This window comes from Mucilaginibacter sp. P4_A11 (genome assembly GCF_056402535.1).
This window is the reverse complement of sequence record NZ_JBFUHE010000004.1, coordinates 115,344-230,686: the sequence shown is the minus strand read 5'-3', so window position 1 is coordinate 230,686 and position 115,343 is coordinate 115,344. Positions and strand designations below refer to the sequence as shown.

At 43.0% G+C, this 115,343-nt stretch carries 94 protein-coding genes and 1 tRNA gene (2 of these 95 cut by a window edge); 56 read left to right on the top strand and 39 right to left on the bottom strand.

Going from position 1 to position 115,343, the window contains the following annotated elements; genetic code table 11:
- A protein-coding gene (locus tag AC1DUD_RS10140) for an alkaline phosphatase family protein (RefSeq protein WP_477374209.1) crosses the window boundary here: on the bottom strand, positions 1 to 694 show its 5' portion. The gene continues 572 nt to the left of window position 1, outside the view; the window shows 694 of its 1,266 coding nt (coding positions 1-694); the start codon lies at positions 692 to 694; its stop codon lies beyond the left edge, outside the window.
- Between the two features lie 159 nt (positions 695 to 853).
- Here AC1DUD_RS10140 and AC1DUD_RS10135 point away from each other — a divergent pair, with 159 nt between their 5' ends.
- Entirely contained in the window at positions 854 to 1,822 is a 969-nt protein-coding gene (locus tag AC1DUD_RS10135) for a glycoside hydrolase family 5 protein (RefSeq protein WP_477374207.1), read from the top strand.
- 133 nt (positions 1,823 to 1,955) lie between these two features.
- Here AC1DUD_RS10135 and AC1DUD_RS10130 read toward each other — a convergent pair whose 3' ends face one another.
- Positions 1,956 to 3,533 (bottom strand): GDSL-type esterase/lipase family protein, encoded by a 1,578-nt coding sequence (locus tag AC1DUD_RS10130; protein ID WP_477374205.1) that lies wholly within the window; start codon positions 3,531 to 3,533, stop codon positions 1,956 to 1,958.
- 186 nt (positions 3,534 to 3,719) lie between these two features.
- On the opposite strand from AC1DUD_RS10130, the gene AC1DUD_RS10125 reads away from it, so the two are divergent.
- Entirely contained in the window at positions 3,720 to 4,187 is a 468-nt protein-coding gene (locus AC1DUD_RS10125; RefSeq protein WP_477374203.1) for a hypothetical protein, read from the top strand.
- Between the two features lie 63 nt (positions 4,188 to 4,250).
- A complete protein-coding gene (locus AC1DUD_RS10120) occupies positions 4,251 to 4,529 on the top strand; it encodes a DUF3072 domain-containing protein (protein WP_477374201.1) in 279 nt (92 codons plus the stop codon).
- Positions 4,530 to 4,533: 4 nt separating this feature from the next.
- Here the strand turns inward: AC1DUD_RS10120 and AC1DUD_RS10115 are convergent, their stop codons facing one another.
- The 4 genes from AC1DUD_RS10115 to AC1DUD_RS10100 all read right to left on the bottom strand — a co-directional run bounded on the left by AC1DUD_RS10115 (position 4,534) and on the right by AC1DUD_RS10100 (position 6,583).
- The gene (locus AC1DUD_RS10115) at positions 4,534 to 4,956 is read right to left on the bottom strand and encodes a BLUF domain-containing protein (RefSeq protein WP_330861024.1); all 423 of its coding nucleotides are present in this window, start codon (positions 4,954 to 4,956) and stop codon (positions 4,534 to 4,536) included.
- 83 nt (positions 4,957 to 5,039) lie between these two features.
- Positions 5,040 to 5,480 (bottom strand): BLUF domain-containing protein, encoded by a 441-nt coding sequence (locus tag AC1DUD_RS10110; RefSeq protein ID WP_477374198.1) that lies wholly within the window; start codon positions 5,478 to 5,480, stop codon positions 5,040 to 5,042.
- A 72-nt stretch (positions 5,481 to 5,552) separates the two neighbouring features.
- Positions 5,553 to 6,314, bottom strand: a complete 762-nt coding sequence (locus AC1DUD_RS10105; RefSeq protein ID WP_477374196.1) for an MBL fold metallo-hydrolase — start codon at positions 6,312 to 6,314, stop codon at positions 5,553 to 5,555.
- The gene (locus AC1DUD_RS10100) at positions 6,311 to 6,583 is read right to left on the bottom strand and encodes a hypothetical protein (RefSeq protein ID WP_477374194.1); all 273 of its coding nucleotides are present in this window, start codon (positions 6,581 to 6,583) and stop codon (positions 6,311 to 6,313) included. Before AC1DUD_RS10100 ends, AC1DUD_RS10105 begins: the two co-directional genes overlap by 4 nt.
- A gap of 117 nt (positions 6,584 to 6,700) precedes the next feature.
- Between AC1DUD_RS10100 and AC1DUD_RS10095 the strand changes: the two genes are divergently transcribed.
- From AC1DUD_RS10095 to AC1DUD_RS10085, 3 genes are all read left to right on the top strand, one after another.
- Positions 6,701 to 7,762, top strand: coding sequence for a polysaccharide deacetylase family protein (locus tag AC1DUD_RS10095; RefSeq protein ID WP_477374192.1), 1,062 nt, complete (start codon positions 6,701 to 6,703; stop codon positions 7,760 to 7,762).
- A gap of 9 nt (positions 7,763 to 7,771) precedes the next feature.
- Entirely contained in the window at positions 7,772 to 8,233 is a 462-nt protein-coding gene (locus AC1DUD_RS10090; RefSeq protein ID WP_477374190.1) for a DUF4265 domain-containing protein, read from the top strand.
- Between the two features lie 159 nt (positions 8,234 to 8,392).
- Complete coding sequence (locus AC1DUD_RS10085) at positions 8,393 to 8,932, top strand: AAA family ATPase (protein WP_477374188.1); 540 nt, start codon at positions 8,393 to 8,395, stop codon at positions 8,930 to 8,932.
- A gap of 132 nt (positions 8,933 to 9,064) precedes the next feature.
- Here AC1DUD_RS10085 and lolA1 read toward each other — a convergent pair whose 3' ends face one another.
- Both lolA1 and AC1DUD_RS10075 read right to left on the bottom strand, forming a co-directional pair.
- Positions 9,065 to 9,742, bottom strand: a complete 678-nt coding sequence (lolA1, locus tag AC1DUD_RS10080) for an outer membrane lipoprotein periplasmic chaperone LolA1 (protein ID WP_121231166.1) — start codon at positions 9,740 to 9,742, stop codon at positions 9,065 to 9,067.
- Positions 9,743 to 9,811: 69 nt separating this feature from the next.
- A complete protein-coding gene (locus AC1DUD_RS10075; protein WP_477374186.1) occupies positions 9,812 to 12,421 on the bottom strand; it encodes an FtsK/SpoIIIE family DNA translocase in 2,610 nt (869 codons plus the stop codon).
- A 273-nt stretch (positions 12,422 to 12,694) separates the two neighbouring features.
- Between AC1DUD_RS10075 and AC1DUD_RS10070 the strand changes: the two genes are divergently transcribed.
- Positions 12,695 to 13,342 carry an ankyrin repeat domain-containing protein gene (locus tag AC1DUD_RS10070; protein WP_477374184.1) on the top strand — a complete coding sequence of 216 codons (648 nt, stop codon included), beginning with the start codon at positions 12,695 to 12,697 and terminating at the stop codon, positions 13,340 to 13,342.
- Positions 13,343 to 13,459: 117 nt separating this feature from the next.
- A complete protein-coding gene (locus AC1DUD_RS10065; protein WP_330858559.1) occupies positions 13,460 to 14,443 on the top strand; it encodes a GlxA family transcriptional regulator in 984 nt (327 codons plus the stop codon).
- 126 nt (positions 14,444 to 14,569) lie between these two features.
- Here the strand turns inward: AC1DUD_RS10065 and AC1DUD_RS10060 are convergent, their stop codons facing one another.
- Positions 14,570 to 15,604, bottom strand: coding sequence for a sterol desaturase family protein (locus tag AC1DUD_RS10060; RefSeq protein WP_477374181.1), 1,035 nt, complete (start codon positions 15,602 to 15,604; stop codon positions 14,570 to 14,572).
- Between the two features lie 215 nt (positions 15,605 to 15,819).
- Here AC1DUD_RS10060 and AC1DUD_RS10055 point away from each other — a divergent pair, with 215 nt between their 5' ends.
- Together AC1DUD_RS10055 and AC1DUD_RS10050 are read left to right on the top strand one after the other, a co-directional pair.
- On the top strand, positions 15,820 to 16,437 hold the full coding sequence (locus tag AC1DUD_RS10055; RefSeq protein WP_477374179.1) for a DUF998 domain-containing protein: 618 nt from the start codon (positions 15,820 to 15,822) through the stop codon (positions 16,435 to 16,437).
- 4 nt (positions 16,438 to 16,441) lie between these two features.
- Positions 16,442 to 16,801, top strand: coding sequence for a hypothetical protein (locus tag AC1DUD_RS10050; RefSeq protein ID WP_477374177.1), 360 nt, complete (start codon positions 16,442 to 16,444; stop codon positions 16,799 to 16,801).
- 292 nt (positions 16,802 to 17,093) lie between these two features.
- Here AC1DUD_RS10050 and AC1DUD_RS10045 read toward each other — a convergent pair whose 3' ends face one another.
- The gene (locus AC1DUD_RS10045; RefSeq protein WP_477374175.1) at positions 17,094 to 17,516 is read right to left on the bottom strand and encodes a hypothetical protein; all 423 of its coding nucleotides are present in this window, start codon (positions 17,514 to 17,516) and stop codon (positions 17,094 to 17,096) included.
- A 119-nt stretch (positions 17,517 to 17,635) separates the two neighbouring features.
- On the opposite strand from AC1DUD_RS10045, the gene purU reads away from it, so the two are divergent.
- Entirely contained in the window at positions 17,636 to 18,460 is an 825-nt protein-coding gene (gene purU / locus AC1DUD_RS10040; protein ID WP_477374173.1) for a formyltetrahydrofolate deformylase, read from the top strand.
- A gap of 95 nt (positions 18,461 to 18,555) precedes the next feature.
- Positions 18,556 to 19,437, top strand: coding sequence for an endonuclease/exonuclease/phosphatase family protein (locus tag AC1DUD_RS10035; protein WP_477374171.1), 882 nt, complete (start codon positions 18,556 to 18,558; stop codon positions 19,435 to 19,437).
- 51 nt (positions 19,438 to 19,488) lie between these two features.
- Here the strand turns inward: AC1DUD_RS10035 and AC1DUD_RS10030 are convergent, their stop codons facing one another.
- Both AC1DUD_RS10030 and AC1DUD_RS10025 read right to left on the bottom strand, forming a co-directional pair.
- Positions 19,489 to 20,949: a glycoside hydrolase family 30 protein gene (locus tag AC1DUD_RS10030; protein WP_477374169.1), complete on the bottom strand. Its 1,461-nt coding sequence runs from the start codon at positions 20,947 to 20,949 to the stop codon at positions 19,489 to 19,491.
- A 277-nt stretch (positions 20,950 to 21,226) separates the two neighbouring features.
- On the bottom strand, positions 21,227 to 21,529 hold the full coding sequence (locus AC1DUD_RS10025; RefSeq protein WP_477374167.1) for a chorismate mutase: 303 nt from the start codon (positions 21,527 to 21,529) through the stop codon (positions 21,227 to 21,229).
- Between the two features lie 385 nt (positions 21,530 to 21,914).
- Between AC1DUD_RS10025 and AC1DUD_RS10020 the strand changes: the two genes are divergently transcribed.
- Positions 21,915 to 22,955, top strand: a complete 1,041-nt coding sequence (locus tag AC1DUD_RS10020; protein WP_477374165.1) for a quinone-dependent dihydroorotate dehydrogenase — start codon at positions 21,915 to 21,917, stop codon at positions 22,953 to 22,955.
- 141 nt (positions 22,956 to 23,096) lie between these two features.
- Here AC1DUD_RS10020 and AC1DUD_RS10015 read toward each other — a convergent pair whose 3' ends face one another.
- The 4 genes from AC1DUD_RS10015 to AC1DUD_RS10000 form a co-directional block, all read right to left on the bottom strand.
- Positions 23,097 to 23,303: a hypothetical protein gene (locus AC1DUD_RS10015; RefSeq protein WP_477374163.1), complete on the bottom strand. Its 207-nt coding sequence runs from the start codon at positions 23,301 to 23,303 to the stop codon at positions 23,097 to 23,099.
- A 155-nt stretch (positions 23,304 to 23,458) separates the two neighbouring features.
- Positions 23,459 to 23,632, bottom strand: coding sequence for a spore protein (locus AC1DUD_RS10010; protein WP_090527770.1), 174 nt, complete (start codon positions 23,630 to 23,632; stop codon positions 23,459 to 23,461).
- Between the two features lie 31 nt (positions 23,633 to 23,663).
- Positions 23,664 to 23,734 (bottom strand) — tRNA-Cys (locus AC1DUD_RS10005).
- 46 nt (positions 23,735 to 23,780) lie between these two features.
- Positions 23,781 to 24,530: a TrmH family RNA methyltransferase gene (locus tag AC1DUD_RS10000; protein WP_477374160.1), complete on the bottom strand. Its 750-nt coding sequence runs from the start codon at positions 24,528 to 24,530 to the stop codon at positions 23,781 to 23,783.
- Here AC1DUD_RS10000 and tamL point away from each other — a divergent pair.
- The gene (gene tamL / locus AC1DUD_RS09995; RefSeq protein WP_477374158.1) at positions 24,521 to 26,881 is read left to right on the top strand and encodes a translocation and assembly module lipoprotein TamL; all 2,361 of its coding nucleotides are present in this window, start codon (positions 24,521 to 24,523) and stop codon (positions 26,879 to 26,881) included. The two genes, AC1DUD_RS10000 and tamL, sit on opposite strands and share 10 nt — an antisense overlap.
- A 130-nt stretch (positions 26,882 to 27,011) precedes the next feature.
- Here tamL and AC1DUD_RS09990 read toward each other — a convergent pair whose 3' ends face one another.
- Entirely contained in the window at positions 27,012 to 27,545 is a 534-nt protein-coding gene (locus tag AC1DUD_RS09990; RefSeq protein ID WP_477374156.1) for a hypothetical protein, read from the bottom strand.
- Between the two features lie 65 nt (positions 27,546 to 27,610).
- A complete protein-coding gene (locus AC1DUD_RS09985; RefSeq protein ID WP_477374154.1) occupies positions 27,611 to 28,108 on the bottom strand; it encodes a TspO/MBR family protein in 498 nt (165 codons plus the stop codon).
- Positions 28,109 to 28,265: 157 nt separating this feature from the next.
- Here AC1DUD_RS09985 and AC1DUD_RS09980 point away from each other — a divergent pair, with 157 nt between their 5' ends.
- The 7 genes from AC1DUD_RS09980 to AC1DUD_RS09950 all read left to right on the top strand — a co-directional run bounded on the left by AC1DUD_RS09980 (position 28,266) and on the right by AC1DUD_RS09950 (position 35,786).
- Positions 28,266 to 28,625, top strand: coding sequence for a hypothetical protein (locus AC1DUD_RS09980; RefSeq protein WP_477374152.1), 360 nt, complete (start codon positions 28,266 to 28,268; stop codon positions 28,623 to 28,625).
- A 229-nt stretch (positions 28,626 to 28,854) separates the two neighbouring features.
- A complete protein-coding gene (locus tag AC1DUD_RS09975; protein WP_477374150.1) occupies positions 28,855 to 29,628 on the top strand; it encodes an SGNH/GDSL hydrolase family protein in 774 nt (257 codons plus the stop codon).
- A 205-nt stretch (positions 29,629 to 29,833) separates the two neighbouring features.
- Complete coding sequence (gene abc-f / locus AC1DUD_RS09970) at positions 29,834 to 31,756, top strand: ribosomal protection-like ABC-F family protein (RefSeq protein ID WP_477374148.1); 1,923 nt, start codon at positions 29,834 to 29,836, stop codon at positions 31,754 to 31,756.
- 281 nt (positions 31,757 to 32,037) lie between these two features.
- A complete protein-coding gene (locus tag AC1DUD_RS09965) occupies positions 32,038 to 33,288 on the top strand; it encodes a type IX secretion system plug protein (RefSeq protein WP_477374146.1) in 1,251 nt (416 codons plus the stop codon).
- A 200-nt stretch (positions 33,289 to 33,488) separates the two neighbouring features.
- Positions 33,489 to 34,040, top strand: coding sequence for an acyl-CoA thioesterase (locus tag AC1DUD_RS09960; protein ID WP_477374144.1), 552 nt, complete (start codon positions 33,489 to 33,491; stop codon positions 34,038 to 34,040).
- A gap of 55 nt (positions 34,041 to 34,095) precedes the next feature.
- Positions 34,096 to 34,296, top strand: coding sequence for a YqaE/Pmp3 family membrane protein (locus tag AC1DUD_RS09955; protein WP_110586577.1), 201 nt, complete (start codon positions 34,096 to 34,098; stop codon positions 34,294 to 34,296).
- A 143-nt stretch (positions 34,297 to 34,439) separates the two neighbouring features.
- The gene (locus tag AC1DUD_RS09950; protein ID WP_477374141.1) at positions 34,440 to 35,786 is read left to right on the top strand and encodes a sigma-54-dependent transcriptional regulator; all 1,347 of its coding nucleotides are present in this window, start codon (positions 34,440 to 34,442) and stop codon (positions 35,784 to 35,786) included.
- Positions 35,787 to 35,816: 30 nt separating this feature from the next.
- On the opposite strand, the gene AC1DUD_RS09945 is transcribed toward AC1DUD_RS09950, so the two are convergent.
- A complete protein-coding gene (locus AC1DUD_RS09945; protein WP_477374139.1) occupies positions 35,817 to 38,828 on the bottom strand; it encodes a WG repeat-containing protein in 3,012 nt (1,003 codons plus the stop codon).
- Positions 38,829 to 39,168: 340 nt separating this feature from the next.
- Here AC1DUD_RS09945 and kdpF point away from each other — a divergent pair, with 340 nt between their 5' ends.
- From kdpF to AC1DUD_RS09915, 6 genes are all read left to right on the top strand, one after another.
- Positions 39,169 to 39,246, top strand: a complete 78-nt coding sequence (gene kdpF, locus AC1DUD_RS09940; RefSeq protein WP_083879072.1) for a K(+)-transporting ATPase subunit F — start codon at positions 39,169 to 39,171, stop codon at positions 39,244 to 39,246.
- A gap of 9 nt (positions 39,247 to 39,255) precedes the next feature.
- Entirely contained in the window at positions 39,256 to 40,971 is a 1,716-nt protein-coding gene (gene kdpA / locus AC1DUD_RS09935) for a potassium-transporting ATPase subunit KdpA (RefSeq protein ID WP_477374137.1), read from the top strand.
- Between the two features lie 2 nt (positions 40,972 to 40,973).
- On the top strand, positions 40,974 to 43,004 hold the full coding sequence (gene kdpB, locus AC1DUD_RS09930; RefSeq protein ID WP_477374135.1) for a potassium-transporting ATPase subunit KdpB: 2,031 nt from the start codon (positions 40,974 to 40,976) through the stop codon (positions 43,002 to 43,004).
- A gap of 107 nt (positions 43,005 to 43,111) precedes the next feature.
- Positions 43,112 to 43,678 (top strand): K(+)-transporting ATPase subunit C, encoded by a 567-nt coding sequence (locus tag AC1DUD_RS09925; protein ID WP_477374133.1) that lies wholly within the window; start codon positions 43,112 to 43,114, stop codon positions 43,676 to 43,678.
- Between the two features lie 117 nt (positions 43,679 to 43,795).
- On the top strand, positions 43,796 to 44,923 hold the full coding sequence (locus AC1DUD_RS09920; protein ID WP_477374131.1) for a sensor protein KdpD: 1,128 nt from the start codon (positions 43,796 to 43,798) through the stop codon (positions 44,921 to 44,923).
- A gap of 2 nt (positions 44,924 to 44,925) precedes the next feature.
- Entirely contained in the window at positions 44,926 to 46,647 is a 1,722-nt protein-coding gene (locus AC1DUD_RS09915; protein WP_477374129.1) for a HAMP domain-containing sensor histidine kinase, read from the top strand.
- A gap of 198 nt (positions 46,648 to 46,845) precedes the next feature.
- Here the strand turns inward: AC1DUD_RS09915 and AC1DUD_RS09910 are convergent, their stop codons facing one another.
- Positions 46,846 to 47,607 carry an NrtR DNA-binding winged helix domain-containing protein gene (locus AC1DUD_RS09910; RefSeq protein ID WP_121231109.1) on the bottom strand — a complete coding sequence of 254 codons (762 nt, stop codon included), beginning with the start codon at positions 47,605 to 47,607 and terminating at the stop codon, positions 46,846 to 46,848.
- Positions 47,608 to 47,796: 189 nt separating this feature from the next.
- Between AC1DUD_RS09910 and bglX the strand changes: the two genes are divergently transcribed.
- From bglX to AC1DUD_RS09870, 8 genes are all read left to right on the top strand, one after another.
- Entirely contained in the window at positions 47,797 to 50,103 is a 2,307-nt protein-coding gene (gene bglX / locus AC1DUD_RS09905; RefSeq protein WP_477374126.1) for a beta-glucosidase BglX, read from the top strand.
- 932 nt (positions 50,104 to 51,035) lie between these two features.
- The gene (locus AC1DUD_RS09900) at positions 51,036 to 54,284 is read left to right on the top strand and encodes a SusC/RagA family TonB-linked outer membrane protein (protein WP_477374124.1); all 3,249 of its coding nucleotides are present in this window, start codon (positions 51,036 to 51,038) and stop codon (positions 54,282 to 54,284) included.
- A gap of 28 nt (positions 54,285 to 54,312) precedes the next feature.
- Positions 54,313 to 56,085, top strand: coding sequence for a RagB/SusD family nutrient uptake outer membrane protein (locus AC1DUD_RS09895; RefSeq protein WP_477374121.1), 1,773 nt, complete (start codon positions 54,313 to 54,315; stop codon positions 56,083 to 56,085).
- A gap of 74 nt (positions 56,086 to 56,159) precedes the next feature.
- Positions 56,160 to 59,774 carry a VCBS repeat-containing protein gene (locus AC1DUD_RS09890; protein WP_477374119.1) on the top strand — a complete coding sequence of 1,205 codons (3,615 nt, stop codon included), beginning with the start codon at positions 56,160 to 56,162 and terminating at the stop codon, positions 59,772 to 59,774.
- A gap of 10 nt (positions 59,775 to 59,784) precedes the next feature.
- Positions 59,785 to 61,107, top strand: a complete 1,323-nt coding sequence (locus AC1DUD_RS09885; protein WP_477374117.1) for a vanadium-dependent haloperoxidase — start codon at positions 59,785 to 59,787, stop codon at positions 61,105 to 61,107.
- A gap of 16 nt (positions 61,108 to 61,123) precedes the next feature.
- Positions 61,124 to 62,689 (top strand): FG-GAP repeat domain-containing protein, encoded by a 1,566-nt coding sequence (locus AC1DUD_RS09880; RefSeq protein ID WP_477374115.1) that lies wholly within the window; start codon positions 61,124 to 61,126, stop codon positions 62,687 to 62,689.
- A gap of 372 nt (positions 62,690 to 63,061) precedes the next feature.
- On the top strand, positions 63,062 to 65,851 hold the full coding sequence (locus AC1DUD_RS09875; protein WP_477374112.1) for a glycoside hydrolase family 2 protein: 2,790 nt from the start codon (positions 63,062 to 63,064) through the stop codon (positions 65,849 to 65,851).
- A gap of 117 nt (positions 65,852 to 65,968) precedes the next feature.
- On the top strand, positions 65,969 to 67,285 hold the full coding sequence (locus AC1DUD_RS09870; protein ID WP_477374110.1) for a flavin monoamine oxidase family protein: 1,317 nt from the start codon (positions 65,969 to 65,971) through the stop codon (positions 67,283 to 67,285).
- An 8-nt stretch (positions 67,286 to 67,293) separates the two neighbouring features.
- On the opposite strand, the gene AC1DUD_RS09865 is transcribed toward AC1DUD_RS09870, so the two are convergent.
- The 4 genes from AC1DUD_RS09865 to AC1DUD_RS09850 are packed head-to-tail and all read right to left on the bottom strand — an operon-like array spanning position 67,294 to position 70,013.
- Positions 67,294 to 67,590, bottom strand: coding sequence for a type II toxin-antitoxin system RelE/ParE family toxin (locus AC1DUD_RS09865; RefSeq protein ID WP_477374635.1), 297 nt, complete (start codon positions 67,588 to 67,590; stop codon positions 67,294 to 67,296).
- Positions 67,591 to 67,595: 5 nt separating this feature from the next.
- On the bottom strand, positions 67,596 to 67,823 hold the full coding sequence (locus AC1DUD_RS09860; protein ID WP_477374108.1) for a hypothetical protein: 228 nt from the start codon (positions 67,821 to 67,823) through the stop codon (positions 67,596 to 67,598).
- Positions 67,824 to 67,858: 35 nt separating this feature from the next.
- Positions 67,859 to 69,073, bottom strand: coding sequence for a family 8 glycosyl hydrolase (locus AC1DUD_RS09855; RefSeq protein WP_477374106.1), 1,215 nt, complete (start codon positions 69,071 to 69,073; stop codon positions 67,859 to 67,861).
- The gene (locus AC1DUD_RS09850) at positions 69,063 to 70,013 is read right to left on the bottom strand and encodes a LysR family transcriptional regulator (RefSeq protein ID WP_477374104.1); all 951 of its coding nucleotides are present in this window, start codon (positions 70,011 to 70,013) and stop codon (positions 69,063 to 69,065) included. Before AC1DUD_RS09850 ends, AC1DUD_RS09855 begins: the two co-directional genes overlap by 11 nt.
- 128 nt (positions 70,014 to 70,141) lie before the next feature.
- Between AC1DUD_RS09850 and AC1DUD_RS09845 the strand changes: the two genes are divergently transcribed.
- The 3 genes from AC1DUD_RS09845 to AC1DUD_RS09835 are packed head-to-tail and all read left to right on the top strand — an operon-like array spanning position 70,142 to position 75,890.
- Positions 70,142 to 71,506 (top strand): TolC family protein, encoded by a 1,365-nt coding sequence (locus AC1DUD_RS09845; protein WP_477374102.1) that lies wholly within the window; start codon positions 70,142 to 70,144, stop codon positions 71,504 to 71,506.
- An 18-nt stretch (positions 71,507 to 71,524) separates the two neighbouring features.
- Positions 71,525 to 74,770 carry an efflux RND transporter permease subunit gene (locus AC1DUD_RS09840; RefSeq protein ID WP_477374100.1) on the top strand — a complete coding sequence of 1,082 codons (3,246 nt, stop codon included), beginning with the start codon at positions 71,525 to 71,527 and terminating at the stop codon, positions 74,768 to 74,770.
- Complete coding sequence (locus AC1DUD_RS09835) at positions 74,763 to 75,890, top strand: efflux RND transporter periplasmic adaptor subunit (protein WP_477374098.1); 1,128 nt, start codon at positions 74,763 to 74,765, stop codon at positions 75,888 to 75,890. The genes AC1DUD_RS09840 and AC1DUD_RS09835 overlap by 8 nt, the downstream gene beginning before the upstream one ends.
- Positions 75,891 to 76,122: 232 nt before the next feature.
- On the opposite strand, the gene AC1DUD_RS09830 is transcribed toward AC1DUD_RS09835, so the two are convergent.
- The 6 genes from AC1DUD_RS09830 to rpsA form a co-directional block, all read right to left on the bottom strand.
- Entirely contained in the window at positions 76,123 to 77,553 is a 1,431-nt protein-coding gene (locus AC1DUD_RS09830) for a serine hydrolase domain-containing protein (protein WP_477374096.1), read from the bottom strand.
- A 98-nt stretch (positions 77,554 to 77,651) separates the two neighbouring features.
- Positions 77,652 to 78,194 (bottom strand): 6TM ABC transporter family protein, encoded by a 543-nt coding sequence (locus AC1DUD_RS09825; protein WP_477374094.1) that lies wholly within the window; start codon positions 78,192 to 78,194, stop codon positions 77,652 to 77,654.
- A 16-nt stretch (positions 78,195 to 78,210) separates the two neighbouring features.
- Positions 78,211 to 79,143 carry an aspartate carbamoyltransferase catalytic subunit gene (locus AC1DUD_RS09820; protein ID WP_477374092.1) on the bottom strand — a complete coding sequence of 311 codons (933 nt, stop codon included), beginning with the start codon at positions 79,141 to 79,143 and terminating at the stop codon, positions 78,211 to 78,213.
- A gap of 165 nt (positions 79,144 to 79,308) precedes the next feature.
- Positions 79,309 to 79,857 (bottom strand): bifunctional pyr operon transcriptional regulator/uracil phosphoribosyltransferase PyrR, encoded by a 549-nt coding sequence (gene pyrR, locus AC1DUD_RS09815; protein WP_477374090.1) that lies wholly within the window; start codon positions 79,855 to 79,857, stop codon positions 79,309 to 79,311.
- A gap of 221 nt (positions 79,858 to 80,078) precedes the next feature.
- Positions 80,079 to 80,471 carry an ACT domain-containing protein gene (locus AC1DUD_RS09810; RefSeq protein ID WP_477374087.1) on the bottom strand — a complete coding sequence of 131 codons (393 nt, stop codon included), beginning with the start codon at positions 80,469 to 80,471 and terminating at the stop codon, positions 80,079 to 80,081.
- A 186-nt stretch (positions 80,472 to 80,657) separates the two neighbouring features.
- Complete coding sequence (gene rpsA, locus AC1DUD_RS09805) at positions 80,658 to 82,625, bottom strand: 30S ribosomal protein S1 (RefSeq protein WP_477374085.1); 1,968 nt, start codon at positions 82,623 to 82,625, stop codon at positions 80,658 to 80,660.
- Between the two features lie 228 nt (positions 82,626 to 82,853).
- Between rpsA and AC1DUD_RS09800 the strand changes: the two genes are divergently transcribed.
- Complete coding sequence (locus tag AC1DUD_RS09800; RefSeq protein ID WP_477374083.1) at positions 82,854 to 83,144, top strand: hypothetical protein; 291 nt, start codon at positions 82,854 to 82,856, stop codon at positions 83,142 to 83,144.
- Positions 83,145 to 83,148: 4 nt separating this feature from the next.
- Here the strand turns inward: AC1DUD_RS09800 and AC1DUD_RS09795 are convergent, their stop codons facing one another.
- Positions 83,149 to 83,823 (bottom strand): ACP phosphodiesterase, encoded by a 675-nt coding sequence (locus tag AC1DUD_RS09795; RefSeq protein WP_477374081.1) that lies wholly within the window; start codon positions 83,821 to 83,823, stop codon positions 83,149 to 83,151.
- 428 nt (positions 83,824 to 84,251) lie between these two features.
- Between AC1DUD_RS09795 and tyrS the strand changes: the two genes are divergently transcribed.
- On the top strand, positions 84,252 to 85,535 hold the full coding sequence (tyrS, locus tag AC1DUD_RS09790) for a tyrosine--tRNA ligase (protein WP_477374079.1): 1,284 nt from the start codon (positions 84,252 to 84,254) through the stop codon (positions 85,533 to 85,535).
- Between the two features lie 122 nt (positions 85,536 to 85,657).
- Here tyrS and AC1DUD_RS09785 read toward each other — a convergent pair whose 3' ends face one another.
- The gene (locus AC1DUD_RS09785; protein WP_477374077.1) at positions 85,658 to 86,374 is read right to left on the bottom strand and encodes a PH domain-containing protein; all 717 of its coding nucleotides are present in this window, start codon (positions 86,372 to 86,374) and stop codon (positions 85,658 to 85,660) included.
- Positions 86,375 to 86,522: 148 nt separating this feature from the next.
- Entirely contained in the window at positions 86,523 to 87,509 is a 987-nt protein-coding gene (locus AC1DUD_RS09780) for a LuxE/PaaK family acyltransferase (RefSeq protein WP_477374075.1), read from the bottom strand.
- Positions 87,510 to 87,709: 200 nt separating this feature from the next.
- Between AC1DUD_RS09780 and AC1DUD_RS09775 the strand changes: the two genes are divergently transcribed.
- Positions 87,710 to 88,189, top strand: coding sequence for a DUF1203 domain-containing protein (locus tag AC1DUD_RS09775; protein ID WP_477374073.1), 480 nt, complete (start codon positions 87,710 to 87,712; stop codon positions 88,187 to 88,189).
- Positions 88,190 to 88,286: 97 nt separating this feature from the next.
- Entirely contained in the window at positions 88,287 to 88,964 is a 678-nt protein-coding gene (locus AC1DUD_RS09770) for a lipid-binding SYLF domain-containing protein (protein ID WP_477374071.1), read from the top strand.
- Between the two features lie 52 nt (positions 88,965 to 89,016).
- Here AC1DUD_RS09770 and AC1DUD_RS09765 read toward each other — a convergent pair whose 3' ends face one another.
- From AC1DUD_RS09765 to AC1DUD_RS09750, 4 genes are all read right to left on the bottom strand, one after another.
- The gene (locus tag AC1DUD_RS09765) at positions 89,017 to 89,355 is read right to left on the bottom strand and encodes a hypothetical protein (RefSeq protein ID WP_477374069.1); all 339 of its coding nucleotides are present in this window, start codon (positions 89,353 to 89,355) and stop codon (positions 89,017 to 89,019) included.
- Between the two features lie 8 nt (positions 89,356 to 89,363).
- On the bottom strand, positions 89,364 to 91,799 hold the full coding sequence (locus AC1DUD_RS09760; RefSeq protein WP_477374067.1) for a penicillin acylase family protein: 2,436 nt from the start codon (positions 91,797 to 91,799) through the stop codon (positions 89,364 to 89,366).
- A 35-nt stretch (positions 91,800 to 91,834) separates the two neighbouring features.
- Positions 91,835 to 92,407 carry a thermonuclease family protein gene (locus AC1DUD_RS09755; RefSeq protein WP_477374065.1) on the bottom strand — a complete coding sequence of 191 codons (573 nt, stop codon included), beginning with the start codon at positions 92,405 to 92,407 and terminating at the stop codon, positions 91,835 to 91,837.
- Positions 92,408 to 92,548: 141 nt separating this feature from the next.
- Positions 92,549 to 92,776: a VOC family protein gene (locus AC1DUD_RS09750; RefSeq protein WP_477374062.1), complete on the bottom strand. Its 228-nt coding sequence runs from the start codon at positions 92,774 to 92,776 to the stop codon at positions 92,549 to 92,551.
- A gap of 284 nt (positions 92,777 to 93,060) precedes the next feature.
- On the opposite strand from AC1DUD_RS09750, the gene AC1DUD_RS09745 reads away from it, so the two are divergent.
- Together AC1DUD_RS09745 and AC1DUD_RS09740 are read left to right on the top strand one after the other, a co-directional pair.
- Positions 93,061 to 94,212 carry a DUF3095 domain-containing protein gene (locus tag AC1DUD_RS09745; RefSeq protein WP_477374060.1) on the top strand — a complete coding sequence of 384 codons (1,152 nt, stop codon included), beginning with the start codon at positions 93,061 to 93,063 and terminating at the stop codon, positions 94,210 to 94,212.
- A 67-nt stretch (positions 94,213 to 94,279) separates the two neighbouring features.
- Positions 94,280 to 94,540 (top strand): (2Fe-2S) ferredoxin domain-containing protein, encoded by a 261-nt coding sequence (locus tag AC1DUD_RS09740; RefSeq protein WP_477374058.1) that lies wholly within the window; start codon positions 94,280 to 94,282, stop codon positions 94,538 to 94,540.
- 124 nt (positions 94,541 to 94,664) lie between these two features.
- Here the strand turns inward: AC1DUD_RS09740 and AC1DUD_RS09735 are convergent, their stop codons facing one another.
- Entirely contained in the window at positions 94,665 to 95,195 is a 531-nt protein-coding gene (locus AC1DUD_RS09735) for a ferritin (RefSeq protein WP_477374056.1), read from the bottom strand.
- 133 nt (positions 95,196 to 95,328) lie between these two features.
- Complete coding sequence (locus AC1DUD_RS09730) at positions 95,329 to 95,688, bottom strand: hypothetical protein (RefSeq protein ID WP_112567494.1); 360 nt, start codon at positions 95,686 to 95,688, stop codon at positions 95,329 to 95,331.
- Positions 95,689 to 96,049: 361 nt separating this feature from the next.
- On the opposite strand from AC1DUD_RS09730, the gene AC1DUD_RS09725 reads away from it, so the two are divergent.
- The 12 genes from AC1DUD_RS09725 to AC1DUD_RS09670 form a co-directional block, all read left to right on the top strand.
- On the top strand, positions 96,050 to 97,912 hold the full coding sequence (locus tag AC1DUD_RS09725; protein WP_477374053.1) for a glycoside hydrolase family 13 protein: 1,863 nt from the start codon (positions 96,050 to 96,052) through the stop codon (positions 97,910 to 97,912).
- 44 nt (positions 97,913 to 97,956) lie between these two features.
- A complete protein-coding gene (pgmB, locus tag AC1DUD_RS09720) occupies positions 97,957 to 98,607 on the top strand; it encodes a beta-phosphoglucomutase (protein WP_477374050.1) in 651 nt (216 codons plus the stop codon).
- 129 nt (positions 98,608 to 98,736) lie between these two features.
- Complete coding sequence (locus AC1DUD_RS09715) at positions 98,737 to 101,046, top strand: glycoside hydrolase family 65 protein (protein ID WP_477374048.1); 2,310 nt, start codon at positions 98,737 to 98,739, stop codon at positions 101,044 to 101,046.
- A gap of 3 nt (positions 101,047 to 101,049) precedes the next feature.
- Positions 101,050 to 101,421: a hypothetical protein gene (locus tag AC1DUD_RS09710; RefSeq protein ID WP_477374046.1), complete on the top strand. Its 372-nt coding sequence runs from the start codon at positions 101,050 to 101,052 to the stop codon at positions 101,419 to 101,421.
- Positions 101,418 to 103,220, top strand: a complete 1,803-nt coding sequence (locus tag AC1DUD_RS09705) for an alpha-amylase family glycosyl hydrolase (protein WP_477374044.1) — start codon at positions 101,418 to 101,420, stop codon at positions 103,218 to 103,220. The genes AC1DUD_RS09710 and AC1DUD_RS09705 overlap by 4 nt, the downstream gene beginning before the upstream one ends.
- Before the next feature lie 312 nt (positions 103,221 to 103,532).
- Positions 103,533 to 104,924, top strand: coding sequence for an MFS transporter (locus AC1DUD_RS09700; RefSeq protein WP_477374042.1), 1,392 nt, complete (start codon positions 103,533 to 103,535; stop codon positions 104,922 to 104,924).
- Positions 104,925 to 105,019: 95 nt separating this feature from the next.
- Positions 105,020 to 107,494 carry a glycoside hydrolase family 31 protein gene (locus AC1DUD_RS09695; RefSeq protein ID WP_477374039.1) on the top strand — a complete coding sequence of 825 codons (2,475 nt, stop codon included), beginning with the start codon at positions 105,020 to 105,022 and terminating at the stop codon, positions 107,492 to 107,494.
- 369 nt (positions 107,495 to 107,863) lie between these two features.
- The gene (locus tag AC1DUD_RS09690; protein ID WP_477374037.1) at positions 107,864 to 108,133 is read left to right on the top strand and encodes a GIY-YIG nuclease family protein; all 270 of its coding nucleotides are present in this window, start codon (positions 107,864 to 107,866) and stop codon (positions 108,131 to 108,133) included.
- Positions 108,134 to 108,687: 554 nt separating this feature from the next.
- The gene (glgB, locus tag AC1DUD_RS09685) at positions 108,688 to 110,931 is read left to right on the top strand and encodes a 1,4-alpha-glucan branching protein GlgB (RefSeq protein ID WP_477374035.1); all 2,244 of its coding nucleotides are present in this window, start codon (positions 108,688 to 108,690) and stop codon (positions 110,929 to 110,931) included.
- A gap of 266 nt (positions 110,932 to 111,197) precedes the next feature.
- The gene (locus AC1DUD_RS09680) at positions 111,198 to 111,389 is read left to right on the top strand and encodes a hypothetical protein (protein ID WP_477374033.1); all 192 of its coding nucleotides are present in this window, start codon (positions 111,198 to 111,200) and stop codon (positions 111,387 to 111,389) included.
- Positions 111,390 to 111,925: 536 nt separating this feature from the next.
- Positions 111,926 to 114,313 (top strand): ABC transporter permease, encoded by a 2,388-nt coding sequence (locus AC1DUD_RS09675; RefSeq protein ID WP_477374031.1) that lies wholly within the window; start codon positions 111,926 to 111,928, stop codon positions 114,311 to 114,313.
- Positions 114,314 to 115,007: 694 nt separating this feature from the next.
- A protein-coding gene (locus AC1DUD_RS09670; protein WP_477374028.1) for an ABC transporter permease crosses the window boundary here: on the top strand, positions 115,008 to 115,343 show its 5' end (the start). Its footprint extends 2,082 nt past the window's final position; 336 of the gene's 2,418 nt are visible here — the first part of the coding sequence; its start codon is at positions 115,008 to 115,010; the stop codon falls past the right edge of the window.

Sequence of the window (115,343 nt, the reverse complement as noted above, 5' to 3'; positions counted from 1 at the left end):
ACTCATTAACTGCCGAATCAACAAAATGTACTTCACGTTCAGTTTCGGGGGCATCGGGGCCAAATAGGTGCCCGGCATGGTCAACCTGCGGAAAGTAAAAAGTGATAAGGTGCGGGCGTTTATCTTCGGGAAGTTTCAGCCAGTTTACCACGGCGCTGATCCGGTCATGAATCGCTATCTTATCGTTATAAACATAGTAATAAGTTGGGTTGATACCTTGTATGGCAGCTTCTGAAGCCACCCAATAAAAACTCGCCGAAAGCATTTTTTGCTGCTCGGCCAATACCCAAAACGGCGAGCCAAAGTACCAGCTGCTGTCGCTCACTTTTTGCTTGTTGCTCATGGAGTAGCTGTCGTGGCGCTCCCTGTCGTAAAATGAGTTATTTACCAGGCCCGAATGTGATGGGTATAAGCCGCTTACTAAAGCATAATGATTAGGGAAAGTTACCGAAGGATATGAGGGAATCATGGATTCAGCCTGTACGCCGCCGCTGCTCAGGGAAAGTAAATACTGCGCGTTATACTTTTTAGCATAATCATACCTGAAACCATCAGCCGAGATCAGGATAACATAGGGCTTTTTTTGCTGGGCTATGCTGTTTTTACGATTGGGGATTATTTTTTGTGTAGTGTCCTGTGCGAAGGCGGCTGTGCCCAATATAAGGCAAATTATAAAAAGACTGTACTTTTTCATGTGGAAACAATGATGCGCGAATGTAGATAAACCGCATTACCTGAATGATAACAGCGGGTAAACTTTGGCCGTTTTTACCATTATCTAATCAAATTTTTACATGTTGCTATAAAAACAGCAATGTGGCTATAAATTACTTTCCTTTTAATTTAAATGCAGATGAAAATCTTGATAGCGCTTTTATTATCAGTTTTGTTTAGCTACCCTGTATCAGCCCAAACACCTGTTGCCCAAAACGGAAAGTTAAGAGTAGAAGACGGTAAATTGGTGAACGAGCACCGTGCTGGCCCGCAGTTGAGGGGGATCAGTCTTTCATGGTCGCTTTGGCAGGGGCGTAAATATTACAATCCTGGTGTAGTAAGCTGGCTGGCAGATGATTTTAAAGCGTCGATCATTCGCGCCTCAATGGGGGTACAGCCCGATAGTGGTTACCTGCAGCAACCCGAAGAGCAAAAGGGACTAATTGTTAATGGGGTTGATCAAGCTATCAGGAGCGGGATCTACGTATTGATAGACTGGCATGATCATCATTCAAATCAGCACGTGAATGAGTCGAAAGAGTTTTTCAGGCAGATGGCTAAAAAGTATGCGGGTGTGCCCAACGTGATTTATGAGATTTGGAACGAACCCGAAAAAACCGATTGGGAAACGGTTAAGGATTATGCCTTGCAGATCATCCCCGTGATCCGCAAATTTGATAAGGATAACATCATTGTAGTTGGCAGCCCCCACTGGGACCAGGACGTTGACATTGCAGCTGCAGATCCGATCAAAGATTACAGCAACATAGCTTATTCTTTCCACTTTTATGCCAGCGATCCATATCATCAGGAGGCATTACGCGCAAAAGCTGATAAAGCCATCGCACTGAAATTACCACTCATCATTACCGAATGGGGAGTTGGCGAAGCCAGCGGTGATGGTGAATTTAACCTGCAAAAGACCCAGACATGGCTCAAATGGATGGAAGACAATAAACTAAGCTGGACTAACTGGAACATAACCGATAAACACGAAACCACCGCCCTGCTGCAACACAACGCCCCCACATACGGCGGCTGGACAGAAGCTAATTTAACTCCCGCGGGGATCTTTATCAGGAATGTGTTGAGGGAGATGAATAAATAAGAGTTATTTAAAAAGAAACGTCATTGCGAGGAACGAAGTAATCCCCTACTCATAGAGCAGCTATGCAAGTGTCCCTGTACAGTTCGCGATTGCTTCGTTCCTCGCAATGACGATGGTTTGTAGGTAGAAGGGCTTATTTCTTCAACGCCTCAGCAATTCCCTTCTCCACCAACGGCCCCATAATCCTGTATCCTTCGACAGTTGGGTGCACACCATCGGCAGCAAGGTTTTTCGGCAGACCTTTGCGCTCATCGGCCATGGCGCTGTGGTAATCTACATAAACCATTTTGTTGGCATGGGCGAAAGCTTTGATCATGGCATTAAGCTGGATCACTTTCTGGGCCGGCTCCATACCAGGACGCCATGGGAAAGCGTGAGCAGGCAATACCGAACACAGCACCACTTTAATATTGGCGGCTTTAGCCAGCAACGCCATTGATTGAATATTACCAAAGATATCTTCAATAGCTATAGGGCCATTGTTTTGAGCAATATCATTAACCCCGGCCAGGATCACTACAGCACCCGGTTTCAGATCGATCACATCTTCGCGGAAACGTACCAGCATTTGAGTGGTGGTTTGTCCGCTGATACCGCGGTCATAATATGGTTTACCGCTCCAAAACGTTGAATCCCTGTTCAGCCAGAAGTCGGTAATGGAATCGCCCATGTAAACTACGCTTTTAGGGTTTGGGGCCGATGCTTTTATTTTATCATTATCAGCCTTGAAACGACCCGTATTTGCCCAGTCTTTATGAAATGCATCTTCCCATTGCTTATGGTAAGCCTCCCATTGCTCAGTTCGTTCTTTAGCCGATTTTAATTGGGGGTTAACAGGTTTTAATAAACCTTGTAATTCCAGCCAATCATTAAAACGGTCTATCCAGGTATCGGTAGGTAAGTTTTGTTTGCGCATCCCGAAGCCATGGCCGCCTTTAACATACATGTGCAGTTCGGCGCTATGTTTTGATGCCAGCCACTTGTTGTAAAGTTCCACGCTGTGTGGTGCAAGGCCAAGCTGGTCATCTGTAGCAGCAGCTATGAACATTGGCGGTGCATCGTCAGAGATTTTTGAAAGCAGTTCGGGTGGTACGTAGGCATAAATAGGAGCATCAAAGTCAGGTTTATTAGCGGCCGTGTAATTAAAAGCAGCTGCGCTGGCCAGCGTTCCACCTGCCGAGAAGCCTATGATCCCTATCCGCTGCGGCGAAACATGATATTCAGCTGCATGTTCGCGCACATAAGTGAGCGCCGCACGTGCATCAGCAATCCCCAGAGGGACTATCGGGGCTACTTGCTTTGGGAAATCTTTTTGGGCCATTTTGGCTATCAGTTCCTTTACCGGGTCGTTGGTTAAACTATGGGCCAGCCGGTATTTCAATACAAAGCAGGTTACGCCCTGTTTGTTGAGCCATTTAGCTACATCGTAACCCTCGCTGTTGATCGAGAGGGTATGGAAGCCGCCACCCGGGCAAATAACCACGGCGGTACCTGTATTAATTGCCGAATCCGGAAGGAAGACACTCAATGATGGATGCGTAACGTTGTAAACCACTTTGGTGTTAAAAGCATTGTTGTCACTTTCGCCTTCGTTCCAGGTCCAGTTTTCGGAGCCAGGGGCTGCGCCGGGGTAAAGCGGGATAACTTTTTGCTGAGCTTGTACGCCAAATGCTGATAATAGGAGTAAGGTACCTATCAGTTTTAATTTCATGGGAGGTTAATTCAGGTTAAATGTTGATATACAAAAATAATAGCATTAAGCTAAGAAACAAGCTGCCTAAACGTTTTAGCAAAGATAAATTACGTAATAGCCACAACATCTGTAACCTCGCTGTAAAATATCTGTTATAAGGTTTAGTGACAGATATTTTCCCTATCTTAAACGTTCCTGATTTATATGATTGCGGCTATTATCCATATTAAAAACCTGCTCCGGATTTTGCCGTTGTTGGTTTTGCTTGGGGCATGCGCCAAACAAAAAAAGATCTTCCAAAGCGATTGCAATGTCTCCAAAGACTATAAAAAGGTTTCATTTACCGAACTCATTAATCATATTGAAAAATACGATAAGCAGTATGTGGAGGTGAGCGGAAAGTACAAGGAAGGGAACGAGCAATCGGCACTTTTTAATGACAGCCTTTTCTCAAGCCATGCATTGCATGATGCTATGTGGGTTGATTTCAGCCAGGATTGCCCGCTTTACCTGCCGGGAACCCATATCGGTTTGTTTACTTATAACGATGGTCAGTTTATCCGAATGAATAAGCGTAAAGTAACCATCAGGGGCGTGGTTGATACAAGCGATAAAGGGCATTTGAAACAATATAGGGGAACTATTGACAGGGTGAGCTTTATTGAATTATGACCTCAATGCCCTCCCCATAAAAACAATGCGATAGCCCGGCGGTTGTAGTTATAAACAACAGTTATGGCTATTAACCCAAATGAGACACCCGATAATGGATTTTTTGATGAATCGGATGATGAGGAAATTATCAAACAAAATCAAATAAAAGGCTCAAACACAGTAAAAGACCCAGACGAATGGACAACCGGCGATGAACCCATGACCGGCGCACAGCATTCCTATCTTAAAACACTATCGGACGAAGCCGGCGAGGAATTTGACGGATCATTAACCAAGGCCGAAGCATCTAAACGGATAGATGAGCTTCAGCATAAAACCGGTCGCGGCTTAAACAATTAAACCTTTAAAACGATACGGAAAGCCTGTTGGTTGCAGCAAAGGTTTTAAGCATGGTAACCGTAGCGTGGTTATTGTCGCCAATGAAATTTTTGGCCGAGGGGCTTAAATAGCCTTCTATTAATTCCAGCACGTCTGCATTTACCGATGCAAAAGCCATAGACCATTTAGGGAAGATCCTTTCTTCAACACTTCCTGTTATCATCAGGATAATGTTGCGATGGCGAAAATCGAGTTCGATAGCTTTGTAGATGGTGTAAAGATCTTCTTTTTCGCCCTCAAGCGCTTGTATAAAGGTGCCTTCACTGTAAAGGAGCATGCCTGTAACATTGTACTTTGCATTTTTTATTCGCGCTGTTTGTAGCAGGTCCAATAATTCCGCATCACTCATTAGCTTTTTAGCGGTGCTTACATAAACAAGATATTCCATGAAATTAGGGTCAATTAGCAGGTTAATATATAAAGATTTATACACAAAACCGATAGATGATTATGTATAAAACCGCTTATAGCTTAGTTAAACAGCGTAAGGGCCGGTGTTAAAAGCCTGTTACTGTCGGCAAAGGTCTTAATCATGGTAACTGTTGGGTGGTTACTATTTTCATCGGTGAAATTTATTTTTACCGGGTTTAAATAACCTTCTATCATTTCAAGTACATCTGCGTTTACTGATGCGAAAGACATCGACCATTTAGAAAAAATTCGCTTGTTAAGCATTCCTGTGATCATCACAATAATATTGCGGTGCCTTAAATCGGTTTGAATGGAATTGTAAACCCTGTGTAAATCTTCTTTTTCACCTTCAAGAGCCTGCATAAAGGTTCCTTCGCTATAAAGAAGCATTCCGGTAATGTTGTTTTCGGTGTTTTTTAACCTTGCTGATTGCAGCAAATCCAATAGTTCATCATCGCTCATTAGCTTTTTAGCGGTGCTAATAAATACAAGATACTCCATATGGAAATAAAATTAGGGGCTGTTTTATTTTCGTAACTACGAAGAAAAAGAGGCGGCGGATTTATGAGTTCGTTAAATTGTTAATTTTAATCCGTCATAAGCCAGTTCAATACCTGCAGGCAGCTCTTTGGATACATCAGCATGTTTGCCCAGTCTGTGACTTATATGCGTAAAATAGGTGGTTTCTGCACCTATGTCATTGGCAAAAACAATAGCCTCTTCAAGCGTAAAGTGGGAGATATGCGTTTCTTTTTGCAAGGCATTTATCACTAATTTCCTGGTGCCTTTTATCTTTTCCTTTTCAGCATCCAGGATTGTTTTGGCATCAGTGATGTAGGTAAAATCCTTAACCCTGAAACCTTTTATGGGCAGCCTGTAATGAAAAACCTCGATAGGAGTGAGCTTAACGTTGCCAATATTAAAGGGATCAAACCCAATGGTATGCATATTTACCTGCGGAACACCCGGGTATCCTGTACCATCAAAAATATAGGGAAATTCACGCGCCAGGGCTTTTTGCACCCGTTCATCTGCATAAATATCCATAGGTACGTTTTGCTTGTAGTTAAACGCGCGGATATCATCCATCCCGGCAACATGATCTTTATGTTCGTGCGTAAAAACTATAGCATCCAGGTGCTGCACGTTAGCACGGAGCATCTGGTACCTGAAATCGGGTCCCGAATCAATGGCAATGACCTTATCTTCAGATTCAATTAGAATTGAACTGCGCAGGCGCTTATCATGCTTATCTGTTGAGAGACAAACCTCGCAGTTACACGCAATAACGGGTACTCCCTGCGATGTTCCGGTTCCTAAAAATGTTATGGTCACAGCTGCAGTTTTGTTTGTTTAATTTCCTGCAAAAACGCGATTTGTTTATCATCAAGCAGCTTGTAATCCACCTCAAGCTCGCGCAATAGCTCAACCAGGGCAAGGATCTTGCTTTCCAGGTTGGAGAAACGGTTCACTACGATCATTTTGCTGCTAAGCAATAGGCAGGCGCCCGTTTTAAAGTTGCCCTTTTCATAACGCACCCTGTAACCGGCTGTTTTTAACAGCATTTCCAGTTTCTCGAGTGTATGGTTAGTTGCGGGAAGCATTAATTTCAAAAGTAGTAAAAACGTGTGTATTTGCAGGGCTTAAATTGGCATTTGCATGTCACATTTGGTAATTAAATTTCTATTTTTAACTACCTTTTATATCCTAAAATTATCCGGATGAAGAACTTACTGCTTACCATTGCCGGTATTGTTTTCGGCATAACCGTTTGTGCCCAGCAAACCAAAACCTATGCCGAAAAGCTTGGCTGGCCAAAAGGTGCACGTGTAATTATTCTGCATGTAGATGATGCAGGTATGTCGCATGAATCAAACGAAGGGGTGGAGAAAGCCATTGGTGATGGCGTAGCCACATCAACCAGTGTGATGATGCCCTGCCCCTGGGTACCAGATTTTGAACATTATATGGATCAACATCCGGGCATTGATGCCGGATTGCATTTGACCCTCACCTCCGAATGGCAAAATTACCGCTGGGGCCCGCTTGCCGGTAAAGCCGCGGTGCCGGGATTGGTGGATAAGGAAGGAGCGTTTTGGCCGATGGTTGCCGCCGTTTATTTTCGGGCCATGCCTGATGAGATCGACAAAGAAATAAGGGCCCAGCTCGACCGTGCGCTGGCTATGGGTTTTGCACCCACGCATCTCGACTCGCATATGGGAACTTTATTTGCCAAGCCTTCCTTTCTTGAGAAATATATTAACCTGGGGGTTGAAAAGAAGATCCCGGTAATGCTGCCCGGAGGCGAAGACCTTTTTTACCGGGCCGAAGCAAAAAACGCTACAATAACACAGCTTAAAAAAGACGGTAAATACACCGAAGGCATGACCATCCCCGAACCTGCAGAACTGAACAAAGTGAGGGAACTTGGCGACCTGGTGTGGAAAGGTGGCTTGCCTGTATTGGATGATCTTGATAATTCAAGCTATGACTGGGTAATGCCCGATATTGAAAAAGCTACCGATAAAGAATTGCAAAAATGGTACACCGACCACTATATCGAAAATTTTGATCGTTTTTCACCCGGGTTAACGATGGTGCTGATGCACTGCACACAGCCCTCTCCGCAGTTTAAGAATATCTGTAACGAAGGCCAAAAACGAAAAGGCGACCTGCTGGCCATGACCGATCCGCGACTAAAAGCTTATTTAAAGCAAAAAGGCTTTATTTTAACCACCTGGAAAGAGGTGATGGAGCGGAGGCTTAAAGCGGGAAATGAGTAAGTTTGTTTTATGGCTGATGATAAACATGTAAAAATACTATTCAGGTTATATAGCACTATTTTAGAAGAGATGACCGTAGAAACCATGTGGGCTAAAGTGGTTAATGAAGAAGAGGGTCTTTATGCCTTGGATAATATCCCTTTTTACCTGCCGATTATTGCAGCGGATGATATTGTATTTGCCGAATATGATGCCGATGAACAAATGCTCACTTACCGCGAAACGAGAGAATATTCCGGTAATTCAACCATTCATGTCATTTTAATGAGCGATACTGCCGACCTTAAAAGTATCGGTAAATTATTCGAGGAATTAGGATGCAACTGGGAGGGAATGGGTGATAAGTATTTTGCTATGGATGTACCTGCTTCGGTTGATTACCGCTTAGTTAAAGCCTGGTTACAGGAATTGAGCGAACCGGAAATTATTGGCTATGCAGAATCGTGTTTATCGGAAGGGCACCAATATTAGCTACATGATTTTACTCAATACACTGAGTAATTTTGCTCAATGTATAGAGTAAAATGAATATCTCTATGTAAGTTTCTGGTTAACAGGTTGTTTATGATGATTTGTAATGCGTGATTTTTAGCGAATATTTAGTTATTTGCCTAACAATCTATCTGTATTATGCATATCAACATCTTCGGTGCTTCAGGCTCGGGAGTAACCACAATGGGCCAGGCTTTGAGCAAAAAGCTTGACTACTCATATTTCGACAGCGATCATTATTTCTGGTTCCTTTCCGATCCTCCCTTTACTGAGCGGAGACCTCCTGAAGAAAGAAATGCTTTGATCAACAAAGAAATGGCCGGTAATGAAAGTTGGATCCTTGGCGGTTCCGTCATTAACTGGAATAATAACTGGCAATTTGATCTATCGGTGTTTCTGTATATTCCACAGGAGCTAAGGCTTCAGCGTTTAAAGGACAGGGAATATGAACGCTACGGTGATATTATCTATACTGATAAAGAACGAAACCGTCTTTACAATGAGTTTATTGAATGGGCTCGTGGATATGATGAGCTCATTACCAATAGCCGGAGTTTACATTCGCATAAAAATTGGATGAACAATCTTAAAACGCCTTTACTGGTTATTGAAGGAGATACAACGATTGAAGGAAGGGTAGAGGCCGTTTTAAAGAAAATTGAGGAGTTAAGTTTGTAACTCTTTGCCGCCGCTAGCCTCTGGCGAGTGACAACTATCCAGAGGCGTCCCGCGACTGAAAAAGGATGAACAAAAAAAGCGGAAGGTAAACCTCCCGCTTTAAAATATCTCAAATCTCACATCTAAAAAAGACTACCTCAAATCCACCAATTCAACACCCGGATGACCTTTGGCATCCCATGCAAAAGTAGCATCAGGAGCAGGTACATTAGGGGTAAAGGTGCGGACGGTATAAGTATACCTGTTGCCGTTTTTATCAAACAATAAAGCGCTATAGATCTGTTTTTTTACTTTATCGATAGTCAGCTTCACTTTAAAAATGGCTTTTTTATCATCTTCGGGTGTAAGCTCAATGTTTTGGTACGCTTTACCCGCTATCTTTTGCTCGCCGGTGTACAAGTATTTAAAGCCTTTTTCATACATGGTAAAGATCTGTGCAGGGTTACTCAGGCCGTCGCCACCCTTATCTGCATCGCTTACCTGTACCTCTTTATCTTTTTTAAGATAGGTCCACTGACTTTTACCATCACTCATGATCTCTTTATCAACCTCTGGTTTAGCAGCCGAATTATAGAGTGTAACCCTGTATTTGCCGGTTTTTGCCTTTGAAATAAGGGTGCCGGTTTGTGTTTCTTTGATATTGGCTTGCTGGTTATTCAGGCTAAAGGTAAAATCAGTTTTGATAACATCATACGACCGGTATTTCTGGCTTACCTGGTTTAAAATGGCTTTTGCCTGGCTATCTTTCTGGGCAAAAGCGGTGCTGTATGTACTTATTGCTAAAATGGTATATGCTATGATCTTTTTCATTCAGTTTTATTCAACAACAACTATAATCATTAATAGTTATTGGTTTAGAGTAATTAAATTGGGCTTGGTTTAATCTTTAATAGGTTTTTGAAGCGTTTCGAGGTAGCGTTCAAGGCTGTACTCGTCGGGATAAAGCACGTCACGGGCTTTGCTGCCTTCAAAAGGGCCTACAATTCCGGCAGCTTCCAGTTGGTCAATGATACGACCGGCACGGTTATAACCCAGCTTCATTTTACGCTGTATGAGGGATGTTGAACCTTGTTGATGCAGTACAATAAGGCGCGCTGCGTCTTCAAACATCGGGTCGCGGTCATCAGGATCATATTCTTTGGCGCCACTGCTGGCTTCACCTTCGCCAACGTATTCGGGCAGGTACATAGCCGAGGGGTAGCCTTTTTGGTTACCGATAAAATCAGATATAGCTTCAACTTCCGGTGTATCCACAAAGGCGCACTGTAAACGGATCAGGTCGCTGCCAGTAGAGAACAGCATATCCCCACGACCAATCAGCTGATCGGCGCCACCAGCATCAAGAATGGTACGTGAGTCGATTTTGGAAAGTACCCTGAATGCCAGCCTTGACGGGAAATTGGCTTTGATAGTACCTGTAATGATATTAACCGAAGGACGTTGTGTAGCGATAACCAAGTGAATGCCCACCGCGCGGGCCAGCTGCGCAATACGGGCAATAGGCATTTCCACCTCTTTACCGGCGGTCATCATTAAATCGGCAAACTCGTCAATCACCAGTACAATGAAAGGCAGGTAACGGTGTTTTTCCGGATCGCTTATTTTGCGGTTCACAAACTTGGCATTGTACTCTTTCAGGTTACGAACCTGAGCGTCTTTAAGCAGGTCATAACGCTGATCCATCTCAATACAAAGGGAATTAAGCGTATTCACCACTTTTTTAGTATCGGTGATAATGGCGTCGCCGTCATCAGGAAGTTTGGCCAAAAAGTGCCTTTCTATCTTGCGGAAAAGTGTAAGCTCCACCTTTTTAGGGTCAACCAGTACAAATTTGAGTTCGGCAGGATGTTTTTTATACAGTAATGATACCAGGATAGCGTTAATACCAACCGATTTACCCTGGCCGGTGGCACCCGCAACCAATAAGTGGGGCATCTTGGCCAAATCGGCAATAAATACCTCGTTTGATATGGTTTTACCTAAAGCGATAGGTAAGTCCATCGTAGTGTTCTGGAATTTTTCGGTAGATAGGATAGAGCGCATTGAAACCATTTCGGGGTTCTGATTAGGCACTTCAATACCGATGGTACCCTTGCCCGGCATAGGGGCAATAATGCGGATCCCTAAAGCTGCTAAGCTTAATGCGATATCATCCTCCAGATTCTTAATCTTGCTGATCCTTACCCCAGGAGCTGGGATGATCTCATATAATGTAACTGTTGGGCCGATGGTAGCCTTGATCTTATCGATCTCGATATTATAGTGGTTCAGCGTTTCAACAATTTTGTTCTTGTTGGCTTCCAGCTCTTCGGCATTAACGGAGATCTTGTTTGAACCATGGTTCTCTAATAATTCCAGGTGCGGAAATTTGTATGTAGCAAGGTCAAGCCTGTGGTCATAAATACCAAATTGACTTACCAGGTCATTTGCTTTTTCGTTATCGGTTTTTTCAACACTTAGTTCAGGCAAGGGCCTGTTGGTATCAATAGTAAGTGGAATCTCGTCCTCTTCTTCGGGTTCGTGCTTGATCGTATTTTCAGGACGTAAAACCACAGGTTCGTGATACTCGGGCATTTGCTCCATAGGCGGTTGCCGTAAAGGATCCTGCCTTAGCGGTTCCTGTACCATTGGCTCCGGCATGATGCTGCTTACATGGGTTTCGCGGATCTTGTTATTGCCCCGGGGCCATTCAAGCGGCGTTGATGGTTCTTCGTCAAGCAGTTCAACAGGTTCTGGCGCTACTTCATCAACTTGCATAGCCGCAACTGTGCGTTTTTTACGCTGAGGTACCTTAAAATCGATGTTGTAGGCTATCACTAATACGGTAAGTGCCAAAAACACCAGCAGACCACCGGTGCCGGCCTCGCCTATCTGCGCAGCCAGTAAACGGTTGCTCCAAAAGCCGAAACCGCCTTCAAAGTAGTGCGGATAATCAATTATAAATGAATGAAAATAAGCTATGGCTACCGAAATAAAAACAATGCTGAATAACGAATAGGCCAATGTTTTGCGGATAGAAAATAGTCTCGCCTTAAAAAGCAGGCGGTACCCCACAATAAAAAACACAAAAACAAATATGAACGAGGCCACGCCAAACCACTCGTAAATAAACTGGTTTGATAATAATGCGCCAAACTTGCCCAGCCAGTTTTGCGCCCTTATAGTTGGATCGCTCAGGTCGGAAATTTCATGAACTGTAGTGCCCGTAGACAGGTTGTGCCAGCCGCCATTTGTTTTGGAAATATAGCTTTGATCTTCCTGCCAGGTGAACAGGTACGATGTAAAGGCGATAAGGAAAAAAATGGACAATAGCAGTGAAAACAAGCCTGCTATTTTAACAGCCTTGCCATTTTCATAGTCAAAGTCAAAGCTTGGCATTTTAGGTAATTTCTTGCCATTCACTTGCTCCTTTTCGGCCTTACCGCTTTGGCGAGGCTGATTTTCTCCCTTGAAATTATTTGATCTAAACTGGTTTCCTTTTGCCGGCATCCTGATGTAACAATCGTTTATGTGCAAACTTACGTAAAATTTCACCTATGTAAACTTCGCTGTTACACCCGGTAAATATTTTATATAAGATTCATTAACCTGCCAAAAATTACAGGCCGAATGAATATAAAGTTAACAGATTATATAACTTATTGGTAACATTTTTAATTTTTTAGTATAATTGAAAAACAACATTTACCTGTAACATAAAACGTAAATTAGCAAAGTACGTACAATAGCTGCGTAATAGTAAACGCTTTACTTAACTAAGTAATGAGCATAGAAAGACTGGAAGAATACATTGCATCTGCCGATTTAGATAGTATCAACACCCTGCTTGGCCGCGACCGGGCATTAGCTACCCAAAAAACCAGCCTTAAGGTGTCACCGCTTATGCTTTCCTGCTATTATAAAAAGCCTGAGGTTACTAACTTATTGTTAAATTATGTAAGCGATGTTAGCTTATTTGAAGCTGCTGCTGCCGGTAAATTTGATGAGGTTGCCCACCAGGTTGGCATTAACCCTAATTCGCTCGATGATTATGCCGATGATGGCTTTACCGCTCTTGGCCTGGCCTGTTATTTTGGGCAGTTTGATGTGGCGCGGTACCTGGTGCTGAAAGGTGCAAGTGTTAATTTGCAATCAAACAATGGGTTCAACGTGTTCCCAATCCATTCGGCAGCCGCCGGAAACTATACCGAAATAGCCAGGATGCTTATTGAAAATGGTGCCAAAGTGAACGTAGTGCAGCAGGCTGGAGTTACGCCGCTGCATTCGGCTGCGCAAAATGGCAATCTGGAGCTGATCATCCTGCTGCTGGAAAGCGGCGCTGAAGTTTTTACCCGGATGGAAGGCGGCAAACTCCCTGCCGATCTGGCCCGCGAAAAAGGCTTTGAAGAGATAGCCGAAATTTTGAGTTGATGTTTAAACGCTTAATTTTAAATTAGTTAAATAATAGGTATTTATCACCTATTGTCGCTTTTGGGGCTTGTTGTACCCGGTGCTTTTATATATTTGTAATAACCTGAATTATAACAAATGAAAGAAATAGCGCTGCTTATTCACGAGGACATTAATCTTTCAACCATAGCGGGCGTGTTGGATATGGTGAGGCATACTAACCGTTTTTTGGTAGAAAGCGGCAAAACCGAAGCCTTTAGCGTAATACTTGTAGGCGAAAAAATAAATAATAACCTGCTTTACTTCCCTGCACAGTTTACTGGTTTTAAAACCATTGATGAGATCAAGGATATCGACCTGGTGATAGCCCCCGCGTTTTACGGTCCGCCGGACCTGGTGATGCGTAAAAACAAAAACCTGATCGACTTTATAAGGAATATGTATGATAAAGGCGCGGAAGTAGCCAGTTTGTGTTTTGGCAGCTATTTTTTAGCCGAGGCAGGGGTGCTTGATGGTAAGCCCTGTACTACACACTGGGTTGCTGTTGATGATATGAAGCGCAGATACCCTAAGGTAGATATTTTACCAGATATGGTAACCACCGATAAAGACGGCACTTATACCAGCGGCGGGGCTTTTTCAAGCATGAACCTGGTATTATATCTCATTGAAAAATATTGTGGCAGGGATACAGGCATTTGGGCCAGTAAAATGTTTTCGCTGGATATTGACCGTACCAGCCAGGCGCATTTCAAGGTGTTTGAGGGGCAGCACCAGCATGAAGACCAGGAAATCATGCGCTCGCAGCTGTTTATCGAAAATAATTATCACCTCTCTATTTCGGTTGAGGAGATTGCCGGCCAAACCAATATGAGCAAGCGAAACTTCATTCGCCGCTTTAAAAGCGCCACGCAAAACACCCCGATGGAATACTTGCAAAAGGTAAAGATAGAATCAGTAAAAAAGGGGCTGGAGAAAACCAATCATAACATCAGCGAACTGATGTACAAGGTTGGCTATAATGATTTGAAGACATTCAGAAAGATCTTTAAACGGATAACAGGGTTAACCCCGCAGGATTACCGGAGTAAATATTGCAGAAGGGCAGTGCTGGAGAATTAAACTCTACATCACGTCATTGCGAGGTACGAAGCAATCCCCGACTTTACAGGGAGAACTGCTTAGCCGCTTTGCTTCTTGAAGATTGCTTCGTACCTCGCAATGACGGTTTGAAAAAAGTATTGGCGTTTAAACCACTTCTTCCTTTTCTCCCTGCTTCACAGGTTTATTTTTCTTTCCTTCAATCGATTCAAAATAAGCCTTTTTAACCACTGTTGTCATTTTATGATCGCCGGTATGGCTCCAGCCCGGAGGCATTACAATGTACAGGAATTTATTTTTTATACCCGGAGCCTTATGCACATCTTTGGCCAGCGCTATAATCTCGCCAAAATAAGCATCTAAAAAGCTGTTTTTAACCATTGGTCTGCTGATACCGTATTCGATAGGAATCTTACGGTCTTCATTTTGGAAAGTACCAAAGACTTTATCCCATATCGGCAGCAGGTTACAGAAATTGGTATCCATATATAGCGGATTGCGTGCATGATGTACCCTGTGGTGCGATGGCGTAAGTACGATTCCATTAAGGAAGCCGAGACGACCATCTTCAATGAGGTTTTCACCAACGTGGATCATTGATCCCCAAAAACCATCCACAAACATGATTACGAATAACATCGGTGGGTTTACACCTAATAAAATGCAAATGCTGGTACGGATGAGATCGGCATAGGGGCCTTCGAGGAAAAAATGGGCGTACGTAACGGAAAGGTTCATGCTTTCGGGTGCGTGGTGGGTTGAGTGCAGGCACCACAGGATCCTTACCTTGTGCGCAAGATAGTGGTACCAAAAGTGCGCAAATTCCCAAATTATGTAGCCGTAAATGAACCAGTACCAGGTAAACGTTGTTTTAAAAATAGCAAATCTCGAAAAAAAGCCGATACAGAATGCTACCATCGCTATGGATAATACACTACCCACAAAAGCATTTAGCACATATGTCCAGAAAGAAACCTTGTAATGGATCACTTTGAATTTTTTATAAAAGGCTCCTCTTATGATCTCAAATACCAGTAGCACGGGCAGCATGGGCCCTAATAGTGCTGTAATGCCGTCATAGGTAAGCAGCTTACTATAATCTCCCGATTTGATAATATCATATAGTCCGCCGAGGCCGAAGAATCCTGTAATGTGATCGTAAATCGCTTTTAAAAAATCCATATTGAAAATAGGTTAACCGGTAAGAGGCTTTATTCAAATTTAGGATTTTTAATTGTATGTATGTAGGTACATGAACTTTTTCAAAAGAATTTCTCATATACCCCAAGGGTCTATAAAAAATAAAATAAAAATTATAGTACTATGTATTGTATAGTACCATGTTTAATATTAACTTTGTTTTAATTGAAACAACAACAATTTAAGCTTTGTTAAAAATGGACACTAAACCTTTGCTATATACAGGTATTATCATACCCATCATATTCTGGCTTTCAACCATTGTTTGTGGTTTTGTGCATGGCAATTACAATCATATCAGCAATACCATCAGCGAGCTTGGAGCAATCGGCACCAAATCCGAAACGTTGATGGAAACGTTCACACTGCTTGATACTGTACTAAGCGTATTTTTTATGGCGGGCTTGTTCATAGCATGCAGCCAGTTAAAGCTCAATATCCTGCCGGTATTTGGGGTGATAGGTTTTCCCATTATGTTTGGCTGGGCGGCGATATTTCATTCGGGCAATCCGCTGCATTCGGCATCAGGGCCTGTGTTTTTGTTGTTGTATATAGGTGCCCTGCTATCCGTCATCTTATGGCGGGGAACCGAGTTTAGGCTGATCAGAAAACTATCACTGTTAAGTCTGGGTATTATGCTGCTCATCTTTCTGCGTTTCATTCCTTCGGCCAATATTCAAAACAATTATACCGGGCTTATTCAAAGGTTTGCTCATTTGGGTTGGTCGGTTTGGTTTGTATCGTTGGGCGGCTGTTTTATAAAATTGCTTGATAGCAAAGAGGAACATCAATTAAATAAATCATCATTAAAATAACAACATGAAAAAATTAGGTTATGTATTGGTTGTCATAGGTGTGATAGCCCTGTTAGATGCTTGCCATATAGGCGGAAGGCATACTGTTATTGTGGAGAACGGCAATGGCAAAGAAAGGCGGATTGAATACTGGGGACGTGTATATTTTACCGCCGATAGCACGGGTATCAGCCGCATCTCGCCCAATGGCAAGGTGAAATACAAAAACAACGATTTTGAAATAATTGCCGAGAGCGATTACAACGGTCGTATTACCTATCAGTTTAACGATGGCGAAAAGAAAAATGAGCTTGATGGTGATGAGAAAATTTCGTTAGCGAGGGCAGTACGGGACATGATGAAGGTAGGGCATAATAATAAATGATTAAAGCACTTTATCATGTCGAGCAATTAAATATAATATACTCTAAGGATGAAATGACAAAAGAGGGCCGGTCAGTCTGAGCCTGTCGAATACTCGCGCGCAGAGGCCCGACCACCATGCTTCGACAGGCTCAGCATGTCATCCTTTTTTAATTTTTCATTTTGAGGGATAGCGAAACGTCTTCTTCGCCCTGCAATTGGGTAAGCGTAGCGAAGAAGATTCTTCATTTAACTCAGAATGACAAAAGGCTTTTATTTTTAGGAATGATAATGCCGGGGTAAGTAGCAATGCCTTACTTCATTCTCACATACACATCGTTATATCCATCGGCTATATAAATATCATTCAGGAAAAGGGTATCGTGCCTTATAAGGTATGATACCGGGCGGGTATCCAGGGCAGGGCCGGATATCAACAATACGTCCGCTGTTTGGGTTGGACTGTATTTATAATCCTTGATAGTGCGGAAATTGCCGTCTATCATCAATGCGTCGTTTTTGAACCATTTGAAACTGCTATCAGCATTAAGCTCATAGCGGGCGGTATATCCGCTGCTTTGTGGTGTAATAGTAAAGTCGCCAATGCCGCCAACTGACTTTACCCAGCGCCATTTGCCAATTATACTGGTACTGCCCGGACCGGGAAGGTTGCCTTTATTGCAGGCGGTTATACTACAAAATAAAATTGCTGATACGGTTCGCAGGAAATTTTTCATAATTGTGTGGTTATAAAATCCCTTACGGTACAGCACATTGCTTTGCTACAATATGTTGTAAATAATTTAAAGGGGGATGCTTGTTGCATATTCAGTAAAATTCTTTGTATCATTAAAGCATGATTATTGTAATACAGTGTAAAGACAAGGTGGGCCTTGTGGCGGCTATATCTGCAACATTAGCTAAACATTTGCTTAATATAGTTTCTATGCGTGAGCATGTTGATCATAACGAAAATGTGTTTTTTACGCGCCTGGAAATTGAAGATGGTGACGATACCGGTCTTGAAGATTCACTACGAAAAATATTGCCCGAAGGAGCCTACATCGCTGTAAACCCGGAGCCGGTAAAGAAAGTGGTTGTACTGGCCACCAAAGAGTATCATTGTTTGAGTGATATCCTGATCCGTAATCATTTTAATACCCTCGGGGCAAGCGTACAATGTGTTATCGCCAATCATGCTAAACTGCAGAATATCTGCGAGCGCTTTGATATCCCTTTTTATCATGTGAGCCATGAACAGGTAGATAAAGCGCAATTTGAGGAACGGGTAATTGCTGCCATTAAACAGTATACGCCCGATTACGTGGTATTGGCCAAGTTTATGCGGATCCTGTCGCCCCGGTTTGTAGCCGAATTTCCAATGAAGATCATTAATATCCATCACTCGTTTTTACCGGCTTTTATAGGTGCTAACCCTTACAAGCAGGCATTTGAGCGCGGTGTTAAATTGATAGGTGCCACAGCTCACTATGTATCAAATGAATTGGACGAAGGCCCGATCATCGCTCAGCAGATTGTTCCGGTAAACCACTCTTACAGCTGGACAGACATGGTAAAAGCCGGCCAGGAAGTAGAGACCGCAGTACTGGCCAAGGCCCTGAAACTTGTTTTTGAAGACCGGGTGTTTGTGTATAAGAATAAAACGGTGGTGTTTGGGTAAGGGTGAAGATCGGATCCGGGTTAAAAACATATTATTTAACATTTACCTTTACTTTTGTTCACCCGCAGGGAACAACTTTGCCTAAATTTCTATTTATGAAAAAAATATTTTCTTTATTGCTGATGGCTATGCTATCTGTTTCGGCAAGCTATGCCCAGCATCAGCTTACTATTGCAACCTACAATTTACGTAACGATAACAGCACCAATGATGATTCGGTGCGGGGAAATGGCTGGAAACAGCGCCTGCCGGTTATAACACAGCTCATCAGGTTTCACGATTGGGATATTTTTGGTACCCAGGAAGGGTTGGTACACCAGCTAAACGGTTTAAAGCAGGCTATGCCCCAGTATGCCTACACCGGAATAGGCCGGGATGACGGTAAAATTGCCGGTGAGTTTTCGGCCATTTTTTATAAAAAGGATAAATTTAAACTGCTGAAACATGGCGATTTCTGGATGGCCCCGATTACCGACAAGCCCAATAAAGGCTGGGATGCTGCCCTGCCAAGGATCTGCTCATGGGGATATTTTGAGGAAATAAAAACCGGGTACAAATTTTATTATTTTAACCTGCATATGGATCATATAGGTGTTGTTGCCCGCCGTGAAAGTGCTAAACTGGTATTGAAAAAAGTAAAAGAGATGGGTGGCAATTCTCCCACTATTTTATCTGGCGATTTTAACGTTGATCAAACATCAGATAGCTACGCGGTAATCAACAATTCGGGAGTGTTAAAGGATAGCTACGAGCTTTCACCCATAAAATATGCTACCAACGGCACCTTTAATGATTTTGACACTAACGATAAAACCACCGGCCGCATCGACCATATTTTTGTAACGAAAGATTTTACGGTGAAAAGGTACGGGATATTAACTGATACCTACAGGGCTAAGGCTAAAGATTCGGATAAATATGAGGCTAAGGAGCCAAGTGACCATTTCCCGGTAATGATAATGGTGGATCATAAATGACCCACCATACCAGAGATTTAGTTGATTGATTAACTAAAGATCGTTTAGATATTACTTCACAATAAGTGTAGCAATTGAATGCGGCAGGGCAGTAGTGCCGGCCGCTTTTCCTTTTATCCAAAGGCTGTAATCTATTTTTTCGTCGGTTTTATTCATAACCACCACCGCAATTGAGCCGTCGGGATTTTGGTAAGCAGTTGTTAACAGTTTATCCCTGCTGGCTACCGCGCTGATGCGTTTTGCACCCGGGTGAATGTATTTGGAGAAATGACCGATGTAGTAGTATGAGCTGGTGTAGATCAGGCTTCCGTTACGCAGATCGGCATGTACCGGTGCAAAGCAGAAGTTACCAACGTGGTTGGGGCCACCTTTTTCATCAAGCAATACGTTCCAGTCGGTCCAGGCTACAGTACCTGCGTTAAAATCATTGATCATTGATAAGCCATAGCGCTCACCAAGCGACCAATCATTGATCTTATTAAAATCAAACTTTTCTATACAGCCTTCAGTAAATACCAGGTTTTTGCCCGGGAATGCTTCATGGGTACGGCGGGTAGCTTCAAAATTCTGTCCTGCACCGGTCCATGTTTCATACCAGTGGAAACCAATACCCCAAATGTATTTGGCTGCGGCAGGATCTTCCAGTATAGTGCTGGCGCGTTGGTAAAGCAGATCGCGGTTATGGTCCCAAACAATCAGTTTTTTGCTTGCCAGGCCTTGTTTTTGTAGGGTTGGGCCTAAAAAGTTTTTTACAAAATCACGTTCTTCTTCGGCGGTGTACATGCATGACTCCCATGTTTGTTTGGCCATTGGCTCGTTCTGTACCGAAAGGCCCCAGATAGGGATGCCTTCCTTTTCATAAGCACGAACAAATTTTACGTAGAAGTTGGCCCAGCTTTGGTCAAACTCTTTTTTAAGCTTACCGCCGTGCAATACATCATTATTATCTTTCATGAAAGCAGGGGGACTCCATGGCGATGCAAACAGGGTTAATTTGCCGCCTGCCGCAGCTGTAGCCGCTTTAATAAAAGGAATGCGGTAGGTTTTATCATGACTAATGTCGAAGGTTTTTAATTCCTTGTCGCCACTTTTTACGTAGCTGTAGCTGTCGCTCGAAAAATCACAGCTTTGAATGTTGGTACGACCAAAAGAGTAACCAATACCCTTGGCTTTATCATAGTAAGCGGTTAAAAATTCCTTTTGCTTGTCCTTAGGTAGTTTGGCAAAGGTTTCGGCCGAGGCATCGGTCAGGGCGCCTCCAATACCTACCATTGTTTGGAAAGTTTTGGCCGGATCAATAAATACTGCTACTTCTGTTTCGGCAGGTTGTGGTTTGTCGGTAAACTTCAGGGTTTCGGTTTCTTTAAATTTGTATCCGGCATTTTGCTCAGATACGATCACTTTTACAGATTTACCTGCTGCCGAATACGGCGCTTTACCCTGGGCGCTGACAAAGCCAGCCTTTAATAATCCGCCTGCTATGAAACAGGCAATTAAATACTTTTTTTGCATGAGTTTAATTAAATAGGCTTGCCGGTTTGGTTACGAGCCTGGACTATGGCTAACCGGAGTTTTCAAATTTATTAAACTTAATTAGAAAAAAGCAAAAAGCCTAATATAAATTATCATAACGATCACCGCTTTTAAGCAAATGATACGCATTAATACCAATGATTTTTAGTTTTTAATTTATTGATTATTAGTAAGTTGTTATTTTTTAAATCTGGAGATGTAAATAAATTTGATGCGCTAAAATGCATTGAAAATTATAGTGTATTATTTACACCGGCTACTGCTTCTGAGCCTTAATTTCTTCTTCAATACGCAGGCTTTCTTTATGGATGGCATTCATGAGTTCGGTGATGAATGTAGAAGAAAGACCTTCCTGTTTTCCGGCCTCAATTGTTTTCTCTAAAACCTGTTTAAAGCGATCAGCCTGGAGGGCGGGGATATTGTTTTTTGCTTTATAGATGCCTATTTCTTTTACCACCCGTTCTCGTTCGCCTAATAAAGCGATGAGTTTTTTATCGATTGAATCAATTTTGATCCGGTTGTTTTGCAGTGTTGGGTCGGTGGCAGGAGTTTTACTCATAGGTGAGGATTGCGCGTTAGCTAAACTGTATTGGAACAAGCACACTGAAAATAATATAAAAGCGCGGTTAAACAATTTCATAAAGATGGTTTTTTGAGATGAATTTAGGGAATTAACCGGGCTGTTAATGGATTTGTTTGAAGATTAACACAGAGTTTACTCATGCTGTCGAGGTTTTGCCGGGCAGTCCCCTCTATACTTCGAATAAAGAGATGCCTTTTTTATTTTTTTTACCCTCTTTCCGCCAAAGGCGAAGAGAGGGTCGGCCAGCGTAGCGCAGCCGGGGTCAGTTAAGACGGTGTAAGGTAAAAGAGATGTACAGAATGCTGTGCTGATCATGTCCCTTACGTTATTCAGCATAGCAAAAATGTGCTAACTTCGCGGCATGTACCAGCTCATAAAACCAATCCTGTTTAAGTTCGATCCTGAAAACGTGCATTATTTTGTCACCCGTAACCTGAAACGTTTTAACCGTTTCCCGGGCGGTACATCGCTAAGTAAAGCTATATGGGATGTAAAAGATCCAAAACTTGAGCGTGAAGTTTTCGGCCTTAAATTCAGGAACCCTGTTGGCCTGGCCGCGGGCTTTGATAAAAATGCCGAGATGATGGGCGAAATGGCCAATCTTGGTTTTGGTTTTGTTGAGATAGGCACGGTTACACCGCTTCCTCAACCAGGAAATGATAAGCCGCGTATGTTTCGCCTGCCGGCAGATAGCGCGCTCATTAATCGTATGGGCTTTAATAATTTTGGCGTGGATATAGCTGCCGAACGGATTGCAGCCTTCAGGCGTGATCCAAGGAATGTCAACAAAGGCCTGATCATCGGAGGAAACATTGGTAAAAATAAGGTTACCCCTAATGAAGATGCTGTAAGTGACTATATCAAATGTTTTGACCGCCTGTTTGATGTGGTTGATTATTTTGTAGTGAACGTGAGTTCGCCCAATACCCCGGGCTTGCGTGCGTTGCAGGAAAAAGGGCCTTTGATGGAAATTCTGAATACGCTGCAGAAACGAAATAGTAAAAATGGTATCAGCAGGCCCATCCTACTAAAAATTGCGCCCGATCTAACCGATTCCCAACTGGATGATATTGTTGATATCGTACAACAAACAGGTATAGCCGGGCTAATTGCTACCAATACAACTATCAGCAGGGAAAATTTATCATCGCCATTAAAAGAAGAAACCGGCGGATTGAGCGGTAAACCACTTACCAAGCGCTCAACCGAAGTGATCAGCTATCTGCATAAAAAATCGAACGGATCATTTCCTATTATCGGAGTAGGGGGGATTCATTCTGCCGAAGACGCTATTGAAAAATTGAACGCCGGTGCTTCACTGGTGCAGCTTTATACGGGTTTTATTTATGAAGGGCCGGGGCTGATTGGAAGGATCAATAAGAAAATTTTGAACCGGGATTAAGGGGATTTAAGAATTGTCAGGATTTTTTTTCTAAATCAAAATCAAAAGAATTCTCAGATTATAGGGTTTTTAAAGGTCTGATATTTTTTTTTAATGTCTGTCAATTTGTATGTGGGTTATGGGCTTAGGTATAGAAAATGATCAAGCTCTGCGAAATATTTTATTTGTAAATATCTTGATAAGGTAAAATAAGCCCGCCACGCCCATCACACCGCCTAAACAAAACATAAACGATCCAAGGCCCGGACCAAAGACAGGTTCGGTATAAGCCAAACCGGCAATAACTGCCCCCACTAAATACAATCCAATAGCGAATAATGCTTTATATCTCGCTTTCCATTTTTTCATTATCGAATATTACCCTCAATGTATATTCACAAACCTCGAATACAAATCGGTAAAAATATCAAGCTAATCCTCAAATCCTAAAAATCATGGTTCAAAAAAAGTCCCACCGGAAACCGGCAGGACTTTAAAGTTTTTTCTTCCGAAGAAGGAGAGAATTATTTGCCTAATGCGATATCTAAAGCTGCATTGTTTTTAGCTATCTGGCTGTGTTTTGACTCAGCAGAACGGCTTCCGTATTCAAGGTTAGTAGCCAGTTTAAGGAACTGTACTTCTAAGCGTGAAAAAGTTTTATTTCTCCTGTCTTTTCTTTTTAAACGAGTAACGCCCATTGTCTTTTATTTTAAAATTTTTTTAACCCTGAGGTCGGAAGCGGATTCGAACCGCTGTAAAAGGTTTTGCAGACCTCTGCCTAGCCACTCGGCCATCCGACCCTTTTTTAAGGACTGCAAAGATAGTAATTATTTTTAGCGAACAAATTTATTTGAACGAATTTCGCTTTATTTCTGAACAAAGTATAGCTGTGGCTATGGCTACGTTCAATGATTCGGCATGGCCTACACGCGGGATGGTTACTTTTTTATTTATTAATGCCTGTATTTCAGGGCGCAAGCCATTGCCCTCATTGCCCATCGCCAACAAGCCCTCATTACCGAAGTTGATACCGTATATATTTTCGCCGTCAAGCATCGCGCCAAATAAAGGGAGCTTTATTTCAGGAAGAATGACGTTTAAATCGCCGTAATGTACGTTTACCCTTGCTAATGAGCCCATGGTGGCCTGTACCACTTTCGGGTTATACACATCAACGGTATCGTCTGAGCAAATAATATCGGTAATACCAAACCAGTCGGCCGTACGGATAATAGTACCCATATTACCGGGGTCCTGTATCTCATCAAGCACCAGCGAAAACCTGTTTTTCAGTAAATTGTAATTTAAAACAGGCCATTTTGGTATTTTAACCAAACCAATTACCTCCTGCGGGGTTTTCAAACTGCTGATCTTTTCCAGATCGGTCAATGAAATTTCCTGAAAATTTATTTTTCGGGATAAATTCATCATTTTTGGAGCAATTTCGGGGGTGTGGTATATAGTATCAACCTGGTATGCAGTGTTTACAAACTCAATAACTGATTTGTAACCCTCAACCAAAAAATAACCATGCTCTTTACGGAATTTTTTATGTTGTAAGGACTTTAATAAACTGATCTGTGATTTTGAAAGCATATACTAAAACTGCTGTTTACCGCCTTACAATATTAAGTATTTTGCTGATTATTATCGGTTCGGGCTGCGGTATTACCCGCGGCATTCGTAAAGACCAGGCGTTGGTGCGCAAAATTACTATAAAAGGTATCGACGAAGAATTTGCCGAAACGGCTGTAAATTATGTAGATAAGGAGCAGCAGCCCAATAACTGGCTTAATTTACAGTTGTACTATACTTTTAGTAATAAAGGAAAAAAAAATATTGGTGAAGCCCCTGTAGTTGTAGATAGCAACCTGATTGAATATTCACGCCTGCAAATGGAAAAATATATTCGCAGCCGTGGCTATCTTAAAGCGAAAGTTACCGATAGTGTTGTAATAAAAAAGCAAAAGGCCGAACTGGTTTTCACTGCCAATGAAGGGCCTATGTTCCGTATCCGCAAGTTTACAGATAGTATTGCCGATAATAATATTAAGGGATTGTATAATGGTAACCGCAATAGGATCTCGCATATACAGCCGGGCGGTAGATTTGATACCGATAGCTTAGCCTACGACCGCGACCAGCTTTATTTGCTAATGAAGCATAATGGCTATTATGATTTTTACAGGCAATACATCAACTTTACTTATGATTCAACTTTTAACAGCAGTGTGGTTGATGTGAAAATGATTATTGATAATCCGGCCGGCAAAACGCAACATCCGGTTTATACCATCAACAATACATTAATCACGATATCAAACAGTCAGGGACGTACCCCGGGTAAAGCTGATACCATACAGGTTGACTCTCAGTTTAGGTTTGTTGATTACTCAAAAAGGTTTCAGCCAAGGGTCGTGACCGATTATGTTTTTCAGAAAAAAGGTGAGATATATGATATCGACAAGCAAACGCGAACTACCACGCGTTTATCGGAGTTGAACGTTTTCAGAAACGTGCCCAACCCTGTTTATGAAAAACTGAAGGACAGCTCCAATAGGCTCAATACCCGGATAGATATTGTGCCGTTGAAACGTATGAGCGATCGTGTGGAGGGCGAGGTGCTTTTTAGCGGTGGCCGTTTTGGTTATAACGTTGGTAATACTTTTACCGACAGGAATTTATTTAAACAGGCCGCTATCTTGCAGCTGAAAGTTAACTGGAGTATCCTTTTTGATAATGGCAATAGTGTTGGCAACGATAACAGTAGTATTCAAAACCAAGAGTTTAGGGTAGGGGCACAGCTTACTTATCCACGCCTTTTACTGCCGTTTAAATTTCCTTTTCTGGGTAAATTCGGAGTTCCGCATACCACATTTTCGTCAAACTACTCATTGTTTTTTCAGAAAGACCTGGTTAAGCGCGAAAGTTTTATCAATTCCATCACATACGATTTTTTTGATACGCCATATAAATCACATACCATTACTCCTATTAGTATCGAATTTTCGAGAGGCGTAATTGATCCAGCTGCCAGAGATTCCCTGCTTAAGCAAAATAGGTATTCATATGTTTACCTGATCGGGCGGACAGTTTTTACATCCGGGAGTCAATACACTTACCAGGTTAATGCTATAAAGCTTAACGGTTATGAAAATTTTACTTATTTCCGCGGCAGTTTAGATATTGGCGGGAACTTCCTAAACCTGGTAAGTAACCTCACTAATGCGCCTAAAGATGATCATGGACAGCATAAACTTTTCGGTTATACTTTTGCACAATATACCAAAGTTGAGCTCGATACACGGATCTACCGAAACTTTGGCGGCGAAAAACAACTTGTTTTTCGCATAAATCCGGGGATCGGCATCCCTTACGGTAATAGTGATCAGCTTATTTTCGAAAAGAATTTTTACGCTGGAGGTGCCAATGATCTCAGGGCCTGGTTGCCGCGTACATTAGGGCCAGGACAATTTAACCGTGCTACTTATTATGGTACCGATGTTACTAACCGTGCCCGTTTAAAGTACCTTGATCAGTTTGGCGAGATCAAATTCATAACTAATGCCGAGTACCGTTACCTGCTGGCAAATAATTTCTTTGGTGCAAAACTCAAAGGTGCTTTTTTTATTGATGCTGGTAACGTATGGCGTTTGCATGATGAACCCGATAATCCCAATGGGCAGTTTAAATTGAATAATTTTTTAAGTTCAACCGCTGTAGGTATAGGCACAGGATTAAGGTTTGACTTAAGTTTCTTCGTTTTTAGGCTTGATGCCGCCTTTAAACTTAAAGATCCGCAATTCAGTGGATCTGATCAATGGGTGCTAATCAACCATGCCGGCGAGTTATTCAGCAAAGGTTCATTCAAAAAAGCTTACGAAACAGCCAACGGCGAAAGCTATAATTTTATGCAGCTCAATTTTGGTATCGGATTGCCGTTTTAAGATTTTAGAGGTTAAAGGTAAAAGGCGAAAGGTAAAAGGTTTTTTAGAAAAAGCCAGACAACAAGCCTTTGCAAAGCTGCAGCTATCTTTAGCCTTTCACCTTTAGCCTTTTACCAAGAGAGCCCTCTTCCTAAAATATATTCTTTAACCCGTCAATAATACTTTCAAAAAAGGTTGGTATACTTAGACCATTGTGATAGTTGAAGTAAAGGAATATACAGAAGATTACTACCGCTATAATGATAAACCGTTTAAACATGTAAGCCAGCAATACCAGTAACAGGGGGATAGCTACCAGTAATATCCAGCTGATGTGGAAAGGGCTTAGCTTGCTGTCATGCTTGTAAATGTAATATAGTATGGCATGGGTGCCGGCGTCGTTCATGTGTTTGGCGTACAGGAAGCTTGAACGATCCAATTTGTGGCGGTAAAAAGCTGTGCCTTTATCAAACTTAAGTTCTTCGGTAAAGCCGTTCATCACAAAAGTGAAAACACCGTTCACGTTTTCCTGTATCACACCAGCAGTGTCGGTGGCTACTACGGCAACCTCATCAACAGCAAAAGGATTTTCTTTAACTACAAAGTTGTTGATGGCAATTTTATCAGCAAAAGCAAAGCTGTGCGCAGCAATGGCAAAGCAAAAAATTAGTAAAAGTTTTTTCATGGTTTGATAGAAAGCTCTTTATCGATGCTGTAATTATCTGCAATAAAAATAGTGTTTTTTATGAGCTATCGGTTAAGGAAATAAATACTCACGTTTAGTACACTGGCAAAACTCACCCACAATAAATATGGGATAAGCAGCCAAGCTGCTGTCCGGCTAAATTTATTAAACCAGTTGATGGTTATCATAATGCTGAGCCACAGTAAAATGATCACAATCATGGCCGCTGCTATTTGGTGCATCCAAAAAAATATTATCGACCATGAAAAATTTAAAATAAGCTGAATGAAATACGCTGAACGGGCAATGATGTAAGCAGGCTTACGGCTTCGGTGTTGCCAAACCAGGTATGCCGAGGTTGCTATCATGATGTAAATTACCGTCCATACAGGCGCAAACAACCAGGGCGGAGGATTAAACGAAGGTTTATGAAGGGTGCTATACCAGCCTGCAATTTCAGGTCTGGTTACCAGCGATGCAACAAGTCCGATGGCCAGTACAATTAACAGGCTGATCAAGTAAGGGAAAAATTGAAAACGTTTAGCAGGTATAGCTCCAGGCATGATATATATTGAACCGCTAAAACCGGCGTAAGTTTTAAATGGATCAACAATTTTGAAAACTTAATAAAATGAATACTCTTACCAGGTAAAGCAACTATTTTGCAATAATTACACAGCAATTAGATGGGGTTAACGGTTAAATGTTAGTTTAGCCAGCATGATAAAAGCTTACAGATTATATACTGGTGAAGACGGCCATTCACATATAGAAAAGGGTACGATTGAATTGGGGCCGCTCAACGAGGCGCTGGCTATCAGGTTCCAGGAATCGGAACCGCATGCTTTTTATGATTACCATAATGCCCCTACCTATCAGTATGTGATCACTCTTACCGGTACACTTGAATTTGAAACCTACCCCGGCGAAAAGTTTATACTGTACCCCGGGGAGATCCTGATAGCCCAGGATACAACCGGCACAGCCCACAAATGGCGCCTGATTGGTGATGAACCCTGGAAACGTGTTTACGTTTCCTATGATCCGGCAAAGCCTATAAATTTTGTGGCCGATAAATAATCTGCCGCAGGTTTAGCGATAGCGTAACCTGTGGTTGGAAATAGTTTAAGCTTTCGGCTTCAGTATTATTTAAGCCGAAAGCTTAAATAATGTTTACCACAGATTGTAAATCCGCGGCTGATTAGGATGTAGGTAATATTCCTTTTACAAATCCTGATACAAAAGCTAACAATGTTCAAATAGTTGCGGTAAATGAGTATTTTCGGCAAATACCAGCTATAATCCACAAATGAAAAATACCGAACAAAACTATCGTCGTCATTTTTTAAAAACCGCTGCTGTTGGCACCATTGCAGCAATGGGTATCCCATCAATTGTTTCATCGGCTTTGGCTGCTGAACACCCCTCAAAAAAAGTAACTTTTAACCAGGGTGATGTTGTTCTTTTCCAGGGCGACTCTATTACCGACTGGGGCCGCGACCACAGTAAAACCGAACCCAATACTACCAGTGCCTTAGGCTCAGGATATGCATTGCTTACGGCTTCGCAACTGCTGCTTAAACATGCCGACAAAAGCCTTAAGATCTATAATAAAGGCATAAGTGGCAACAAGGTATATCAACTGGCTGAGCGTTGGGATACCGATTGTCTTGCTCTTAAACCAAACGTGTTGAGCATCCATATAGGCGTAAACGACTTTTGGCATACGCTAACTAATGGTTATAAGGGTACCATTGATACTTACATTACCGACTATAAAAAACTGCTTACCCGTACCAAAGAAGCCCTGCCGGGTATTAAATTGGTGATCTGTGAGCCCTTCGCTGAAAAAAATGTAAGGGCTGTTGATGATAAATGGTACCCTGCGTTTGATGCCTATCGCCAGGCTGCCAGGGATGTAGCGGCCGAATTCGGAGCTGTATTTGTGCCTTACCAATCGGCATTCGACAAAGCGGAACAAACAGCCCCGGCCACCTACTGGAACCTTGATGGCGTACACCCAAGCGTAGCCGGCGAAGCGCTTATGGCGCAAACATGGTTGAAAGCGGTAGGAGCTTTATAGAAGGCGAAAGGTTAAAGATGAAAGGCAAAAGGTAGCTGCAACCTGGCAAACAGGTCAGATTTTTTAATGCTATTTTCGGTCTTTCATCTTTTAAAGAGCATTTAACCTTTCAGCTTTTGTCTTTCACCTGTTAAAAACAACCTTTAACCTTTCACCTTTAACCTTTCACCTAAATTTCACGTCAAAAGCGTATCTTTGCGCGTAAATGATTGCTATAAATAACCTTACGTTCGAGATTGGTGCGCGGGCCCTATATGATGAAGCTAACTGGCATATTAAACCCGGTGAAAAAATTGGGTTAATTGGTGCCAACGGTACTGGTAAAACCACCCTTTTAAAAATTATTGTAGGCGACTATAAGCCTACCTCCGGAACTATATCAATGGCTAAGGACCTTACCATGGGTTACCTTAACCAGGATCTGCTTTCATACTCATCTGATAAAAACATCGTGCACGTAGCCATGGAAGCCTTTGAGCGCCAGAACCAACTGCATGACGAGATCGAGAACCTGCTTAAAAAGTTGGAAACGGATTATAGCGAAGATCTGTTAAATAAATTGAGCGACAAGCAGCATGAATTTGAACTGCTTGACGGTTATAATATCGAATATAAAGCGCATGAAATTTTAGCCGGTCTGGGTTTCAGCGATGATGATTGCAAACGTAAGCTGAGCACATTTTCGGGTGGTTGGCGTATGCGTGTAATGCTGGCCAAGATCCTGTTACAAGCTCCTGATATCCTGTTGCTGGATGAGCCTACCAACCACTTGGACTTACCGTCTATCCAATGGCTGGAAGATTATTTGAAAGCATTTACCGGCGCTATCATCATCGTATCACACGATAGGTGGTTTCTGGATAAGGTGATCAACCGTACAGTTGAGTCGCGCAAGGGCAAGCTGACCGTTTACGCGGGTAACTATACTTTTTACCTTGAAGAAAAATCATTGCGTGAAGAAATCCAGCGCGGCGAGTTTAAAAATCAGCAATCAAAAATAAAACAGGAAGAACGTTTGATCGAGCGTTTCCGTGCTAAGGCTTCCAAAGCCAAAATGGCTCAGTCACGGATCAAAATGCTTGATAAAATGGAACGTATTGACGATGTTGATGATGATAACCCATCAGTTAACTTCGCTTTCCGTTTCTCTAAGCAATCGGGCAGGCACGTGATCACCCTGGAGGACATCGTTAAAAAGTATCCTGCAATTGACATTTTAAATGGCGGTGAAGCTGTAATTGAAAAAGGCGATAAAATTGCCCTGATCGGTGCCAACGGTAAAGGTAAGTCAACCTTGCTGAGGATCATTGCTTCGGCAGATAATGATTATACCGGTACAATGACTACAGGCCATAACGTAACCACTACGTTTTTTGCGCAGCACCAGTTAGAGTCATTACACCTCGAAAACCAAATTCTTCAGGAACTGCAGGCATTTGCTCCAAAACATACCGATACCGAGTTACGTACCATTTTAGGTTCGTTTTTGTTTACCGGTGATGATGTGTTCAAGAAGATCAAGGTACTATCGGGCGGTGAAAAATCGCGCGTGGCTTTGGCTAAGGCCCTTACTGCCGATGCTAACTTCCTGGTACTGGATGAGCCCACCAATCACCTGGACATGCAGTCGGTAAATATCCTGATCCAGGCGTTGGAGCAGTACGAAGGTACTTTCATTGTGGTATCGCACGACAGGTATTTCCTTGATAATGTTGCTAACAAGATCTGGTTTATTGAAGATCAGAAAATAAAAATTTACCCGGGTACCTATGCCGAGTTCGACGTGTGGTATGCCAACCGTAAATTAGAGCCTAAAGCTGCTGCGCCCGCACCTCAGCCTAAAAAGGAAGAGAAAAAGCCGGAGCCTGTTAAACAGCCACAAGGCGAAAACAAGCATCAGCAGCTTAAAAAACTGAACCAGGACCTGACCAAAATGGAAGAACAGATCGCCAACCTTGAAAAAGAAGTGAAGCAACTGGAAACTCAACTGGCCGACGAAAAAATATACAGCGACGGTGCCAAGCTAAAGCAAACCAATGCCGCTTACAGCGCTAAACAAGCCGAACTGAAACAAGTTCAGGACAAGTGGGAAGCGTTAGCCGAGCAGATTTTGGAGTTGGAATCGTAAGATTAATCTCCATGTCATTGCGAGGAGCGAAGCAATAGCGAACTATATGGGGCCGCTCTGTATAGCATGCGGTTGCCACGCTATCGCTCGCAATGACATAGTGGTTTAACGATATTATAAATTAACCCGTCATTGCGAGGTACGAAGCAATCCCCGATTAGTGGGGCGGCTATGTAAATCCGCACTGTATAGTTTGGGATTGCTTTCCCGAAGCAAATTCGGGACAGACTGTGCCTCGCAATGGCGTTTGTAGTTTAACCGGAATTAGTAGGTTTATATAAATGAAAAAGCTTTACATCATCCTTTTCACCCTCCTGTCGTTAAATACTTTTGCTCAATCTACCTATAATAACAACGTTTACTCATCAGCCATAAAAAGCGTTGAGTTTTACAATACCGCCAAACAAGGCTCTTTTCCAGTGATCAATTTAGGATCGGACGAAAAAGTGCTGTTGGCCTTTGATGACTTGCGGGGCGGCAGTCGTAATTACTACTATACCATTGAGCATTGCGATGCCAACTGGAACTCATCAAACCTGTCACCTGCCGAATACCTGCAAAGCTTTGCCGATGATCGCCTGTACAATTACAGCTACTCTACTGGTACCATGCAAAAGTACACCCATTATGAAATTTCGTTGCCTAACAATAACATCGTTCCCAAAATATCGGGCAATTACGTTTTGAAGGTTTATGAAGATGGCGATCAAAACAAAATGGTGCTTACCCGCAGGCTATACGTATTGGGCAAACGCGTTTCGATAGCTGCCGATCTGGTGGCCTCGGCCAATAATGTTACCCGACAAACTAATCAAAAGATAAATTTTACAGTGGATTATTCGGGCTTGGTTGTACAAAACCCGGCTTATGCCCTGCGCACTTTCATTATGCAAAATGCCCGCACCGAAACAGCAGTGCTTAACGGACAGCCAACTTATATCCGTGGTTCGCAGTTAATTTATAATGATGTAACAATTAATGATTTTCCGGGACGAAACGAGTTCAGGCTGTTTGATACCCGTACGCTGAAACTTAATTCGCAAAGGGTAGCCAAGATATATAAAGATTCCACAAACGTTGTTGTGCTATTAGGCGACCCGGTGCGCGACCAGCCCAACTATATTTTTCAGTACGACAACGACGGCAAATTCTACATCCTGAATAACGATGGCACAACCCCTGCCACCGATGCTGATTATGCCCATGTGTATTTTACCTTGTCAACCAACAAAGCCCCTAAAGACGGAGCCCCATATGTAGTAGGCCAGTTTAATAACTACCGCCTCGATGATAGCAATAAACTGCACCCGCTTGATGACGGAAGGTACACCGTAAATATGTTGTTAAAACAGGGCGTATATGATTATGAATACATTTGGGTAGATGCCAAAACCGGCAAAGCCGATGACATCCCTTTTGAAGGCAGTCACTTTGAAACGGAGAATGAGTATCAAATGCTCACCTACTACCGCCCACCCGCCGCCCGTTGGGATGAGCTGGTAGGTTTCAGGGAGTTGGTGACGAAGCGGTAGATAATAAAATCTCTCAAAATTGTCATTTCGATAGAGCAGAGAGGGAAGGAGCATCGGGGCGAAAGAGAAATCTTCTACGCCCTGCATGGCGGTCCTGCAATGCAGCTAAACAGCGCGTATAAGATTTCTCACTCGTTCCTCGTTTCGAAATGACATTTTAATATAAGGGCTTCGTATCTTTACCCCCAAACACACCCCATATGACAGGAAAATTGCCGCAGGAATCATACACCATCATGAACGAATTGGTATTGCCCAATGATACCAACACTTTAAACAACCTGATGGGTGGGCGTTTGCTGCATTGGATGGATATCGCCGCCGCTATTTCGGCACAAAAGCATTGCAACAGAATAGTGGTTACAGCATCTGTGGATAATGTATCGTTTAAAGCGCCTATAAAATTGGGTGATGTGGTAAGCATTGAGGCAAAGGTTACGCGTGCGTTCACTACCTCGGTAGAAGTAAGGATGGATGTATGGGCGCAAAACATTCCATCGGGCACCAAAGTGAAAAGCAACGAAGCCTATTACACCTTTGTGGCTTTGGACAAAGATGGTCAAAAGACAGCCGTACCTGAGCTGATCCCTGAAACAGAAAAAGAGCAGGCACTGTACGAAGGCGCACTTCGTCGCCGCCAGTTGAGGCTGATATTAGGCGGGAAAATGAACCCGAATGACGCCACCGAATTGAAAGCCCTGTTTTTTGTCGATGAGTTACCGCCCAACCTTGGCGAAGAAATTAAACAGTAACAAAATAAACTACCGGTGGTCTAACAAATAGCTTAACAATAAAACTATTTGTACCATGAGATACTTTTTGTGCTTTTTACTTCCGCCTGTCGCCATCCTTACTACCGGCAGGATAGGGGCATTTATACTGAATATATTTTTAACTCTATTTTTCTGGATCCCTGGCGTAATTCATGCCATCCTGGTAACCAGCGATTACTATGATGCCAAACGTCACAGACAACTCATGCGGGCAACGCGCAGAGCGAGGTGGTGAGGAACCCTGATTTTCTTGATTATAGGATTGGCTGATGCCGTTGGCTGAAACTGTTTGAGAGGACAAATTATACAGGCCAATTCTATCAAGAAATCCTAAAATCCCAAAAATCATGGTTCATAATTTACCATATTTGCAATACGATGCAAAAGGGTAAACTATTAATTATCGACGACGAGGAACGCCTCCGCAATTTGCTTGCGCGTATTTTACAGTTGGAAGGTCACGAGGTAATTACCGCAGGTACAGGCAAAGAGGGACTTAAAAAATTACAGCAGGATATCATACACGTGGTTCTAAGCGATGTTAAGCTGCCCGATATTGATGGCATTACCCTTTCTGAAACCATCAAGAAAAACTACCCCAATACCGAGATTATTGTTTTAACGGCTTACGGTACCATTAACGATGGTGTAAAAGCCATTAAAGCCGGCGCGTTTGATTATATCACCAAGGGCGATGATAACGAAAAGATCATCCCGCTGGTAAGCAAGGCCATGGATAAAGCCTTGCTGCAGCAAAAAGTTGCCGAACTGGAAAGCAAACTGAATGATAAGTTCGGTTTCGACAGGCTCATTGGTAAATCAACCGCTATTAGTGATGTGATCAAGCTGGCTCAAAAGGTAGCCCTTACTGATACTACGGTGTTATTATTGGGTGAAACCGGTACGGGCAAGGAAATTTTTGCCGAAGCCATTCACCAGGCCAGTAACCGCAGCGCTAAATCATTTGTGGCGGTAAATTGCAGCGCTTTCACCAAAGAATTACTGGAGAGTGAACTCTTCGGCCATAAAGCTGGTTCATTTACGGGTGCCGTTAAGGATAAAAAAGGACTTTTTGAGGAAGCCAACAGCGGTACGATATTTTTAGATGAGATAGGGGAGCTCGATCACGATCTGCAGGCCAAATTGCTCCGTGTGCTCGAATCGCAGCAATTCATCAAGATAGGGGATACCAAGCCTACGCAGGTTAATGTGCGCATCCTGGCAGCTACCAACCGTAATTTACTGAACGAGATCAACGACGGTCATTTTAGGTCGGACCTGTACTACCGTCTTTCTGTCTTCCAGATCACCCTGCCTGCATTACGCGAGCGTAAAAAAGACATCAAATTATTGGCCGAATACTTTATGCAGCACTTTGCCCTTAAAGTTAAAAAGCAGGTGAATGTTTTGAGTGATGAGTTTGTTGAAAAGCTGGAAGCTTACAGTTGGCCCGGTAACATCCGTGAGCTTAAAAATATCATTGAGCGCGCGGTGATCCTTACTGACAGTAATGTGCTCGACGAAAGCCTGCTCCCCTATGAAATTCAGCAGCAACAGGTAAAAAGCGGTGCACCTATTTCGGCGTTTGACCTTTCATCTGTTGAAAAACTGCATATTCAACGTGTGCTGAACCATACCCATGGCAACCGTGCCGAAGCGGCACACCTGCTTAATATAGGTGTGGCTACGCTGTACAGGAAGTTGAAAGAATACGGGTTGGAGTAAACCATTTTTTTGTTACAATAATTAGCACGGCTAATTATTGTAACCAGTTCCCAAACCAAAATACTCGTTTCCGTATCGATCGATAATAACCCTTGCTCCGTTCAACTTTGTTTCAGCAAAGCCGCTTTTCATGGTAAAGCTCTCAGACCGGAAACGATCGTATTTAACCCCTGTGATCAACTTTCCATCGTTGGCCATAAGCCCGTATTTCATATTCGAGCTAACGATGAAACAATTATAACCAGGTGATATGTTATCATATTCTAACGAGGCCAAAACTTTGCCCTTCGCATTCATAATTCCCCATTTTTCATCACGCTTAAAAATATAATTTCCATTAGCAGCATAAAGTTCACTATACTCAATCGGAATAATTTTGTTCCCCTGCATATCCGCCACACCTTTTTTATTCCCTGTTTGCAAAATCACTGTTTGGCCGGCACGCGTTAAATATAAGTCATCATAAATGGGTTGGATCGCAAAGCTTTCGTTTTCTTTCATGAGGCCGTATTTGCCATTTATTTTTACCCTGGCAGTGCCATTGGTAAATTCGCCTACTTCGTCATAAACAGGTTTAAATAAGATTTTACCGGTTAATGATAGGTACCCGATTTTATCGTTAGCGTTGGTTATGCGAAACACTTTCTTATGAAAGTCGGGATCAATGGCTTTATAAACAGGGGGTAATATCTCTTTGCCTGTTGTATCGATAAGGCCGTATAATCGCGGATAGGAGGCTCCTATAGTAGTTTTGATAAGGTTAGGTCGAATATTCATCAATTCGTTATATAACGGTTGAGTTAACATTTTTCCATTTTTTGTTATTATCCCCCATTTGTTATCCAATGAAAATTTTAATAGCGAATTATTGGGGTCAACTCCATAAATGTTTTGCAGCTTATCATATTTTATCGGAATAATTTCGGCTCCTGATGACGATACAAGACCATATTTACCATTATCTCTTACAAAAAAACATTGAAAATTAAACCGGCCATTAGCTGTCATCGGTGTTATTGATTCATATTTAGGTGATAGTATTACTTTACCATCATCCATAGCCATGCCATATTTACCACCAAGGCGGATCATAACCCAGCCACCGCCCATAAAGGTGAAATTATCATAAATAGCAGGTAAGCCTATTTTATTGGTTTTTTTATTAATTGTACCATATTTCCCATTTTCAACTACTTGCTCAAAACCAGGGTTTACGGGGTTTTCGGCGTTTACCGGTTCATCTATTCGTATATCCGAACCCATCCCTGTACCCGAAGTAATTTTGGCTTCGTCGTAGATGTAAGGATGAGCCCTGTCCGGGTCGTCATGGTAAACCCCCTTGGTATCCATTAATTTCCATTTACCGTCCAGCATAACACGGCAGGCAAGTAAAAGGGGCTTTTTAGTTAATGTATCAAATGTCGACACCAACTGAAAGCCACGTTGTTTGATGAATTGTTGAAAATCTGCACCCGTAACAAATCCGCTTTTGTCCGGAGTGAAATTTAACATTGTTTCTGCAGGCAACGTTTCTGAATACTCATTACCATATAGGTCTAAGTGATATTTTTTTCCATTTAATGTAGCAGTCGCTATGCCATGATCAACAACCTTATTACCCCGGTCGGGGCCAATCATATCATACTTTATGGGTATTACAACAGCTCCGTTATCATTGAGCAGCCCTACCTTTTTGTTTAGCGAAGCCCGGTATCCGTGGTCGGCTACGGGGTAAAGCAAATCATATGTAGGTGGTAACAATATTTTGCCTGTGGCATCCATTATGCCACTTTTTTTATCCATGATAATAAAATAACATTGCCGACTATAGTTTGATTCAATTAAATCATAAGCTGGAGGAACTACAACCGTTCCTTTTGAATTTAATAAACCATATTTAGTATCTCTCTTAAATATCGCGAAGCCGTTGCTGAAATAATTGAGATAGGTGTACTCCGGTTTGATAACTTCTTTTCCGGTAGAATCGATCATGCCTATTTGACCATCTTTGGTCACCCTCGCCACCCCTTTATTTAAGTATTCAATCTGATTATAATCCATTTGCGAAACCGGTTTACCTTTTAAATTTATTAGCCCGGTTTGTTGATTTGGATATATTCCGTCGGTAACTTTAAATAACAGGGGGCTAAAAGACACTATTTCACGATACTCGCGCGTTGTAACCGGCTTTCCAAGCGAGTCTATCAGGCCCATTTTAGCATCAGTGCTCACACCTATTCTATAGGTGGCTATGCCAGTTGCATTAAAATCACCTATTTGATTATAACTGAAGGCTGTAAGTTGGGCGCCTGTTAAGTTAAACAGCGCAGTTTTATCGCCGGTAGTTACTTTTATCAGGTTTTTTTTACGGTAGTCAAATCCTATTCTGTCATATTGCACAGGAATAATTTCTTTCCCTTTAAAAAATACGCCGTATAGTTTTCCTGTTTTTACAATAAAAGCCTGTGATGAATTAGATGTATAGGTAATATAATCGTACATGACAGGTACAATAGGTTTGCCATTGGCATTAAATACACCATATAAATTACCGTTTTTTACATAAACAGTACTGTCATTATATAATATCACCTGGTCATATATTGGCGAAATCCCTTCTTTTTCCGAAGCATCCCTGGTGCCATGTTTTCCATTCTTGCTAAATTTTGAAAAAATGTTTTTTGAGGGAAATGTTGGCGTACCATATTTAGTACCTCGGTCAGATTCATTTAGAAAAGGGTCGCCTTTAATGTCGCGCTGTGGTGTGGCAGCAACATATTCTGTCGATTTAGCTTCCTCTACTACTTTTCCATGATTGTCGATTTTACCCCATTTTCCTTTTTTTTGAAAGGGAGCGGTAATGAGTAAAGGGTCTCTTTGTACGGTATCAAAAGCGCCCACCAGTTCGTACCCCCTTGATTTGATCAATTGCTTGAATTTAGCATCCATTACATGACCATATTTATCGGGATTAAAAGTTTGCGCACTTGCCAGTTGAACACTGAATAAGGAGCTTATTATGAAAAGGAATTTTTTTGTCATTAGCTGAAAAAAATGTGTGGCGATTATGATAAGGTTGAGTCGGCAATTTTACGATTTTAATGCCAAAATAGTTCGGCAAAAATTCCACTTTGATAATCACCTATCAAAATGATAGTTCAATTCCCCCTAAATAAATAGAATTTCATTGATAGATCTATGTAAATTGTTTATATACAGTTATTTGTGTGGATTTTAATTTTCTTGGCATCCGCTTGGCAAAGCCCTTTGTAAAAACACATAAAAATGGATGCTTTACTCACAATCGCTTACCTGGCCACATTTGTAGTGGTGTTCTGGATCTTTTTTAAATCTGTAAACTACTTCGAAAAAATCTAAAATCATGGCAGCATTATTCATCGTCGCAATAGCCGTGTTCATTTACATGGTGTACGTACTTCTCAAACCCGAAAAATTTTAAAATTAAACTATGAACACTGAACTAACGGGTGTAATTTTCACCTATCTGCTCACCTTAGCCATCGCCATTCCCCTTGGCCGTTACATGGCTAAAGTTTTTAAGGGCGAAAAAACCTGGCTCGATTTTATGGCCCCGCTTGATCGCCTGATCTTCCGCTTTAGCGGTATCGACACCAAACGCGAAATGAACTGGAAACAGCATCTGCTGGCCCTGCTTACCATCAACAGTGTTTGGCTGATATATGCCTTTGTTTGCCTGATGGCACAAGGCCATTTGCCGCTTAACCCCGACGCAAACCCGGGCCAGTCGCCTGATACGGCTTTTAATACCGCTATCAGCTTTTTGGTTAACTGTAACCTGCAGCACTATTCGGGCGAAAGCGGCGCTACCTACTTTACACAGCACTTTGTATTCATGTTCCTGCACTTTGTATCGGCCGCAACAGGTATTGCCGCGCTGGTAGTTGTTTTCAGGGCAATGAAGGATAAGGTTACCGATAAGCTGGGCAACTTCTGGGAGTACTTTGTAAAATCCATCACCCGCGTGTTGCTGCCTATCTCCTTTGTAATAGCTGTCATCTTCGCCTTTAACGGCATGACCACCAGCTATGCAGGTAAAGATACTTTTATCAGCATGCAGGGCGATACTGTTCACGTATCCCGCGGACCGGTTGCTGCCCTGGTTGCCATCAAACACCTGGGTACCAATGGTGGTGGCTGGTTCGGCGCTAACTCCGCACACCCTATCGAAAACCCTAATTACTTAACCAATACTGTTGAGCTGGTAGCACAATGTGTTATCCCTATAGCTTTGGTATTTGCACTGGGTTTCTATCTCAATAAAAAGAAATTCGCCTATGTGATCTTTGGAGTAATGACACTGGGCATGCTCATGCTGATGATCCCAACAATGAATGCCGAGTTACATGGCAACCCTGCCATAGCTAAAATGGGTATCAGCCAGCCAACCGGCGCCATGGAGGGTAAAGAGGTGAGGTTTGGCCCGGCCAACTCTGCTTACTGGAGCATCATGACTACCATTATCTCTACCGGATCGGTAAACTCTATGCATGACAGCGCTATGCCGGTATCAGGCACCATGATGATGCTGGGCATGATGATCAACTGTTTTTACGGCGGCTGCGGGGTTGGGTTCCTTAACTTCTACATATTTATCATCGTTGCCGTATTTATTTCGGGGCTGATGGTTGGTCGTACCCCTGAGTTTTTAGGCCGTAAGATTGAGGCACGGGAAATGAAGATCGCTTCGCTGATTGCCCTGCTGCACCCTTTTATTATCCTTGTGGGCTTAGCTATTTCATCATACTTTATTGTGCACGTGGCCGGTGCCGACTGGGCTGTTAAACCATCGTCATGGTTAAATAACCCTGGCAACCACGGCTTCTCCGAAATGCTGTACGAATACACTTCATCAGCGGCCAATAACGGATCGGGTTTTGAAGGCTTGGGGGATGGTAACATTTTTTGGAACTATACTACCGGTATCGTTATGATATTAGGCAGGTTCCTGCCGATAATCGGTCCGCTGGCTATTGCAGGTTTACTGGCTAACAAAAAGAACATCCCTGAATCGGCCGGGACGCTTAAAAGCGATACCTCTACTTTTGGACTGATGATCTTTGCGGTGATCGTAATTATCGCTGCCCTGTCATTCTTCCCGGCATTAGCTTTAGGTCCGATTGCTGAACACTTTTCACTTAAATAATCATGAACTCAAATCAAAATACATTGTTCCAGGGCGATCAGATGAGGGAGGCTTTTAAACAATCCTTCATCAAACTAAACCCACGCATCCTGTTCCGCAACCCGGTGATGTTCACTGTGGAAATAGGCACGGTTGTAATGCTCATTGTGAGCATATTTTCGCTGGCTAATAAAGGCCAGGGCAGTTTTGCCTACAACTTTACAGTATTCATCATATTGTTATTAACTGTACTGTTTGCCAATTTTGCCGAGGCTATTGCCGAGGCCCGCGGTAAAGCCCAGGCCGAAAGCCTGCGCAAAACCCGTGAAGAAACACCTGCACGCCTGCTGGTTAACGGCAAGGAAGAAAGGGTGATGTCATCACAGCTAAAAAAAGGTGATGTTTTCATTTGCGAAACAGGCGATAACATCCCTACCGATGGTGAGATCATTGAAGGTATTGCTACCATTGATGAGTCGGCCATTACAGGCGAGTCGGCCCCGGTGATCCGTGAGGCTGGTGGTGATAAATCATCAGTAACCGGTGGCACCAAAGTTTTATCTGATAAGATAAAAGTATTGGTTACCACACAGCCGGGTGAAAGCTTTTTGGATAAGATGATTGCCCTGGTTGAAGGTGCGTCACGCCAGAAAACACCTAACGAAATAGCATTGACCATTTTGCTTGCAGGCTTTACGCTCATCTTCGTTATTGTATGCGTTACGCTGAAACCTTTTGGTGATTATTCTAATACCCCAATTACTATAGCTGCTTTTATATCGTTGTTTGTTTGTTTGATCCCTACCACTATCGGTGGCCTTTTATCGGCCATCGGTATTGCCGGGATGGACAGGGCCTTACGTGCCAACGTGATCACCAAAAGTGGTAAAGCTGTTGAAACTGCGGGCGATTTGGATACCTTATTGCTTGATAAAACAGGCACAATTACCATTGGTAACCGTAAAGCAACCAACTTTTACCCAACCGCAGGTGTAAGCGAACAGGATTTTGTAATGGCTTGCGTGCTGAGCTCACTGGCCGACGAAACTCCCGAGGGTAAATCTATCGTGGAGCTTGCTGAGCAAGGCCCCAATAAATTAAAGATCTACGCTCCTAAAGATTCTGTGTTTATCAAATTTACTGCCGAAACCCGTTCGAGCGGTTTGGATACGCCCGATGGTTTACGCATCCGTAAAGGTGCTTTTGATTCTATCCGTAATATTGCTTTAAAAGCGGGCAACCCATTTCCAGCCGATGTAGAGGACAACGTTAAAAAGATCTCCTCAAACGGTGGTACCCCATTGGTGGTATCGCAAAATGAAAAGATCATGGGTGTGATTGAGTTGCAGGATATCATCAAAACCGGTATTGCCGAACGTTTTGAACGCCTCCGCAAAATGGGTGTTAAAACCGTAATGGTGACTGGTGATAACCCGCTTACTGCCAAATTTATTGCTGAGAAAGCCGGTGTGGATGATTTTATTGCTGAGGCTAAGCCCGAGGATAAAATGAACTACATTAAAAAGGAACAACAAGGCGGTAAACTGGTAGCCATGATGGGCGACGGTACAAACGATGCCCCTGCACTTGCCCAGGCCGATGTTGGTGTAGCCATGAACAGCGGTACACAAGCTGCTAAAGAAGCCGGTAATATGGTGGATCTGGATAACGACCCAACCAAGCTGATCGAGATTGTGGAGATAGGCAAGCAGTTATTAATGACCCGTGGTACGCTAACTACTTTCAGTATAGCTAATGATGTGGCTAAATATTTCGCCATCGTTCCGGCCTTGTTCATGGTATCCATACCTGCTTTAAAAGCACTCAATATCATGGACCTGCACAGCCCGCAATCGGCTATACTTTCGGCAGTGATCTTTAATGCTATTATTATCCCGTTACTGATCCCGCTGGCCTTGCGTGGTGTTGAATACAAACCGATAGGTGCAAGTGCCTTGTTACGCCGTAACCTGCTTATTTATGGGTTAGGCGGTATCCTGATACCATTTATAGGTATTAAACTGATTGATTTAGCTGTTTCACTGTTCATATAATTAAATGAGCGGGAGGCGTGGGGTATGGATTTGGGGCGACAGATAAACCCTAATTGCCATCCGTAAAAACCTCACGCTTCCAAACTCATCATTAAACATTAAATAAAATGAAAACATATTTGTTGCCATCTATTAAGCTGACTTTAGTACTGATTGTATTAACAGCAGGCATATATCCTTTAGCTATAGCAGGTATTGGTAAATTTACCCCGGGCAAAGGCGATGGCGAAACCATCACTTACAAAGGTCGCGTAGTTGGTTATGCCAACATTGGTCAAAAATTTACTAAAGACGAATATTTCTGGGGCCGTCCATCGGCAGTTGATTATAATGCTGCAGGTTCGGGAGGTTCAAACAAAGGTCCTTCAAACCCTGATTACCTGAAACAGGTTGAAGGCCGTATTGAAGATTTCCTGAAACATAACCCCGGTGTAACCCGCTCACAGATCCCTGCCGAACTGGTTACCGCTTCAGGCAGTGGCCTGGATCCCGATCTTTCGCCAGCAGGTGCAAAAGTACAGGTAGCCCGTGTAGCCAAAGTGCGCGGTTTATCTGCCGATGCTGTAGCTAAGCTGGTTGATGAGCACACTGAGCAGCCTTTATTAGGCCTGTTTGGCCCGGCTAAGGTGAATATACTGAAATTGAATGTGGCGCTGGATGAGTTGAAGAAATAAAAAATAAACTGCCGCGAGTTTAGCGCTGTTATACGCTGCGCTAAACCCTCGACAGAGAATAAATAAATTGATAAATTTAAAAGTCCCGCTGCCAATTGGCGGAGAGACTTACAAGGTATGGAAGACACCAAAGAAACTTCGGTTGAGCATTTCCTGGAGCTGATCAAAAAATCGCGCAGGGGGAAGTTCAAGGTATATATAGGCATGAGCGCCGGGGTAGGCAAAACCTACCGCATGCTACTGGAGGCCCAGGCTTTGATGCGCAATGGTATCGATGTGAAGATTGGTTATATAGAAACCCATAACCGCAAAGAAACGCATGCTCTTCTGGAGGGCTTGCTTGTAATACCACGCCGCAAACTGTTTTACAAGGGAAAGGAACTGGAGGAGATGGATTTGAAAGCCATTATCAGCTTACGCCCCGAGGTTGTTATAGTTGATGAATTGGCCCATACCAATATTGAGGGCAGCAGCAACGAAAAACGCTGGCAGGATGTGCTGGAGATCCTGAACGCGGGCATTAACGTGATCAGTGCAGTGAATATACAGCATATGGAAAGCCTCAATGAAGAGGTGGAACGAATAACAGGCGCCACCATCAATGAGCGTGTGCCCGACAAAGTTTTGCAATTAGCCGATGAGGTTGTGAACATTGACCTTACTGCCGATGAACTGATAGATCGCCTTAAAGAAGGCAAAATCTATGACCAGAAGAAGATCCCGACCGCGCTGAATAACTTTTTCCAGGTTGAACGGATCTTACAGCTACGCGAGCTGGCCCTGCGGGAAGTGGCCCACCAGGTGGAACGGAAGATTGATATTGAGGTTCCTAAAACTATTAAACTAAGGCCCGAGCTGTTTTTGGCTTGTATTAGTACCAATGATGAGTCGGCTAAGATCATTATACGTAAAACGGCAAGGTTGTCGTCATATTATCGCTCTAAATGGTATTTGCTGTATGTGCAAACCTCGCGCGAGAGCAGCGATAAGATTAACTTAGCCGCGCAAAGGCACCTCATCAACAACATGAAACTGGCCACGCAACTGGGCGGCGAGGTGCTGAAGGTAAAAGACGATCATGTGGCCCGCACCATTTGGGAAACGGCCGAAAAATATGATATCACCACGATTTGCATTGGCAAACCGCGGTTTAAATTTTACCAGCTTATCATGAAAACAGCCGTGTTTACACAGCTACTAAATAAAATGTCGAAAACTGATATTGACCTTGTAATACTTTCATAACCATGACTATAAAAAATAAACTCCGGGCAGGCATTGGTTTCCTGTTTTCACTGGCATTAATATGCTGCGGAATGTCGATATACTTTCTCAATCGCTTATCCGCCGATGCTGGCGCAATATTGAAGGATAATTATAAAAGTGTGCAGTACGTTCAAAATGTGCTCTCGACGATTGATTCGCACCCGGGCAAACTGACGCCGGAACAAATCAAAACTATTGATAAAAACATGGCTCTTCAAGATCGTAACGTTACCGAGGTTGGCGAGCGGCAATTTACCGATTCGGCAAGGCTCACTTTTGAAAAGCTAAAAAATGCAGGCAGCAGCGAACTTGAACAAGGCCAGTTAAGCCTGAGGCTTCGTCAGCATCTTTATAGTGTTATGCGTGTAAACATGGATGCCATAGCACGCAAAAATGATGTGGCTAATGCTACATCAAAACGTGGTTCGTTACTGGTGGCGTTTTTGGGGGCGTTTTTGTTCCTGGTGGCCTTCAGTTTCGCGGTTAATTTTCCTGGATATATCGCCAATCCTATCAAGGAGCTTACGGCCCGTATCAAAGAGGTATCAAACAAAAATTATCACCAGCAAATTCATTTTGAATCGGACGATGAGTTTGGTGAGCTGGGGCAGGCTTTTAATACAATGACCCGCAAGCTCGATGAGTTTGAAAACAGTAACCTCGCCAGTATTTTATTTGAGAAAAAACGGATCGAAACCATTATTAACTCGATGCATGACGCCATTATCGGGCTTGATGAAAAGTCGGTTATCATATTTGCTAATCAGGTGGCCTGTAGCCTGATTGGTATGAAAGCGGATCAGCTCAATGGTAGATATGCGCCTGATATTGCGCTCGAAAACGACTTGATGCGCAAGCTGCTGGTGAACGACCAGGCAAAGCTGCGGATCTTTGCTGATGAGCGGGAAGGTTTTTACTCGCGTGAATCCTTGTCGGTAAGCAGCAAAGATAAAGTAATAGGAAAAGTGATCATCCTGAAAAATATTACCGAATACCAGCAACTGGATGAGGCCAAAACCAACTTCATCGCTACGATATCGCACGAGTTGAAAACCCCGATCTCATCTATAAAAATGAGCCTGAAACTATTGGAAGATGAACGTATTGGTGATGTAAACCCCGAACAGCGTCAGTTGATCAGCAATATTGACGATGATACGCGCAGGCTGTTGCTGATCACCGGCGAGTTGCTGGATATGGCCCAGGTTGAAACAGGTAAACTACAACTAAACTTTGGCAGCACACACCCGCAAAATATTGTGGATTACGCGGTGAAAGCCATTAAGTTTATTGCCGATCAGAAGCAGGTGGATATCAAGGTAAAATGTGATGAAAGTTTGCCTAAGGTACATGCTGACCTGGATAAAACTACCTGGGTGCTGATCAACCTGCTCTCGAACGCCATAAAATACAGTCACGAAAAATCTACTGTTGAGCTGGTTGTTAAAAAGCATAAAAATGATGAGATCGAATTTTCGGTGACGGATCATGGTAAGGGGATTGAAGACCAATACCTTCCCCGTTTGTTCGAGCGTTATTTTAAAGTGCCGAACGCTACATCTGAGCAAAGCGGTACTGGATTAGGCCTTGCCATTGCAAAGGATTTTATTGAAGCCCAGGCTGGCAAAATCAATGTAGAAAGCGAAATAGGCTCAGGCAGCACATTTTATTTTACGCTGAAACGAGCGATAGCTGCGGCGTAAGCTGATGGCATCTTTTTAATGGAAAAAAATGTCATTTCGATTGAGCAGGGGGGCTGAGTAGTAGAGCGAAAGAGAAATCTTATACGCCCGGCAGAACCGTCTTACATAATTTAGGGCAGGATGTATAAGATTTCTCCTCACCCCCGCACGTTCCCAAGCCAGTTCGTCGAAATGACATTCGGTTTTGTTCACCATAAATTACCACCCGCCTTTAAACCCTTCGGTTAAAGCGTGCTGGTAATTTTTAATATCAAACGAATACAGGTACGGTGCTTTATGTGCGCCTCCCTTGCGGGGCTCTTCAGACCGGTTTAGGATGCCGAACGCTAATATGCGGCGCTGAAAATTACGCCTGTCCAGCTTTTTACCTAAAATGGTTTCATAAAGTTTTTGCAGCTCAGGCATGGTAAATTCCCTGGGCATTAAGTTATAACCTATAGGCTGATAGTTAAGCTGCAGGCGGAGGGCATCTAAAGCGCTTTTGTAGATCTTTTCATGGTCCAGCTGCATTTCCGGCATATCATCCAGGTCGCGCCATGCACAAAGTTCCGAAAACTGATCAGGGTGTGGTATAACACCAAAAAAATCAACCAATGCATAATAGCCTATTGATATAAACCGGCCCGAAAACCAGTTTTGTTCTTTGGGCAGCATATCTGCATACATATCATTATGCACCTTTGAACGGTCCGGGTCGCCAAATACCCGGAACTGCTGTAAAAATATTTTATCCAGGCCGGTACGTTCCTGTAAAATTCTTACAGCGGCGTTATCTATCGGTTCGTCCTTAAGTACAAAGCCGCCGGGCAGGTACCATTTTTCTTCATCATTAGTTTTTAATAACAGCACTTTCATTTGCCCTTCATGAAATCCAAATACAACACAATCAATAGAAATGTGGTTCACGTAGTTTTTACGGGCTTCCTCGCTGTACTCAATAAGTTGCTGTTTACTTAACATTTGTGCTATTGTACAAATAAAGTTTGATTTTTTAATTATAATATTTACAATTGTGTACTTAATACACTATGGAAAATGCCGTAGCATATCGTTTTAAAAATCATCAAAAATATTTAAGGGCACAATGAAATGCCCTGATTATTAGTCATATTTGTTAACCAATTATTTACTACCCACATAAATTAAAAAATGAAAAAGTATTTTTCAAGCAGGCTCGTTATAGCCGTGATGCCGTTTTGCGTGGCGTTGATGCCTTATAATAAGGTATTGGCACAAAGCAAAACTGAAGATGCCAAAATGAACGCCTATGTTAAAGGCCTGATGAGTAAAATGACCCTCGATGAAAAAATAGGGCAGCTTAACCTGGTAACCATCGGGGCGGCAACAACAGGATCGGTAGTAAATAAAGGTGTTGAAGAAAATATTAAAAAGGGATCAATTGGCGGCGTGTTTGGTGTTTGGGGTACAGCACAAACCCGCCAGATCCAGGATATAGCTGTTAAAAACTCAAGGCTGCACATTCCGCTTATTTTTGGTTTGGATGTGATCCATGGTCATCGCACTATTTTTCCTATTCCGTTGGGCATGTCGGCAACGTGGGATATGGGCCTGATCAAACAATCGGCACAAATAGCAGCTAAAGAGGCAACCGGCGAAGGTTTAAACTGGGTGTTTTCGCCAATGGTTGATATTGCCCGCGACCCGCGTTGGGGCCGCATTTCTGAAGGTTCGGGCGAAGACCCATGGTATGGCTCGCAGGTGGCAAAAGCTATGGTGCAGGGCTACCAGGGCGCAAACATGAAAGATGCCGACGCTGTAATGGCCTGCGTTAAACACTTTGCACTTTACGGCGGTGCAGAAGCCGGCCGTGAGTATAACACGGTAGATATGAGCCGCATTAAAATGTACCAGGATTACTTGCCGCCATATAAAGCGGCAGTAGATGCAGGTGCAGGCAGTTTCATGAGCTCATTTAACACGGTTGATGGTGTACCTGCAACGGTTAACCAATGGTTGTTGACCGATCTGTTAAGAAAACAATGGGGTTTTAAAGGTTTTGTGGTATCTGATTATACCGCAGTAAACGAAGTGACCGCCCACGGCCTTGGAGATTTGCAAACCGTATCAGCTCTTGCGCTTAAAGCCGGTTTGGATATGGACATGGTAGGAGAGGGTTTCCTGAAGACACTAAAGAATTCGCTTACACAAAAGAAAATAACCCAGCAGGAAATTGACCTGGCTTGTCAGCGCGTACTGGAAGCCAAGTATAAATTAGGTTTGTTTGATAACCCCTACAAATCAATGGATGCCGCTAAGGAAGCCAAGGAAGAGCTATCACCTGCTAACCGCGCAGCTGCAAGGGAAATTACCAAACACTCTTTTGTATTATTAAAGAACGATAATCAAACGCTTCCGCTTAAAAAAGGAGGAAGTATCGCATTGGTAGGCCCGCTGGCAGATAATCACCGCGATATGCTGGGTACCTGGGTTATCGCCGGCGAATGGGAAAAATCGGTGAGTGTAATGGAAGGTATCAAAAACGTAGTAGGGAACAACGTTGCCATTAACTATGCTAAAGGTGCTAATATAACTGAGGATAGCCTGTTTATTAAAAGGTTAAACTTTGGTCCGGGCATGGTTTCTTTAGATGCCAAGCCGGCCGATGAACTGTTAAAAGAAGCTATTGATGCAGCTAAAAAATCGGATGTGATTGTGGCCGTAGTTGGCGAATCGCAAAGCATGTCGGGCGAGTCATCAAGCCGTTCAGATATTGATATTCCTGAAAGTCAGAAAAACATGCTGAAGGAACTTTCAAAGTTGGGCAAACCGATGGTGATCGTACTGTTTAACGGCAGGCCGCTTACCTTAACCTGGGAAGATAAACATGCTAACGCGATACTTGATGTTTGGGCACCGGGTACTGAAGCCGGTAATGCTATTGCTGATGTGTTATTCGGCGACTATAACCCAGCCGGTAAGTTAACTGCTACCTTCCCGCGCAGCGTAGGGCAGATACCTATTTATTATAACCACAAAAATACAGGCAGGCCATACAGTGGCGGCCCGTCAAAATTTAAATCAAATTATCTTGATATTTCAAACGATCCGCTTTTTCCTTTTGGTTACGGCTTAAGCTATACCACTTTTGATTACAGTGCGGTTAGCGTGAGCAAAAACAAATTAAAAGGTAATGAAACTTTAAGGGCTACTGTTACTGTAACAAACACAGGTAAATATGCAGGTGAAGAAGTGGTGCAATTGTACATAAGTGACCCTGTTGCGAGCATCAGCCGTTCGGTAAAAGAACTTAAAGGTTATCAAAAAATAAACCTTAAGCCTGGTGAAGCAAAGCAGGTAAGTTTTAATATTACTCCTGAGCAATTGAAGTTTTATAACAGCCAGCTGAAGTACGACTGGGAACCGGGCGAATTTCTTGTCGAGATAGGAACCAGCTCGGCCAATACACACAATACTTCGGTTTGGTGGACTAAATAGACCTATTTAAAGTATAATACATTTTTAGCACTTTGTTAAAAAAGACAAGCTTATTTTTTAACAAAGTAAAATATTTGCACAGCACCGGTAAGAGATTTTACCGGTGCTGTTTTGTTTTGAAAAAGGTGTTTAAAATGTTGTACAAGTGTGTGAAATTGATTGTAATAAATGTAATATGAACATTTATTGCTTAAAAAGTATCGTTCGTGTAAATGTGTATCTAACATTTATTATTGGCTAATTAATAATAAATGTTGCTATGACAGTATTTGTAAAGTATGATGATATTTTAACATTTTGGTAGATTTTGACAATCCGACCAAGTACATTAAAATTGGATTGAAATATTAAAGGTAACAGCCCTGTTACCATGATATTTATTGTTTTATCAACTTTTGCAGAACAGGGTTTGATTAATAGCAACATTTTTACAATACGATATTTTTAAAAAATATGCTGATTTATTGGTAAGGTGTTAATGAATGTGTTTCAATTTGTAATTTTATTGGATAAATCGGTCTATAAATAATTAATTTATAAATCTGCTTTTTTTACTTGTGTATACAGTACACACTAATTACATTAGTTCCATAGCCAATATAAATTTCTGTTTTAACAGAAATCGTTCAAAATCTAATATTATTATAACATTTTAACTTTAATGTTGCTTCATTAGCGGGAGCAAAAAAAAGGTGGCTACACGGATAAAAAGTTTAAAATTTATACGAGAGAAGTTCATATGATAAAACTTTTACATTTTTTACTTTCCAATACTTCATTCTCCATTAATCTGTTTAACAGGGCCTATCTCACAATTGCCCAGTTCAAACCGGTTACCCGCAAGTGTGCAATTTTTCATTTTAAAACATAACCCACCAATTATCGACTTAAAAACTTAAATCAAATATATTAATCAACTAAATCTCAATCTCATGTTTAAAAGTTTACTCCTCAAAGGAAGATACTTGGGTTTGCTGCTATGCTGCCTGGTATCTTCATTGGTAGTTACAGCACAAACAAAGTACAAAGGTAAGGTTATCGGCTCTGACGATAAATTACCGGTTGTTGGCGCGTCTATACGCGTTAAAGGTACTACTACAGGTGCTGTAACTGATGTTAATGGTGAATTCACCTTAACCCTAAGCCCGGGCAATGCCCTGGTGGTATCGTATATCGGTTATCAAAGTACCGAGATTAAGGTGGGTACCGATGTTAATCTTCGGATTACACTGCAATCTGGTAGCAGTACGCTGAACGAAGTTGTTGTAACAGGTTACACCGCTCAGCGTAAAAAGGACATCACCGGTTCGGTATCGGTGGTTAATGTTGCAACAATGAAAACAGTACCCGCATCAAATACAGCCAGCTTACTTCAGGGTACCGCGGCAGGTGTTACCGTAGTAAACTCCGGTAACCCCGGCGCTAACACAACTGTAAACGTACGTGGTGTAGGCTCTATTTTCAGCACTGCGCCGCTTATCGTAATTGATGGTGTTCAGGGTTCATTAAATGATATCAATCCTAATGATATCGAATCAATGCAGGTATTGAAAGACGGTCAGGCATCAATTTACGGTGTGCGTGGTTCAAACGGCGTTGTGGTAGTAACAACCAAAAAAGGAAAAAGCGGTGTTGCAACTATCTCTTATGACGCTTACTATGGTACACAAAGGCCATTAAAAGATGGTTTTAAACTTGCCGACACCAAAACTTACGTTGAGGCTATTTATCAATCGTACAAAAACAGCCCCAATGCTGATGGTACCAGTCCTTTGGCTGGTGGTAACGCGCAATACGACCCCGGAAAAACCGGCACCTGGACAATACCAGACTATATCACACCAGCTGGTGGCAGAGAAGGTGATCCAAAAACCAACCCGTCAACTTATTTATTAAACCCCTTTACAACCGACAATCAAATCACCCGTGCCAACAAACAAGGTACCGACTGGTTTCATGAGGTTTTTAAACCAGCTCCAATACAAAGCCATAACATTACAGCAAGCGGCGGTAGCGAAAAATCTACTTACCTGATGTCAATAAGCTATCTTAATCAACAAGGTACTTTGATCGATACCTATTTTAAACGGTATGCGGCCAGGATTAACACCAACTTTGCTGTAGGCCCGAATATCCGCGTAGGTGAAAACGCTTACATCTTCTATAAAAGAAACCCTAACGTAAGCAATAACCAAAACGAAGGTAATGGCATATCATACATTTACAGGCAGCCGCCTATTATTCCCGTGTATGATATCATGGGTAACTATGCGGGCACAAGGTCGGGAAGTTTAGGTAACTCAAGCAACCCGGTTGCTGTTCAGGAACGTACAAAAGACAACAGGAATAATAACTGGGATATAACAGGTAACGTTTATGCAGAGGCTGACTTCCTGAAACACTTTACCATCCGTAGCCAGTTTGGTGGTAGTGTTGATAACTATTACTACTACTTCTTTACTAAACCAGCATACGAAAACTCAGAAGGTAATACTTCAACTAACGGTTTTACCGAAGTTGCAGGCTACAACAGCCAATATACCTGGACTAATACTTTGAACTACAAACAACAGTTTGGTAAACATAGTATTAACTTTTTAGCTGGTTCTGAGGCTATAACCACATACAAACGTGGTATCCGTGCAGGTGGTGGCAACTACAATATCTCGTTTGACCCTAACTATGTAACTGTAGCTAACGGTGCTAACCCGCCAAGTACTGCTGTTGACCAGCTTTTTGACTCAGGTCTGCTTTCATATTTCGCTAAGTTAGATTACCAGTTCAACGATAAATATATTTTAGGTGCAACAGTACGTCGTGATGGCTCTTCATATTTTTCTCCTGGCAATCAATGGGGTACTTTCCCGGCAATAACCGCTGGTTGGAGGATCTCAAAAGAGTCGTTCCTGAAAGATGTTAGCTGGCTTAACGACATGAAGATCCGTGCAAGCTACGGTAGTCTTGGTTCACTTGCCGGTGTTGAAACCCGCTTAAGCAATGCTTACAGCTTATACGCTCAGTCAAACGGTAACGCAAACTATGATATAACCGGTACAGGTAACTCAACTGTTACAGGTTTATACCGGATACAACAAGGTAACTTAGCTACTTCATGGGAAACTGATAAGATCAAGAATATTGGTTTTGATGCTACTTTTCTTAATAATAAACTGGATTTTACATTCGAGTATTTCCAGAAATCAGTTACCGGTTTATTATTCCAATCAACCGACCCTGCAATTTCGCTAGCTCCTGCAGCAGTTTCAAACTTACCATATGTTAATGGTGGTAATATTAAAAATAAAGGTTTTGAAATTGTTACCAGCTACCACGGCAACGTAGGCAGCGATTGGAAATACGATCTGAGCCTGAATGTTAGTCATTACTCAAACATAGTTACTGATTTGAATGGCCTTAAATACCAGGATCGTAATAGTGGTGGTTCAACCCGTATTCAAAACTTTGTAAGGTTGCAACCAGGCCAGCCTGTAGGCGAATTTTATGGATATAAAGTTATCGGCTTATACCGTGATGCTGCTGATATAGCCGCTTCGCCAACTGATGTTAATGCAAGGCCGGGTTTATTTAAATATGCCGACGTTAATGGCGATGGAAAGATTACTTCTGATGACAAAACGTTTATCGGTAACCCCAACCCTAAATTTACAGGTGGCTTTACATTTAACCTTACTTACAAAAACTTCGATCTGAACGCTTTCGTTTACGGTTCATTCGGTAACAAAATCTTCAACTACATTAAATACTGGACTTATTTCCCTCAGGTATTTACCGGTAACGTAAGTGCCGATATATTAGGCCCTAAAGTTTGGAAACCAGGCGCTGATAACAGCCAGGCAACCATCCCGGTATTAACCCGTACAGCTAACGCTGACAATACCGGCGATCCAAACTCATGGTATGTTGAAAGCGGTACGTATGTTAGGTTAAAATCATTAACATTAGGTTATACTGTACCGAATTCAAAGATCAAAGCTTTGGGTATTAAGAGACTAAGGTTTTATTTGTTAGCTAACAACTTATTCACCATTACTAAATACAGTGGTTTAGATCCTGAACTCCAGCCTTCAACCCTGAATGATAATACCAGTTTCGGTATCGACTTTGGTAACTATCCTGCCGGGCAGAAGATATACAATATTGGTGTTAACGCCTCTTTTTAATGTGTGACAAATTTTTAATATAAAAGTTATGAAAAAAATTCAAATGAAACTGATCATACCAATAGTACTACTATTGGTGTGCCTGGTGTACGCTTGCCGTAAGGATATGCTTAACAGGCCCATCCTGCAAAGCTTAAGCCCGAATATCGTGGCCAATAAAACCGGTGTTGAAAGCTTGCTCATTGGTACCTACTCACTGTTAGATGGTGTGGGCGGTAATGGCGGCGGTATAAACGCGGCAGGTTCAAACTGGTTGTTTGGCAGTGTTGCCGCGGGCGATGCTTACAAAGGTTCAGAACCATCAGATGGTGGTAATGATGCTTTGCCTGTTGGTAATTTTACTTATTCCACTTCCAATGCTTATATCAAATCAAAATATCAGCTTTGTTTTAACGGTGTAAGCAGGGCTAATGACGTTTTGCGTACGCTTCCATTGGCTAAAGATATCAGCGCGGATGATGTAAAAAGGATTACCGGCGAGGCTCGTTTTTTAAGAGGCTACTATTACATGGAGCTTAAGAAAATGTACAACATGATTCCTTATATCGATGAAACGCAAACTGATGCCAATCAGCCCAACGATAAGGATATCTGGCCTAATATTGAAGCTGATTTACAAGCAGGTGTTGACAATATCCCTGCCCTTCAGGCACAAAAAGGCCGTGCTAACAAATGGATTGCTATAGCTTACCTGGCTAAAGCAAAAATGTTTCAGCACAAATTTGCCGATGCCAAAGCGTTGTATGATAACCTGATACCTAACGGCACCAAACCAAGCGGCGATCACTTTGCACTGAACGACAACATGCAGAAAAACTTCAGCCCGCAGGCTGGTCAAAAAAACAGTGTTGAGTCGGTTTTTGCTGCGCAGTCATCGGTTAACGATAACTCGGGCGGTAATAATGGTAACACTGGTGATGAATTGAATTTTCCTTATAACAGCGGCCCTGGTGCATGCTGCGGGTGGTTTAATCCTTCACAATCATTAGGTAACTCTTTTAAAACAGGCGCTGATGGCTTACCTCTGTTTACAACTTTTAACACAGGCAAAAAAGTAAGCGGTAAAACCGATCCTTATACCGGTACGTTAGATCCTCGTATCGATATCACCATGGGACGTCCTAATGTTCCATACCTTGACTGGGGCAATCCTCCGGCAAGCTGGATACGTGATCCTACAGACGGTGTTTTCAATCCACGTAAAAATGTTTATTCATCTGCCGAAAAAGGTACAAACTCAAGTACTGAAAATTACTGGGCAGCTAATGAGGTAACTTCGAATAACATTAACTTAATGCGTTGGAGCGATGTCCTTTTGATGGCAGCCGAAGCTGAAGTTGAAGTAGGTAGCACTGATAAGGCTTTGGAGTATGTTAACCTGGTGCGTAACCGTGCTGCAAACCCTATTTGGTGGGTTTACAAAAACACGGCTTATGATCCTTCAAAATCTGAGTATACGTTAAAAACAGATCCTGCTGATAATTATTTGGTTAAGCCATACCCTGCAGGAGCATTTGCTGACAAAACCTATGCCCGTACAGCTATTCATTTTGAACGCAAAATTGAATTGGCAATGGAAGGTCAGCGTTTCTTCGATTTACAACGCTGGGATCAGGGTACCGGCAGCATGGCTGATGAGATCAATACTTTCTTTGCATACGATATAAACATTAACTCACAGCTAAACGGAGCCCACTTTACCAAAGGTAGAAACGAATACTACGCTATACCTCAAAGCGAAATCGACCTTTCTGGTTCAACAGGAGCTTCAAAACTTAAACAAAATCCTGGTTATAATTAATCATTGATTTTTAAATAATTAACTTTAGGTGGAGATAATTGTCTCCACCTTTTTTTATAGTTTACTAACTGATAATGAAGTACACCTTTCCCCTTGCATGCCTCGTTGCCGTTTTATTTGGCGCCTGTAAAAAAGCGACACTTTTTGAGCAGATCCCTTCTTCGCACTCGGGTATTACCTTTAATAATAAAATTGTCGAAAATGACACCATAAATCCGCTTACCAAGCTTAATCTTTATAATGGTGGGGGGGTCGGAATCGGCGATTTTAATAACGACGGATTGCAGGATATTTACTTTGTTGCCAATACCACATCAAATAAGCTATACCTTAACAAAGGTGATATGAAATTTGATGATGTAACTGCAACCGCCGGTGTTGGAGGAAGCGGCGGATGGGGCAGGGGTGTAGCTGTTGTTGATATTAACAACGATGGCCTTATGGATATATATGTATGTTATACCCTGCTCGATGATTCGGTTAAGCGCACTAACCTATTATATGTAAACCAGGGGATAGGTAAAGATGGTGTGCCCCGCTTTAAAGAAATGGCCAGGGAGTATGGGCTTAATGTGAAGGTCCACTCTACAATGGCCTCGTTTTTTGATTATGATAACGATGGCGATCTTGATATGTACCTCACTGTTAACGAGGCCGTAGCAGGAGATAATCAAAGTACCTTCAGACCGATAATTACTAACGGAACTCACCGCAGTACAGGGCAGCTTTACCGTTGCGACTGGAACCCAGTACTAAAACATCCTGTTTATACCAATGTGTCTAAACAGGCAGGCATCGGTACCGAAGGCTATGGCCACGCGGCTACCATTGTTGATATTAACCGCGATGGCTGGAAAGACATTTATGTAACCAACGATTTTTTAGCCGACAATATTTTATACATCAATAACGGTAACGGCACTTTTACTGATAAAGTACAGGAGTATTTTAAACACACCGCCTTTAGTTCCATGGGGCAGGATATTGAAGACGTGAACAACGATGGCCTTGCCGATGTTTTCGAGGTTGACATGAACCCTGAAGACAATTACCGTAAAAAGATGTTCATGCCACCTAATAACTATCAGGTATTTCAAAACTTTGACAGGTATAAATACCAATACCAGTACACCCGTAATACGCTGCAATTAAACAATGGTCCGCGAATTGGCGACAATGATTCTATTGGGGATCCTTCATTCAGCGATATTGCTTTTTTAAGCGGAGTTGGCCAAACTGACTGGAGCTGGGGGCCAATGATAACCGATTTTGATAATGACGGCTATCGCGATATTGTGATAACCAACGGCTATCCGCGGGATGTAACCGATCATGATTTTATAACTTTCAGGCAAATGGCCTTTTCGGTAGCGTCAACCCAGCAAGTGCTTGACCAGATCCCAGTTGTGAAAATACCTAATTATGCTTTCCGTAATACTAATGGTGTACAGTTTGAGGATGTTACCAAAAGTTGGGGCCTTGGTGCTCCTTCGTTTTCAAATGGTTGCGCTTATGCCGATCTGGATAATGATGGCACTATGGATATGGTGATCAACAATATCAATGATGAAGCATTCATCTACAAAAATACATCTCGTAAAAATGTAATAAACAGTAACAACTACTTACATATACAGTTTCATGGGGGCTCAAAAAACCTGAATGGCCTTGGCGCTTTTGCTGATATTTATTACGATCACGGTAAACACCAATACTATGAAAATACCCCTTACCGCGGTTATTTATCAACCATACAGGATATTGCCCATTTCGGTTTAAGTAACGTATCAAAACTCGATTCAGTGGTGATCCGCTGGGACAATGGTAAAAAGCAGGTACTTACCAACGTTAAAACCAACCAAACAATACAAGTTAAAATTGCTGATGCAAAGCTTGATTATAGTAACAAAGAGCCTTCGGTTGATAACATTGCATTGTTTAAAGATGTCACTAAATCGGCAGGCATAACCTACAAGCATAATGATCAGGACTACATCGACTTTAACGTTCAGAAACTGCTTCCGCACAAACTTTCGGAATATACACCGGCTGTAGCGGTTGGTGATGTGGATGGCAATGGTTTTGATGATATGGTGGTGGGCGGCACTACCAAATATCCGGCCCAGTTATTATTGCAGCAAGCCAACGGTAAGTTTGTTCAGCGCGACCTGGTGTTTCAGCCTAAAATTGCTGCCCCGGCTGGTAACCCTAATGATATGGCGCACATGTTATCGCCGGTAAGGGTTAAAGACGAAGGTATGTTGCTTTTTGATGCCGATGGCGATGGCGACCTTGATCTTTACGTTGCCAGCGGCGGCTATGAAAGTGAGCCCGGTTCATCAAATTATCAGGACAGGCTTTATGTTAACGACGGTAAAGGAAACTTCAAACTACAGCCTGATGCCCTTCCTAAAAACCTCACCAGCAAGCTATGTGTAAAGGCAGCAGATATAAACCGCGATGGCAAAATGGACCTGTTTATTTCTGGTCGTGTTGATCCATGGAATTATCCCAAGCCGGTATCAAGCTTTATTTTGCGTAACGATAGCAAAAATGGCGCTATTAAATTTACCGACGTATCGGCATCTGTAGCTAAAGAATTGAATAAGGCAGGTTTGGTTTGTGATGCCACCTTCACCGATTTTAATAATGATGGCTGGCCGGATCTGATCCTTACCGGCGAATGGATGCCAATAACTTTCCTTAAAAATGATCATGGCATCTACAAAAATGTAACCCAAAGCACCGGGGTTGAAAATAAGCTTGGCTGGTGGAATACCATTGCAGCAGGCGATTTTGACCATGACGGCGATACGGATTACATTGTAGGTAACACCGGTCTCAATACTTTTTATAAGGCAACTGATCAATATCCTATTTATATCACTGCCAAAGATTTTGACAACAATGGTAGTTATGATGCCATCCCATCAGTTTTCCTGAAAGATCAAAAGGGCCAGCTGCAGGAGTTTCCGGCTTTTGGCCGCGATGATATTGTGAAGCAAATGATCAGTATGCGAATTAAATTCCAGAATTACCGCTCATTTGCAACAGCCACCATGGACTCGGTGATAACACCAAAAATGCGTGAGGGGGCGATACGATTGAAGGTTAATTACCTGCAATCGGTTTATTTACGTAATGACGGCGGCGGCAAATTTACAGCCATTCCATTGCCGGTTGAAGCGCAGATGTCTGAACTATGCGGTATTACTGTTGACGATTTTGATGGCGATGGTAACCTTGATGTTGCACTAAACGGCAATGATTATGGCACTGAGGTTGCAACCGGCCGTTATGATGCTTTTAACGGTTTATTGCTTAAAGGAGATGGCAAGGGTGGCTTTAAGCCGCTGAGCATTATGCAAAGCGGTATTTATATTCCAGGCGATGGTAAGGCTTTGGTTAAACTAAAAGGCGCTAAAGGCAATTACCTGCTTGCCGCTACCCAAAACCGTGACGCCATGAAATTATTTGAGTTAAAACGCCCCGTGAAAATTTATGATCTGCAGCCGCTTGACGCATTTGCAACTATAAAATATAAGAATGGTAAAACCGCTAAACAGGAGTTTTATAATGGTAATTCTTTCTTGTCGCAATCGGGTAGATTCATTAATATTGATGATAACATGGCATCAATAACTGTAACCGACAGCTACGGCCATCAACGTAATGTACCAATTAACTAAATTATTATAAATGAGATGCTTTAAGATATTTATAGCCGCTGCGGGTTGTGCGCTTATTTTAGGTTGCGGGGGCAAACCAAAGAAACTACCGCTGATTAAGGATGCCGATGTTATTCATAACAACGTTGATCAGCTTACGCAGGTTATTATTTATGATGTGTTCAGCCCACCGGTTTCAAGTCGTATTTATGGATATACTACGCTGGCAGCATATGAGGCACTTCGTTATGAAAATCCTGAATACAACTCAATTACCGCACAGTTACGCGGCTTTGGCAAACCGCCTCAACCGCAGGCCGGGGTAAAATATAATTACACACTTGCAGCTACATCTGCTTTTTTTGCGGTTGCGCATAAGGTTACCTTTTCCATCGATTCGCTTAAAAAATACGAGGCTAATGTTTATGCCATGTATAAAGATAATCTTGATGATTCAACTTATGCCCGCTCAGTAGCATTTGGCGAAAAGATAGGTAAGTACATCTTAAAAAGGGCGTCGGTTGATAATTATCCGCAAACCCGCGGTAAGCCGAGATTTTTGGGTAATGATAATCCCGGTAATTGGCACCCAACACCGCCTGATTATCTTGATGGCGTTGAGTTTTGCTGGGGTACTATGCACACTTTTGCTGTTGATACTTCAACCATGTTCCCATTACCTCCTCCGCCAGCCTTTAGCGAGGATAAAAACAGCGAGTACTTCAAACAAACACAGGAAGTATATGACCAAAGTAAAAACATAACCCCGCAGCAGGTAGAGATAGCCCGCTTTTGGGATGATAACCCTTTTGTGATCCAGCATAATGGCCACATGATGTTTGCCAATAAGAAAATCACTCCGGGCGGCCACTGGATAGGTATAACCGCTATTGCCTGTAAGCAAACCCATGCCGACGCTGCAAAAACCGCACAGGCCTACGCGCTTACTTCAATAGCTTTGTTTGATGCCTTTATTTGCGGCTGGCAAGTGAAGTATGAAACTAACTATATAAGGCCGGTGACCATCATTAATGATAAAATTGACCACGACTGGCTGCCGATGCTGCAAACGCCGCCATTCCCCGAGTATCCGAGCGGGCATAGTGATATCAGTGGGGCATCAGCTGTGGTGCTTACACATTTATTTGGTGATAATTTCGCCTACCAGGATACCAGCGACTTGCGCTACATTGGCATGCAGCGTCATTTCGACTCATTTTTGAAAGCTGCCGATGAAACTTCAATAAGCAGGTTTTATGGCGGTATTCACTTCCGCAACAGTGTTAATCAGGGTGCTGTACAAGGTAAACAGGTAGGGGAATACATCTGGAAAAAATTAAAACTTAAAAAATAAGGGCAAGAGCTATTTTATGAATTTAAAAAAGAGCTTATTAACCATATCATACCTTTTTTTATTCTCTGCATTATTGGCCGGTTTAACACTTATCAATAGCTGCAAGCGTAAACCGGCATATAAACCTTATAGGTTTACCGGCGATGTTATAGTTGACGGTAAAAACCTGGTGCAATTAAAATGCACCCGTTGCCATTCGTTAGTGCCCGTTGATGCGCTGCCAAAAGATGTTTGGCTTAACCATACACTGGTTAATATGGCACCTTTGCTGCACATCTCAACTTACGGTGGCTCATCATACTATAAGGATAACCCGCTTGATACTACCGGCGCTACTATTGCCGAATGGACCGCCATTTTGGATTATTACAAAAAAGCAGTACCTGATTCTTTATTACCCGCTAAAAAGCCGTATCCATTAATAAATGATTGGGCTGGTTTTACGCTTAAAAGGCCTTCACCAGTAAGTTATAAAAGCTTTACTACCATGATTGCTACCAATCCCGCTACACATAAATTATACAGTGCCGATGCGGTTGACGAAAAGCTGAATATTTGGGATAGCAATTTAAAAATGGACTCGCTTGCTAAATTGCCATCAGCCGCGGTTGGGGTTAGTTTTGGTAAGGATAGTGTGGGTAATAATGTGGGGTTTTTTTCCTGCATCGGCCGTATGGCACCTGTTGATTTTCCCAACGGCAAAGTGGTGAAGGTTAATCTTGACGCCAAAGTGGTTAATGACGATCAAACTTATATCGCATCTGACCTGCCCCGCCCTGTAGGTACCATAACCGGTGATTTTGATAAAGATGGTTTACAGGATGTTGTAGTTTGCGGCCAGGGGAAGTTTAAAGGCGGAGTTTACCTGCTCAAACAAAATAAAGATCGTACTTACGAGCAACAAACAATTTACAGCAAGCCTGGTGCTGCGCAGGCACTTGCAGGTGATTTTAATAATGATGGCTGGCCGGATGTGATGCTGTTGACAGGCAGCGGCGATGAAGGCCTTTGGTTATTGTTGAATGATAAAAAGGGAGGTTTTACTACGCGTAACCTGCTTCATTTTCCGCCAGTGTATGGCTCAAGCAGCTTTCAGTTGGTTGATATGGACCATGATGGCAAGCTTGACCTGGTGTTAACCTGTGGCTATAATTACCGCGATTCTCGGATCCTGAAACCTTACCATGGTTTATATATTTTTACCAACACCGGCGACTGGAATTTTAAGCAACGCTGGTTTTACCCTATAAACGGTTGCACCAAAGCCATAGCTGCCGATTTTGATGGCGACGGTGATATTGATATCGCAACGATAGCTTTCTTTGCTGATATGAAAAATACCCCTGCCGAAGAGTTTGTTTACTTTGAGCAGGCTAAACCATTCGATTTTAAACCTCATGCTTTACCGATTAGTAAGCTTGGGCACTGGATGTGTATGGAAATGACAGACTTGAATAATGATGGCAAGCCCGATCTGGTGTTAGGTAACTACGCTGACGGGTTTATGTTCCAGGATGGTTTTAAACCTAACTGGGATCAGCACCTGCCATTGATAGTGCTTGAAAACCACACCAGGAAATAAGATTATCCGAAATTTGTAAATGGGGAAAGTGGAGGAAGAAAAGTAAAGCAGCTTTATATTTTATTGCCGGGGGCTTTTATACTCGTAGGAATGCCATTCGTCCAAAATATGAGTACATGTAGGTTACAAATGAGTGCCCGGCCTGGGCTTGCGTTTTTAACGCTATTTTAATCTGCTGTTATTGATGTGTCAATACCAAAATTGGCTTTGTGGTTCCCCTAAGTGGATCATTTTTAAAAACGTGTCGCTAAATCAGTAAAATATTTTACTAAGCCCCAAAACGTATCATTTGTACAACAAATTGATAAATAAGTACAGATGTATCTGGTTGTATGTTAAGTAGTTTTACCACAATATTTATTGATATACTAAATGAACAAAAGTATCCGTTCTGCTTTAAGTGTAATAGCAGCCTGCTTTTTGCCTGCCTTTGTATCGGCGCAATCAGGAGTTATAAAACAAGTTAAATTAAGCAATTTCGATCTGCAATCGTCAGCCTTAGTGAGTGCTTCAGGCTCCGAGCTTTCCAGTACACAATATCATTCGCCGGTATATTGGTTTCCCGTAAAAGTACCTTCAACAGTGCTGACCGGACTGGTTGCTAACCATATTTATCCTGACCCATACCAGGGCCTGAACAATATGCTGATTCCCGATGCATCCGATCAGTTTAACAAAGAATACAACCTGGAACAATACAGTCATCTACCTAACGACCCTAATCCCTGGAAAAAGTCTTACTGGTACCGTACTACTTTTAAAGTGCCTGCCGGCGACAAAGGCCGTCGTTTTCAATTGATATTTAAAGGTATCAACTACCGCGCGGCCGTATGGCTAAACGGTAAACAAATTGCAGATAGCACCCAAATGGCCGGTATGTTTGCCGAACATAACCTGGATGTAAGCGACGCGGTTAAAGCAGGTGCCGAAAATGTCCTTGCCGTAAAAATTTATCCGCTCGATTATCCGGGCTATCCTGCAAAAGAACAGTTGAAAGCTCTCGGTCCGTTTTATGAAAATGGTGGCCCTACAGGTGACATCGGCAAAAACGTAACCATGCTCTGCTCATCAGGCTGGGACTGGATCCCGCCGGTGCGCGACCGTAATATGGGCATCTGGCAGCCGGTTTTCCTGCGTACTACAGGTGCGGTAACTATCGGCAGGCCAAAACTGGTTACTGATTTACCAAACCTGCCTGATACCGGCATGGCTAAACTTTCATTAAACTTAACACTAACTAACAATACTACTGTAACGCATGGTGGTAAGCTAAGCATCAGTATAAAGCCCGAAAACTTTGCAGGTGTACCGGTTCAGTTGAGCCAGCCGGTTGTGGTGCCAGCCGGTGCTGAAAAAACGGTTGAGTTAAGTGCTGATAAGATCAGTGAGTTGATCGTTCGTCAGCCTAAATTATGGTGGCCTAATGGTTACGGAAGGGCAAACCTGTACCGAATCCGGTTACAATATGCAGAAGGAACTACTCTAAGCGACGATACTACTTTTGTATTCGGGATCCGTAAGGTAGCTTCAAAGGCCGAAACAACTGCCAATGGATTTGTGCGCCGTAAGTTTTATGTAAACGGCAAGGAAGTGCATTTGGTAGGTGGGGCCTGGGTTCCGGATATGATGGTGAACCGAGATTCGGCCCGTTATGATTATGAGATGCATTTGTGCCGCAATGCCAATGTAAACCTGGTGCGTATTTGGGGTGGTGGCGTTACTGAGCCGGATGCTTTTTGGAATGCTGCCGATAAATACGGGCAAATGGTATGGTCGGACTTTTGGATCACCGGCGATACGCAGGGCGAATTTAAAGGCTCACCTGATTGGCCGCTGGAAGGCAACGTGTTCATTAAAAATGTGGAAAGTACCATCTACCGCATCCGCAACCACCCAAGCCTATTGGTTTGGACAGGCGGTAATGAAGGTCATGCCCGCAAAGAATTATATGATGTAATGCGTAATGATATCATCACTTTAGATGGTACGCGTCCGTTCATTCCAAGTTCGTCGGGTTTTGCTAAACTACCTGCCGGCTGGAAAGGTTCATGGCCCGATGAGATGCCATCAGGTGTTTACAGCGGTGGTCCATACGAATGGAAAGATCCTAAAGACTATTATAAACTGGCGAATGATGCTAAGGATTGGGTGTTTAAAGACGAAACCGGGTTGCCATCGCAGCCGCCGTATACTACATTGCCAAAGATCATCCCTAATTTGGTTTGGGATACTAATTTGCCTTTTCCGCTTAATAATTCATGGGGCTACCATGATGCAGCTACTGGCGCAGGTAAGTACGATAAGTATTATGAAGAGATGGCTAAAAGATATGGTAAGCCAAGTAGCATTGTAAATTTCTCCGACAAGATGCAGCTTATGAACGCTGTAGGTTACCAGGGGATTTTCGAGGCCGATGGTCATAAACTAAACGAAACCGGTGGCGTAATGCTCTGGAAGTTGAACGCGGCTCTGCCAAGCGTAATATGGCAAATTTATGATTGGTACCTGGAACCTAATGCGGGCTATTACACCATGCAAAATGCTTGTGAACCTATCCATATTCAGTATAATTATGATAACTCATCAATAGCTATTATTAACCGTACTCATCATGCAACTGGTAGCTTAACAGCAACGGCTAATATTTATGATATCGACAGTAAGCTGATCAAATCGGCAAAGGTTGCTAATGTAGGACTGGCACAAACAGGTGTTAAAGAAGTAATTCAACTTAAAGATGCGCTTGCCGCTACCAGAGGCGTAAGCTTTGTAGTATTGAACCTTACAAATGCGGCAGGTAAAACAGTATCGCACAACCTATACTGGTTATCGGCTACCGACGACTTTACTTCTTTGAATGATATGAAACATGCACAGGTACAGGCAAAAGTGCTTAAAGCCGAAAAAGGTACAAGTGAAAATAAATGGACTCTGCAGTTCACTAACAACTCTAACCAACTGGCATTCTTTGTTCGCCCACAGTTGATGAAAAACGGTGAAGAAGTAATGCCAAGCTATTGGACAGGCAATTATTTCAGTCTAGCCCCGCATGAAAGCATCACGGTATCGGTAAGCGCCCCTTTGGCAAAGCTGGGCGCGGTCAAACCTGCTGTATTACTTGAAGGCTGGAATTTGGATAAGCAAGTGATAGCTTTGCAGTAAGCTTTTTTACTTAATATTCTCGCAAAGGCGCAAAGACGCAAAGATTTTTCTTAGTGTCTTTGCGCCTTGTGTGCTTATATAAAACTTTAAAAATCTGCTTATCTTTCCCAACACTTATTGCATATGGAAAACACAGATGTAATTATAATAGGAGGTGGAGCTGCAGGCTTAATGGCTGCCCGTACGCTTGCCAAAGCTGGGAAAAATGTTGTATTGCTCGAAGGACGAAACAGGCTTGGCGGCCGGATCCATACGCTGGAACATGGTACTTCTTTAGAGCCCGCAGAGCTGGGCGCTGAGTTTATTCACGGCGATTTGCCCGTTACCCAAAGCCTGCTCAATGAAGCCGGTATTAAATATACCCCGGCTTCCGCTTCCATGTGGAGGTATGATGATGGGAAGTTTATAGCCGAAGGTCATGTTATTGAACATTGGGATGAGTTTCTGGAAAACATCATGCAGTTGAAGCATGACATAAGCATTGAAGATTTCCTGCAACAGGAATTTTCGGGCGAACAATATGCTGGCCTCAGAGAATCGGTGCGCGGATATGTGTCGGGATATGATAATGCCGATCCTAAAAAAGCCAGCGCCTTTTCTATTCGCAAAGAGTGGGAAAATGAGCATGAAGACGCACAGTACCGAGTAGAAGGTGGTTATTGTGTGCTGATCATCTATTTGGCAAATGAATTTAAACAAGCCGGAGGGCATATTTACCTTAATGCTGTTGTGAAGGATATTGATTGGGCACAGCATCATGTTACGGTAAGCACCGATATCGGGATAACCTACCAGGCCAGGCAGCTGCTGGTTGCTGTACCGCTTGGAATTTTGCAGGCTGAGACAGGATTAAAATGTACTCTAAGTTTTGACCCGCCTATTGATTATTATATCAAAGCTTTAAAATCGCTTGGTTTTGGCGCGGTGATCAAAGTTTTGCTGGAATTTGATGAGGCCTTTTGGTACAGCGACGAAACCCGGAAAATGACCGGTGCAAATCTGGAAGATATGGGTTTCCTGTTTTCGGGGGAAGCCGTCCCGGTGTGGTGGACACAGATGCCGGTGCACCGTCCGCTGCTTACCGGCTGGCTTGGCGGCCCGCCCGCAGCCGCGCGTTTAAATACCAGCGACGAGGAGATGCTGATGCAAGCGCTTGAATCTATCTCCAATATTTTTAAGATAGATATTGCAAAACTGAAAGAAAAACTCCTCACCTGGAATGTCATAAACTGGACTGTCGACCCGTTCTCCCGCGGATCATACAGCTATGACACTACGGAGACTGCAGAAGCACGGAAAATATTAAGTCACCCAATTGGTGATACCCTGTTTTTCGCAGGTGAATATCTATATGAAGGCACAGCCATGGGAACTGTTGAAGCAGCGCTTACCAGTGGTTTAAGGGCTGCTGAAATGTTGTTGGGGTATGAGTAGAAGAGAAGTTACTTTACTTTTAGCTTATTTGGATTCTGTCTGTTATCCCAAAATGTAATAAGATTAATTAATTTTTGATCTTCTGAAATTTGGTATATGAGCGAAACATTTTCATGTAGTACAGCTTGCCTGACTAAGGCATCATTTTTATGCTGCTGAAATAAATAAGGATTTTTGCTTATTTTAATGATTACGCCGTCAGCTCTGGAAATGAACGCGTTAATTTCTTTTTCAGTCCATTTATATTCCAGATATTCAATTATTTCGATATAAGTTGATTTGGCCTTGTCCGACCATAAAACCATGAAATTCACGCTTTGTAGTTATATCTGGCTTTAATTTCCTGCATTACCACGTCGTGAGGAGTTACCCTACCTTGTTTTATATCTTCTAAGCCCTCGTTAATCGCCTGTTGTAATGCTTCTTCGTTTTTCAATACGGTAATAGCGTTCTGGAGTTTATTAACTTCATTAGCATTCAAATCGGGTAATGAATTGATAATGTCTTCTACGGATAGTTTTACTTGAATTGTAAGCATAATCAAATTTAATTAAATTATTCGTCTGTGTCAATTTATTCCACCCGCCAATAATTGCCGCTCACAATAATCATATCCAGCATTTTGATGGTATTATCGTAATAGTCATAATCCTTTAATTTAAAGGCCACAAGATAATCCCAGATTTTATTAAGCCACTGTTGGTTACTTCTGTCAACCATCGCCGATACCGTAAATGGGGCAATAAAACTTAGCGCCTCAAAATAACGCCCCTTAATATCATTACCTGCCAGTGTGTACCCTGCCGAAATATTATCAGGGTTACCATCGGTAGTTTGCCTGATCCATCTGTTTACCGGGCTCACAAAATCCTTCGCGCGTTTATCGCCATATAATAAATAATCGGTAGCCATACGCCACGGTACCCGGCATGCATTGTAGTTATAGTAACCATCATATACCGATTCCATATAGTTTGGCTGGGCGGGTCGGGCTTTCCTATCTATCCCCCTTATAAAATCAGGAACAAGGCCTGCTTCAGTGCTGTAAGTTTTTTGCAGGTAGCCAAAAAGCCGGTAATTATTGTCAATCACCTTTTGCCATTTACCCGTTTTCGAAGTGCTTTCAAAAGCCTTAAAATTGGCAGGCATAAAATCGGATGCGCGCATGTCATAGTAATCCTTGCTGTCGTCCTCGCTGCCGTCGCTCAATAAAACGGAAAACGTTTTGGGATTGATCTCATAGCGCATGATTGCCGCCATTATGTTCTTAGCCTCCTGTAGATAGTTGATAATACCTTTGCTGCCCCATTGTTTATCGGCTAATAACAAGGAGTAGGCTATATCCATATCGCCATCCGTAGCTGTACTTCTGTCGAGGTTTTTGCAGTTCTGTACCTGCGCCCAGGCCATTAAATAAGCCGATGTTTTAGCCGGATGGGCTTTGTAGTAATTATATAAACCATCGTAAATGGTTTTTGCTTGTTTGTCATATCCGGCCATCATTGCGGTGATGATCATGCCATAGCCTTGCCCTTCGGATACGCATTCTTTACCAGGCTTTTCAAACCAAACATAAAACTGGCCTTTATCGCAGCCGGGTTTTATGTACCGATGTTTCCACTGGTCGTAAAAAGCGGTTACCTGTTTATCCAGTTGCTGCTGGTTAAGGTGATTAGGTTTAATAGTACCGTTGGTATACCGGCTGTGTTGAGGAAACGGCCTTAGTGCAACCTGTGCATTAAGGCCGTTTAATATGAATATTAAAAATAGCAGTAGATTATATCGCACGCAGTTCGGGGTAAGCAGCAACCTCTTCAACATCATTGCACAATAGCTCGGTTTTGCAGAAATGGTTTTTCAGGCAGGCCAAAAAGTTCTGAATTACCGGTGTATCCTTGCAGGTAGCGGCGTACCAGGTGCGTTTTGCTATGCTGTGATGTAATGGTTTTGTAACAATGTGCTTACCGGGAAGGTATGGCTTCACTATCCAGTCGGCCATAACGCTTATTCCGAGGCCTGCATTTACCATCTCAATAGTGGCATCTGTGTAGTGGATCCGGTTAAGTGTTTTGGGCTTTACATGCTGCTCCTGAATGAGCGTTTCGATGACCGGAGTTTCCTGGTATGAGGGGTCATAAAGGGCCAGGATCAGCTCCTGATCCTGGAAGTCGCAGATGTCAATAACAGCCTTTTTTGCCAGTGGATGATCGGCCGGTAAAATGGCTACTAACTGGTCTTCAAAAATGGGTTCATAAACAATTTGCGTGTTCACCATTTGGGTACGCACAATGCCCAGGTCAAGGTCGCCTCGCATGAGATATTCAAGTGGTCGGCGACTGGCATCTGAAACTATATTTATGTTAATATCAGGCCATTGGCTCTTGAAATCTTTAATTACACCGGGCAGCCAGTGGTATGCTGTATAGCATTGCATACTAATATTCAGCTGGCCGGTTTTGCCATTTTTATAGTTATTAATATCTTCTTGAAGGGTACGTATTTCGGCCAATATTTTTTCCGAACTTCGTAGAAAACGATAGCCCACTTCGGTAAGCTGAAGCTTCTTTCCCTGGCGATGGAACACCTCTATATCCAGTTCCTTTTCCAGCTCTTTTAACTGGTGGCTCAGTGCCGATTGAGTTAGGCGTAAAGCGCTCGCTGCTTTGGTCAGCGAACCCTCTTTTGAAATGGTATCTACTAACCTGAAATGATGTAATGCGATATTCATTATTAGTTTTGCTAATGATTTGCACAAAAATAATTCATTTTTTTCATGAATCATATAGCAATACATTTGCTGTGTATAAAATACACCTCATGTTAAACACAAATGCAAAAAAATTACTCCTGTTTTTTTTGAGTGTTTCATATGTCTTACACGTACAAGCTCAGCAAAAAGTCCTTTCCATTAAGGATGCTGAACAAATGGCCCTTGCTAACTATGCTTCCATCAAATCGAAGGCAAACCAGCTTAACGCATCTAAGGCATACCTCAAAGAAACAAAAACGGAGTATCTGCCGGATGTAAATTTCTCCGCGCAGCAGGACTACGGAACAGTGAACGGCCAAAACGGACCATCGTATGGTTACCGGGGGCTTTCTGTAGCTTCATCCGGGCCGGTATTGGCCAAGCAAAACTGGAATGCTGCTTTCGGAGCGCTCTATTTAACTAACGTAAGCTGGGATTTTTTCGCCTTTGGTAGATCGAAGCAAAGGATAGGCGTACAAAAAACCATCGTATCACGTGATGAAACTGATCTTGTACAGGAGCAATTTCAGCACCAGGTAAGAGTAGCTGCTACTTATTTAAACCTCCTTGCAGCACAGCAACTTAGCAAGGCGCAGCAGGATAACCTTAACCGCGCTATGGACTTGCAAAAAGTAGTTGTAGCCCGCGTAAAGAACGGTTTAAATCCCGGTGTAGATTCATCACTGGCCAACGCCGAAGTATCTAATGCTAAAATAGCGCTTACCAATTCCCAGCAAACTGTGCAGGATCAAAGTAACCAGCTTTCTATTTACTTAGGTATTCCGGCACAGGAGTTTCAGCTGGATAGCGCTTTCATTACCAAGCAACCAAACAATCTGGAGGCTTTAAGCGCTGTTGCAACAACCGATCACCCAACTTTGAAATTTTATCAAAACAGGGTAAACGTAAGCGATCAGCAGGCTAAATACCTTCGCACTTTTGCTTTGCCAACCTTTAGCCTTTTCGGTGTTTACCAGGGCAGGGGATCGGGCTTTAAGTCGGATTATGGCGTTGATCAATCAAGTTATACCGGCAGTTACGGTGCAGGTGTTGACCCAACCCGTTACAACTACCTGTTTGGTGTTGGCGTGGTATGGAACTTTACCAGCGTGTTCAGGACCCATTACCAGGTACAATCACAAAAATATACTTCAGAACAGCTGAAGAATGATTATGAGCTGGTTGATAAACAACTGGAAGCACAGCGTGCACTGGCCCAAACACGCATAGGCAATGCCCTGAAAAATGTGAACGAGGTACCGGTTGAGGTTTCGGCCGCTAATAACGCTTACATTCAAAAATATACACTGTATAAAAACGGACTATCAAACATAGTTGATTTTACACAGGCGCTTTATACCCTTAACCGGGCCGAAGTTGATAAATACATAGCCCTGAATAACGTATGGCAGGCATTGCTGTTCAAATCGGCAGCTACCGGCGATTTCGGGATCTTCATCAATAATTTTTAACAGTTACACACATATACAATGGGAATGATAAAAGGGGCGCTGCAAAAACCAATTACCATATTGGTTATAGTAGCCGGGCTGTTCTTCTTCGGTATAAATGCGGTACGGACTATCAAGATCGACATATTTCCCGATCTGAACCTGCCGGTTATATATGTATCGCACCCATACGGCGGTTTCACCCCAAACCAAATGGAGGCTTACTTCGGTAAGCAATATGTTAACCTGTTACTTTTCGTATCGGGCGTAAAAAGCATCGAAACAAAAAATATACAAGGCTTAACGTTAATAAAAGTTACTTTTTACGAGGGCACCAATATGGCCCAGGCCGCGGCGGAGGTCACGAGTTACACCAACCGCGCCCAGGCCAGCTTCCCGCAGGGGTCGCAGCCGCCCTTTATTTTGCGCTTTGATGCCTCAACGCTGCCGGTTGGTCAGCTGGTGTTGAGCAGCGCCACCCGCAGCAATAACGAATTGCTTGACTACGCATTGGTTTATGTACGGTCGTCATTTACCTCCATTCCGGGCCTTGTTGCGCCGGCGCCTTTTGGCGGTAACCAGCGTACCATCTTGATCAAGGTTGATCCTAACTTGTTACGCTCGCATAACTTAACGCCCGATCAGATCGTGGCTGCCCTGCGCGAGAATAACCAGAATACGCCGGCAGGTAACGTACGCATAGGCGACTACAACTACCTTGCCCCATCAAATACTACTATAAAGAAAGTACAGGATTTTGGAGACATCCCGTTGTATAAAAACGGTATCCAAACCGTATTTATGAAGGATGTGGCCACTATTGAAGATGGTGCAGATATTACCGCTGGTTACGCGCTTATCAATGGTAAACGTTCTGTATATCTGCCAATCACCAAATCGGCCACGGCATCTACCTGGGACGTGGTTCAAAACCTGAAAAAGGCCTTACCTAAATTCCAGGCTTTACTGCCTGATGACGTGAAGCTGTCGTTCGTGTTTGACCAATCCATATACGTGATCAACGCGGTAAAAAGTTTGGCGGAGGAAGGCGCGATAGGCGCGGTACTCACCGGCTTAATGGTATTGCTGTTTTTGGGTGATAAACGAGGAGCGCTCATTGTGATCCTCACTATCCCAACCTGTATCATATCGGCTATATTCTTCCTGTCGCTGGCACATCAAACCATCAATATCATGACGCTCAGCGGGCTTTCGCTGGCGATAGGGATCCTGGTGGATGAGTCGACGGTGACGATTGAGAACATTCACCAGCACTTTGATATGGGTAAACCGAAAGCTTTGGCTATCTGGGATGCCTGTAAGGAAATTGCTTTCCCTAAATTGCTGATCCTGTTCTGTATCCTGGCAGTGTTTGCTCCGGCCTTTACTATGACAGGTATTCCGGGTGCTTTGTTCCTTCCGCTGGCATTAGCCATTGGTTTCTCCATGATCGTGTCTTATTTGCTTGCTCAAACCTTTGTACCAATCATGGCCAACTGGGTGATGGTAAACAAGCACGAAGATCACAGCCATAAAGATGGTTTTGCACTGGAAGATGAGGGCGAACCATGGGAGCAAAAAGAACGGGCTATGAAAGCTGCCCTTGAACATAAAGGTAAAGATGCTACCCGCTTTGATAAATTCAGGGATAGCTTTATGCGCCTGATGGACCGCATGCTGCCTAAACGCAAACTGCTGGTAACGGTTTATGTAGTAGCAGCGTTCGGCCTTGCATTTTTGCTATTCAATATCATTGGCCGTGATGTATTACCAAAAGTAAATTCAGGCACTTTCCAGGTACGTTTACGTGCACCTGATGGTACCCGTTTAGAGCGTACCGAGCTGATAGCTGTTAAAGCAACGCATATACTGGGCGATATTGTGGGCAAAAACCACATTGCTATTACTTCAACATTTGTTGGTTCGCACCCTTCATCGTTTTCAACTAACCCTATCTACCTGTTTATGGCTGGTCCGCAGGAGTCTGTTATGCAGGTGAGTTTAACTGAGGATTATAAAGTGAACCTTGATGACCTGAAGGAAAAATTCAGGCACGAGATTGCTAAGCAATTGCCAGATGTTAAATTATCATTCGAGCCAATTGAATTGACCGATAAGATCCTGAGCCAGGGATCGCCGACACCTATTGAAGTTGCCATCACCGGAAAAAACAAAAAGCAGAACGTTGAGTATGCCTTTAAGATCATTGATAAACTGAAAAGCATCAAATATCTGCGCGATGTGCAGATAGGTCAGTCGTTCAATTATCCGACTATTGATATCAATATTGACAGGCAGCGGGCGGCACAGCTTGGTGTGGGTTTAAATGATATTTCACGTTCATTAGTGGCATCCACTTCATCATCAAGGTTTACTGAAAAGAACAACTGGATTGATGAAAAATCAAACTTAAGCTACCTTGTACAGGTGCAGGTGCCTGAATACCAGATGGCCAGCTTAAATGATATTAAAGAGATTCCTGTATTGGCAAACCAGGCCCGCCCGGTATTAGGTGATGTGGCTGATGTTAAAACCGGTACTACCTTTGGCGAAGACGATAACGTAGGCGCTGTGCCAACGCTATCGGTAACAGCAAATATCAACAAAAAGGACTTGGGTACGGCAACTAACGATGTACAGAAAGCAATTGACGAACTGGGCAAACCACCACGTGGTTTAACAGTGGAAATGCATGGTATGAGCCAAACGCTTACCGATACGCTGAATAGCCTGCAATCAGGATTATTAGTAGCGATATTAGTGATATTCCTGATGCTGGCAGCAAACTTCCAGTCGTTCAAAATGTCGATGGTGGTTTTATCAACTGTGCCGGCGGTATTGTTTGGTTCGCTGTTGCTGGTTAAGATCACCGGTGCTACACTTAATCTGCAATCATACATGGGTATGATCATGTCGGTAGGTGTATCTATCTCAAATGCGGTGTTACTGATCACCAATGCCGAAGAGTTACGCAAGCACAATGGCGATGCATTGAAATCAGCCCGTGAAGCGGTAGCGTTGCGTCTTCGTCCTATATTAATGACCAGTTTGGCTATGATTGTAGGTATGATCCCGATGGCATCAGGCTTAGGTGAGGGTGGTGACCAAACATCACCGCTTGGTCGTGCCGTTATCGGTGGCCTTATTGCATCAACCTTTGCCGCGCTGCTGATATTACCATTGGTTTTTGCCTGGGTACAAGGTAATACAACCACTCAATCTGTTTCATTAGATCCTGAAGATAAAGAAAGTAAATTTTATGTCCCTTTGCACCACCATGAATAAGCTAAAAAATAAATCAATACTGCTGCTTGCTGTTTTAGCGATGGCAGTTGGCTCCATGAGCGCCTGCCACTCAGATGATAAAGAAAAAAAGGAGCAGCAGGAAGAGGAACAACAGCAGGAAGCTGTTGAAACCCCAACAGTACAAATTGTACCGTTAACTAAAGGCAGGTTAAGCAGCAATATCACCATTCCTGGTGAGCTGATCCCTTACCAGCAGGTTGACCTGTATGCCAAAGCCAACAGCTACGTTAAAAAGCTTTTGGTTGATATTGGTTCGGAAGTGCATCAAGGCCAATTACTGGCTGTACTTGAAGCGCCCGAAATCAACTCACAATTGGCTGCGGCACAATCACGCATTAAACAGTTTGAGGCAGTTTATTTTGCCAGCAAAGCCACTTACGACAGGTTGGTAAGCACCAGCAAAACCCCAGGTACCGTTTCGCAAAACGATCTGGAGCAGGCTGAAGCTAAAAAGAATGCCGACGAGGCCAATATTGATGCTGCAAAATCCGGCTTGAAAGAGGTATCGGCTAATTTGGCTTACCTGGAGATCCGCGCTCCGTTTGATGGCGTGATCACCAGTCGTAATGTTAACCTGGGTGCCTATGTTGGTCCGGGTGGTAAAAGTACCGATCCATTGTTTACCATACAGGATCAGGGCCGCTTACGTTTAGTAGTATCTGTACCTGAGGTTTATACCGGTGCATTAAGTAATAAAAGCGAAGTTAATTTTACGGTGAGAGCCTTGCCAAGCCAAAAATTTACCGCCGAGGTAAAACGCATAGCAGGTGCGCTTGATGAAAAATTACGTGCCGAGCGTTTGGAGATGGACGTTTACAATAAAGATAAAAAACTGCTTCCGCACATGTTTGCCGAAGTAAGCCTGCCACTGCCAGCCGGCGACAGTACTTATGTAGTGCCTAAAACGGCTGTTGCCACTTCAACCGAAAAGGTTTTTGTGATAAAAGTTGTTGACCACAAAGCTGTTTGGGTTGATGTGAAAAAAGGCCTGAGCAACGGCGATAGCATCGAGATCTTCGGCGGTGACCTGAAACCTGATGACAAGCTGGTAAAAGCAGCCTCAGATGAGATCAGGAACGGATCGACTTTGAAGTATTAATAATTTGAATTTGGTTGATTTGAAGATTTTTTCTTCAAAATCAATAACCTAAATAGTGCGAAGGGAAAGGTGTTTGAAAGCTTAACAAGTTTTCAGGCACCTTTTTTGTTTGGATGGCTTTTAAAACCTATGGATAAAAATGTCATTGCGAGGCACGAAGCAATCGCATGCTATACAGAGTCGCTCTGCCTCCGCGCGATCGCTTCGTGCCTCGCAATGACATGATTTTAAACTATTTAACCTCCTTCTGCAACTTCTTAATAATCGCAGTCCCCACAGCATCTGTACTTTCAGCCGCATTTGACAATACAACCACAGCCAGTTTCTTATCAGCATTAAAAGCTAAAAAACTGCTGCTGCCATAAGTGCCGCCGTTGTGAAAGATGTATTCAACGCCATCAACTAAAATGATATGCCAGCCGAGGGCTATTTTGGCATCCTTGCTGTAAGTTATCTGATGGGTCAGCTCAAAGGCCTTTGATAGCTTGTCAGTGCCACTGATCATGTTGGCCTTTGCGTATATCAGCAGATCATTTACTGTTGAATGCAGAGCTCCGCAGGCGGCAAGAGCGTCAAAATCCCAGGCAACTGTAGGGTCACCATATTGACTATATACTTTGGTGAAGTGGGGAACCTGTAACGCGCTTAAATGCTGAACGGTATTTTTCATTGCTAAAGGGGGGCAGATCACCTCCTGTACCATCTGGTCAAACGTCTTGCCGCTTGCCTGTGACAATATCGTTCCTAATAAGCCCACTCCTAAATTAGAATATGCATACTGCTCTCCGGGCTTACTATTGAGCTTACAGGTTTTGAGGTAACTGTACAGCAGCTTTTTGTTATAGCTTTTATAAGGATTAGCAGCGCTGGCCGAATCGAACTGGAGATTTTCGGGGATCCTTGCCAATCCTGATGTATGATTACTAAGGGTTTGCAGGGTTACAGCGTTTAACGAAGTGTTGGTTTTTACCGAATCGGGCAGGTATTTGGTAATGGGATCAGTAAGTTTTACTTTGCCTTCGTTAGCGTAATAGGCCAGCAAGGTAGCCGTAAATGTTTTAGTGATGGAGCCTATTTCATATATAGTACCTGCTGTTGGTAATTGTTTATTACCCCGGGCCGTTTCGCCATAATTATAAATGCTGATCTGCCCGTCTTTAAATACACCTATACTTAGGCCTACGGTGTTTGCTTTTTGAATATAAGGACGCGCGATCTGGTCAACTTGTTTATCTATAACAGTAAGCATTTTATTTGACGTTGGCATTTGCGCGGTCTTGTCAGCAGTAATATCCTTATAAGGCTGAAATAGGAAGAGTTCTATTTTATTTTCGGTATCAAGGCTCATGAGTAGCTGTAGTGTTACCGATTGAAATACCAGCTTATAAGTGCTTACTTTGTTATTAACAAAACTGATCACAGTTGAACCTTTAATTTCGTTCAAGGGAAACAATTGCTGTTGGCTAAGACTGCGGAACTGTCCTTCGCTTACGGCATGCCTGAAATTTACCCCGGTCAACGCATAAATCGAGTCGGCTTGTTTGGCGTTGAAGAAATTTTTCACCAGCACAAATACCGAATCGGTTTTATATTGCTGATGACTTTGGGCGAATGTTATGCCCGGGGTAAATAAAAGTAAGATAAAACAGAACCTGAGTTTCATGAAAAGTAATTTCGTGTTTAATGAATTTCGTTAGTATTTAGCCATAAGTCTTAAGAGTGAAGGAAAAAGGGAATTGACTTACGACTAAATACTATTCTTTATATATCCTGGTAATCTTTGGTAAAATAATTATCAGCCAAAGGATCGGTTAAGCGCATAAAGCGTTTTTCATTATGTTTCCATCTCATGCGGAATATAATAACGGCAATACCTGCCCCAATCATATAATTGTAACCGATAAATGCAAACATATCGCCGGGTTCGGCCAATAGGGTGTGTAGATCTGTCTTTCCGCTTAATTTAAACCAGATAATGCTTGTTAGGAGAGATAGGGCTAATCCGAAAATAAACCCGCCGTCAATAATGCAGTAATTCCACATGCCGCGTTTGCGCGAGTGTTCCCACTTTTTTACAAAGCTGATATTGTCAATATCTTCTTCGGTGAGGCCCTTAGCCTTGAGCTTTTCGGCCTGGGTTAATTTATATTGATAGCGGTAATAACCCTGTACAAATGAAAAGGGAAAGAATATCAGGAAGATGATATTGTTGTTGTCGTAAAAATACAACGCAACAATAACGGCAAGGTAAAACAGTTCACCTTTGTAAGTATGTTTCAGATATGTTTTGAAATTGAACTTCATACCTGAAACATGCTGTTTATATAGTTGGTGTTTGTCCGGCCAGCAGGTATAACACAGCCATGCGTATGGCTACACCGTTTTCTACCTGGTCGAGTATGATAGATTGCTTGCTGTCGGCCACATCACTGGTGATCTCCACGCCACGGTTGATAGGGCCGGGGTGCATAACGGTGATCTCTTTATCCAGCGAATCCAAAATAGTTTTGTTAAGACCGAAAAGCATAGTGTATTCCCTTAACGATGGGAAATATTTGATATCCTGGCGCTCCAGTTGAATGCGGAGCATGTTGGCAACATCGCACCAGTTAAGGGCTTTGATGAGGTTATGCTCAACTTTTACACCTAACGAGCCGATGTATTTAGGAATCAATGTAGTTGGTCCGCAAACCATCACTTCGGCCCCCAATTGTTTAAGGCAAAGAATATTTGAAAGGGCCACACGTGAGTGGAGGATATCACCTACGATCACCACCTTTTTGCCAGCTACGTCGCCATATTTTTCGCGGATAGAAAATGCATCAAGCAAAGCCTGGGTAGGGTGCTCGTGCGCGCCGTCACCGGCGTTCACGATCTGGGCTTTTACGTGTTTTGACAGGAAGATACCTGCCCCAGCATAAGGGTGGCGCATAACCACCATATCAACCTTCATGGCCAGGATATTGTTCACGGTATCAATCAGCGTTTCGCCTTTGCTTACTGATGATGATGAGGCCGCGAAGTTGATCACATCAGCCGAAAGCCTTTTTTCGGCCAGCTCGAACGATAGACGGGTACGGGTTGAATTTTCAAAGAAAATATTGGCAATAGTAACATCCCGCAGCGACGGCACTTTTTTAATCGGTCGGTTTAAAACAGATTTAAAAGTATCGGCAGTTTCAAATATCAGCTCAATATCTGCCCGGTTCAAATCTTTTATACCCAATAAGTGTCGTGTGCTCAGTCCTGCCATGTTATTTTTATTTCGGATGTTCGATTTCGGATTTTTCTATGTTGTTAATCCGTCATTGCGAGGTACGAAGCAATCCCCGATTGCCAGAGGTGCCGTGCATGATCACCCTGTACAGTTTGGGATTGCTTCGTACCTCGCAATGACGTGTTGTATATATCTTAATATTTAATCTCCAGTTTCTGAAACCAGTACTATCTTATCTTCACCGTCAGTATCTTTCCAGCTTACCACTACTTTTTGCGATGCAATGGAATCAACCTCAATGCCCACATAATCTGCCGATACCGGGATGTGACGGGAATAGCGACGATCAACCAAAGCCAGCAGTTCTATCTTTTCCGGCCTGCCGAAAGCTTGCAGAGCATCCATTGCGGCACGAATAGTTCGGCCTGTCCAAAGTACATCATCCATCATGATCACTTTTTTGCCTTCAATTATAAAATCTATTTTAGTTTGATTTGGCAGTAACTGTGATTCACGGCGGCGGAAATCATCACGATAGAAGGTGATATCAAGGTCGCCTTGTAGTATGTTTTTATCAGGAAGGATTTTCCTTAATTCTTCGGCAACGCGTTTCGCTAAATAGATGCCACGCGGCTGAATACCAATTAGTACTGTATTTGAAAAGTCGTTATGATTTTCAATTAACTGGCGACATAAACGTTGTATGGTGATTTGAAACTTTTGTCCGTCGAGCAGTGTTAGATTTTGCATCGTATGGGTGGATTTGGGCAAAAGTAATAATTTGTTTTGAGTTTTGGAGGATGAGTTTTGAAAGTGGAGTTAACAACAATTCTTTTTAAACAGTCGCTCTTCACGGCGTCAGTGCAAGGGACGAAGCAATCCCCTACGTACAGAGTCGTTTTTATGGCCGCCCTGTAAAGTTCGCGATTGCTTCGTACCTCGCAATGACGGGTGGGAATGGGGAATGAAGACTACTCTGATAGTCTCTTCAAAGCTTCCATCGCCCTTTCTGCATCTTTTTTAGCTACAAAAATATGGTCATGATAATAGGCTGCCACCACATTACAGCTGATATTTTCTTTAGCCAGTGCAGTTGCAAATGCTGCGGTAAGCCCGGTTGCTTCTAATGATGAATGGATAGTTAATGTGATCCAGGCAGCAACGTAGCTATATTCAAGATTTAATTTATCTGCAGTTTCTTTTTTGAGGATGAGGGTTATAGCTTCCTGTTCTTTAAAAGACGCTACGATGTCATCGGTATTGATGTTATTTAAAGATGTTGCCGTGCAATAAACATAATCACCTTCATTAAGCACAGGTGTCATGTTTTTGAGTAGGGTATTGAGGTTTGTTTCTCCGGTCATATAACAAAAGTAAATTAAAAACATGTCATTGCGAGGCACGAAGCAATCGCACGGAAGCATAGCCGCCCTGTATAGTATGCGATTGCTTCGTGCCTCGCGATGACATGTAATTCAAATCAAAAAAGTTTAATCCAACAAAAAAGCCTCCCGATTTATCGGGAGGCTTGTATAAAGTGTTAAGCTAAATTATGCTTCTTCTTCAGAGCTGTTAGCAGCAGGTGCAGCCTTGCGGGCTTTGTTTTCAGCACCTTCCATTTGCTCTTTTAACTGAGCTAATACGCTAAGATCGCCTAAAGTTGATTTTTCAACAGAATCTTTCACTTTTTTCACCGCGTTAGTAGCAGCTTTTGCTTCTTTTTTGCGGTTTTCAAATTCCTGTACGCGGGCATCAGCGCGGGCTTCTTCCCAGATACGTGAGTGTGAAATAACGATACGTTTGTTTTCTTTGTTAAATTCAATGATTTTGAATTCAGCAGCTTCTTCAGCTTTTAGGCTCTTGCCGTCTTCCTTAACCAGGTGTTTGGTTGGCGCAAAGCCTTCAACACCGTAAGGTAAAGCTACGATAGCACCTTTGTCAGTTACTTTTATAACAGTACCTTCATGGATCGAATCGATAGTGAAGATAGTTTCAAAAGTATCCCAAGGGTTTTCTTCAAGCTGTTTGTGACCTAAGCTCAATTTGCGGTTTTCAACATCAAGTTCAAGTACAACCACGTTTAATTTTTCACCAACTTTAGTGAATTCGTTAGGGTGGTTAACTTTTTTAGACCAAGAAAGGTCAGAGATGTGGATCAAACCGTCGATGCCGTCTTCCAGTTCAACAAATACACCAAAGTTGGTCATGTTTTTAACTGTAGCTACGTGCTGAGTACCAACTGCGTACCTTTCAGCAGCGTTTTGCCATGGATCAGGAGTTAATTGTTTAACACCTAATGACATTTTGCGCTCTTCGCGGTCTAAAGTCAATACTTGAGCTTCGATCTCGTCACCAACTTTCAGGAATTCCTGAGGGTTGCGCAGGTTTTGTGACCATGACATTTCTGATACGTGGATCAAACCTTCAACACCAGGGATGATTTCAAGGAATGCACCGTAATCAGCAACGGTAACGATTTTACCTTTAACTTTTGAACCAACCTGAATTTCTTCAGAAAGGCTTTGCCAAGGGTGTGGGGTTAATTGTTTCAAGCCCAGAGCGATACGTTTTTTCTCGTCATCGAAGTCAAGAACAACAACGTTGATCTTTTGATCCAATGCCAAGATTTCACGTGGGTGCTCAATACGGCCCCATGAAATATCTGTAATGTGCAGTAAGCCGTCAACACCACCAAGGTCAATGAATACACCAAAGTCGGTAATGTTTTTAACGGTACCTTCCAATACCTGACCTTTTTCAAGGCGTGCAACAATTTCTGTTTTTTGATTTTCCAGATCGTCTTCGATAAGCACTTTGTGCGATACCACAACGTTCTTGAATTCGTGGTTGATTTTAACAACTTTGAACTCCATAGTTTTACCTACGTACACATCGTAATCCCTGATAGGTTTGATATCGATCTGTGAGCCAGGTAAGAAGGCTTCAACGCCCATAATGTCAACAATTAAACCACCTTTAGTACGGCTCTTCACAAAACCGGTGATGATCTCATCATTATCAAGGGCTGAATTAATGCGCTCCCATGATTTTTGAGTTTTTGCACGTTTGCGTGAAAGTACTAACTGACCGTTAGCATCTTCCTGCGACTCAACAAAAACGTCAACTGTGTCACCGATCTTAAGATCAGGTGTGTCACGGAATTCTGATACTGATACTAAACCGTCTGATTTGAAACCTACGTTAAGCACAACATCTTTGTTGTTAACGTTAACAACAGTACCGGTGATGATTTCGCCTTTGGTGATAGAGCTGAAAGTTCCATCATACAATTTCTCAAATTTCTCACGGTCGTCATCGCTGTAGTTACCAAATTTTTTGTCGTCAGCATCCCAGTCGAAATCTTCGCTCGGTGTAGCCGCAATTTTTGATTTGATCTCTTCGATAGAGATTGAATCAGCTTCTGATTCAATAGTTTCTTTTTCGCCAGACGCATTAACTGTACCCAGTTCAGCTTCTTTCGCTTTTAATTCTTTTTCTGCTTCTTGTTTTTTTGCCATTAAATAATTTTTCTCCTTTTCCCAATTTGTTAATTGGGACTGCAAAGGTACGGATATATTTTATTGAAAAAAGAAATTTTTTAATGTTAATTGCTTATATTTTAGGAGTTTTTATGTGTTTTTGGTGCTGTTAAGCAGGTATAAATTAGAGTTGGTATAAATTTCACCCAGAATAAATGATTTGATAACAGCGTCAGTGTTATTATGCGGACTACAAATTAATAAGTTATGAATAAATATTTGCAAAGGGCATGGTCGGATAGTGAGGATGATATCAGTATGGAAAATGTATTAATGGCTATTGCCGAAACGCAGGATATGGATGATGAGCACGGTGCTTTTTGGGTTGGGACAGAAGAGGAAGAATGTATTTTGGAAACAGATAAATCATTAAAAATGACCTGTGTTATAGATGGTAACGAATTATATTACCAGGCGAAAAGCTGGGAGGAGGTAATAAAACTTTATGAGTTGCTTTTGAACGAAGATTTTAGCAGCCTGGTTAATGCTATTAAGTAAGCTTTTATTGCTCATTGCTCAATTTGGCATTTATCTCTTCAAAAATCAACATAAAATCATTCAGCATTTCTTCCCGGTAATCGCTCAATATCTCATCCATTAGTGCTTCCTGCTCAAGAGTAAAAGGATTATTCCAAACCCGCATGCAGATCCGTTTAAGCGCGTAAGCTATCTGGTGCGTTTCCGCATAAGTATGCAGGTACTGGCTTTTTTTAAATCCTTCGTAAAACTTAAAGAAAACATCAGTGTCCTTAAGTCCGGCAAAAATCAAGAACTCTTTTATCTTCTCTTCCCGGCAACCGCTCAGGTGATCATAAAATTCGTTAACACTTATTTTACCTGTTGTGAGCAGCAGGTTATCGATAATAAGCTCCAACGCTATGTGGCCTAAAAAGAAAGGTTTAACAGGCGAGCCTGAAAGGGCAGGGGCAAGCAGCTTTTTTAATTCATGCGAGCGGGTGGTGAAAAAGTCAGACGAGTGAAAATAACGGTCGACATCAAGGTGTTTATTCCATCCGTCTATGATAGAATTAACCTCGTTATCAGTGTGGTGGAGTTTTTCGGGGTGGAGGATAATGGTTTTATCGGCATTTTTTAACAGGTCGGGCAATACTGTTCCCAGCACATGGTAACAGTTGGTGGTATGCCTGTCGAAATAAAAATGCGATAAAAAATTCATAAGCCTTGCCTTGCAAAATACCCGGTTTTGCTCAAGATACAAAATATAAGTAATTATTTGAAACAGGGTTTACCTATAGTTAACCCGGTACGGGATTATTAAATTGACGACGCGGGGTTGATGCTTACGTCAATTCCCGAAACATTAAAGGCGTAAAAGGAGGCACTTACGGAGCCAAAAGTTTGGCGTTTCTTCCTATAAACATGGTACTCCTCCGGAGTTTAAGATGGTGAAAACACAACTCCGGAGGAGTACCATGTTTGTAGAAAATATAAATTCATTGTTTCGGCTCCTTAGGTGCCTCCTATCGCCTGCAAATAAAATTTCTCATAAAATAATCACATTGCCACCCGCGTCTTATCTATCAATTTTACCCCCTTCCCCCAATTATTCTTTTATATTTGCACCTTTTTGAAACAGAACTTGATATGAACTTTGTTGAAGAATTACGCTGGCGCGGCATGTTGCATACCGAAATGCCCGGAACTGAGGATATGTTAAATAAAGGTATGGCTTCGGGGTATATCGGGTTTGATCCAACTGCCGATTCACTGCATGTTGGCCACCTTACCCAGATCATGACCTTGATCCACTTTCAGCGCGCAGGCCACAAACCTTATGCTTTGGTTGGCGGTGCTACTGGCATGGTGGGCGATCCATCGGGCAAATCGGCCGAGCGTAATTTGTTATCAGAAGATGTACTGCAACATAATCTGGAAGCGGTAAAAAAACAGCTTACCCGTTTCCTTGATTTTAATACAGGAGCCAACAGCGCCGAAATGGTGAACAATTACGATTGGTTTAAAAGCTTTACTTTTCTTGATTTTATCCGTGATGTGGGCAAACACGTTACGGTTAATTATATGATGGCCAAGGATTCTGTAAAGAAACGTTTGGAAGGTGATACCGGAATGTCATTTACCGAATTTACTTACCAACTGGTACAGGGCTACGATTTTTACTACCTGTGGAAACATCATAACTGCTCATTGCAAATGGGCGGCAGCGATCAGTGGGGTAACATTGTTACCGGTACCGAGCTGATCCGTCGTAAAGACAGCGGTGAGGCTTTTGCCTTAACCACCAACCTGATCAAAAAGGCTGATGGTACCAAATTTGGTAAAACCGAAAGCGGTGCTGTTTGGCTTGATGCTGAGCGTACTTCGCCATACCAGTTTTACCAATTTTGGTTAAATACTACAGATGTTGATGCAAAAGCTTACATCCGTATTTTTACCCTGCTTGAGCGCGAGGTTATTGAGGCTATGGAAGTTGAGCATGATGCCGCCCCCCATACCCGTGTTTTGCAGAAAGCCTTGGCAAAAGATATTACTATCCGCGTACATGGTGAAGCTGAATATGAAAAAGCGATTAAATCATCGGAGTTTTTGTTTGGTAATATAGGTCTTGAGTTTTTAAATGAATTAACTGATTTCGAAGTGCTCGGAATTTTTTCAGGTGTGGATAACTATACAATTGCACTAAGCGATTTAGACCCGGGTATCAATGTAGCAGACCTTTTGGCTGTTAAAACTTCAATTTTTTCATCAAAAGGGGAAGCGAAGAAAATGATACAGGGAGGTGGTGCTGCTATTAATAAAATTAAAATAGCCAGTGCTGATGATATTTACACAACCGATGCGCTGATTAATGGTAAGTTTATCATAGTGCAAAAAGGTAAAAGAAGCTACTTTTTAATAGTTGCAGAATAGATTTCAAATTAAACTTACGAAGTTTTTAAAACTTCGTAAGTTTTGGATTAATGACCTAATGATAAAAGGGGCGATGGATATATATCCGTCGCCCCTTTTTAATGACTCAATGCCTCGAAAGATTACAAGTCGCTCAACAAGTCGAGTTTTTTGGCATTATATTCTTCCTGCGAGATAAGGCCATTATCAAACAGTGTTTTTAGTTTCTTTAGCTTTTCGGTAAGCTCATCTGGTTTGGCGGCAGGTGCAGGCGCTGGTGTTTCCTGTACAACAGGCGCTGGGGCTGCAACCGGCGCAGGTGGAGCTACTGGTGCGGCTGGTGCTGTGTAACCGTTTGGTTGAGAAAAAGGCTGCGGTGAAGCGGGGGCTGCAAAAGCGCGGGCAGGCGAATTTTCCAATTGGATAGAACCTGATTCGGCACGTTTTTGTTCCAGTTCGCGCTGGCGACGGGCTTCGCGTTCAACTTCTTTACGTTCCTGGGCGTACTGGTATAATTTACGGCCCTGAACTTTAGGCAGGTAATCAACAGCCATTTCGGCACCACCGGTAGTTTTTACGCTGAATACGGCACCAATGATCTCTTCTTTGGTATGTACGTCAACAATATCTTTCCAAACAAAATCAACAAACTTAATAGATAACCCCAGGTTGGCCGGGGTGAAAAATAATACACGTTTATTGGTTATAGCGATACAATCAGGAAAAAGGTTTACCAGCGGTTTTTTTTGAACGGCTATGTAAATAATCTCCTCGCCGGTTGACAACAGATCAACAAGACGTGAATAAACCTTTTCAACTGCTTTAGGATCCTGTTCCTCTGTTAAAAATTTCTCAATCATGTTTTTAGCATTTATGATGCGCGCAAAAATAATAATTATAACGGTCAAAGAGTCAAGAATTAAGCGTTAAGAAGGAAGAAAAAAGATGAAATCTTATTCAAAAACTTTCCTGACCCTTGATTCCTGACGTCTTGATTCTCAAATAGTATTAAGCTATCAGCAAATTACAGCCTCGAATGTCTGACTGATCAAATCTGCCCAATACCTCAAATGAACCATCATTATAAATTCTGCCCAAATCCTGCGTAGCAATGAACGCGCAGGAGTTGATATTGGCCAGATCAATAACGCTGATACCGCCCGTCTTACCAGTTTGTAACGTGCTGAGCGGGTCGTTAGTATCCCTGATGATGATCTTCATCCAGGGCGGGCAATTAAAAATGCCGTCGCCTTTGGAGTAAGCTTGTGATAGCAACTCGGTCATCCCGTATTCTGAATGGATGTGCTTTACACCAAATCCTTTACCTAAAATATCGTGCAACTCTTCGCGGATCATTTCTTTGCGACGGCCTTTCATTCCGCCGGTTTCCATCACCACCAGCTCGGGGAAGTTTATTTGATAGTTTTCGATAAAATCAAGCAATCCGAAAGTTACACCAATCAAAAGCGTTTGCTTAACGGCGTCTTGTTGTTTTTTAAGTTGCTGAAAAAGCTCGTCGTGATTATACAAAAAGAAGCCGCTATCCGGGTTGTTTGACTGTTTAATGAGGTCATCAACCATATAAATGAGCGATGAGCCTTCGCGCTCCAGATAGGAGGGTAGTAAAGCTAAAACTGTATAATCCCTGATATCGCCATAAAAAATAGTAAACGCTTTACGAAAGCTATCCTCATACCAGGTTTTATCTGTAACCCTGTGACTACTGGTGATCATACCGGTAGTGCCTGAACTGGTAAAAGTTACTTCAACAGGTTCGTCGGTACTTAATATGGTGTGCGATTTGAAAAACTCTATAGGTAAAAAGGGAATCTGCCCGTAAGATGTAATTGCCGACGGATCAATTTTCAATCCTTCAATAAACTGCCTGTAAACCGGGTTATGCTTTGCCTGGTAATTGAAAACCTGCAACGCTGCTTTATTAAATTGCTCATCGGTATTGATAGAAAATACCTGTTGTTTACCGGGCTTGCTCATTGGGGGCAAAGATAAGGAAAACCATGATTCTCCTGATTAGAGAGTTGAACCATGATTCGCTTGATTAATGGATTTATATGATATCAGGGTAATCCTTCAATCTTATAAATCAGGGTTCAAAATCAGGGTTCAAACTCCGCAAGTTTCGGATTGAAAGCCTTTATGGCTAATCCGACCTTTGATGTATCAAAACAATAATCATGAACACATTTAAAATTGTATCGCTATCAAAATCATTCGCGCAAAAAATAAGAACTACCATGACCGACGATTTTGGAGGCGAAGTGGTTGAACAATTAGCTACCGGGCTTGGGCCTTGCCGGGTTTCGCTTAAACCGTTTGAACGTAATGTTGATAAACGGCTGTTACTAAAGCATTCACCTTTTGAAATTGAAAATGCCTATAACCAAACAGGGCCGGTTTTTATCAATGCTAAAGACGTTGAGGAGTACAGGGATATTTATCGTTTTCCTCCGGAGATCAAAGCTAATAAAAAGAGTTTTCCGCTGTCGCTCATTGGTTATAGTAAAGCGCAGCAAATGGTTTTGACCCGGCTTGTCGGTGATGCCGATGTTGATGAGCTGATCAATGAAATATTTGCCGAAAATGATAATGTTGAATATTTACATGCCAGAAATGCGCAGGCATGTTGTTTTATATGCAAAATTGAACGTGTTTGACTTTCAAATTACATAAAATTAAAAAACAAGTGCGTGTTTTGGGGGTTAGTTAAGTATTGAAGCATACAGTAATTTATAATATTAATTATCTATCCCCATGAAAACATTAAAATTTTTGAGGCTCCCTGTTTTATTAGGCCTCTTTTTTGTAATGATATCGGCAAAACCGGCCGATGATACCAAGCAAACGGAGCGACTCCATAATGCATCGAATGTGCTGAAAGAGTTTGCTAAAATGAAAGAAAGTATCCCTCACCAGTTACTGGAAGAATACGAAGGTATTGTAATTATCCCTAAGATGATCAACGCAGGTTTTGGTATAGGCGGTAAACGCGGAAAGGGCGTTGCCATGGTGAAACTGGGCAACGGCAAATGGAGCGACCCCGTGTTTGTAACCCTTACAGGCGGCAGCTTTGGTTTGCAGATCGGCGTACAATCGGTAGACCTGGTATTGGTGTTCCGCAATAAAGGTGTGTTAACCAAAGTGAAAAATGGTGATTTTACCATCGGTGGCGATATTTCGGCAGCGGCGGGGCCGGTTGGTCGTAGTTCAACTGCAAGTACCGATTATAAGCTGCAGGCCGAGGTTTATTCTTATTCACGCAGTAAAGGCTTATTTGCAGGTATCTCTATTAATGGTTCAAACCTGGGTATTGATAAAGATTCAAATGCGGCTTATTATGGCGCTAAGGCAACCTCGCAGGATATTTTTGCACAGGCAACCAGCACTACAGATGCGGTTAAAACATTAAAAGAAACATTGGCTGCGTTTTAAAAATAATGCGCTGATAATAAAAATTCCCGGCTAAAATGCCGGGCATTTTTGTTTAATGCTTTTGGAATGCCCGTTTGAGCAGCAGCCCCGAAAGTGCCGACATCCCGCCGACCAATCCTCCTAAAATGCCTGTTACCGCCAGTATATAGCCCCAGCTAGGCAGGTGGAATAAATGGGCTATTCTTGTAGCCATAATATGATCATTCGGGATACTTTTAAAAAGAGCCAGCACAATCCACACAATTAAAACGGCAATAAAGGCTTGCCAAAAGGAACTTTTTGCTGTTGTGCCAATAATAAGGGCCGTTAAAAAAGATATGATGGCAACTATCCACCAGGGTAAAAAATATCCGCTGGCAAATGAAAGTATAAGTATAATGAGGAATAACATGATGCTAATTATTTACCGGTTAATGTATAAGTTGATTTGATGCGTGGTGACGGTTCATTGGCCGATTGCATGAAAAGCAGTTCTTTCAGCTGTCCCTCATTCCAAGTTTTAAACATATCGTTATAAAAGAAACTGCCGGGATTGCCCGATTCACCGCCCGGGAAAATACCATATCCTTTTACTTTTGGCCCCATTTGTACTACCATGCGCCATGACGGACCATGGCCGTCATTTAAGGCATTAACTGTTGATCCTGTCCCTCCCGATTCAAAATTGCCCGAACTAAAAGCCGGTTGGCGAGATAGGCTGGCTATCTCCATTTTTTTGAACTTACCCCATTGCCAGCCCGGGCCTGGTTTACCGCACCTTTTGGTAATATCCGTTACTGCGGCTGCAAAGGCTTTATTAACTATATCTGAGGCGGTTTCTTTAGTTGGTGTGCGGGTATCATCAAACCATTTGGAATTTGGCTCTTTTAGCAGTAAGCGCTCAGTTCGGTCTATTGAGGGAAAATTGCTCTGAAGATTTTTATCTGCAAAATCATCAGCCCAGATAGCGTTATAGAGTTGCGACCACCAATTGCCAAATACCGTGGCGCCGATTGAATTAGCTGCGACATTTTTGTCCCATTTATTGACCTCATGATAGGCAGTAAGCTGTGTAGCATCAAGTTTTGTTGGATCGATGTATTTAAGCAGGGTTGGCAAAATATCCTGTGCGCGGATGCTATATACATCAGTTTGCAGGATGCGCATACTATCTATTGTGGCTTTAGTCATAACAGCGAGTCTGTCATTAATACGCTTACCTCGTTCATACGATGCAAATGTCCAATCGATATAATAAGGATAAGTAGGATCTGTTGATGATTGATTGGCTGAACTCACAAATCCGCGTGGCGGATTTTTAACGGTAGGGTCATGCTCAAAGGGTACCCAGCCATGCCAGTCGTCGGCAGGATCGGTTCCGTCTAAAATAAATTTGCCCTGGTCTTTATATTTAAGCGGGTATTTACCGTTAGGGGTAATGGCTATATCATCTTTACTTGCAAAAACAAAATTTGATGCCGGAGCGCTGAAAAAGGTGAGCGCTTTGCGATAATCGGCATAATTTTTACCGGTATTAAGCAGGTACATAGCCATTAGTTCGTTTGATGGTTCGTGTGCTATCCAGCGCAGCGAATGACCCACTGGCACAAAATCTGCACCGTCTGATTTTTGGGCATCGTTTTGATATACAACCGGGCCATGGTGGGTATAAACTACTGTATCGTAAACCGGTTTTTGATCAAGCACGTCAATTTTTTCGATACGGCGGGTAGTTTTATTCCATTTGTTACCATACCAGTATTCGTCCATCTTAGTGTCCCTGAATTTTTCCTGGTACCAGTCGAGCACATCTGCATCGACATTGGTAATACCCCAGCTTATATTGTTATTGAAGCCTAAAATAACACAAGGCGCTCCCGGTAAGGATACCCCGTATACGTTCATGCCAGGTGTCGAAAGCTGAATCTGGTACCAGATAGAAGGAAGTGTAAGATTAAGATGCGGATCGTTTGCCAAGATAGGATAGCCACTTGCTGTTTTGCTACCAGCTACCGCCCAGTTATTACTGCCAATGCCTTCAACGCGGGGCTTTGTTTTTGCGCTGTCGGTCATGCTGGCCAAAAAGTTGGCTGATGGTTTTGGAATAGGCAGGGGTTTAAAATAATGCCATTTTGTCCCCACGGGGATAATGGGATCTTCGTGCATGGGATAATCAGGAAAAAGATCATTGGTGGTAGCGGAGCCAAATTTGCGCAGGATGTTGGTCATGGCAAATTCGTTTGAGCCGCCGGCCAATGTTTCAGACATCAGCTTTAACAAAAATGCACAGTTGATGGGTTTCCAGTCTTCAGGCGCATAGTTCAGGAGTTTAAACTCTATCGGGTAATCCCTCGGGCTCAGCTGATGAATGTAACTGTTGATGCCATCGGTATAAGCGAGGATCATATTCTTAATTACAGGATCGGCCATCATGGCCTGTATCGTCTTCTCGGCACCGTAAACCATGCCCATGCGGCGATGATAGCGGTCGATATCCAATACATTGGGCCCAATAACTTCGGCCAGCCTGCCAGCTGCCTGCCGGGTTTGGATATCCATTTGCCAAAGACGGTCGGTAGCGGTCATATATCCCTGTGCAAAGTAAAGATCATGCTCGTTCTCGGCAAAAATGTGCGGGATGTGGTTTTCATCAAAATTGATAGTAACCTTGCCCTGCAGGCCTTTAAGTTTAAGGTTAAGAGTTGTTAAAATGTGCTTGCTTTCGGCATTTTGCCAAAAACCATCTGCCGGACTAAGGAATTTGCCCAGTGGGGGTACAACGCCAATTTTAGTTTGCAAAGCCCAGATCAGGGCAAGGGTTATAAATATGGATATGAACGCTTTTGTAAACTTCATTGATTAGGTAATGATATGCCCCTAAAGTTAACCATTTAGGCTGCATATTCAAGCGTTGGTTTACGCTTATGATAATGTTTTTTAGGTTTTGGGGTTTGAAGTGAATCTGTTTTGGGTTGTTTTTTTTCCCTCCTGAAATCCCATGGCGGGGTAGGGTTGGCATCCTGCCATAAACCAAGCTTATTTTCACGTGCCTGTCGTTCCAATGCGGCCAGTTCGGTGTTTTTGGAATAGGCTTTGTATTGCCAGGCATAGCCGTTTTTTACCAGCGTGTAATTTACATTTGTACCGTTGATTAATACTACTTGCGCTACTGTACGGCCGTAGCGGTCATGCTCGTTCCCGATTAATTTTACCTCTTTACCAAAGCATAGGTCGGAAGTGAATTTTTTAGCCGCCTGCCCAAAGGCCTGTGATTTTTCGGGACAGTCAATCTCAGCAAGTCTAACGGTAACCTGTTGGTTATCGCTGCTGAGCAAACCTAAAGTATCACCATCTTTTACCTTCACAACTTTATAAACATCGGCATCGGGTTGTTTGGTGTTGTTAGGGTTACAACCCCATAACACCAAAATAATAAACAAGAGGGCGGAGTATCTTTTTAGCATGTGGTAAAAGTGCAGATTTTTTTAAAGCTGACTAAGTATTATTAACAAACGTCATTGCGAGGAACGAAGCAATCCCCGATTAGCAGATCCGCTCTGTATAGTTCGCGATTGCTTCGTTTCTCGCAATGACGAGTGGCGATATTATTTCCCATGCAAACTAAGCGCGTTCCCATCGGGATCTTTAACGGTGGCAAACCTACCCCATGGCGTTTTTTCTGCATCGCCAACTTCCAGCCCTTTGGCCTTTAGTTCTTCAATTTCTTTATCAAGGTCGTCGGTTTTAATTACAAAGCCACGTACACTGCCCGCCGGCATTTCCGGAAACCAATTTACAAGAGTGATAGAAACCGGCGAGCCGGGAAATGCCATCTGGATCCAGGTTTGTTTTTCGAAGTTGCCTCAACTATAATTTCAAATCCTAATTTAAGGTAAAAGGTCTTGGCCGCTTGCTGATCGGTTACCGGGATGGAGAGAATTTCAATTGCTTTCATTTGCCTGGTGGTTTATAATGGTTGGCTTAACCCGGTTGAATGTCGAATTTATCTTTGAAATATCACAACAATAAAAATATTTTTTTCATCGCTGTTGCATCGTTTTTCGTAATTGAACACGATCTTTAAAACATAATCAGCCTGTTTTTTATTTAAGCAAAAATGCCTGCCATCGACCAAAATTTTTACTCCGATTTGAAAGTGAACACTATACCGCTTGGTGAGCTTTTTATTAAAGAGGAGTTGTTTAACAATGTACCTGCCGACTGGCATATCATCATTACCGATATTAAAGGAAGTACCCTTGCCGTAAGCAGTGGCCAGCACGAAAATGTTAATTTCGTTGCTACAGGCAGCATTGTATCCGTACTCAATATAGCTTTCAAACACAATATAACGATACCGTTCTTTTTTGGGGGCGATGGAGCAACGTTTATTGTGCCAGGGCCTATTGTTGACACGGTTATGAAGGCCCTGGTTTTATATAAGGACAATACCCGCAAAAACTTTGATCTTGAATTGCGCACCGGTATTGTGCCTGTTAAACAAGTTTATGACGAAGGTTATAAACTGTGTATCAGTAAATACTGCACAACCGGCAATTTCACCATCCCGGTAGTTTTGGGCAACGGCTTAAGTTATGCCGAAAAAGTGATAAAAGGCCGGGAGGGAGAATCTTTCGATTATATGGCGCAGGAAGACGAACTCGACCTGACCGGGATGCAGTGCCGCTGGGACAAGATCCCTCCACCCGAAAATAGCGAAGAGGTGGTATCCCTGCTGGTAGTGGCCCGGGAAGAAAATAAACAGGCTGAAATTTTCAAAAAAGTGATCTGTTATATAGATGAAATTTATGGGGATTCTGAAAAGCGGCAGCCGATCTCTGTTCCAAAATTGAAACTTAAATCAACTTTTGATGGGTTGGGACGCGAGTTGAAGGTGAAGCTTGGTAATGTAAAAGTGATGGAATTGCTTAAAGACTGGATGGTGATGCTTTATAGTTATATCTGGTTCAATACCAAAAAAGGGAAGCATTATTTGAACAGGCTGGTTGAAATGTCGGATACCTTGGTTATTGACGGAAAGATCAATACGGTAATATCTGGCACATCGGCCCAGCGAAAAAAGCTGCAGGAAGTATTAATCAAATTGGAAAATAATGGAGAGTTGTATTTTGGCTTTCACGTAAGCCGCGAATCGGTAATGTCATGCTACGTGCGCGACCTGGAAGATGGCCATATTCATTTTGTAGATGGATCGGAAGGAGGATATACCAAAGCGGCAAGCTTTATTAAGAAGAAGCTGGCGGGATAGTTATAATGTAATTACTTAAATATCACATAACATATCCTTAACTTTACAGACTGTAAAACTAAATCCCATGAGCAAATTCACCATACCTGATAAGGTGCTGTACGTATGTGTAGGCAGCAAATGCGGAAAACGTGGCGGCAAGGATATGTACAAACTGGCCAAAGCCTATATTAAGCACTATAACGGTCCCGAAGAAATTGAGGTAATTGAAACTGAATGTACCGATAGGTGCAAGTATGCCCCGATATGCAGTATCCAGCCCGGCAATACCTGGTTAAAGGAATATCACGCTAAGGATGTTTTGAAGCTGATGGATTTGATCAAGTAACCTCTCCCAAACCCTCTCCAAAGGAGAGGGCTTTTAAAAGCAAATGCATAAAAAAAGTCCCTTTGCCATAGGAAAGGGACTTTCTTATTATAATCTTCTCCAAAGGAGAGGGCAGGGTGAGGTTTTACGCCTCACTGTCATATTTTATCTGACCAACATGTTTGTCAATTTGCCACCTGCCGGTACCTTCTTCGCCGATAACTTCGAATAGTTCCAGTGCACGACGCGCTTTGTATTCTTCTTCACGTTGTTCTTTCAGGAACCAGTTCAGGAACTCCATAGTAATAAAGTCCTGCTCTTTCATGCAGCGTGCATAAATGTTTTTGATAGAGTTGGTTACGCTGATCTCCTGGTCAAGGGCCTCTTCAAATACTTCACGGAATGAATTATATTCTTGTTTAATGCCGGTAACTTCCGGAGATACTGCGCTACCACCCATATCAAGGATGTATTTATAAAATTTCAATTGGTGATGACGTTCTTCGTCTGCTTGTTTAAAAAAATACTCAGATGAAAAATCATAACCATTGCGGTTGCACCATGAAGCCATGGCTAAATATACTGATGAAGAAAATGCTTCTTTCTTAACTTGCTGGTTTAAAAGCGCTTCGATATCTGATGATATCAGGCTTTTTATGCGGAGTAGGTCTTTCATGATCTATCTAAATTTAAACGTTATATGCCTTATTGCATGAAATTATAATGCAATAATAATGCTGTTAAAGCATATTAGTTTAATTTAAAATCAATATGAAATTAATCTAAATTATATTGAGAATTGGTCTAAATTACAGTGAGTTACTGAACAGACGGTCGTGGATGATGTGGTTGAGTTCCAGCATAACAAAAGTGCCTTCCAAAAGCTCTTTCAGGTTGATGATCTGGGCCAGTGAAAGTACATAGCAATGATCGCAGGCGCAGATGAAAATGATCTCTACATCGGGATCAGTAGTAGTATTAAGCAGCTTTTCTTCAATGTCGATAGCATAAACTGCCTTGCGTAACTTTAGGAAATTACGATGGTCAAACCTCGCTACTTTACCGGCGAAATCAACATACCAGCAACGCTCCGCATCGCACTGGTAAACTGCACCTGTTTTGGTGCTGAAAACGTCTGTCCATAAAGTTAGTTCGGTGGTCGCAATCATATAACGGTTACAAATATTGGTATTATTTGTAATCAATCCAAATAAAGATAGAAAATAATTTTCAACACGAATGATTAGCATGCCACCCACAATTTATTCGAATTACACGAATTGCGCTGTATAAGCTGATTGGATTAATTCGAGTTTAGAAATTTTTAACACGAATGCTTAGCGCTTTGCGAGCAATTACACGAATTACACAAATCATAGCATATAAGTAATTCGTGTAATTCGCCCTAATTCGAAACAAATTAGTGTGAATTATTTTTTTTCCATACAAGCAATTAATTTTATTATAAATTTGGAACGCGATTACAGGCCAGCCCTTTAATCAACCAATTATCCTTTTATCATTTTTTATATGAGAAAAACCTTACTATCCGTCATGTGCTATATGCTGCTTGCATTTGGCGCAAAGGCGCAAATTCCTGCACTTGAGCGTGTTGAACCTATGTCATGGTGGGTTGGCATGATCAATCCCAACCTGCAGCTGGTGGTGCATGGCAACAATATTGCTACCCGTAATGTAGTGCTTACTTATCCCGGAGTAAAGCTAAAAGCAGTGCATAAAGTCGAAAATCCTAATTATTTATTCATCGACCTACAAGTTTTTTCATCGGCTATTCCGGGAACGTTCCCGATAAAATTTAAAAAGACCGGTGAAAAGGACCTTACTTATAGTTATACACTTAACAAACGCGACAGATCAGCAGGCAGGGTACAAGGGGTTACCAGTAAAGACCTGATCTATCTCATTATGCCCGACCGCTTTAGCAACGGCGATGCTGCTAACGATTCATTTGATAACCTGCGCGAACGTGGCATCCACCGCGATTCGATGTTCAGCCGCCATGGTGGCGACTTGCAGGGCATCATGAACCACCTCGATTACCTGAAAAATTTAGGGGTAACCGCGATCTGGCTTACACCCGAAATTGAGAACGACGAGCCTCACGCGTCATATCATGGTTATGCTGTTACCGATTATTATAAGATTGATCCCCGTTACGGCACTAATGACCTTTATAAAAAGTTTGTTGAAAAATGCCATAGCCTGGGGTTAAAAGTGATCAAAGACCTGGTACACAATCACGCAGGTACCGAAGGCTATCTGATACAGGACATGCCGATGAAAAGCTGGGTACACCAGTGGCCTACGTACACTAAATCAAACTTCAGGGATGCGGCAGTGATGGATCCGCATGCTTCGCCAATGGATCGCAAGCTGATGCTGGACGGCTGGTTTGACCACCGTATGGCTGATCTGAACCAGAGCAATGTTTATGTACAAAACTATCTTACCCAAAACCACATCTGGTGGGTAGAGTATGCCGGGATTGACGGTTTCAGGTTGGATACCTATCCTTATAACGAACCTGTTTATATGGCCAAATGGGCAAAAGATGTTAAAGCCGAGTTTCCGAAGCTTTCCATATTTGGAGAAACGCTGGTATGGTCGGCAGCTAACCAGGCATTTTTTACACAGGGTAATACTGTTAACCGGGGCTTTGATACCCAACTACCCGGCGTAACCGATGCCGTTTTAAAAGATGCTATTTACGAAGCCATTAACGGTAATGACGGCTGGACAGACGGCGTTGGTCGCCTATACTCCGTGGTAGCTCAGGACTTTTTATACCAGGATGCTACCCGCAATACGATATTTATGGATAACCATGATATGAGCCGTTTGCTCTCCATGGTAGGTGAAGATGTTACCAAATACAAATCGGCCATGGCTATGTTGCTTACCATGAGGGGCGTACCTCAGATGTATTATGGCGATGAGATCCTGATGAAAAACTACTCCAATCCCGACGGTTTGGTGCGTGAGGATTTCCCTGGTGGCTGGGCTGGTGATAAGGATAACAAGTTTACAGCCGAAGGCCGCAGCAAAAAAGAGAACGATGCTTATAACTATGTAAGCAAGCTGGCTAACTATCGTAAAGTTACCACGGCGCTGCAAACCGGTAAACTAATGCAGTTTGTACCCGAAAAAGGCATTTATGTTTATTTCAGGTATGATGCTCAAAAAACGGTAATGATGATATTCAACAGCAGCGATAAAGAGCAGGAAACTGCTACCGCAAGGTATTTTGAACGCATTGGTGATGCCAAAAAAGCTAAGAATGTGCTAACTGATGAAGTGTTTGGTCTGGATAAAGTTACCATACCCGGCAAGACAACTTTAGTGTTGGAATTAATCCCCGGCGTTACCCATTAAAATAATATCTTAGGGGACTAATTCCCTGTGTTTTACCCAAGAAAATGAATACAATAAAAGCATGCATTTTTGACCTCGACGGTGTGATTGTTGATACCGCCGTTTATCATTATAAGGCCTGGAAAAGGCTGGCTAACTCGCTTGGTTTTGATTTTACCGAGCACCAGAACGAACAACTGAAGGGCGTAAGCCGTGTGCGTTCGTTGCAGTTAATATTAGGCTGGGGCGGTGTTACCAAAACCGAAGCTGAACAGGAACAGCTGGCTACTCAAAAAAACACCTGGTATATGGAAATGGTAAACCAGATGAAGCCTGAAGAGATCCTGCCCGGTGCTAAAGAGTTTTTAAAAACCTGTCGTGCGGTAGGCCTTAAAACGGCACTCGGTTCGGCCAGTAAAAACTCCATGACCATATTGGAAAAAATTGGCATCACCGATATGTTTGATGCCGTGATTGATGGTAATAAAGTAAGCAAAGCCAAACCCGATCCTGAAGTGTTTTTGGCAGGTGCGCAGGCCCTGGGTGTATTGCCCGAAGAGTGTGTGGTATTTGAGGATGCCATTGCCGGGGTTGAAGCCGCCGTTGCCGGAGATATGAAGGTAGTAGGCATCGGCTCGCCCGATGTGCTTACAGGAGCAAACCTGGTTATTAAAGGGTTGGATGAAATGACCCTGGATAAATTGTATAAGTTGTAATGAAAAAAGATATGTCATTGCGAGGAGGAACGACGAAGCAACCGCATGCTGTACAGAGCCGCTCTGTATAGCATGCGGTTGCCACGCTGCGCTCGCAATGACATGTTGGGTATTAAATAAAACGATTTGATGAAAAACTACATAAAAGCTGATGAGTGGAAGATAATTGAAGAAGGCTTCGACGCTCATTATAACAAGATCTCTGAAAGTATATTCAGTTTGGGTAACGGCCGCATGGGGCAGCGTGCCAATTTTGAAGAAGCTTACAGTGGGGATACCCTGCAAGGTAACTACGTAGCCGGGGTTTATTATCCCGATAAAACCCGTGTAGGCTGGTGGAAAAACGGTTATCCAGAATATTTTGCCAAAGTACTTAACGCTGCCAACTGGGTAGGTATTGATGTGGTGTTAGACGGCGAACAGCTCGATCTTGCCAAATGCGAGGTATTCAGTTTCCGTCGCGAGTTAAATATGAAGGAAGGTTACCTGAAGCGCGATTTTCATGCTAAAACGGCATCGGGCAAAGAACTTAAGGTAGAGGCTATCCGCTTTTGCAGTATGGCCGATGATGAAACGGGTGCTATCAAATACACGCTTACGCCGTTAAACTTTAGTGGGGCCATCACTTTAGCGCCTTCAATTGATGGCGATGTGGTGAACAAAGACTCCAACTATGATGAAAAGTTTTGGGACGAGGTAAGCAAAGCTAACCAGCCCGATGGTGGTTACATCGTAATGCGTACCAAAAAAACAGGCTTCGAGGTGGCTACGGGGATGAAGTTCAGTATCCTTCAAAATGGCGAAACTATTGAACCTGCTACCCAAGCTATCGAAAAGGAAAAATATGTAGCTGCTAAAATTGATCTGCAGGCTAAGCAGGGTGAAAGCATTACGGTAATCAAATACGCGGCTAATCTTTCATCCCAAAATTATCAACCCGAAGAACTGGTTGATCAATTAAATGCCACTTTACATCGCATCAGCGCAAAAGGTTTTGACACCATGCTGGCCGAACAAGCTGCTGCCTGGGCCGAAAAATGGAAACATAACGATATCATTATTGATGGTGATGTATCGGCACAACAGGCCATTCGCTTTAATATTTACCAGCTTAACCAAACTTATACAGGAGAGGATGACCGCTTAAACATCGGCCCTAAAGGCTTTACCGGCGAAAAATATGGAGGCTCAACCTATTGGGATACTGAGGCTTATTGTGTGCCTTTTTACCTGTCGACAGCGCCACAAAAGGTTACCCGCAATTTGCTGCTGTATCGCTACAAACAATTGGGTAAAGCCATTGAAAACGCGCAATTATTAGGCTTTAAAAATGGTGCTGCCTTATATCCTATGGTTACCATGGATGGTACCGAATGCCATAATGAGTGGGAGATCACCTTTGAGGAGATTCACCGTAATGGAGCTATAGCATTTGCTATTTACAACTACGTACGTTACACCGGCGATGAGGCTTATTTAGGCGATTATGGTTTGGAAGTGCTGTTGGGCATAGCGAGGTTTTGGTCGCAAAGGGTTACCTGGTCTGAAGATAAGGAGCAGTACGTAATGCTTGGTGTAACCGGGCCAAATGAATACGAGAACAACGTAAACAATAATTGGTATACCAGTACTCTGGCTACACGGTGTATGCAATATACCATGGATGTTGCTGCTAAAGTAAAAGCTGAAGAACCGGCAAAATACGCTGCCTTGGTAAGCAAGATCAGCTTGGATGAGGCATTGGAGTTCAGCAGGTTTAGTCATATTGTAGATAAGATGTATTATCCTTATGATGAAAAGCGTCAGATCTTTTTGCAGCAGGATGGGTATCTGGATAAAGAACAGATCCTGGTAAAAGACCTGCCGGCTTCCGAACGCCCTATCAACCAAAAATGGAGCTGGGACAGGATCCTGCGCTCCTGCTATATTAAACAGGCCGATGTGCTACAAGGGATCTACTTTTTTGAAGACCAGTATGATATAGATACCATTCGCCGCAATTTTGATTTTTACGAGCCGCGTACCGTGCATGAATCATCATTGTCACCGTGTGTGCACGCTATTTTGGCTGCTAAACTGGGAGATGAGGCCCGCGCTTATGAGTTTTACCTGCGTACTGCCCGTTTGGATCTGGATGACTATAACAATGATACCGAAGATGGCTGTCATATCACTTCAATGGCGGGTACCTGGATGGCTGTTGTTGAAGGTTTCGGCGGTATGCGCGTGAGGGATGGTAAACTGGTATTCCAGCCTTTCATTCCCGAAAAGTGGTCGTCGTTTTCATTTCATATCGGTTTCCGTGGCGCATTGCTGAATATAAAAGTGAGCAAGGAAGGGGTGCAGATTAAAAACGCATCGGATGTGGAAACTACTGTACTGATTTATGGTAAGGAGCAATTGGTGAAGGCCAATGATGAATTATTAGTTGAAGCATAACACATGAAATGGGTAATATGCGGAATAATAATAGGCACCGGATTTATTACCGGCAGCTTGTTTTTAATGATAAGCCTGCTTCAAACGCCCCTATTATCATTAATTAGCATTTGGTTAATACTTAGCCTATGGGTTGCCATATTGGTTGCATTAGGTTACCTGGCAATATATTTACTTGAACGTAAGCGCTTGTATAACACGCATGTTGTTATGCTGATACCATGGTTATGGATGCCGTTAATTTTGTTTACGCCACTTTTTATCCGCATAGATAATACCGTTAACATGACAATAGAAATACCTGCTGTTTTAGTTTTGCTTAGTGTTGGCGGGGCCTGGGCGCATAGTATACGTTTACAAAAAGTGGCTTTATGAAACTAAAAACATTATATTTTGCAATTGCGGTATTGCTATTTAATACAAGTTACGCGCAAAAACATCATACAAAAAAACGCATGGAACAAACCACTAATCATAAGCTCATCATATACCAGTTACTGCCCCGCTTGTTTGGCAATACCCAAACGCTTAATAAAACCAATGGATCCATTGAAGAAAACGGCGTTGGCAAGCTTAACGATATCAACGATAAAGCCCTGCAGGAAATCAAAAAGATGGGTTTTACTTACGTTTGGTATACCGGTGTAATTGAGCACGCCACCATGACCGATTATTCGCAATTTGGTATTAAAGCTGATGATCCGGATATAGTGAAGGGCAGGGCAGGATCTCCTTATGCTATTAAGGATTATTACGATATCGATCCCGACCTGGCTGTTGATGTTAAAAACCGTATCGGCGAGTATGAAGCCCTCATCAAACGTACCCACAACAACGGCTTAAAAGTATTGATGGACCTGGTGCCTAACCATGTTGCCCGTACTTATGGTTCGGATGTTAAACCTGCCGGTGTACGTGATTTTGGTGAGGATGATGATAAAGGCAAAGCTTTCAGTGCTACTAATGATTTTTACTATATGCCCGGTCAGCCCTTTGTGGTACCGGCGGGATACAACCCGGGAGGGGATGAGTTTAAAAGCCCGCTGAAGGATGGGAAATTTGATGAAAATCCTGCCAAGGCCACCGGTAATGATGTGTTCAGTGCTGCGCCGTCGATTAATGATTGGTTCGAGACCATGAAGCTGAACTACGGTGTTGATTATATGGATCATCGTCGAGGTCATTTCGACCCGATCCCACCGCTGTGGAACAAGGTTTACGATATCCTGCATTACTGGAGCGAAAAGGGAGTTGATGGTTTCCGCTGTGATATGGTGGAGATGGTACCCATTGAATTTTGGGCTTGGGTGATCCCTAAACTAAAAGCAGAGCACCCCGGCTTGGTATTCATTGGTGAAGCTTATGACAAAGGCAAATACGCTGATTATATTTATAAAGGAAAGTTTGATTACCTGTACGATAAAGTAGGCCTGTATGATGCTATCAAGCGGCTAACCCGTGATGAGCACAACTCATCTACCTGGGAGATCAACGCGGTTTGGAATCACGACAGCAAAGGTATTGACGAGCACATGCTCCGCTTTATGGAAAACCATGATGAGCAGCGCATCGCCTGTAATGATTTTGCAGGCAACCCATGGCTGGCTGTTCCGGGTATGATTGTTACTGCTACGCTGAACACCGGCCCGGTAATGGTTTACTTCGGTCAGGAAGTAGGGGAGCCGGCTCAGGGTACCGAAGGTTTTAGCGGGAATGATGGTCGTACCTCTATATTTGATTACTGGGGTGTGCCTGAGCATCAAAAATGGGTTAACAATCATGAATACGATGGTGCAAAGCTATCTGCCGATCAGCAGAAATTACGCGGCTTTTATCACAACCTGCTTACGGCTGTGCATAAAAGCGAAGCATTAAAGGCAGGCAGCTTTTACGAGCTGATGATTGCTAATGAACACCAGCCGGGTTTTGATACCCGCCAGTACATTTATCTTCGGTATACCAACAATCAGCGTATATTAGTAATAACCAATTTTAACCGGGGCGAACGCAGATTAACTGTAAAGCTTCCTGAAGACCTGTTAGCAAAATTAAACCAAAGCGGCCATAAACAATTTACCGACCTGCTAAGCAGAGCTAAATTCAATACCGATGATATTAAAAACGGTGTTGAAGTAAGCTTGCCAGCTATGAGCGGTATGTTGCTGGAGTTTTAGATCAGAATTTACAGAATTAAAGAATTGACAGAATATAAATCTCCACGCCGTCATTGCGAGGTACGAAGCAATCCCCGATGTACAGAGCAGCTATGCAGGTTCGTCCTGTAAAGTTTGGGATTGCTTCGTACCTCGCAATGACGGGTGGTTGATAATTGTCGTCCGTCCGTAACACTGTGTTACTATACTTTCGAACGGCTGCGGACGCATAATGAATACCTGCTTGCCAAGGCCATCATTGCAGGCTACCAAGCAATGACATGGTGGATGATAGACGAGCTGCCACCAATGAACTATTGAACCAATGAACCAATGAGCAAAAATAAACCAACCATCGCGCAAAAGCCACGATTAAGTTTTTGGCAGATCTTTAACATGAGCTTCGGCTTTTTGGGCATCCAGTTTGGCTTTGCCCTGCAAACAGGTAATGCCAGTCGCATATTGCAAACCTTTGGTGCCGATGTGGAGCATTTGTCGTGGTTTTGGTTGGCTGCACCAATTACAGGCATGATTGTTCAGCCTATTATTGGTCATTACAGCGACCGGACCTGGAACCGCCTCGGTCGCCGCCGTCCTTACTTTTTAACGGGGGCAATCCTGTCGGGAGTGGCGTTATTCTTTATGCCTAACTCATCCATGCTGGCAGCGCTGATCCCGCCTATAGTGGTAGGAGCGGGCATGCTCATGATCATGGATGCATCGTTCAACGTAGCGATGGAACCTTTCAGGGCATTGGTAGCCGATAATCTGCCCGATAGTCAGCACACCACGGGCTTCTCCATGCAAACCTGTTTAATTGGGGTAGGCGCGGTAATTGGCTCTTGGTTACCTTATGTTTTTGCTGAGTGGTTTGGTGTGGGGAAAACAGCCAATCAGGGCATTGTGCCCGATAATGTGCTTTATTCTTTTTATATCGGTGCAGCAGTATTGATAGGTGCTATTTTATGGACGGTGATCCGCACTAAAGAATATCCGCCCGAAGTTTACGCAACCTTTCATGAAAAAGACGAAACGGAATCGGGTCATCAGGGGGGCTTGCTGGAGATTTTCTCCGATCTGGCCAATATGCCTAAAACCATGAAGCAGTTAGGTTTGGTCCAGTTTTTCTCCTGGTTCGCGCTTTTCTCTATGTGGGTATTTACCACCCCGGCAGTTGTTGACCATGTTTATCACATCCCGGCGGGTGATACCTCGTCGTCCGCTTATAATGATGCCGCTAACTGGGTAAATGTACTGTTTGGTGTATATAATTTAGTATCGGCAGTGTATGCACTATTATTGCCGCGCATAGTTAAAAAACTGAGCCGTAAAAAAGCACACGCGTTTTCACTAACTATGGGTGGTTTTGGGCTGATCTCGGTATTTTTTATCTCCGATCCGCATTTGCTGATATTATCAATGGTGGGCATCGGTTTGGCCTGGGGCAGTATCCTTGCAATGCCATATGCAATCCTATCAAGCTCAATACCAGCTAAAAAGATCGGCGTGTATATGGGCATTTTCAATTTCTTTATCACTTTCCCTCAAATTGTAAATGGCATTATTGGCGGGCCAATAGTGAAATATGCTTACAGCGGGCACGCCATATATGCGTTGGTAATGGCGGGAGTTTTTATGTTTTTGGCAGCGATAGCTGTTCTTTTTGTTCAGGATGGTAAGAAAATTCAAATTATTGAGGCTGCAAATGGAATAAAAGTTGGGTAATTGGCACGGTTAATGATTTTTGGTTAAACCATTTGTTGTATATTGCGTAGTAAGGACACTTTATACATATTTGCAGAACCAACTAATTTGTTTTAATGGAAAGTAATACCCCAAATCCAGAGCTGATAACCAGTAAGTTAATTGAAGTAGAAAACTTACTTGAAGAAGAAGAGGAGTTTCACCACCTTAATAACCCTGCCGATGGTATTAAGCCGGTTGTAAAAAAATATCTCGGTGTCCCAAACCATGCCGATCAGTTGGGGAATAAGTTCTACTTTACCGATGGCGATGCCAAAGTTGAAGTTATAGTTGTTACCGACGAGATTATCCGGGTAAGGCTGGCTCCGCACAGCGTTTTCCTGGAAGATTTTTCATACGGTGTACCCAAGCTGCCAACTAAGGCTGCCGGTTTTACCCTGCATGAAGATGAGAACGAGTTTCGCGTATCAACCTATAAAGTGAATTGCCATATCCGCAAAAAGGATTTCTTTATCTCTTTTTCGGATAGCAGCAACCATGTAACCAGCATGGATGCCGTACCGATGCACTGGGAAGAGAACGTACAGGCAGGTGGTTACTACGTATTTTGCACCAAAACCTGTGCACCCGACGAAAGCTTTTTTGGCTTAGGCGATAAACCTACCGAGTTTAACCTGCGTGGTAAAAGGCTTAAAAACTGGAACACTGATGCCTATTCCTTTCAGTGGAACCAGGATCCGCTTTACCGAAGCATCCCTTTTTACATCAGCGTAAATGAGGGCATAGCACACGGTATTTTCTTTGATAATACATTTAAAGCTCAGTTTGATTTTGGCGCCGAAGACAGAACTAAAACAAGTTTCTGGGCTGATGGCGGCGAACTGCAATACTACTATATCCACGGGCCTCACATGATGGACGTGGTAAAAAGCTACCATACCCTAACCGGTACACACCCCATGCCGCCACTTTGGGCGCTGGGTTACCACCAATGCCGCTGGAGCTATTACCCGGAAGCTAAGGTTAGAAAGATTGCCAAAGGTTTCCGCGAAAACCAGATCCCGTGCGATGGTATCTATCTCGATATCGATTACATGGATGGCTACCGCTGCTTCACCTGGAACCGTAAGTATTTCCCCGATCCTAAAAAGATGATCAGCGAGCTTGCTGCTGATGGTTTTAAAACGGTTGTAATTATCGACCCGGGAATCCGTGTGGATGATAACTATTCGGTGTTTAAGGAAGGTAAGGAGAAAAAATACTTCTGCCGCCGCAGCGACGATTACTTTATGGAAGGCCACGTATGGCCGGGCCGTTGCCAGTTCCCCGATTTTACCAATCCCGAAGTACGTGAGTGGTGGGGAGGTTTGTTTGACGAACTGGTACAAATGGGCGTTGCCGGTGTGTGGAACGATATGAACGAGCCTGCTGTATTTGGTGCAGGTACTTTCCCCGATGATGTACGCCACCAGTATGATGGTTACCGCGGATCGCACCGTAAGGCACATAATATTTACGGAATGCAAATGGTACGCTCAACCTACGAAGGTTTGCGCAAGATCATGAAAAATAAACGCCCTTTTACTATTACAAGGGCAGGTTACTCTGGCGTACAACGTTTTTCATCAGTGTGGACTGGCGATAACGTGGCTTCATGGGAACACCTGAAACTGGGGAATATCCAATGCCAGCGTTTATCAATCTCCGGGATCCCATTTTGCGGTACTGATATTGGTGGTTTCAGCGGTGAGCCTGATGGCGAACTGTTTACCCGCTGGATCCAGATGGGTACTTTCTCGCCGTTTATGCGTGCACACTCGGCAGGTGATACCAAAGAGCGTGAACCATGGAGCTTCGGCGAACCATTTACCGCTATCAACCGTAAATTCATAGAGCTTCGTTACCGTTTGATTCCTTACCTGTACTCAACTTTTTGGGAGCATCACCGCTACGGTTTCCCTATTTTGAGGCCGATAGTGATGCACGAGCAGGATACGCAGCTCAACCATTTCCGCCAGGATGAGTTTACCTATGGCGATAAGATATTGGTTTGCCCGGTAATGGAACCAGGTCAGAAAAAACGTAACGTATACCTGCCAAAAGGTAAATGGTACAACTTCTGGACTTATGAGGTTGTTGACGGTGGGCAGGAAGTATCAGTTGATACCCCGCTTGAAACCATGCCTGTATTTATAAAAGCAGGGTCGGTGATACCTGAATACCCGGTTATGCAATACGTTGGTCAAAAGGAAATAGAAGAGGTAAAACTGAATATTTATTACACAGATTACGAAGTAAATTCCTTCCTGTTTGAAGATTACGGCGAAACTTTTGCCTACGAGCAGGATATTTACCTGGAGAAAAAGTTTGTAGTAAACGGCAGCACAAAATCTGTAACTATTGATCAAAGCCTGGAAGGTTTATACACCCCACGTTATGACGGCTATCATTTTAACCTGATAGGTTTACCATTTGCACCATCAAAAATAACAGTAGATGGTAAGAGTGTAAAAGAGTTCCAGATCAACGATGACAAAACAGTAGAGTTTAAGTTTAGCAAAAACTTTAAGCATATTGAGATAAGTAAATAATTGAAAACCCCGGTCCGCCGGGGTTTTTTGTTTGGAATGGTTTCTCTACTCCCGTCATTGCGAGGTACGAAGCAATCCCCGACTATACAGGTAAAACCTGCTAAGTAACGGGTCGCTTCATTCCTAAAAGCAATGACGTTTTTTGTTATTGAAATCCTCACTCCTCAATGGCGGGCTGGTGAATGTTTCCGTCCGTCCGTATACCTGTGTCAAATACTTTTGGACATTGGGCGGACAGTCAGAATAGATGCCGCATCCCTCTCCAAGCGTCATTGCTGCGAGGTACGAAGCAATCCCCAATAAGTAGAGAAACTATACTTTTTTTTAAGCTAACAGAACATTAGAAAATTAAAGAAATATATTTATACCATGGTTATGCAACGCGGTGGATGTATTTACATAGTCACAAATAAAACACATTCAGTATTATACACAGGGGTAACATCAGATATTACCGGAAGAATTGAGGAGCACAAGAACAAAATGTATCCGCAAAGTTTTACAGCAAAATACAATTGCAATAAGTTAGTGTATTACTTTTTCTATTCGCATATAGAAGAGGCTATTGGTGCTGAAAAGGCTCTAAAAGGTAGCAGCAGACAGATAAAAATTGATCTTATCAATCAAATTGAATCCTAAATGGAAAGACCTGTACGAGGATTTAATAAAAGAATAATTAATTGACTTTCAGAGCGGCTCTGTATGTTGGGGATTGCTTCGTGCCTCGCAATGACGAGAGAGAAATTAGCGTTGAGCCTTACTAAGCGGCTCTGTATAGTTCGCGATTGCTTCGTGCCTCGCAATGACGTGGTGGAGAAGGGGATTACAGGATCCTCAGCGTTAGGGATAGTAGCGGATACCGGCCTGTGGCTAATGCCTTGTGTAGTATGAGCGGATAGCCCGGCCGCAGGAACGCCCATATTCTGAACATGGATTTGGGTGGATTTTTCGGATGTACAGGATTTTTTTGTCTGAACTCAAATTTGGGGGAATTAAAGAATGAGACAGAATGCTTAGTGAATTCAATAAATTCCCTTAATTCAATAAATTCGAGTTCAGACAACCCCACCCAAAAATAAATCTCCAAAACCCTGCATAATATATTAATCCTGTTATATTTGATTTGCATATAAACCAAACTCATTCCTGTGATTTGGGTTATCTAATAACACCCTAACAGGTTATCTATTATCATGGCCAAAAAAACAACTAAAACCGAAACTCCCTTACCGGAAGCAAAGCCTGTAAAGGAAAAAAAAGCCGTCACTAAGGTCAAAGCCGATAAAGTAACGCCTGAAACAGGAACCCCGGAACCTAAAAAAGCAGATAAAACAAAAACAGTAGCTGCCGAAAAGCCTGCTGCCGAAAAAAAAGCTGCCCCGGCTAAAGCAAAAACAGTTGCTGCCGAAAAGCCTGCTGCTGTTAAAAAAACAGCGCCAGTTAAAGCGGAAAAAGCCGAAAAGGCCGTTGAAACTGCACCTGCACAGCCAGTAACGCTTAAAGCCGTTGAGCCATATAGCCGCCTTACCGATTTTGATATCAGTTTATTTAAATCGGGCAAGCATTATAAGCTGTACGAAAAACTGGGCTCGCATGTGGTGGAATACCAGGGTGTTGTTGGTACTTACTTTGCTGTTTGGGCGCCCAACGCACAATACGTGGCAGTAATAGGTAATTTCAACGGCTGGAACCGCGGTTCGCACAGCTTAAATGCCCGCTGGGATTCGTCTGGCATTTGGGAGGGGTTTATACCTAACGTTGGTGTTGGCGAAACCTATAAATACTATATCAAATCATCAACAGGCGAAGACCTGGAGAAAAGCGATCCTTTTGCCCTGCGCTGGGAACTGCCTCCACGTACCGCCTCAATAGTTGCCGATACTTTTTACGAGTGGAAAGATCAGGACTGGATGCAGAACCGTCATGAGCATAACGCGCTTGACAGGCCGTACTCAGTTTATGAAGTTCACCTGGGTTCGTGGGCCCGTAGCCCGGAAAGCCCTGACGAGTTTTTGACCTATACACAGCTGGCCGAAAAAATGGTGCCTTATGTAAAGGAAATGGGCTTTACGCATGTGGAGTTTATGCCGATCATGGAGCACCCGTATTACCCAAGCTGGGGTTACCAGGTAAGCGGTTATTTTGCAGCGGCATCACGTTATGGCACGCCGCAGGAGCTCATGTACCTGATTGAAGAGTTTCATAAAGCGGGTATTGGCGTGATACTGGATTGGGTGCCTTCGCATTTTCCGGGGGATATTCATGCACTTTACAAGTTTGACGGTACGCACCTTTACGAGCATGCCGACGCCCGCAAAGGTTTTCACCCCGACTGGAAATCATATATTTTTAACTACGGCCGTAACGAGGTTAGGGCATTCCTGATCAGTAATGCGCTGTTCTGGCTCGACAGGTACCATGCCGACGGTTTACGTGTGGATGCGGTAGCGTCGATGCTTTACCTTGATTATTCGCGCAAGCATGGCGAATGGGAAGCCAATATGTATGGCGGTAACGAAAACCTCGAAGCCATATCCTTCCTGAAAGAATTTAACGAAGCTGTTTACAGTAATTTCCCGTCAACGCAAACTATAGCCGAAGAGTCTACCTCGTTTACGGGTGTTAGTCGCCCGGTTTATTTGGGTGGTTTAGGCTTTGGTATGAAGTGGATGATGGGCTGGATGCATGACACTATCGATTACTTTCATGAAGATCCTATTCACCGTAAATACCACCATAATGAGGTAACTTTCAGCACCATATACGCCTTTACCGAAAACTTTATGCTGCCTTTCTCGCACGATGAGGTGGTTTACGGCAAAGGAAGTATGCTGCGCAAAATGCCCGGCGATGAATGGAGGCAATTTGCCAACCTGAGGCTGATGTACGGTTATATGTTTACACACCCCGGCTCAAAACTGCTGTTTATGGGCGGCGAGTTTGGGCAGGGTGAGGAATGGAATTTTGGCCAGTCGTTACAGTGGCATGTGCTGCAATATCCAAATCACCAGGGCATTAGCGAAACGGTTAAAGCACTGAACCATTTATACCGTGAAGAACCTGCTTTGTACGAAAAAGCGTTTTCGCACCAGGGCTTTGAATGGGTAGACGGCGGCAATGCCAATGATTCCATACTGGTATACCGCCGTATGGGGCACGACAGTAAAAACGACCTGATGATCATCCTGAACATGACCCCGGTTATCCGCAGGGATTACAGGATAGGCGTACCTGCTGCCGGTAAATGGAAAGAGATCTTCAACTCGGATAACAATAAATACTGGGGCAGTGGTATCATCAACTATGAGCCTGTAAACAGTGATCCGGTGAGCTGGCATGGTAAAGGTCAGTCTATTAAAATTACCATACCGCCGCTTGCCGCTGTTGTATTTAAACTGGCACCCGATGTGCCGGCTAAATATGAATTGAAAAGGTAAGCTGGCTTTACAAGACTTACGAAGTTTTAAAAACTTCGTAAGTCTGATATAAATTGAGTGCAGTGGGACTGTCATATTGAATGTTTAAATCTGGCGAACTCTGAATGTGAAATGACATTAACCAAAGAGGGCCTGTCACCCTGAGCCTGTCGGAGGGTCGCGCGCAGAGGCCTGCCCACCATGCTTCGACAGGCTCAGCATGACACCCATTTATGAGGTGCCGAAACAAGTTCATCATGACGTTGTTGTTAAATGTGTAATTGCATATGAACCCCAAATTCAAATATCTTTATCTAATAGGCGGCATAGTTGCCAGCATATTGCTTATTGTGCAAATAATAACTACTTACCCTAAACCCAATACAGTAGGGGTGATATTGGGTGCACTGCCCGCTTTGGCCTTGTTTTACCTGTCGTACAAGGCTTATCATGTTAAAAAGGATAATGAGTTGATGTGAGGTAGCCTCATAATATGTTGTTTCCCCTCATCGCGAGGAACAAAACATACCCTCTCCACCCGTCATTGCGAGGTACAACCTTTCCCGAATTTGCTTCGGGAAAGCATGACCTCTCCACCCGTCATTGCGAGGCACGAAGCAATCCCCAATGAGCAGAGGGGCTTTGCCAGTCGCCCTGTAGAGTTCGCGATTGCTTCGTGCCTCGCAATGACGGGTTTGTGAAAGGCTATTTAAATGCGCCCTGTAGAGTTCGCGATTGCTTTCCCGAAGCAAATTCGGGACAGGCAGTACCTCGCAATGACGCGTTTTTAACCTTCGTCCGTCCGTCACTCTGTGCCTGATCCTTTCTGAACTGCCTGGACAAGATGAACAAAGCACAGGTAGCCTACCTTCCCTACTCCCGATCAAAACTGCACAGTAGCTGTAACGAAAACGCACATAGTAACAAGGGTTTGGTTTGTTAATATGCTGTATGTCAATATGTTTTGTGTTTGGCATTATTTTGCCTAAAACAATGTACAGTAAAAAGCATATCCATGTTTCGTAATTATCTGAAAACTGCCTGGCGCAATTTGCTGCGCAACCAATCAACCGCCTTTATCAATATTGGCGGATTAAGCCTCGGCATGGCCGTTGCGCTCATTATTGGCCTGTGGATCAACGATGAATTATCGTTTAACCGGTACCATCAAAATTATGACCGGATTGCGCAGGTGATGCAAAGTCGTGCAAATAATGGGGAAACAAGCACTTCAGATATGGTGCCCCTGCCTTTAACCAATGCTTTAAGCACAACTTATGGCAACAATTTTAAATACGTAGTTCAGGCTTCCGGGGTATGGCAGCATATCCTCAGTGTGGGCGATAAGCATCTTACCATGACCGGGAGTTATATACAGGCACAAATGCCCGATATGCTTACACTGCACATGATCAGCGGAACGCGGGCTGGATTAAAAGATCCTTCTTCTGTTTTGCTGACGGAAACAAGTGCAAAGGCGCTTTTCGGAAACACCGATGCAACCGGCAGGATATTGAAACTGGATAACAAAATGACCGTTAAGGTTGGCGGTGTTTACCGTGATTTGCCCGCCAACACAACTTTCAGCAACCTGGCTTTTATGGCCGCCTGGGATTTATACAAAATTGCCGATCCGAACCTTATGAAGTCAGCCGGGGACTGGGGTAACAATTCCTATGATCTTTTTGTACAGCTGAAGGATGGTGTGGATCTGAACCAGGTATCGGCACAGATCAAAGAGGTTAAGCTAAGAAATGTGGATGCGGAAAGTGCTAAACTTAAACCGGTGATCCTGCTGCACCCCATGAGCAAATGGCACTTATATGCCGAATTTAAGAATGGGATTAACACCGGCGGGGCTGTTGCCTATGTATGGCTTTTTGGTGTTATTGGCGTATTTGTGCTGCTTTTGGCCTGTATCAACTTTATGAACCTGAGTACTGCACGCAGCGAAAAGCGGGCCCGGGAGGTTGGCGTAAGGAAAGCAGTAGGTTCATTGCGCGGGCAGTTGATCATTCAGTTCTATACCGAATCTATTTTGCTGGCTTTGCTGTCTTTTGTGCTTTCGCTGGTGATAGTTGAATTTGCCTTACCTTATTTTAACCAGGTTGCCGATAAATCGCTCATTATTTTATGGCACAGCCCAATGTTTTGGGGTGCCGGGCTTGTTTTTACTTTACTTACGGGTATTTTAGCCGGAAGTTACCCTGCTTTATACCTTTCAGGTTTTCAGCCGGTAATGGTATTGAAAGGTACATTTAGGGCGGGTAAAATGGCCGCATTGCCGCGGCAGGTACTGGTTGTAGTGCAGTTTTGTGTATCTATTATATTGATCATCGGTACACTGGTTATTTTTCGGCAGGTGCGTTACTCACAAAGCCGGGAGGTAGGCTATAACCGGGAGGGATTGATTTCGATGGAGATGTACTCGGCCGCTATCCACAACCATTTTCAGTCTTTCCGGAATGATTTGCTGAACAGCGGTGCAGTTGTAGATGTTGCCGAATCAGGCAGCCCTACCACTGGCATTTACAATACCGTAGGCGGGTTAAAATGGACCGGTAAGAACCCGAGCATGAACGATGAATTTGCAATGGTTGGCGCCAGCATGCCATACGGAAAAACGGTTGACTGGAAATTGATTGAAGGCAGGGGTTTTTCATCTGCGTTTCCGTCAGATTCTTCGGCTATTATCCTTAATGAGGCTGCTGTTCATTACATGAACCTGAAAGATCCGGTAGGGCAAACTATCGATTGGTGGGGGAGAAAATACCATGTGGTTGGCGTGATAAAAAACATGGTGATGCAGTCGCCTTATGAACCGGTTAAGCAAAGTATCTTTTTTATCAATAAAGATGCAGGTAACTTCCTTAATATCCGCCTTAACCCTAAACAAAACCTGCAGGCAGCCCTTAACAGCGTTGCCACCATATGGAAAAACTACGTTCCGGAGGAGCCTTTCGACTTTAAATTTGCCGACCTGGAATACCAGAAGAAGTTTGATGCCGAGAAAAAAGTAGGTTCCCTGTCCAGCCTGTTTACCGGTTTGGCTATCCTGATCAGCTGCCTCGGGTTGTTTGGTATGGCCGTATTTATGGCCGAGCAGCGTACCAAAGAGATAGGGGTGCGTAAGGTACTCGGTGCTTCGGTGCTTAACCTCTGGTTGCTCCTATGCCGCGATTTTGTGGTGCTTATCATTGTATCTGTGCTCATCGCAGCCCCGGTTGCAGGCTTTATTATGCACGGCTGGCTACAGCATTACAGTTACCATATTGATCTTTCTGTTTGGTTATTTGTAGAAACAGCCGCAGGGGCGTTTGCACTTACCTTATTGACAGTTAGTTACCAAAGCATTAAAGCCGCGCTTGCAAACCCGGTAAAGAGTTTACGTTCGGGCGAGTAGGTTTTGGAGGCTAAAGGCTTTATTTTCAGGATGATACGTAGATGGTACAAGTAGCTCCCGCACTGGCAACCACTGAAACGGGTGGGAGGCTATGCTCTCTCCACCCGTCATTGCGAGGCACGAAGCAATCCCCAATGAGCAGAGGGGCCTTGCATATTCACCCTGTACAGTTCGCGATTGCTTCGTGCCTCGCAATGACGGGTTTGTGAAAGGCTATTCATATTCGCCCTGTACAGTTCGCGATTGCTTCGTACCTCGCAATGACGGGTTTGTGAGCGGCTATTCAAGTGCGCCGTGTGTAGTTCGCGATTGCTTCGTACCTCGCAATGACGTGTTTGTGAAAGGCTATTCAAGTGCACCCTGTACAGTTCGCGATCGCTTCGTACTCGCAATGACGGGTTTTTAACAGTCGCCCGTCCGTCTCCCTGTGCCCAACCCTTTTTTAATTGCCTGGACAGCGAACAGTAATGCATTTCTAATGTAGAGGGGCACAAGTAAGCCCCGCACCACCAACCACACAATATTTGCGCCAGGGAAGATTACCTTTCACCTTTAACCTTTCTCCCATAACCGCACAATCACTGTGCGAAAACGAACACTTTCGTAGATGGTGGTTTTGTATAATTTATTGACTATCAATTATTTATAAGTATGGCTCGTAATTGGCTAATTATCAGGTATAAACCGTACAATTATGCTTAAAAATTACCTGCTGGTTGCTTTTAGAAACCTCTCTAAAAACAAAGCTTTCTCCGCTATCAATATAGTAGGGTTGGCAATTGGCATGGCTGCTTGCCTGCTCATTTTACAATACGTTAGTTTTGAACTGAGCTACGATGATTTCCACACCAATAAAGACCGGGTTTTCCGCATCAATCAGGATAGGTATAACAACGGTAAGTTAAGCACCCAATGGGCAGGGGGAGCGTTTGCGCCGGGTTCGGCCTTTAAAACCGAGCTTCCCGAAATTGAGGAATATGTGAAAATTTTAGGTGCCGGCCAAACCATTGCTACCTACAAAGAGCAGAAA

What these genes read in the sequence shown, in the direction of transcription:
- AC1DUD_RS09725 (WP_477374053.1), top strand. Translation starts at nt 96,050, where the DNA reads ATGAGAAAAACCTTACTATCCGTCATGTGCTATATGCTGCTTGCATTT.
- pgmB (WP_477374050.1), top strand. Translation starts at nt 97,957, where the DNA reads ATGAATACAATAAAAGCATGCATTTTTGACCTCGACGGTGTGATTGTT.
- AC1DUD_RS10085 (WP_477374188.1), top strand. Translation starts at nt 8,393, where the DNA reads ATGCATATCAACATCTTCGGTGCTTCAGGCTCGGGAGTAACCACAATG.
- AC1DUD_RS09895 (WP_477374121.1), top strand. Translation starts at nt 54,313, where the DNA reads ATGAAAAAAATTCAAATGAAACTGATCATACCAATAGTACTACTATTG.
- kdpA (WP_477374137.1), top strand. Translation starts at nt 39,256, where the DNA reads ATGAACACTGAACTAACGGGTGTAATTTTCACCTATCTGCTCACCTTA.
- AC1DUD_RS10095 (WP_477374192.1), top strand. Translation starts at nt 6,701, where the DNA reads ATGAAGAACTTACTGCTTACCATTGCCGGTATTGTTTTCGGCATAACC.
- AC1DUD_RS10020 (WP_477374165.1), top strand. Translation starts at nt 21,915, where the DNA reads ATGTACCAGCTCATAAAACCAATCCTGTTTAAGTTCGATCCTGAAAAC.
- AC1DUD_RS09700 (WP_477374042.1), top strand. Translation starts at nt 103,533, where the DNA reads ATGAGCAAAAATAAACCAACCATCGCGCAAAAGCCACGATTAAGTTTT.
- AC1DUD_RS09690 (WP_477374037.1), top strand. Translation starts at nt 107,864, where the DNA reads ATGGTTATGCAACGCGGTGGATGTATTTACATAGTCACAAATAAAACA.
- AC1DUD_RS09975 (WP_477374150.1), top strand. Translation starts at nt 28,855, where the DNA reads ATGAAAAATACCGAACAAAACTATCGTCGTCATTTTTTAAAAACCGCT.
- AC1DUD_RS10025 (WP_477374167.1), bottom strand. Translation starts at nt 21,529, where the DNA reads ATGAGTAAAACTCCTGCCACCGACCCAACACTGCAAAACAACCGGATC.
- AC1DUD_RS09795 (WP_477374081.1), bottom strand. Translation starts at nt 83,823, where the DNA reads ATGAATTTTTTATCGCATTTTTATTTCGACAGGCATACCACCAACTGT.
- AC1DUD_RS09915 (WP_477374129.1), top strand. Translation starts at nt 44,926, where the DNA reads ATGACTATAAAAAATAAACTCCGGGCAGGCATTGGTTTCCTGTTTTCA.
- AC1DUD_RS09810 (WP_477374087.1), bottom strand. Translation starts at nt 80,471, where the DNA reads ATGACCGGAGAAACAAACCTCAATACCCTACTCAAAAACATGACACCT.
- AC1DUD_RS10070 (WP_477374184.1), top strand. Translation starts at nt 12,695, where the DNA reads ATGAGCATAGAAAGACTGGAAGAATACATTGCATCTGCCGATTTAGAT.
- AC1DUD_RS09920 (WP_477374131.1), top strand. Translation starts at nt 43,796, where the DNA reads ATGGAAGACACCAAAGAAACTTCGGTTGAGCATTTCCTGGAGCTGATC.
- AC1DUD_RS09960 (WP_477374144.1), top strand. Translation starts at nt 33,489, where the DNA reads ATGACAGGAAAATTGCCGCAGGAATCATACACCATCATGAACGAATTG.
- rpsA (WP_477374085.1), bottom strand. Translation starts at nt 82,625, where the DNA reads ATGGCAAAAAAACAAGAAGCAGAAAAAGAATTAAAAGCGAAAGAAGCT.
- AC1DUD_RS09715 (WP_477374048.1), top strand. Translation starts at nt 98,737, where the DNA reads ATGAAAAACTACATAAAAGCTGATGAGTGGAAGATAATTGAAGAAGGC.
- AC1DUD_RS09955 (WP_110586577.1), top strand. Translation starts at nt 34,096, where the DNA reads ATGAGATACTTTTTGTGCTTTTTACTTCCGCCTGTCGCCATCCTTACT.
- AC1DUD_RS09910 (WP_121231109.1), bottom strand. Translation starts at nt 47,607, where the DNA reads ATGTTAAGTAAACAGCAACTTATTGAGTACAGCGAGGAAGCCCGTAAA.
- AC1DUD_RS09755 (WP_477374065.1), bottom strand. Translation starts at nt 92,407, where the DNA reads ATGCTAAAAAGATACTCCGCCCTCTTGTTTATTATTTTGGTGTTATGG.
- AC1DUD_RS10125 (WP_477374203.1), top strand. Translation starts at nt 3,720, where the DNA reads ATGATTGCGGCTATTATCCATATTAAAAACCTGCTCCGGATTTTGCCG.
- AC1DUD_RS09780 (WP_477374075.1), bottom strand. Translation starts at nt 87,509, where the DNA reads ATGAGCAAGCCCGGTAAACAACAGGTATTTTCTATCAATACCGATGAG.
- AC1DUD_RS10110 (WP_477374198.1), bottom strand. Translation starts at nt 5,480, where the DNA reads ATGGAGTATCTTGTATTTATTAGCACCGCTAAAAAGCTAATGAGCGAT.
- AC1DUD_RS09965 (WP_477374146.1), top strand. Translation starts at nt 32,038, where the DNA reads ATGAAAAAGCTTTACATCATCCTTTTCACCCTCCTGTCGTTAAATACT.
- AC1DUD_RS10135 (WP_477374207.1), top strand. Translation starts at nt 854, where the DNA reads ATGAAAATCTTGATAGCGCTTTTATTATCAGTTTTGTTTAGCTACCCT.
- AC1DUD_RS09875 (WP_477374112.1), top strand. Translation starts at nt 63,062, where the DNA reads ATGAACAAAAGTATCCGTTCTGCTTTAAGTGTAATAGCAGCCTGCTTT.
- AC1DUD_RS09945 (WP_477374139.1), bottom strand. Translation starts at nt 38,828, where the DNA reads ATGACAAAAAAATTCCTTTTCATAATAAGCTCCTTATTCAGTGTTCAA.
- kdpF (WP_083879072.1), top strand. Translation starts at nt 39,169, where the DNA reads ATGGCAGCATTATTCATCGTCGCAATAGCCGTGTTCATTTACATGGTG.
- AC1DUD_RS10120 (WP_477374201.1), top strand. Translation starts at nt 4,251, where the DNA reads ATGGCTATTAACCCAAATGAGACACCCGATAATGGATTTTTTGATGAA.
- AC1DUD_RS09735 (WP_477374056.1), bottom strand. Translation starts at nt 95,195, where the DNA reads ATGAAAGACCTACTCCGCATAAAAAGCCTGATATCATCAGATATCGAA.
- AC1DUD_RS10015 (WP_477374163.1), bottom strand. Translation starts at nt 23,303, where the DNA reads ATGAAAAAATGGAAAGCGAGATATAAAGCATTATTCGCTATTGGATTG.
- glgB (WP_477374035.1), top strand. Translation starts at nt 108,688, where the DNA reads ATGGCCAAAAAAACAACTAAAACCGAAACTCCCTTACCGGAAGCAAAG.
- AC1DUD_RS10045 (WP_477374175.1), bottom strand. Translation starts at nt 17,516, where the DNA reads ATGAAAAATTTCCTGCGAACCGTATCAGCAATTTTATTTTGTAGTATA.
- AC1DUD_RS09745 (WP_477374060.1), top strand. Translation starts at nt 93,061, where the DNA reads ATGCCTGCCATCGACCAAAATTTTTACTCCGATTTGAAAGTGAACACT.
- AC1DUD_RS09950 (WP_477374141.1), top strand. Translation starts at nt 34,440, where the DNA reads ATGCAAAAGGGTAAACTATTAATTATCGACGACGAGGAACGCCTCCGC.
- AC1DUD_RS10035 (WP_477374171.1), top strand. Translation starts at nt 18,556, where the DNA reads ATGAAAAAAATATTTTCTTTATTGCTGATGGCTATGCTATCTGTTTCG.
- AC1DUD_RS09830 (WP_477374096.1), bottom strand. Translation starts at nt 77,553, where the DNA reads ATGAAACTCAGGTTCTGTTTTATCTTACTTTTATTTACCCCGGGCATA.
- AC1DUD_RS09835 (WP_477374098.1), top strand. Translation starts at nt 74,763, where the DNA reads ATGAATAAGCTAAAAAATAAATCAATACTGCTGCTTGCTGTTTTAGCG.
- AC1DUD_RS09980 (WP_477374152.1), top strand. Translation starts at nt 28,266, where the DNA reads ATGATAAAAGCTTACAGATTATATACTGGTGAAGACGGCCATTCACAT.
- AC1DUD_RS09730 (WP_112567494.1), bottom strand. Translation starts at nt 95,688, where the DNA reads ATGATTGCGACCACCGAACTAACTTTATGGACAGACGTTTTCAGCACC.
- AC1DUD_RS09860 (WP_477374108.1), bottom strand. Translation starts at nt 67,823, where the DNA reads ATGCTTACAATTCAAGTAAAACTATCCGTAGAAGACATTATCAATTCA.
- AC1DUD_RS09705 (WP_477374044.1), top strand. Translation starts at nt 101,418, where the DNA reads ATGAAACTAAAAACATTATATTTTGCAATTGCGGTATTGCTATTTAAT.
- AC1DUD_RS09695 (WP_477374039.1), top strand. Translation starts at nt 105,020, where the DNA reads ATGGAAAGTAATACCCCAAATCCAGAGCTGATAACCAGTAAGTTAATT.
- purU (WP_477374173.1), top strand. Translation starts at nt 17,636, where the DNA reads ATGATTATTGTAATACAGTGTAAAGACAAGGTGGGCCTTGTGGCGGCT.
- AC1DUD_RS09850 (WP_477374104.1), bottom strand. Translation starts at nt 70,013, where the DNA reads ATGAATATCGCATTACATCATTTCAGGTTAGTAGATACCATTTCAAAA.
- AC1DUD_RS09825 (WP_477374094.1), bottom strand. Translation starts at nt 78,194, where the DNA reads ATGAAGTTCAATTTCAAAACATATCTGAAACATACTTACAAAGGTGAA.
- tyrS (WP_477374079.1), top strand. Translation starts at nt 84,252, where the DNA reads ATGAACTTTGTTGAAGAATTACGCTGGCGCGGCATGTTGCATACCGAA.
- AC1DUD_RS10075 (WP_477374186.1), bottom strand. Translation starts at nt 12,421, where the DNA reads ATGCCGGCAAAAGGAAACCAGTTTAGATCAAATAATTTCAAGGGAGAA.
- AC1DUD_RS09925 (WP_477374133.1), top strand. Translation starts at nt 43,112, where the DNA reads ATGAAAACATATTTGTTGCCATCTATTAAGCTGACTTTAGTACTGATT.
- AC1DUD_RS09765 (WP_477374069.1), bottom strand. Translation starts at nt 89,355, where the DNA reads ATGTTATTCCTCATTATACTTATACTTTCATTTGCCAGCGGATATTTT.
- AC1DUD_RS10030 (WP_477374169.1), bottom strand. Translation starts at nt 20,949, where the DNA reads ATGCAAAAAAAGTATTTAATTGCCTGTTTCATAGCAGGCGGATTATTA.
- AC1DUD_RS09680 (WP_477374033.1), top strand. Translation starts at nt 111,198, where the DNA reads ATGAACCCCAAATTCAAATATCTTTATCTAATAGGCGGCATAGTTGCC.
- AC1DUD_RS10010 (WP_090527770.1), bottom strand. Translation starts at nt 23,632, where the DNA reads ATGGGCGTTACTCGTTTAAAAAGAAAAGACAGGAGAAATAAAACTTTT.
- AC1DUD_RS09775 (WP_477374073.1), top strand. Translation starts at nt 87,710, where the DNA reads ATGAACACATTTAAAATTGTATCGCTATCAAAATCATTCGCGCAAAAA.
- AC1DUD_RS10090 (WP_477374190.1), top strand. Translation starts at nt 7,772, where the DNA reads ATGGCTGATGATAAACATGTAAAAATACTATTCAGGTTATATAGCACT.
- AC1DUD_RS09710 (WP_477374046.1), top strand. Translation starts at nt 101,050, where the DNA reads ATGAAATGGGTAATATGCGGAATAATAATAGGCACCGGATTTATTACC.
- AC1DUD_RS10060 (WP_477374181.1), bottom strand. Translation starts at nt 15,604, where the DNA reads ATGGATTTTTTAAAAGCGATTTACGATCACATTACAGGATTCTTCGGC.
- AC1DUD_RS09740 (WP_477374058.1), top strand. Translation starts at nt 94,280, where the DNA reads ATGAGCAAATTCACCATACCTGATAAGGTGCTGTACGTATGTGTAGGC.
- lolA1 (WP_121231166.1), bottom strand. Translation starts at nt 9,742, where the DNA reads ATGAAAAAGATCATAGCATATACCATTTTAGCAATAAGTACATACAGC.
- AC1DUD_RS09900 (WP_477374124.1), top strand. Translation starts at nt 51,036, where the DNA reads ATGTTTAAAAGTTTACTCCTCAAAGGAAGATACTTGGGTTTGCTGCTA.
- AC1DUD_RS09990 (WP_477374156.1), bottom strand. Translation starts at nt 27,545, where the DNA reads ATGAAAAAACTTTTACTAATTTTTTGCTTTGCCATTGCTGCGCACAGC.
- AC1DUD_RS10115 (WP_330861024.1), bottom strand. Translation starts at nt 4,956, where the DNA reads ATGGAATATCTTGTTTATGTAAGCACCGCTAAAAAGCTAATGAGTGAT.
- AC1DUD_RS09865 (WP_477374635.1), bottom strand. Translation starts at nt 67,590, where the DNA reads ATGGTTTTATGGTCGGACAAGGCCAAATCAACTTATATCGAAATAATT.
- AC1DUD_RS09770 (WP_477374071.1), top strand. Translation starts at nt 88,287, where the DNA reads ATGAAAACATTAAAATTTTTGAGGCTCCCTGTTTTATTAGGCCTCTTT.
- AC1DUD_RS09840 (WP_477374100.1), top strand. Translation starts at nt 71,525, where the DNA reads ATGGGAATGATAAAAGGGGCGCTGCAAAAACCAATTACCATATTGGTT.
- AC1DUD_RS09890 (WP_477374119.1), top strand. Translation starts at nt 56,160, where the DNA reads ATGAAGTACACCTTTCCCCTTGCATGCCTCGTTGCCGTTTTATTTGGC.
- AC1DUD_RS09885 (WP_477374117.1), top strand. Translation starts at nt 59,785, where the DNA reads ATGAGATGCTTTAAGATATTTATAGCCGCTGCGGGTTGTGCGCTTATT.
- AC1DUD_RS09800 (WP_477374083.1), top strand. Translation starts at nt 82,854, where the DNA reads ATGAATAAATATTTGCAAAGGGCATGGTCGGATAGTGAGGATGATATC.
- AC1DUD_RS09760 (WP_477374067.1), bottom strand. Translation starts at nt 91,799, where the DNA reads ATGAAGTTTACAAAAGCGTTCATATCCATATTTATAACCCTTGCCCTG.
- AC1DUD_RS10050 (WP_477374177.1), top strand. Translation starts at nt 16,442, where the DNA reads ATGAAAAAATTAGGTTATGTATTGGTTGTCATAGGTGTGATAGCCCTG.
- abc-f (WP_477374148.1), top strand. Translation starts at nt 29,834, where the DNA reads ATGATTGCTATAAATAACCTTACGTTCGAGATTGGTGCGCGGGCCCTA.
- AC1DUD_RS09880 (WP_477374115.1), top strand. Translation starts at nt 61,124, where the DNA reads ATGAATTTAAAAAAGAGCTTATTAACCATATCATACCTTTTTTTATTC.
- AC1DUD_RS09985 (WP_477374154.1), bottom strand. Translation starts at nt 28,108, where the DNA reads ATGCCTGGAGCTATACCTGCTAAACGTTTTCAATTTTTCCCTTACTTG.
- AC1DUD_RS10055 (WP_477374179.1), top strand. Translation starts at nt 15,820, where the DNA reads ATGGACACTAAACCTTTGCTATATACAGGTATTATCATACCCATCATA.
- AC1DUD_RS09820 (WP_477374092.1), bottom strand. Translation starts at nt 79,143, where the DNA reads ATGGCAGGACTGAGCACACGACACTTATTGGGTATAAAAGATTTGAAC.
- AC1DUD_RS09675 (WP_477374031.1), top strand. Translation starts at nt 111,926, where the DNA reads ATGTTTCGTAATTATCTGAAAACTGCCTGGCGCAATTTGCTGCGCAAC.
- AC1DUD_RS10100 (WP_477374194.1), bottom strand. Translation starts at nt 6,583, where the DNA reads ATGCTTCCCGCAACTAACCATACACTCGAGAAACTGGAAATGCTGTTA.
- AC1DUD_RS09750 (WP_477374062.1), bottom strand. Translation starts at nt 92,776, where the DNA reads ATGGCATTTCCCGGCTCGCCGGTTTCTATCACTCTTGTAAATTGGTTT.
- kdpB (WP_477374135.1), top strand. Translation starts at nt 40,974, where the DNA reads ATGAACTCAAATCAAAATACATTGTTCCAGGGCGATCAGATGAGGGAG.
- AC1DUD_RS10000 (WP_477374160.1), bottom strand. Translation starts at nt 24,530, where the DNA reads ATGCTTTCAAAATCACAGATCAGTTTATTAAAGTCCTTACAACATAAA.
- AC1DUD_RS10065 (WP_330858559.1), top strand. Translation starts at nt 13,460, where the DNA reads ATGAAAGAAATAGCGCTGCTTATTCACGAGGACATTAATCTTTCAACC.
- AC1DUD_RS10130 (WP_477374205.1), bottom strand. Translation starts at nt 3,533, where the DNA reads ATGAAATTAAAACTGATAGGTACCTTACTCCTATTATCAGCATTTGGC.
- bglX (WP_477374126.1), top strand. Translation starts at nt 47,797, where the DNA reads ATGAAAAAGTATTTTTCAAGCAGGCTCGTTATAGCCGTGATGCCGTTT.
- AC1DUD_RS09785 (WP_477374077.1), bottom strand. Translation starts at nt 86,374, where the DNA reads ATGATTGAGAAATTTTTAACAGAGGAACAGGATCCTAAAGCAGTTGAA.
- pyrR (WP_477374090.1), bottom strand. Translation starts at nt 79,857, where the DNA reads ATGCAAAATCTAACACTGCTCGACGGACAAAAGTTTCAAATCACCATA.